The 115343-nt window shown below is 40.6% G+C and carries 71 protein-coding genes, 1 pseudogene and 1 CRISPR repeat array (2 of these 73 cut by a window edge); of the genes and pseudogenes, 47 read left to right on the top strand and 25 right to left on the bottom strand.

The window, feature by feature from the left end; genetic code table 11:
• On the bottom strand, positions 1-248 hold the start of the coding sequence (locus BQ8014_RS19820; RefSeq protein WP_234998083.1) for a DUF6383 domain-containing protein. The gene continues 2653 nt to the left of window position 1, outside the view; only the first 248 of its 2901 coding nucleotides appear in the window; it begins with the start codon at positions 246-248; its stop codon lies off the left edge, out of view.
• A gap of 271 nt (positions 249-519) precedes the next feature.
• On the opposite strand from BQ8014_RS19820, the gene BQ8014_RS17510 reads away from it, so the two are divergent.
• From BQ8014_RS17510 to BQ8014_RS17500, 3 genes are all read left to right on the top strand, one after another.
• The gene (locus tag BQ8014_RS17510; protein WP_080905484.1) at positions 520-1629 is read left to right on the top strand and encodes a site-specific integrase; all 1110 of its coding nucleotides are present in this window, start codon (positions 520-522) and stop codon (positions 1627-1629) included.
• Between the two features lie 741 nt (positions 1630-2370).
• Positions 2371-7068 carry a DUF6383 domain-containing protein gene (locus BQ8014_RS17505; protein ID WP_080905483.1) on the top strand — a complete coding sequence of 1566 codons (4698 nt, stop codon included), beginning with the start codon at positions 2371-2373 and terminating at the stop codon, positions 7066-7068.
• Positions 7069-7273: 205 nt separating this feature from the next.
• Positions 7274-7783, top strand: coding sequence for a DUF4251 domain-containing protein (locus BQ8014_RS17500; protein WP_080905482.1), 510 nt, complete (start codon positions 7274-7276; stop codon positions 7781-7783).
• Here the strand turns inward: BQ8014_RS17500 and BQ8014_RS17495 are convergent.
• Positions 7765-8697, bottom strand: a complete 933-nt coding sequence (locus tag BQ8014_RS17495; RefSeq protein WP_080906044.1) for a tRNA modification radical SAM protein MnmL/YtqA — start codon at positions 8695-8697, stop codon at positions 7765-7767. The genes BQ8014_RS17500 and BQ8014_RS17495 overlap by 19 nt on opposite strands.
• 254 nt (positions 8698-8951) lie before the next feature.
• On the opposite strand from BQ8014_RS17495, the gene BQ8014_RS17490 reads away from it, so the two are divergent.
• From BQ8014_RS17490 to BQ8014_RS17480, 3 genes are read left to right on the top strand one after another with little or no spacing between them, the layout of a single operon-like run.
• Positions 8952-11126, top strand: a complete 2175-nt coding sequence (locus BQ8014_RS17490) for a S9 family peptidase (protein ID WP_080905481.1) — start codon at positions 8952-8954, stop codon at positions 11124-11126.
• Positions 11126-11971 (top strand): lipoyl synthase, encoded by an 846-nt coding sequence (lipA, locus tag BQ8014_RS17485; RefSeq protein ID WP_080905480.1) that lies wholly within the window; start codon positions 11126-11128, stop codon positions 11969-11971. Before BQ8014_RS17490 ends, lipA begins: the two co-directional genes overlap by 1 nt.
• A 51-nt stretch (positions 11972-12022) precedes the next feature.
• Positions 12023-13162, top strand: coding sequence for a hypothetical protein (locus BQ8014_RS17480; RefSeq protein WP_080905479.1), 1140 nt, complete (start codon positions 12023-12025; stop codon positions 13160-13162).
• On the opposite strand, the gene BQ8014_RS17475 is transcribed toward BQ8014_RS17480, so the two are convergent.
• On the bottom strand, positions 13159-13659 hold the full coding sequence (locus tag BQ8014_RS17475) for a metallophosphoesterase family protein (RefSeq protein WP_080905478.1): 501 nt from the start codon (positions 13657-13659) through the stop codon (positions 13159-13161). The two genes, BQ8014_RS17480 and BQ8014_RS17475, sit on opposite strands and share 4 nt — an antisense overlap.
• A 57-nt stretch (positions 13660-13716) precedes the next feature.
• Here BQ8014_RS17475 and ppk1 point away from each other — a divergent pair, with 57 nt between their 5' ends.
• The 9 genes from ppk1 (at position 13717) to BQ8014_RS17430 (ending at position 25926) form a co-directional block, all read left to right on the top strand.
• Complete coding sequence (gene ppk1 / locus BQ8014_RS17470) at positions 13717-15801, top strand: polyphosphate kinase 1 (protein ID WP_080906043.1); 2085 nt, start codon at positions 13717-13719, stop codon at positions 15799-15801.
• Positions 15802-15946: 145 nt separating this feature from the next.
• Positions 15947-18943 (top strand): carboxypeptidase-like regulatory domain-containing protein, encoded by a 2997-nt coding sequence (locus BQ8014_RS17465; protein WP_080905477.1) that lies wholly within the window; start codon positions 15947-15949, stop codon positions 18941-18943.
• 41 nt (positions 18944-18984) lie between these two features.
• A complete protein-coding gene (locus BQ8014_RS17460) occupies positions 18985-20316 on the top strand; it encodes a DUF4876 domain-containing protein (protein ID WP_080905476.1) in 1332 nt (443 codons plus the stop codon).
• Positions 20317-20339: 23 nt separating this feature from the next.
• Positions 20340-21953: a DUF6850 family outer membrane beta-barrel protein gene (locus BQ8014_RS17455; protein WP_080906042.1), complete on the top strand. Its 1614-nt coding sequence runs from the start codon at positions 20340-20342 to the stop codon at positions 21951-21953.
• A 61-nt stretch (positions 21954-22014) separates the two neighbouring features.
• Positions 22015-22890, top strand: a complete 876-nt coding sequence (locus tag BQ8014_RS17450; RefSeq protein WP_080905475.1) for an ABC transporter ATP-binding protein — start codon at positions 22015-22017, stop codon at positions 22888-22890.
• A 14-nt stretch (positions 22891-22904) separates the two neighbouring features.
• Entirely contained in the window at positions 22905-23576 is a 672-nt protein-coding gene (locus BQ8014_RS17445) for a hypothetical protein (protein ID WP_080905474.1), read from the top strand.
• Between the two features lie 30 nt (positions 23577-23606).
• Complete coding sequence (locus BQ8014_RS17440) at positions 23607-24839, top strand: DUF4857 domain-containing protein (RefSeq protein ID WP_080905473.1); 1233 nt, start codon at positions 23607-23609, stop codon at positions 24837-24839.
• A 3-nt stretch (positions 24840-24842) separates the two neighbouring features.
• Positions 24843-25394, top strand: coding sequence for a hypothetical protein (locus BQ8014_RS17435; protein ID WP_080905472.1), 552 nt, complete (start codon positions 24843-24845; stop codon positions 25392-25394).
• Entirely contained in the window at positions 25363-25926 is a 564-nt protein-coding gene (locus tag BQ8014_RS17430) for a PepSY-associated TM helix domain-containing protein (RefSeq protein WP_080905471.1), read from the top strand. Before BQ8014_RS17435 ends, BQ8014_RS17430 begins: the two co-directional genes overlap by 32 nt.
• Before the next feature lie 344 nt (positions 25927-26270).
• Here the strand turns inward: BQ8014_RS17430 and BQ8014_RS19945 are convergent, their stop codons facing one another.
• Both BQ8014_RS19945 and BQ8014_RS17420 read right to left on the bottom strand, forming a co-directional pair.
• Positions 26271-28463, bottom strand: a complete 2193-nt coding sequence (locus BQ8014_RS19945; RefSeq protein WP_080905470.1) for a helix-turn-helix domain-containing protein — start codon at positions 28461-28463, stop codon at positions 26271-26273.
• A 78-nt stretch (positions 28464-28541) separates the two neighbouring features.
• A complete protein-coding gene (locus BQ8014_RS17420) occupies positions 28542-28727 on the bottom strand; it encodes a methyltransferase RsmF C-terminal domain-like protein (RefSeq protein WP_369808818.1) in 186 nt (61 codons plus the stop codon).
• Between the two features lie 1022 nt (positions 28728-29749).
• On the opposite strand from BQ8014_RS17420, the pseudogene BQ8014_RS17415 reads away from it, so the two are divergent.
• The 5 genes and pseudogenes from BQ8014_RS17415 to BQ8014_RS17395 form a co-directional block, all read left to right on the top strand.
• Positions 29750-30574 (top strand): annotated as a pseudogene (locus BQ8014_RS17415) (carboxypeptidase-like regulatory domain-containing protein); the annotation flags it as partial.
• 816 nt (positions 30575-31390) lie between these two features.
• Entirely contained in the window at positions 31391-34522 is a 3132-nt protein-coding gene (locus tag BQ8014_RS17410; protein WP_080905468.1) for a SusC/RagA family TonB-linked outer membrane protein, read from the top strand.
• Between the two features lie 13 nt (positions 34523-34535).
• Positions 34536-36446 (top strand): RagB/SusD family nutrient uptake outer membrane protein, encoded by a 1911-nt coding sequence (locus BQ8014_RS17405; protein WP_080906040.1) that lies wholly within the window; start codon positions 34536-34538, stop codon positions 36444-36446.
• 30 nt (positions 36447-36476) lie between these two features.
• The gene (locus tag BQ8014_RS17400) at positions 36477-37721 is read left to right on the top strand and encodes a DUF5000 domain-containing lipoprotein (protein WP_080905467.1); all 1245 of its coding nucleotides are present in this window, start codon (positions 36477-36479) and stop codon (positions 37719-37721) included.
• Positions 37722-37745: 24 nt separating this feature from the next.
• Positions 37746-38465, top strand: coding sequence for a DUF4998 domain-containing protein (locus BQ8014_RS17395; RefSeq protein ID WP_080905466.1), 720 nt, complete (start codon positions 37746-37748; stop codon positions 38463-38465).
• Between the two features lie 191 nt (positions 38466-38656).
• Here BQ8014_RS17395 and BQ8014_RS17390 read toward each other — a convergent pair whose 3' ends face one another.
• A complete protein-coding gene (locus BQ8014_RS17390; protein ID WP_080905465.1) occupies positions 38657-42778 on the bottom strand; it encodes a hybrid sensor histidine kinase/response regulator transcription factor in 4122 nt (1373 codons plus the stop codon).
• Between the two features lie 389 nt (positions 42779-43167).
• Between BQ8014_RS17390 and BQ8014_RS17385 the strand changes: the two genes are divergently transcribed.
• The 21 genes from BQ8014_RS17385 (at position 43168) to BQ8014_RS17290 (ending at position 78882) form a co-directional block, all read left to right on the top strand.
• Entirely contained in the window at positions 43168-44925 is a 1758-nt protein-coding gene (locus BQ8014_RS17385) for an alpha-L-rhamnosidase-related protein (RefSeq protein WP_080905464.1), read from the top strand.
• Between the two features lie 508 nt (positions 44926-45433).
• Positions 45434-48658: a SusC/RagA family TonB-linked outer membrane protein gene (locus BQ8014_RS17380; RefSeq protein ID WP_080905463.1), complete on the top strand. Its 3225-nt coding sequence runs from the start codon at positions 45434-45436 to the stop codon at positions 48656-48658.
• Between the two features lie 11 nt (positions 48659-48669).
• Positions 48670-50571, top strand: a complete 1902-nt coding sequence (locus tag BQ8014_RS17375) for a RagB/SusD family nutrient uptake outer membrane protein (protein WP_080905462.1) — start codon at positions 48670-48672, stop codon at positions 50569-50571.
• Positions 50572-50611: 40 nt separating this feature from the next.
• Entirely contained in the window at positions 50612-53728 is a 3117-nt protein-coding gene (locus BQ8014_RS17370; RefSeq protein WP_080905461.1) for a SusC/RagA family TonB-linked outer membrane protein, read from the top strand.
• Between the two features lie 21 nt (positions 53729-53749).
• Positions 53750-55537: a RagB/SusD family nutrient uptake outer membrane protein gene (locus tag BQ8014_RS17365; protein WP_080905460.1), complete on the top strand. Its 1788-nt coding sequence runs from the start codon at positions 53750-53752 to the stop codon at positions 55535-55537.
• Positions 55538-55567: 30 nt separating this feature from the next.
• A complete protein-coding gene (locus BQ8014_RS17360; protein WP_160150118.1) occupies positions 55568-56665 on the top strand; it encodes a DUF4959 domain-containing protein in 1098 nt (365 codons plus the stop codon).
• Between the two features lie 129 nt (positions 56666-56794).
• Positions 56795-58504 carry a hypothetical protein gene (locus BQ8014_RS17355; protein WP_080905458.1) on the top strand — a complete coding sequence of 570 codons (1710 nt, stop codon included), beginning with the start codon at positions 56795-56797 and terminating at the stop codon, positions 58502-58504.
• Positions 58505-58654: 150 nt separating this feature from the next.
• Positions 58655-60691, top strand: coding sequence for a discoidin/SUN/FTP domain-containing protein (locus BQ8014_RS17350; RefSeq protein ID WP_080905457.1), 2037 nt, complete (start codon positions 58655-58657; stop codon positions 60689-60691).
• A gap of 251 nt (positions 60692-60942) precedes the next feature.
• Positions 60943-61074 carry a hypothetical protein gene (locus BQ8014_RS19895; protein WP_139785148.1) on the top strand — a complete coding sequence of 44 codons (132 nt, stop codon included), beginning with the start codon at positions 60943-60945 and terminating at the stop codon, positions 61072-61074.
• A 224-nt stretch (positions 61075-61298) separates the two neighbouring features.
• Complete coding sequence (locus BQ8014_RS17345) at positions 61299-62477, top strand: 6-bladed beta-propeller (RefSeq protein WP_080905456.1); 1179 nt, start codon at positions 61299-61301, stop codon at positions 62475-62477.
• A gap of 213 nt (positions 62478-62690) precedes the next feature.
• Positions 62691-62840, top strand: a complete 150-nt coding sequence (locus BQ8014_RS19450) for a hypothetical protein (RefSeq protein WP_160150117.1) — start codon at positions 62691-62693, stop codon at positions 62838-62840.
• A gap of 47 nt (positions 62841-62887) precedes the next feature.
• The gene (locus tag BQ8014_RS17340) at positions 62888-64078 is read left to right on the top strand and encodes a 6-bladed beta-propeller (RefSeq protein WP_080905455.1); all 1191 of its coding nucleotides are present in this window, start codon (positions 62888-62890) and stop codon (positions 64076-64078) included.
• Between the two features lie 337 nt (positions 64079-64415).
• A complete protein-coding gene (locus BQ8014_RS17330; protein WP_080905453.1) occupies positions 64416-65501 on the top strand; it encodes a 6-bladed beta-propeller in 1086 nt (361 codons plus the stop codon).
• 183 nt (positions 65502-65684) lie between these two features.
• Positions 65685-66845, top strand: a complete 1161-nt coding sequence (locus BQ8014_RS17325; protein WP_080905452.1) for a 6-bladed beta-propeller — start codon at positions 65685-65687, stop codon at positions 66843-66845.
• Entirely contained in the window at positions 66842-67963 is a 1122-nt protein-coding gene (locus BQ8014_RS17320) for a 6-bladed beta-propeller (RefSeq protein ID WP_080905451.1), read from the top strand. Before BQ8014_RS17325 ends, BQ8014_RS17320 begins: the two co-directional genes overlap by 4 nt.
• A gap of 223 nt (positions 67964-68186) precedes the next feature.
• Positions 68187-69056, top strand: coding sequence for a ComEC/Rec2 family competence protein (locus BQ8014_RS17315; protein ID WP_080905450.1), 870 nt, complete (start codon positions 68187-68189; stop codon positions 69054-69056).
• An 11-nt stretch (positions 69057-69067) separates the two neighbouring features.
• Positions 69068-70870 (top strand): hypothetical protein, encoded by a 1803-nt coding sequence (locus BQ8014_RS17310; RefSeq protein ID WP_234998082.1) that lies wholly within the window; start codon positions 69068-69070, stop codon positions 70868-70870.
• Between the two features lie 52 nt (positions 70871-70922).
• Positions 70923-73700 carry a family 78 glycoside hydrolase catalytic domain gene (locus BQ8014_RS17305; protein WP_080905448.1) on the top strand — a complete coding sequence of 926 codons (2778 nt, stop codon included), beginning with the start codon at positions 70923-70925 and terminating at the stop codon, positions 73698-73700.
• A 45-nt stretch (positions 73701-73745) separates the two neighbouring features.
• Complete coding sequence (locus BQ8014_RS17300) at positions 73746-74933, top strand: glycosyltransferase WbsX family protein (protein WP_234998081.1); 1188 nt, start codon at positions 73746-73748, stop codon at positions 74931-74933.
• Between the two features lie 17 nt (positions 74934-74950).
• Positions 74951-76831 carry a beta-L-arabinofuranosidase domain-containing protein gene (locus BQ8014_RS17295; protein WP_080905446.1) on the top strand — a complete coding sequence of 627 codons (1881 nt, stop codon included), beginning with the start codon at positions 74951-74953 and terminating at the stop codon, positions 76829-76831.
• 41 nt (positions 76832-76872) lie between these two features.
• Positions 76873-78882, top strand: a complete 2010-nt coding sequence (locus tag BQ8014_RS17290) for a hypothetical protein (protein ID WP_080905445.1) — start codon at positions 76873-76875, stop codon at positions 78880-78882.
• A gap of 14 nt (positions 78883-78896) precedes the next feature.
• On the opposite strand, the gene BQ8014_RS17285 is transcribed toward BQ8014_RS17290, so the two are convergent.
• Complete coding sequence (locus BQ8014_RS17285; RefSeq protein ID WP_200814430.1) at positions 78897-80738, bottom strand: carbon starvation CstA family protein; 1842 nt, start codon at positions 80736-80738, stop codon at positions 78897-78899.
• Between the two features lie 228 nt (positions 80739-80966).
• Here BQ8014_RS17285 and BQ8014_RS17280 point away from each other — a divergent pair, with 228 nt between their 5' ends.
• The 6 genes from BQ8014_RS17280 to BQ8014_RS17260 all read left to right on the top strand — a co-directional run bounded on the left by BQ8014_RS17280 (position 80967) and on the right by BQ8014_RS17260 (position 89385).
• Positions 80967-81539, top strand: coding sequence for an RNA polymerase sigma factor (locus BQ8014_RS17280; protein WP_080905443.1), 573 nt, complete (start codon positions 80967-80969; stop codon positions 81537-81539).
• The gene (locus tag BQ8014_RS17275; protein ID WP_160150116.1) at positions 81529-82794 is read left to right on the top strand and encodes a FecR family protein; all 1266 of its coding nucleotides are present in this window, start codon (positions 81529-81531) and stop codon (positions 82792-82794) included. Before BQ8014_RS17280 ends, BQ8014_RS17275 begins: the two co-directional genes overlap by 11 nt.
• Before the next feature lie 129 nt (positions 82795-82923).
• Positions 82924-83265 carry a hypothetical protein gene (locus tag BQ8014_RS19800; RefSeq protein WP_234998080.1) on the top strand — a complete coding sequence of 114 codons (342 nt, stop codon included), beginning with the start codon at positions 82924-82926 and terminating at the stop codon, positions 83263-83265.
• Positions 83266-83277: 12 nt separating this feature from the next.
• The gene (locus BQ8014_RS17270; protein ID WP_255376327.1) at positions 83278-86313 is read left to right on the top strand and encodes a SusC/RagA family TonB-linked outer membrane protein; all 3036 of its coding nucleotides are present in this window, start codon (positions 83278-83280) and stop codon (positions 86311-86313) included.
• Between the two features lie 24 nt (positions 86314-86337).
• Complete coding sequence (locus BQ8014_RS17265; protein WP_080905441.1) at positions 86338-88248, top strand: RagB/SusD family nutrient uptake outer membrane protein; 1911 nt, start codon at positions 86338-86340, stop codon at positions 88246-88248.
• Positions 88249-88290: 42 nt separating this feature from the next.
• The gene (locus tag BQ8014_RS17260) at positions 88291-89385 is read left to right on the top strand and encodes a SusE domain-containing protein (protein WP_080905440.1); all 1095 of its coding nucleotides are present in this window, start codon (positions 88291-88293) and stop codon (positions 89383-89385) included.
• 105 nt (positions 89386-89490) lie between these two features.
• Here BQ8014_RS17260 and BQ8014_RS17255 read toward each other — a convergent pair whose 3' ends face one another.
• From BQ8014_RS17255 to BQ8014_RS17170, 18 genes are all read right to left on the bottom strand, one after another.
• Positions 89491-90708, bottom strand: a complete 1218-nt coding sequence (locus BQ8014_RS17255; RefSeq protein ID WP_080905439.1) for a peroxiredoxin family protein — start codon at positions 90706-90708, stop codon at positions 89491-89493.
• Between the two features lie 175 nt (positions 90709-90883).
• On the bottom strand, positions 90884-92314 hold the full coding sequence (locus BQ8014_RS17250; protein WP_080905438.1) for a SusD/RagB family nutrient-binding outer membrane lipoprotein: 1431 nt from the start codon (positions 92312-92314) through the stop codon (positions 90884-90886).
• 12 nt (positions 92315-92326) lie between these two features.
• Positions 92327-95527: a SusC/RagA family TonB-linked outer membrane protein gene (locus BQ8014_RS17245; RefSeq protein WP_080905437.1), complete on the bottom strand. Its 3201-nt coding sequence runs from the start codon at positions 95525-95527 to the stop codon at positions 92327-92329.
• A gap of 431 nt (positions 95528-95958) precedes the next feature.
• A complete protein-coding gene (locus tag BQ8014_RS17240; RefSeq protein WP_080905436.1) occupies positions 95959-98646 on the bottom strand; it encodes a cation-transporting P-type ATPase in 2688 nt (895 codons plus the stop codon).
• A gap of 470 nt (positions 98647-99116) precedes the next feature.
• Positions 99117-101996: direct repeats of the CRISPR family, unit length 37 nt; unit sequence GTCTTAATCCTTATTCTATTGGATATTACTCTATGAG.
• A 142-nt stretch (positions 101997-102138) separates the two neighbouring features.
• A complete protein-coding gene (gene cas2, locus BQ8014_RS17235; protein WP_080905435.1) occupies positions 102139-102615 on the bottom strand; it encodes a CRISPR-associated endonuclease Cas2 in 477 nt (158 codons plus the stop codon).
• A gap of 12 nt (positions 102616-102627) precedes the next feature.
• Entirely contained in the window at positions 102628-103632 is a 1005-nt protein-coding gene (locus BQ8014_RS17230) for a CRISPR-associated primase-polymerase type B (RefSeq protein ID WP_080905434.1), read from the bottom strand.
• Between the two features lie 11 nt (positions 103633-103643).
• Positions 103644-104624 (bottom strand): CRISPR-associated endonuclease Cas1, encoded by a 981-nt coding sequence (cas1, locus tag BQ8014_RS17225; RefSeq protein ID WP_080905433.1) that lies wholly within the window; start codon positions 104622-104624, stop codon positions 103644-103646.
• A gap of 86 nt (positions 104625-104710) precedes the next feature.
• Entirely contained in the window at positions 104711-105070 is a 360-nt protein-coding gene (locus BQ8014_RS17220) for a hypothetical protein (protein ID WP_080905432.1), read from the bottom strand.
• 5 nt (positions 105071-105075) lie between these two features.
• On the bottom strand, positions 105076-106203 hold the full coding sequence (locus BQ8014_RS17215; protein ID WP_080905431.1) for a Card1-like endonuclease domain-containing protein: 1128 nt from the start codon (positions 106201-106203) through the stop codon (positions 105076-105078).
• Positions 106204-106216: 13 nt separating this feature from the next.
• Entirely contained in the window at positions 106217-107554 is a 1338-nt protein-coding gene (locus tag BQ8014_RS17210; RefSeq protein ID WP_080906039.1) for an ATP-binding protein, read from the bottom strand.
• 146 nt (positions 107555-107700) lie between these two features.
• Positions 107701-108804: a type III-A CRISPR-associated RAMP protein Csm5 gene (csm5, locus tag BQ8014_RS17205; protein WP_080905430.1), complete on the bottom strand. Its 1104-nt coding sequence runs from the start codon at positions 108802-108804 to the stop codon at positions 107701-107703.
• The gene (csm4, locus tag BQ8014_RS17200; protein WP_080905429.1) at positions 108797-109786 is read right to left on the bottom strand and encodes a type III-A CRISPR-associated RAMP protein Csm4; all 990 of its coding nucleotides are present in this window, start codon (positions 109784-109786) and stop codon (positions 108797-108799) included. The genes csm5 and csm4 overlap by 8 nt, the downstream gene beginning before the upstream one ends.
• Positions 109787-109789: 3 nt before the next feature.
• A complete protein-coding gene (gene csm3, locus BQ8014_RS17195) occupies positions 109790-110443 on the bottom strand; it encodes a type III-A CRISPR-associated RAMP protein Csm3 (protein WP_234998078.1) in 654 nt (217 codons plus the stop codon).
• A gap of 33 nt (positions 110444-110476) precedes the next feature.
• Positions 110477-110950 carry a type III-A CRISPR-associated protein Csm2 gene (csm2, locus tag BQ8014_RS17190; RefSeq protein WP_080905427.1) on the bottom strand — a complete coding sequence of 158 codons (474 nt, stop codon included), beginning with the start codon at positions 110948-110950 and terminating at the stop codon, positions 110477-110479.
• Positions 110951-110976: 26 nt separating this feature from the next.
• Positions 110977-113484, bottom strand: a complete 2508-nt coding sequence (cas10, locus tag BQ8014_RS17185) for a type III-A CRISPR-associated protein Cas10/Csm1 (protein ID WP_080905426.1) — start codon at positions 113482-113484, stop codon at positions 110977-110979.
• Between the two features lie 15 nt (positions 113485-113499).
• Positions 113500-114195, bottom strand: a complete 696-nt coding sequence (locus BQ8014_RS17180; protein ID WP_080905425.1) for a CRISPR-associated endonuclease Cas6 — start codon at positions 114193-114195, stop codon at positions 113500-113502.
• A 354-nt stretch (positions 114196-114549) separates the two neighbouring features.
• A complete protein-coding gene (locus tag BQ8014_RS17175) occupies positions 114550-114795 on the bottom strand; it encodes an SDR family NAD(P)-dependent oxidoreductase (RefSeq protein WP_080905424.1) in 246 nt (81 codons plus the stop codon).
• A gap of 19 nt (positions 114796-114814) precedes the next feature.
• Positions 114815-115343, bottom strand: partial view of an aldo/keto reductase gene (locus tag BQ8014_RS17170; protein WP_080905423.1) — the 3' portion only. The gene runs 458 nt beyond the window's last position; only the last 529 of its 987 coding nucleotides appear in the window; its start codon lies beyond the right edge, outside the window; its stop codon occupies positions 114815-114817.

The following is a 115343-nucleotide window of genomic DNA, read 5'->3' as shown; positions in this document are numbered from 1 at the left end:
GTCCACAGAGCAAAGCGAAATTGCTCTAAGCTAGCAGGTTCATTCCCAAACTTTACGGTTCCGTAAGGTTCATTAACAACCGGAGCAACAGCCGTTAAGAATTTGTCGGCCGCAGTGCTCGCAAGAAAGTACTTTTTCCCATTCTCAAACTTTGGAGCCGCAGTAAAATCACCAGGTGCTGCATTGGCTATTCCGCTGCTAAATAGCAGTGTCAAAGCCGCTAATAAAGTAAAAAACCTTTTGTTCATAATCAATTAAATTAATATTAATACTAAAAGTAAATAAATTTCGATTTTCATTTCTTTTGCTACGAAGGGATGCCTCTAATCAGACAATCAGCCCTCTACACTTTCCATGACGGAAAATGAAAGGGTATATTAGGTTTTCTTTTTTAGAAATATTTTCGAACAATTATGCCAATGGAAAATTTGACAATCATGTATTTTGATTTTAGAAAGGAAATCGACAAAAACTTATTTATTGGATTTCGTACATTTATTAAATGTTTTAAAATGAATTATGGGAAATACTAAAGTAACTCTACGACAACGTTCTGTTTCCAAAGGACAAAAGTCCTTATATCTGGATTTTTACCCTCCCGTCCGCGACCCGCAAACCATGCGTATGACCCGTTGGGAAAGCCTAGGTATTTACGTCTATGAAACTCCTCAAACCGGATGGCAGAAGAAGTTTAACAAAGAGATGCTCGACAAAGCCGAAGTGATCCGCTGCATGCGCGTCACTTCGATCATCAATGAAGAGTATGGTTTTTTGGACAAGAGGCAGTCGAAGGAGGACTTTCTGGAGTATTACCAGCGGATCGCCTTTGCAAAGGGCGTTAAATGGATGGTCGTCCACACCCATTTCCGTCGGTTCGTGAACAACCGTTGCAGCTTCGGCGACGTAAACGTTGCACTGTGCCGACGCTTCAGGGACTATCTGCTAAACGCCAAACAGTTGAACCACGCCCACCTGCCGGTCTCCCGGAATTCGGCCGCCAGCTATTATTCCATTTTCCGTTCTTTACTGAAGATCGCTTATAAAGAGAAGAAAATGAGGGAGAACCTGAACGAATTTCTGGAAGGGATTGAGCGGAAAAACGTCCGGAAGGAATATCTTACCCTGGAGGAATTGCGCCATCTGGCCGCAACGCCTTGCGACGTCCCGGTACTAAAGCAGGCCTCTCTCTTTTCCTGCCTGACCGGGCTGCGGATCAGCGACATCCTTCAACTGACCTGGGAGGAGATCCTTCCGGCATCGGAAGGCGGTTTCTGCATGCGCCTCTGCACGGAAAAAACGGAAACGGAGGCTACGCTCCCGATCAGCGACGAAGCTCTGGCTCTATGCGGCTCCCGGTCTGTCGGCAAGGTCTTCAAAGGTTTGCAGCGTTCCATGACCCGCGTACCTCTGAAACGCTGGTTGGAGCAGGCGGGGATTCGGAAGAAAATTACTTTCCATTGTTTCCGCCATACCTTCGCCACCCTCCAGATCGCCTTGGGAACAGACATTTATACCGTTTCCAAGATGCTCACGCACAAGAACGTGACTACCACGCAGATCTATGCGGATTTGGTAAATGCGAAAAAGCGGGAATCCGCCAACAAGATCAGCCTCATCGCCAATTCCTGAACGTGTTTCCCGTTATTACGCTTTTTTGCATTATGCAAAAAAGTTATTTCCTCCCGGCTCGCCTTTCTTTATATAATTATGTACGTGCGTACATATTTAAAATGTAATGGTCTTCGCATTGTCTTGGACGGAAAAAAGGTGTATGCTTCTTTTTCAGGGAAGATGCATAAAAATCATCGCTTGTCGGCTTAAAAATTGATAACTATGAACAAATTCAGTCATAACTATGAATCTGTGCAATCATAACTATGAATGCACGCGTTCATAGTTATGAATTTTCAAAAGGTTTTTATATAAGAAAGAAAGGCATAAGGTCTCCTTTTTTTGTTAATAATACTTATTTGAATGGAGGAATATCCTTCTTTTGTTTAGTTTTGTAAACAAAGGAGGCGATAGGATTAAAGAGACTTCCTCCTTTCGCTTTATCGGGAAGAATCGGAGGCTTTTTCACCATTTAAGTACCGTCTATCCTTTGGAATAGAGCTATAAGAGGGGAGAAAACGATGGTTTCGTCTGGAAAAACAGCGGTTTCGTACTGGAATACCCCGTTTTTTGATAAGAAACAAACAATGTTTGTAAAAAATAGAACGTTTTCTATTGTAAACACAAAGGGAATATCTATATTTGTCGTCATGGAAAGTGTAGGGGGCTGGTTGCCTGATTAGAGGCATTGGCCTGTTACATGGGCATTAAAGATCAAAATTTATTTACTTTTAGTATTAATATTAATTGGTTAAAATTATGAACAAAAGGTTTTTTACTTTATTAGCGAGTGCTGCTCTGCTGTTTTCTACAGCAATTGCGGCGGCACCTGCAGGTCCCCAAAAGGAAACGGGGCCTCTTAATGAGAGCTACTTGTATCACTTATTGAGTGGTACGGAAGATCTCTTATATGTAGGGGAGGGCGATACACTCTTCGTGGGTGATACAGCTACTATTTCTGCCGCAAATGTTGAGTTCTTTAATTCTTTATGGTGTGTAAAAGCAGAACAACCGGGTGCATCTTTATTCCCCCAGTTTGTTTTTACCAATAAAGGAGCTGAGACCTATTTAAGCGTAAACATCGATAGCTTTGTTGTTGATGGAAAGAAGGTTTTCCCTGCTGTTGTAAGTGATGGCGATGTTTTCGAGTGGAAATTCTCAAGCAAGTATAAAACCAGCTTGGATGCTACTCCTAACTATTTAGCTTCTTATATTAAGGACGACACGATTGCTGTCTTGACGACAGACGGAGCAGGTAAAGTTTTTGTAGAAATTGTGGAAGCTCCGGAAGGAACAGCTGCTCCGGCTGTTACTAATACTTTATTGACATTCAACTTGGCTAGTGCTGCATCTCGTGTGTTGACAGCTGCTGAATTTAACACAGTTCTCGGAACAAAGGAAGCTGGTACTCAGAAATTGATTTTCAATCCTGACAAAAATAAAACGTCAGCACAAAATCCTTTCTCAGAAGTTGGTTTGAAAGCGGTAGATGCTGCAACTGCAGGTTATGTTAAATTTGCTAAAGGAAGTACTGCAAACGATACGCTGCGTGTTGATACCAGTTATGTAAATGCTCAAGGAACTCAATTCCTGGCATATGCATTCGGAAAGGTTGCTCCAAAAATTGCAAAACAATCTGAATTCCAATTAGTTTATTATCCTTCTAATGATAGTTTGACTATTCAGGTTGCTGAAGTTCGTTATAAACCGACTACAGGTGCTTGGGAAGATGCTCCTGCTACTACTGATTTATTTGTATCCGTTCAGGATTTGGTAAAAGCAGACCAAATTCGCATTGTAACAGTTGCTGCTGAACAGAATACTCATATCTCATTTGGTATCGGTGGATGTTCAAATGTAGGTGATAACAGAACAACTCTTGCTAACGGGTTATACTTCATTAAGAATGCAGAAGGTAAATACTTAGCTGCTCCGATTTATACGGATTCTTCTACAACTACTTTGGCTAAAGCTCTTTGGGTTAATTTGGAAGCAAATGTAGAACCTTCCCGTTTGCCGGCTTACCAATGGGTAGTAGAAAAAACGAGAACAAGTGCTAAATATGCTGAAACTTCACCGATAAAGATTACGAACCGTGAATATAAGGATATCGTTTTAGCTAACTCTTTACAACTTATTACAGGTAAGGATGTAATCCTTGAAGGCGTAAAATCTGCATTTACAACACTTTCTGATGCTGCTAAGAAAGATAGTCTCTTAGGCTACAAAGCTATCGGATTGGCAAATCAGGAATATAAGACTTATGTATATAGCTTCAATTATCTGCATCAATTCAACGACCAGAAATATCTGGAAGTTACAAATGACAAAAACGATACTTTAATCTACGTAGGTGAAGATAAGACTTCTTTCGAATTAGTACCGCAAAGCGCTTCTTTCGTTAACTACGGTAAGACTATTTCTGGTATTGCTCAATTGAAACGCGTTTCTTATAAGTTGAAAATAAAAGATTCTTATAAGTTCAATCAGGCTGGTAAATTTGTCGCTATTGATTTTGCTAACGACAGATACACCTTGGTTAATGACGAAGCTGACGCTTCCGTATTCTTCCTGAAAGAAAACAACTACAAGGATGGTAAGTCTTTCTATGCATTGGTAGATACGACTACATTGGATATTGTAAAATATCATAATGGTTTCGTAAAAGTTGCTATCGATGATAACAATGTTTATGCAAAGGTAAATCCGATTACTGAAATCAGAACTTCTGCATTTGCCGTTGAACCGAACGATGATCCTTTGTATAGAAAAATAGCTACGGCTGTAGATACATTGGAATTCTTCCGCGAAAGAGAACCGTCAGATGTATTGTATGAAAATGCACACTTGCAAGAAGGTGAATATGGTTTAGCTGATACAAGTATCAACTTCTTAGGTGTTCGTAACAAGACACTTTTGGAAAATGACGGTATCCAACGCGGCTATAGCTTCTTGGTAGATACTGCTTATGTCAACAGAGGTACAGGTATTGTGAAACCGCAATATTTGGTAGCTGTTCGTCCGGAAGTGATTGCTCCTAATACAACGAGAGCTTGGTTCTTGATCAATGCAACTCAATATGGAGTCGATGCTAAGAATGTAAAAGATTATCAATGGAATACGAAATGGGATCGCTTGGTATTTGCAGAAGGCGTTCGTAAGGGCGACAGCTTGTTTATCTTCCAGCCGGGATTCTCTCCTGAGACAATTAATTTTGCCGCTTTAAAGAGTGAGTCTAAGGCTCGTCTCTACAAGTTAGGTGACAACAAGCATAAAGATGCTGTATGGCAATTCCGTTTGATCAACAATATTACAACGGATCCTACTCAGACATTCTTGATCGAATCTGAAAATCAATTCCGTACAAGTGCAAATCCGACACCAAGTACAACTGGCGTTTCTAATTATGGTGATGACGTTGCTCCGCTTGTAGGTGGTTGGGTAAAAATCCAGAATGGTGTACCTGTAATCAGCCGTGGTTTCTATGAAGAAGCTATCTTAGATGCTGAAAAATTCAACGTCAAAGTATCNGGTGGATGTTCAAATGTAGGTGATAACAGAACAACTCTTGCTAACGGGTTATACTTCATTAAGAATGCAGAAGGTAAATACTTAGCTGCTCCGATTTATACGGATTCTTCTACAACTACTTTGGCTAAAGCTCTTTGGGTTAATTTGGAAGCAAATGTAGAACCTTCCCGTTTGCCGGCTTACCAATGGGTAGTAGAAAAAACGAGAACAAGTGCTAAATATGCTGAAACTTCACCGATAAAGATTACGAACCGTGAATATAAGGATATCGTTTTAGCTAACTCTTTACAACTTATTACAGGTAAGGATGTAATCCTTGAAGGCGTAAAATCTGCATTTACAACACTTTCTGATGCTGCTAAGAAAGATAGTCTCTTAGGCTACAAAGCTATCGGATTGGCAAATCAGGAATATAAGACTTATGTATATAGCTTCAATTATCTGCATCAATTCAACGACCAGAAATATCTGGAAGTTACAAATGACAAAAACGATACTTTAATCTACGTAGGTGAAGATAAGACTTCTTTCGAATTAGTACCGCAAAGCGCTTCTTTCGTTAACTACGGTAAGACTATTTCTGGTATTGCTCAATTGAAACGCGTTTCTTATAAGTTGAAAATAAAAGATTCTTATAAGTTCAATCAGGCTGGTAAATTTGTCGCTATTGATTTTGCTAACGACAGATACACCTTGGTTAATGACGAAGCTGACGCTTCCGTATTCTTCCTGAAAGAAAACAACTACAAGGATGGTAAGTCTTTCTATGCATTGGTAGATACGACTACATTGGATATTGTAAAATATCATAATGGTTTCGTAAAAGTTGCTATCGATGATAACAATGTTTATGCAAAGGTAAATCCGATTACTGAAATCAGAACTTCTGCATTTGCCGTTGAACCGAACGATGATCCTTTGTATAGAAAAATAGCTACGGCTGTAGATACATTGGAATTCTTCCGCGAAAGAGAACCGTCAGATGTATTGTATGAAAATGCACACTTGCAAGAAGGTGAATATGGTTTAGCTGATACAAGTATCAACTTCTTAGGTGTTCGTAACAAGACACTTTTGGAAAATGACGGTATCCAACGCGGCTATAGCTTCTTGGTAGATACTGCTTATGTCAACAGAGGTACAGGTATTGTGAAACCGCAATATTTGGTAGCTGTTCGTCCGGAAGTGATTGCTCCTAATACAACGAGAGCTTGGTTCTTGATCAATGCAACTCAATATGGAGTCGATGCTAAGAATGTAAAAGATTATCAATGGAATACGAAATGGGATCGCTTGGTATTTGCAGAAGGCGTTCGTAAGGGCGACAGCTTGTTTATCTTCCAGCCGGGATTCTCTCCTGAGACAATTAATTTTGCCGCTTTAAAGAGTGAGTCTAAGGCTCGTCTCTACAAGTTAGGTGACAACAAGCATAAAGATGCTGTATGGCAATTCCGTTTGATCAACAATATTACAACGGATCCTACTCAGACATTCTTGATCGAATCTGAAAATCAATTCCGTACAAGTGCAAATCCGACACCAAGTACAACTGGCGTTTCTAATTATGGTGATGACGTTGCTCCGCTTGTAGGTGGTTGGGTAAAAATCCAGAATGGTGTACCTGTAATCAGCCGTGGTTTCTATGAAGAAGCTATCTTAGATGCTGAAAAATTCAACGTCAAAGTATCCAGCGAAGCTCCTGTTGCTAACGAAGGAATCTCTGCTACCGATGTAACGGTTGTAGGTGGTGCCGGAAACGTAACGATCTTCAACGCTGCAGGCAAGAAGGTAACGATCAGCAATATCTTAGGCCAGGCAGTTGCCAACACGGTTCTTTCTTCCGACCAAGCTACCATCTCCGTACCTAAGGGTGTGGTTGTAGTAGCCGTAGAAGGTGAAAAAGCTGTAAAAGCAGTGGTTAAGTAAATTAATCATTAATTAGATATTAAATAGGGGAGGCGCCTTATCTTTCGGGATAAGGCGCTTCTTTTTTATGGGGTAGGAATCCGTTCTTACCCTTTGTTTTTTATATTTTTCTCAAAAACTTCCCGGAATGGTTAAAATTAATTGTCAGTTAAACCTTTCGGTGGGAATCGTTGTCTTATTATTAAGTAGGTTTAGGAGTTAGGTTATGAGAGAAATTAGGTTATTTGTTTTTATGGGGATTGTTCTCCTGGTGGGAGGGCAGTCCCTTTGTGCGCAGAGCAAAGCGGAGAAAAAGGCGGAGAAGGAACAACAGGTGAAGATGAAGCTTGAGAATGGGAACTACGAAATCGATGTGGATTGGGCATTGCCCATGCAGGGACGCTCGGTCAATCTCACTTCCCCCTATTCGCTGGAGATCCGGAATGACTCGGTCTTTTCCTACCTTCCTTATTTCGGACGTGCATACAGTGTACCTTACGGGGGAGGAAGCGGCATGATTTTCAAGGAACCGGTGAGCGATTATACGCTTGTTTTTGATGAGAAAGGAACCGCGCAAGTCCGCTTTAAGACAAGAACGCAGGATGGAGTCCATGAGTTCAATATTCAGGTATTTTCCAATGGTAGCGCCTCCATTCAAGCCAGGCCTGCCAATCGGCAGGGAATCAGTTACCGGGGAAACCTTTCCCTTGAAAATGATCAGGAACGTGGAGAGTAAAGTCGCCCCTGAAATGTGTTGCGTTCTTTGAACCGGCGCTTTACTTTGGCGGTGAATTCGAAGTTTTTTAATCCCCAGGCCGGTGCAATAAGCAACTCTTTTGGGGATTGGGAGACAAAACGTTCCACGGCAATTGCCGGATGTAACCGTTCCATGAAATCGATGACCAGATCGATGTATTCTTCCACGGAATACAGGTGAAATGCTTCGGGATGTCCGGCATATTCCCTACCCATCCGGGTATTTTTAATCAATTGCAGTTGGTGTAGTTTCAACGAGGTGAGCGGTAATTCCGATAGCCGGTCGGCGTGGGAGAGGATTTCCTCTCGGCTTTCGCCTGGCAGTCCGAGGATCAGGTGTGCGCCGGCAGGGATACCTCTTCCGGCTGTCCGGAGAATAGCCGAAACGGAATCCTCGTACGTATGGCCCCGGTTGATCCGCTCGAGCGTACGGTTCAGGGTGCTTTCCAATCCGTATTCGATCAGGACGAATGTTTTCCTGGAAAGGCTTTCGAAATACTCCAGCAGCTCGTCGGGAACACAATCCGGGCGGGTGCCGATGATTAGTCCCTCGACTTTCGGATAGGCCAGCGCCTCTTCATACTTTTGCACCAGGCGGCTCATTTCCTCATACGTATTGGTATAGGCTTGAAAGTAAGCCAGGTAATTCATCTCCGGGTATTTCCGGGAAAAGAACCGGATCCCTTCTTCCAGTTGTTTGGTGATACTCTTCTCGGTATGGCAGTATTCCGGACTGAAAGTCTGGTTATTGCAATAGGTACAGCCTCCCCAGCCCTTCGACCCGTCCCGGTTCGGACAGGTAAAACCCGCGTGGATGGAAATTTTTTGTACTTTCCCGGGAAACCGTTGTTGCAGGAAGTCCCCGAATTCATGATATGCCTTCGTTTCCGCCATTCCGGGGCAAAGATAGTGATTAACGGGAATTAGACCTGTCGGCAGTTTATTTATTTCATTTTCCATCTAATGCTAATTTACATGATTATCTTTAATAATCAAAGGGCTCATTTATAGATGGATAAAAACGCTTTAAATATTTTGTTTAAGAGATTTTTTAGAGAAAGAAATCTAACAAAGTATAAGTACGGAGGGGGAGAGCGTGATGTTAGAGTTTTTATACTAAATTTGCAAGGACAATAACATTTGGAATTATGAATAGATTCTGTTTGGCTTTTTTACTGTCAGGATTGTTTGCCATGGGTTTGACGGCACAGGACGGAAATAAGCGTATTGATTTGAAAGAGGTGACGGATGGTGCTTTTAACCAGATTTCTTCCATCGGCGAGCTTCGTTCCTTGCCTGATGGTGAACATTATACGGTTTTGAATAAAGATAGGAATAGGATCGTGAAATATTCTTACCGTACCGGCCAACCGGTGGATACATTATTTGATGTGAAGACGGCGCGTGAATGCACGTTTGATAAAATCGAGGGCTATGATATCAGTTCGACGGGTTATCGTATCCTTGTGTGGAACGAAAAGGAGCCCATCTATCGCCATTCCTTCAGGGCAATGGTCTATGATTATGATGTGCGCCGGAACTTGGTGAAACCGTTGTCGGAATCAAAAGAGAAAATCATGATTCCGACCTTTTCACCCGATGGGCGGATGTGTGCCTTTGTCGTGAACAATAACATCTGGTTGAAGAAATTCGATTACGACAGTGAAGTGCAGATAACGAAAGACGGGGTTCCCAATCAGATAATTAACGGTACAACCGATTGGGTTTACGAAGAAGAATTCGGCATTACCAACCTGATGGCCTGGGCGCCGAACAGCGAATACCTGGCGTTCGTCCGCTTTGATGAAACGGAAGTTCCCGAGTATTCGATGCAAATCTATGGGGAAAATTATTATCCCGGTTTTTATAATTACAGATATCCGAAAGCCGGAGAAAAGAACTCGAAGGTCACGCTTCATTCCTATAGCATAGAAACGAAAGATATAAAGACGCTTACCCTGCCGGTAAAGGAAGAATATTATATTCCCGGCATTACATTTACGACGAATCCGGACCAATTGGCGGTCATGACACTGAACCGTACGCAAAACCAATTCAACCTCTATTATACGAATCCGAAGAGTGGTGTTTCCCGGTTGATTTTAAACGACCAGAGTGAAACGTATATCGATTCCGAGTGGTTGAATTCAATCCGTTTTTATAATACGGGATTTACCTATGTCGGCGAGAAGGATGGTTACGCCCATGTTTACCTTTATTCTCCCACGGGGGTACTGCTGCGCCAGGTGACGAGCGGGAATTGGGATGTGACGCGTTTGCTCGGTTGGGATACGGAAACCGGGGCGGTCTATTATGAGTCGGCGGAAGAGAGTCCTTTGCGCCGTTCCGTTTACCGGATCGATACGAAAGGCAAGAAAACAAAACTTTCCACGCAGGAAGGAACGAATGCCGCTGATTTCAGTGCGAACTTTGCCTATTACGTCAACCGCTATTCCAATGTCCGGGAGCCTATGCAGATCACAGTGCATGAAACCAAAACGGGCAAAGTTTTGCGGACGTTGCAGGACAATGCCGCTTTGAAACAGAAACTGGCCGGTTACCGTTATTCACCCAAAGAATTCTTTACGGTGGAGACGGCTTCGGGATTCGAACTAAATGCCTGGATCGTAAAACCGAAAGATTTCAGCGAATCCAAGAAATATCCGGTATTGATGGTACAATACAGCGGACCCAATTCGCAGGAAGTTCTGGATAAATACAACTTCGGCTGGGAGCAATATCTGGCGGGGAACGACATCCTTGTTGTCTGTGTGGACGGACGGGGAACCGGCGCCCGGGGAGTCGGCTTCCGCAAATCGAATTATCTTCGGATGGGGGAATTAGAGTCCAGAGATCAGGTGGAAGCCGCCCAGGCGTTGGCCAAATTACCCTATGTCGACGGTAAACGGATCGCTATCTGGGGCTGGAGCTTCGGTGGATATAATACCCTAATGTCGATGAGTGTCGGCAACGGTACGTTCAAAGCGGGCATTGCCGTGGCGCCTCCTACAGATTGGCGGTATTACGACACGGTTTATACCGAGCGTTATATGCGTACGCCACAGGAAAACCAGAAGGGCTATGACGCCACTTCACCTATAAAGTTGGCCGCTAATTTGCAGGGAAGGCTTCTTTTGGTACATGGGACGGCGGATGATAATGTTCATTTCAAGCAATCGATGGATTATGCGGAATCCTTGGTGCAAGCCGGCAAACAATTCGAGATGCAATTCTATCGCGACCGGGATCACGGCATTCACGGAGGAAACACCCGGTATCATCTATATACGAGAATGTCTAATTTCCTATTCGATCATCTCTAATGGCGGAACATGTACGTAAACCCGACTGGTTAAAGATACGGTTAGGCGGTAGTGAACGCTTTTCCGAAACCAAAAGTGTTGTGGAGAAGCATGGCCTCCATACGATTTGCTCGAGCGGAAAGTGTCCCAACATGGGGGAGTGCTGGAGCCGGGGAACAGCGACCTTTATGATCGGAGGGGATATTTGTACCCGTTCTTGTAAGTTCTGTAATACATTAACCGGTAGGCCATTGCCCTTGAACCGGAAAGAACCGGAGCAGGTGGCCGAAAGTATCCGGCTAATGGGCCTGAAACATGCGGTGATCACTTCCGTCGACCGGGACGACTTGCCCGACCAGGGAGCCGGGCATTGGGTGCGTACGATTGCCACCGTCAAAGCCGCCAATCCGGGAACAACGCTCGAGGTGCTGATCCCCGATTTTCAGGGACGTTTGGACTTGGTGGATTTGGTAATCGATGCGGCGCCGGAAGTCATCTCCCATAATATGGAGACTGTTCGCCGGCTGACTCCATTAATCCGGAGTGCTGCGCGTTATGATAGGAGCCTGGCCGTCCTGGCGCATATTGCGGAAAGAGGCGTGAGAGCCAAAACCGGCATTATGGTCGGATTGGGAGAAGAAGAAGGCGAAATATACGCCTTGATGGATGATGTACTGAAGGCCGGCGTTTCGATCCTGACCATCGGGCAGTACTTACAACCTTCCCGCAAGAGTGTACCGGTGTCCGGATATATTAGTCCTGCCCAGTTCGAAACCTATCGTCGGATAGCCTTGGAGAAAGGTTTTTCGAAAGTGGAGAGCGGTCCTTTGGTGCGCTCTTCCTATCATGCCGAAAAGTATCTTTAACTGACTGAACATTCCACCTGCCTGCTTGTTTTATAGCAAAGGAAATGTGGAATGAAACAATTAACTATAAAAGAGATACGACGGGGGCTTACGAATCAGGCGGGAGGTCTTTTGCCTTTGTTGTTATTCATGTTTTTGAATAACTACTTTCCTTATTTGTTATCTTTCTCCATAGGAGTTATCTTCTGTTTTTTCAGTTATCTTCTGTTTTACGGTCTGTACAGGGGGCGTGTTTATCAATTTATGCTCTTGCCGTCTGCTATTACCCTGGTCCTTTATTCTCTATTCCTGTTTTCAAAGTTGGAGCCGATGCTTTATCTCTATTCCGCTTTGATTACGGAGCTTCTGTTAGTGGTCGTGCTTTCCCTGGTTTCTTTTTTCCGCCGGCTCATCATGAAACGCATCAAGGAACATCAGGCGGGAAAGACCAACCGTTCTCCTTTACGCAATGCTTTGGGAGAGTTTTTTTATATTGCACAGATCGTCCAGAATATCTATACGCTTCATTTGTTTGCCATCCTGCTATACATAATCCTGCCGGAGACGATGCATTCGATGACGATCGAACGCTTTCTTTTCCGACAGTTAGGAGTGGCTATCGGCATAACTATTATTGTTTATGAGCAGATCCGTCTCTATATGATGAAGCGCCAACTGCACCAGGAGACCTGGATACCGGTATTGGACGACCGGGGAAAAGTGATCGGCCGGGTAGCTAAGTCGGTAAGCCTCCGGCGCAAGAACCAGATATACCGCCATCCGGTCGTGCGGGTAGCCTTGCTCTATCGCAATATGCTTTATCTTGTGAAACGGGATGAGAGTGAACTGGTGTCTCCCGGGGTCCTGGACTTTCCTTTCCACCAATATGTACAGTTTCATCAGACTATCGACCAGGCGGTAGCAGAAACTATCGGAGCCGATCGTTTGAAGGAAATCAGCAAACCCCGTTTCCTGATCCGCTATTCGTTCCGGAATGAGAAGGTCAACCAGCAGATTTCCCTTTATGTGATTTGTACACAGAATGAGGAACAATTCAATGCCTGTAAGCCGGAAGGCGGCAAGCTGTGGACAAGCAAACAGATCGAGGATAACTTGGAACATGGAGTCTTCAGCGAATATTTCGAGAAAGAATACCCCTATATGCAAAGCACCATCCTGTTGGCGGAACAATATTGCTGCAAAGGAATCTAATCCCAGCGGTTGCCCAACTCAATTACTTCCAGATCCTTGATCGCTTTCCCATCGATGACGAATCGCACTAGTGTGCGCACCTGGTGGAACCCGCTTTTTCCGGCAGCGCCCGGATTGATGCAAAGGCAGTGCAGCGATTTGTCGTAAATCACCTTCAGAATATGTGAATGCCCGGTGATGAAAAGATCGGGTTTTGTTTTTATCAGTTCCGCTCGGACGCCCGGGGCATACCGGCCGGGATAACCGCCGATATGAGTCATCATGACTCCTACTTGTTCCACCGTAAAGTGTAAGGTTTGCGGATATTGTATCCGTAATTCCTGACCGTCAATATTCCCATAGACACCGCGCAGCGGCTTGAGTGCCGCCAGTCGTGCCGCCAGTTCTTCGGAGCCGATATCACCGGCGTGCCATATTTCATCGCATTCGGCGAAATATTTTCCGTATTTATCATCCCAACAGGCGTGTGTGTCGGAAAGAAGTCCGATTTTAAGCATCTCTTGTATATTTGTATCACAAAAGTACCTATATTTATGGACCTTAGACGCGATGCTATGCAGAATTATTATCAATATTTCGGACGTGACGTTAGTTGGTTGTCGTTTAACCGGCGTGTGTTGATGGAAGCGGAAGAAGATGAACTTCCTGTTTATGAACGAATTAAGTTCCTATCTATCTATGCGTCCAACTTGGAAGAATTTTATGAAATCCGGGTGGCGGAACACCGGGGAGTGATTATGAGGAAGATCTACGCCGAGGAAAGTGTCGTCGAAGCGGTCGAAACGTTGAATGCCATTACGGAAGAAGTCAGGCGCCAACAAAAGGATTTCTATCATACCTTTGATGAAATCGTTCAAGGGCTGTGCTGCCGGCAGGTTTATTTGTACCAGGATTGCAAACCTTTGCCTTTTCATGAGTCTTTCGTACGGAATTATTTTAATGAGGAAGTGTTCCCTTTCTTATCCCCGGTACTGCTTCAGGCGGGAGATATCCGCACATTTATCCGCGACCGCCGGCTTTATCTGGTCGTACGCATGAGCCGTCGCAAGAAAGCGGCCGCAGGAAATGCATGCCATTACGCCCTGATCAAGATTCCCTACGCCAAGACGCCGCGCTTTATTGAATTGCCTGAGCGGGAAGGTATTCACTATTATATGTTTATCGATGATATTATCCGGGCGAATCTACCGAACGTCTTTCCCGGTTACATCGTGGAGTCTTGCTACAGTATCAAAATCTCACGGGATGCCGATATTTATATGGAAGAGGAAAAGGAGAAAGACATCGTACGATCCCTTCGGAAAGAGGTGAAAAAACGGAAAATCGGAGCATTGAGTCGTTTCATGTATGATCATGCCATGCCTCCGGACTTCCTGTCCTTTATCTGCGAGGCATTCAATATCCAACCGGAAGACCTGCTTGAGGGCGGGCGATATATGAATCTCCAGGATTTGGTCAAACTGCCCAATCCGTATGGTAAATTGATGGAGCAACCTATTCCGTCGCCGATGCCCGTACACTATCTCGAAGAGAAAGGGTCAATTTTCAAGGCGGTAAAGGAAAAGGAGGTCTTGCTGCACTTCCCTTACCAGTCGTTCGACTACCTGTTGCGCTTCCTGATGGAGGCGGCTTTCGATCCGAAGGTGGAGGAGATCAAAGTCACGCAATACCGGGTGGCGGAAAACTCGGCGGTAGTCAATACCCTGATCAGTGCGGCGCAGAATGGGAAGAAAGTGACCGTATTTGTCGAACTGAAGGCTCGTTTTGATGAAGAGAACAATCTGGAAACCGCAGAGCAGATGGAGCAGGCGGGCATCCGGATTATCTATAGTATTCCCGGGCTGAAGGTTCACGCCAAAGTGGCCGTGATTATCCGCCGTCCCTCCAAGATCAAGGGAAAACATACCGATTTCGCCTACCTCAGTACCGGCAACTTTAATGAAAAGACCGCCCGTATCTATTCGGATATGGCTTTGTTGACGGCCCGCGAAGAGATCATCGAGGAAGTGAAAGCCGTATTCCGTATTCTGGAAGGCCAGGCGGAGATGCCCGACTTCCGGTATCTGATGGTTGCCCGCTTCAACATGGTGTCGGAATTACTCCGGAGGATCGAGCTGGAAGCCGAGCATGTAGCAGAAGGACGGAAGGGACGCATTATCCTTAAGATGAACGGGCTTCATGACCGGCGGATGATCGATGCCCTCTACCGGGCCAGTGAAGCGGGGGTGGAGATCGACTTGATTGTCCGGGGTATCTGCTGCTTAATTCCCAACCAACCTTATAGCCGGAACATCCGTATCACGCGTATTGTGGACATGTTCCTGGAACATTCCCGCATCTGGTATTTTTATAACGACGGCGAAGAGGACCTCTATCTTTCGTCGGCCGACTGGATGAACCGGAACCTGAACCGGCGCATCGAAACCGCTTTTCCCATTTTGACGCCGGAACTGAAAGAAGAGATCCTCCATATCCTGGATATCCAGTTGCAGGACAATGTGAAAGCCTGCTGGCTGGATGAATCGTTGCGCAATATCTATAAACGCGACGACAGCCCGGTGAAAGTACGTGCGCAGTATGAGATCTACAAATACATCCGGGAAAAGACCGGGAAAGAAGATCCATTAGATATACACTGAATGACAGGTATGATTTTTTATCCGGTTATTCTCCTCCTACAATACCTATATTGTTTAAAAATCTATTGAAAATACCTAAAATAGGGTATTGACGGGATGAAGGAATGTTTCTACATTCGCCCCCTTGAATAATTTTCCCTGATTAATGAAAAGAGGTATATTTCTCTGTATTTTTCTGTTTAGTGTGATCCTTTCTGTTTTTAGTCAATCTTATACGGTTTCAGGGAAGGTTTTGGAAGAAAAGCGCCACACTCCTGTAGAATATGCATTGGTGTCCATTCCTGAAAAAGAGATAACCGTAATGACAAATGACAAAGGAAATTTTACCATACGGAATCTTCCTGCCGGTTCTGCAGAGATCGTCATCTCAAGTTTGGGTTATCAAAAGGTCACATTTCATTTGTCCATTGGTAAAGATCGGGACGATTTAGTCTTTTATTTGTCGGAAAGCAGCTTGGCCCTGCAAGAAGTGCAGGTCACAGCCCAACGCAAGACAGAAGACCTGGCTACTTCCTATACGATCGGACGGGCAGCATTGGAGCAGATGCAAGTGCTGAATGTGACCGAGATTGCCGCCTTGCTTCCCGGAGGGCAAACCAGCCGGCGCTCCAATTTGGCTGTTTCGCGATCCAGCACAGATCATTTCGCCATCCGTACCAACGGAAGCGGCGAGATGGGATTGCCCGAGTTCGGGACGGTAATCGAAGTGGACGGGGTAAGGCTGTCCGATAATAGTCTGTTCCCGGATCGAACGGCAGAACTTGAAAGGACGTCAAGCACTCTCCGGATTACGGGAGCCGATACACGGAATATCGGAACGAGCAACATCGAATCGATAGAGATCACGACCGGCGTCCCATCGGTAGAGCACGGCGACCTGTCGAACGGTCTGATCCGGATCCATACCCGTAAAGGCAAATCGCCCTGGCAAATAAACGCCGTTACCAAGCCGAACACTAAATCATTCTCTTTGAGCAAGGGGTTTGATCTGGGAAATAACAGAGGCGTACTAAATGCTGCCTTCGAACGGACAAAGTCCAATTCCGATTTGGCTTCACCCTATACGGCCTACGACCGTAATAACTTATCGCTTACTTACTCCAATACATGGAATACCCGGAAAACGCCGCTTCGCATGACGTTCGGGCTTTCCGGAAATCTGGGAGGCTTTGACTCCAAAGCAGATCCCGATGCCTTTACTGATACTTATAGCAAGGAACGGGATCATACGATACGGGGAAGCCTGGATTTAGATTGGCTTTTGAATAAACCGTGGATCACTAATCTGCAATTTTTATCTACGCTGAATTACTCCGACCAATTGTCGGAAGTAAAAAAGAATCAATCGAGTTCGAGCGCTACCGCCGCGATCCATGCCCGAAAGGCCGGCTATTTCATTGCGACGGATTATGATACCGACCCCGATGCCGAAATTATCCTCATTCCTGCCGGCTATTGGTATACGACCGGACGGGATGATAATAAACCGTTAACCTATACTTCTAAGCTGAAGGCCAACCAGGCCGGAAAAATCGGCCGACTGAATCACCGTCTCATGCTGGGAATCGATTATAGCCGTTCGAGTAATGAAGGACGGGGGCTTTATTATACGGATATGCGTTATGCTCCCACCTATAGGGATTACCGGTACGACGAGCAACCGGCCGTCCATAACTGGGCAGTCTATGCGGAAGAAACCTTGGCTCTCCCGCTTTCCGGAGGACGCAAATTTGACTTTTCGATCGGGTTACGCGGAGATATGACGTATATCAGCGGTTCGGAATACGGTACGGTCAGTAGCCTTTCTCCCCGGCTGAATGCCAAATACCTCTTTTGGAAGCGTCCGGAAAGTTTGCTTTCCGAAATGGGGTTGCGCGCCAGCTTCGGAGATGCGGTGAAGCTACCTTCTGCTTATATCCTGAACCCAATCCCCACCTACACCGACCGGCTGTCTTTCACACCTGGGACGATGGCGGACGGTTCGGTATACTATGCTTATAATACGATGCCGAGTACGAACATATACAATCCGGATCTGAAATGGCAACGCAGCCGGCTACTCGAATTGGAATGGAACGGCAAGGCCGGGCAGGTGACATTTTCATTGCTCGCTTATCATAGCCGGACGATGGATCCTTATATCCAAAGAACCTTATATATTCCTTATACTTATAAGCAGACCGACCAGTCGGCATTAAATAATTTCCCGATTCCCAGTATGAACCGGGTTTATAGCATCGACCGGGAAACAGGCATCGTCACGGTATCCGATAAAACCGGGGCGAATCCCGACCAACAACTGGTTTATAAAGAGAAACTAACCGCCAAGTCGAATTCGTATTACGCGAACGGCAGCGCATTCTCAAAGAAAGGGTTGGAGTGGATCGTCGATTTCGGACAGATCCCTTCCATCCGTACTTCTTTCCGCGTCGATGGTTCCTACAATCATTATAAGGGAATCGAAAAAGAACTGCAGGCTAATTTACTAACCAGCCAATATATGGCGGATGGCAATCTGTATAAATACATCGGTTTCTATGAAGGAGGCAATAGTGTCTCCAACGGGAGCTTGTCTAAGAAGCTGACGAATAATCTTTCGGTAACCACCCATATCCCAGCGATCCGGATGATTCTTTCTCTGCGTTTGGAGAGCAACCTTCTTAATTATGCGCGTAATTTAAGCGAATCGTCTTTTGGTACGCGGGGCTTCCCTATTGATAATGTCGAAAGTTATTTCCCTTCGGAAACAGCTACCGATATTTATGCCGGAGATCATTATGTAGCGGTTTATCCCCAGTATTATATCAGTTTGGATGATATGGAAACGAAGATACCTTTTGCTGAGAAATTTGCTTGGGCTAAGGAGAATGATCCTGCTTTATTCAACGAATTGGCTAAATTGGTATTGAAGACCAACCGGAATTATTATTTTAAATCACAGAATGTATCCGCTTATTATTCGGCAAATCTGAGCGTGACAAAAGAATTGGGAGAGTATGTTTCAATCTCTTTTCTGGCGAATAACTTTTTGAATAATATGAGCAAGGTGAAATATTCGCAGAGTGGAAACGAGGCTACTTTGTATGACAATTCTTTGATCCCGACTTTTTATTATGGTTTGACCTTACGGATAAAATTATGAATTGCATAGAAAATAATATAATTATTAAATACATATAAATTATGAAATTGACAAAATTATTATTTTTACTGATTATCGCCTTATTGTTGGGCGTCTCTTGTAGTGATAACGATGATCCGAGTGATTATCAGACATATGATGTAACTGTTAAACTGGTTTATCCTTCCGATTATGAGTCAGTTGAAAATGTAACAGTAACACTGGTTAATACAGGGAATAATACGACATATGAAGATTCTACTAATGTCTCCGGCGAGGCCACCTTTAGCGTACCGGTGGGAATTTACCAGGCAACGGTAACAGACAAACGTTCGGTCAGCGGAAGCTCTGTGGTGTTGAATGGTATGGCTAATATTTCCGTTGGAACGGATTGGGTTGCTACGACACCGGTGGAATTATCCCTGACTGCTTCTAAAGCGGGAAGCGTTGTTATCAAGGAATTATATGCCGGAGGTTGCCAGAAAGATGACGGTTCCGGTAAATTCCAGCGAGATCCTTATGTAATTCTCTATAATAATTCGGAAAATGAGATCTCTCTTGAAAATATGGCTTTGGGAATAGCTTTACCTTATGGTATGACAACATCTAATAAATATTACGGAACGGATGGAAAACTTTCTTATGAAGCGGAAAACTGGATTCCTGCAGGAGATGCGATCTGGCACTTTAAGAATACGGTCTCGATACCAGCCGGGGAAGAGATTGTCATTGCGCTTCAGAATGCGGTGGACAACACGGTAACCTATAGCAACTCCATCAATTTTGCCAATGCGGAATATTATTGTACTTATGATGTTTCAGGGCAATACAAAAATACGACTTATTATCCTTCCCCTTCGGAAGTGATTCCCACCGACCATTACTTGTCCTCAACCGTTTACGGTATCGCTAATGCTTGGCCTTTGAGTGTGAATTCTCCAGCCTTCTTTATTTTTTCGACAGAAGGAACGACTCCTGCCGCCTATGCGGCGAATGTGGCTAATCAGCAAAATTATCCGGGGACGACGCAGGTTGTCATAAAAGTACCCGTTGAATGGGTGGTTGATGCAGTTGAAGTAAAAGGGCAGGGCGTAGATGGATATAAACGCCTTACTTCGACTGTGGATGCCGGGTATGTTACGATGATAAGCGGCGTGGGATATTCTATATATCGCAACGTAGATAGGGAGGCAACGGAAGCGATTGAAGAAAATTCCGGGAAGCTGGTCTATAATTATTCCTTGGGTACGACCTCGGAACAAGAGGGATCGACGGATCCGAGCGGTATCGATGCGGAAGCTTCCATAAAAAAAGGAGCGCGTATTGTCTATAAGGATACTAACAATTCTACCAACGATTTTCATCAACGTAGCCGGGCTTCGTTGAAAGATTAATGTCTGTAATGGATATCCGACAGATGGTTAAAAGAAAGATAAACATACTTTGGTTATTTCTTGCCGGTCTTTATCTGTCATTGTGCACTTTATCGGCCCAATCGGAAAAGACCGGGTGGGAGAGCTATGAATATGTCTACGGATCGAATCCCTGGCTGCAATCTTCGAATGCAGCCGGGCTTCAATCATTAACCATTCCTGATATTTCAACCGCGGAAACTTTTTTTAATAAGAAGAATGGAAAGCTGGTTAACTATTACGAATCGGATAATAGCTTGGCGTATGGTGCGGAAGCCCGTTCGCTCTATCGTTTGAACCCGAAAGTCGTCTTCTTCGGCGAAGTCCGGTATACCGGTTTTGAAGGAAAAAACATGGGAGGTTCGGCTTTCATCGATCCGTATAAGAATCCGTTCGATCTGGTAGAGTATGCAGACAGTACCCGGGGAGAGAAGAGAAGGGAGTTTTACAATCTGGTCGGCGCATTCAGTGCGGAGGTTTATAAAGGAATTATCTTCGGGGCAAAACTGGATTATGCCGCTGCGAATTATGCGAAACGCCGTGACTTGCGGCATGAAAACAAAGAGATGGATCTGACGGCAGCGGCTGGGGTTGCATCCCGTTTGACTCCTTTCTTATCAGCGGGAGTCAATTATTCGTATCGAAGGAGGACGGAAGAAATCAGGTTTGATATGTACGGAAATACGGATCAGCAGTTTAATACCTTGATCGATTTCGGCGCTTTTTACGGACAGCAGGAACGTTTCAGTGATAACGACGGCTATACGAAAGGGAATGCTAAAACCCCGCTTTTCGAAGAGTTCCATGGAGTTTCCCTTCAATTAGACTTTACAATCACCCCGGAATGGTCTTTCTATAATGAGTTGGGTATGCAAGGACGGGATGGATACTACGGTAAACGCGGGACGACAAGTATTGTATATGACGAGCATGATTCGAAGATTCTGGAATATCGCGGTAATTTGTCATTTCGGAAGCAAAATGCATTGCATGCATTTTCTCTGAATCTCCGCCGGGAGCAGCTTGCCAATTATGAAAATTCATACCGGAAAGAGACCCAGGCTTCAGGCAATACCATTATCAAATATATCGGACAGACGCAAATGTTGGATCAAACGTTATGGAATATCAAAGGGGAATATACCGCCTATTTAGGAATTGAGGAGGAAAACCCCCGTTGGGTATTGAATGCATTTGCCGGTTACCAGGAAAGGAAGCAAACGGTTTCCCTTTATCCGAATTACCGGAAACAAGATATCCATCAAATCCATCTGGATGTTTCTGCTTCCCGGAACCTGATCAGAGGGAACAACCAATATAGTTGCTTCTTAGGGATCGGATATCTTTCGGGCGGAGGAAATGAAAAGCAGGATGGAAAATATGATTCTTCGCAAAGCCAGACCTCTCCGGCGAGCTTGGACCGGTATTTATACCGTGAATATGAATATTGGACGACAGATCGTGTCAGAGGGGATGTCGGTTTCTGCTATTCCCGGTTGCTCAGGGATCGAATGAAGGGGTATGCACGGTTGGATTATGCTTTGACGGAAGCCTTTTCTACCGACTATATAGGAAAAACATTCAATGAGCTGACGTTGACGATTGGCGTCGGTTTTTAAGTTTAGAACGGATAAATAGAAAAAGTCTCTTTTTTTACTTAGGTTAGATTAAAAAATAAATATGGATACAGTTATTCAGTGTGATAAAATAACACACTATTATGGACCGAAACTTATATACAAGGATCTGAGTTTCGAAGTCAAAAAAGGCAAGATTCTCGGCTTGCTGGGCAAAAACGGTACAGGGAAAACAACGATTATCAACATTCTGAACGGATATCTCCGTCCGCAGTCGGGCGTGTGCCGCATCTTCGGCGAAGAAATGGAGCATTTTACACCGGCGACGAAGGCACGTATCGGGCTTTTACTGGAAGGACACATTCAGCATACCTATTTTAATGTGTTACAGATCGAGCGCTTCTATAGCCGCTTCTTTCCGAAGTGGAACCGGGACGCCTATTTCGAATTGCTAAAGAAATTGCAGGTAACGCAGACGCAGAAGATCAGTACCATGTCCTGCGGTCAGCGTTCCCAAGTGGCGTTGGGATTACTTTTCGCCCAAAATCCCGATTTGCTGATATTAGACGATTTTTCGATGGGGCTGGACCCGGGTTACCGCCGCCTGTTCATCGAATATCTGAAGGAGTATGCAACTGCAGAGGATAAGACGATTTTCCTGACCTCCCATATCATTCAGGATATGGAAATGCTGATTGACGATTGTATCATCCTGGACTATGGGAAAATATTATTGCATCAACCGACAAACTATATCTTAGGAAACTTCAAGCGTTACCGTTTTACAGCAGGCAGTGACCGGATCGAGCCGATCGAAGGCTTATGGAATACGGAGCGGATCGGTGCGGCTTGGGAAACCTATTCTTTCCTTCCGAAAGCAGAGGTAAGCCGGTTATTGGCTCCGTACCAAACGAGTGAATTAAAGGAGGAGACGCTCTCTTTGGAAGACGCCTTCATCGGATTGACAGGTAAATACTAAAAAATAAAAACAAGATGTTGCAATCCTTATTATTTAAAGAATGGATTAAAACCCGGCGTGTGATCACGATTCTGGGGCTTATTTTTGCTGCTATGATTGTCTATGCGTTTATTACGAACGGGCAGCTCTTCCGTGTATCGGGAGCCGTTTCGGTCTGGTCGAATGTGATATTGAAAGGGATGCCTATACTGCCGGATCTAATGAAATGGTTGCCTGTGCTGGCCGGAATCTTGCTGGCCGTATCCCAATTTGCACCGGAGATGACGGATAAACGGCTGAAGTTAACGTTGCATTTGCCTCTGACGGAAGTGAGGATCCTAACGACGATGTTGTTGTACGGTGTCTTATCACTGTTTGTTCTCTATGCATTGACTTATATGGTTCTGTCTGCCGGGCTGTCGTTTTATTATCCGGGAGAAATCCTGGCGAATATGTTCCGGAGCTCTGCCCCACCTGTTCTGGGCGGGTTCTTCGGTTATTTGTTGACGTCCTGGATCTGCCTTGAGCCGGTATGGCGCCAACGGATCGGCTATGCTTTTGCTACGGCAGCCTTCCTGTCGGTTCTTTACACTTCCGCCTTACCCGGAGCATATAGCCCTTTTATTCCTTACCTAGTGGTCCTGTTACTAATCAGTTTTTCTTTTCCTTTCTATTCGATGGCCCGCTTTAAAGACGGAGCTCAATAAAAGGAAATTAATTTATAGAAGATTAAAACAATGAAATATAAGAAAAGTATCTATCTAATCATCCTGTTGTTTATTACCTTGATCGGAATGTGGGGCATTCCTTCTCTGGTACGTATTGCAACTTATACACCGGACCAATACCCCTTCATGTATTACAGTTCTATTCTCAAAAAGATCTGTCTGATCGATTATAAGAATAAAAAGTTCCCGATGAAAGATGTGGATGGGAACCAATATAATACGGCCCAATTTGATTCGCTGATGCCGATGTTGAACTACCGGCAGCTAATGACGGACGGGGCTCTGCCGGATTCCATCGAAGGGCATGAAATTACCCCGCAAATCTTACGTATGAAATCCGTGGTCTACCGCTATGACCCGAAAGACATTCATACACCGGTGAACGGCCTGTATATTTTATTTGAGAGTATGCCCAAGCGGGTCGGCCTGGAAATGCCGGACGATGTTTTCCGTCTGAAAGACCGGATAGAATTCATTGATGCAGAAAAAAATACGGTTAATGTAAAGAAGAGCGCCCTATTTCAGAAAGCCTTGGAGAAGGAAGGTTTTCGGTTCCCTGCACAATGGTTGGCGGGCAATCCGAATCCCCGTAAACCTTATGACGAGGGTTATTTTATCTTGGATGCCGATCATCAATTGTTTCATATGAAGATGGTGAACAACCGTCCCTATGTGAAGGATACGAAAATAGGCGAACGGATAGACGTCGCTCATTTTTCTATGTTGGAGGTGGCGGACAAGCGATTCTATGGGTTTCTGTTCAGCGAAAAAGGAGAGATGTTTATTATTGAAAATGACGGATCGGACTATAAGACGCTTCAACTTGGTATCGATCCGATCGACAAGCAACGAGATCAGGTGATCTTGATGGGGAATTTGCTGGATTGGACGGTTTCCGTAATTACACCCGAAAGGAAGAAATGTTTCGCCCTGGATACCGAATCGCTCGGACGGATTGCCGAATATACGATCGAGCGGACACCCGGCAAATGGGATGCCGTATCAAAATGGGCCTTCCCTTATTACTTGGCTTTTGAAAGCTCGGACAGTAATTATATCCAACCTCGTTTTCTCGTGACGGGTATATACGGTTTTGTTGTGAATGCCTTATTAGCTATCTTTGTAGCTATCGGAGTGCCGAATACATCCGGAAGAAAATTATTTCATGCAATCTACCTGCTCCTTACCGGTGTCGCGGGTTTGGTTGCCTTGCTTATTATGCCTAATTTTAAAAATAAATAAAGTATGAAGAAGATTTTTATTTTAGCCGCATTCGCATTATGCCTGGCTGCTTGTGGAAACAAAAATGCAGGGAACTCAGATAGTACCGTCGATTCGACGGAGGTAGCTGTCGTTGCAGACAATGTGCCGGTTTATTCTTTGGATAGTTTGCTGGCGGTTGCAGACCAGTTGGTCAACAAGACGGTAACGGTGAAAGGCAGTGTTACCCATACCTGCAAGCATTCGGGTAAACGATGCTTTATTGTCGGTGATCATGAGAATGTAACTATGCGTGTTGAAGCCAAAGGGAATATCGGCGGATTCAACCGTGAACTGGTAGGCTCGGAACTGGCGATTACCGGAGTCGTAAAAGAACGCCGCCTGACGAAAGAATATATCGATAATTACGAAAAAGAGGTGAATGAAAAGAAAGTGCAAGAAGACGGTTCGGCTGAAACCTGCCAGGCGGAACTTGCCAATATCAACGAGATGCGTGACTGGATGAAAAAGAACCATAAGGATTATTACGCACTCTATTACATGGATGGTGAAGAGTATAATGTCATCGGGCAGTAACACGATCCGCCGTTGGGCGAGGATCATCCACCGTGATGTGGGTTTCCTGATGGTCGGCGTTTGCTTGGTATACGCCATTTCCGGCATCTTGCTCAATCATATGAATGGGAAAGACCCGGCTTTCCGTACGGAAGAAGTGACCCTGCAGGCTTCAAAAGGATTGAACTCCGAAGAGCTTACCTATTGGTGGAATGATCGTAAGGAGCTTCCTCCGCTACGTAAGATCTTGCCTGTTGACGAACAGCATCTGCGTCTGATGCTGGAAGGCGGGGTAGGGGTATACAATTCTTCCACCGGGACGCTGGATTATGAAAAACATAGTAAGCGGCAGTTCGTTTATTGGATCAACAAGCTGCATTATAACCAGATAAAAGGATGGAGTGTGATGGCCGATTTCTTTGCCGTTTCCCTTATCTTCTTTGCCCTGTCCGGCTTGGTGATGGTTAAAGGGAAAAGCGGCATATCGGGCAGAGGGAAGTGGTATCTACTGGCCGGCCTGCTCATCCCGGTGGTTTACCTTATTTTGGCATAATTGCATAACAGATTGTTTAATTTCTCTCTCTCTCTCTCTTGTTCAGCACCAGCCTCCCGGCTGTGCTGGATGTAGAGACGAACCTCCCGGCTCGCACCTATTAAATGAGAATGTAGTTTTATTATAGGCAAAGCGGGAGCTTTTTATATACGGTGCAGCCGGGAGGCTGGCACCGAACGGAGATTTACCTGATTCTGGCTTGTCTAAAAGCCTTTCAATCTAATTAAAAAATGAGTATACTCAATGGAAAAAGTGAGTATACTCATTCTTCGCATTGAGTATACTCGATCAGAGCATCCAGTATACTCAATTTTTTTGTTCATGCGGGTGAATTTTTCAGCCGCTTATTGTTTTTTCTTTTCATAGAGCAAATGGCTGAGTACGGCCTTGATTTCCAGATAGGAATAGCCTTCCCCCAACCGCTGCTTGATGGGAGAAAGCGGAGTGGCGGGCTGTACGTCTTCGATATAAGGGATGATGGCGTTTACGCGGTCGACCGGGACAAGGTCGTAGACCGACAGTTCACCGGCGGCAATGGCTTGGGCCAGATGGGCTTCGATAGTGACGGGGGAGAGGTGGCGTTCGGCAGCTACCCGGAGAACAGACTGGTATTCCCGGTAAAGGGCGAGACTTTCCAGCGTGGAAGCTCCTTTGGGTTGCTTGGCTTTGGCCTCTTTCGGATTTTTCGTATCGGAGGGAGCCGAAGGGCCGGGCGCGGAAGGAACGATCGGTTTGTCGAAAGTCAGTCCTTCGGTCATCAATATATTTCCGAAACGCAGCTTTTCCAGTTTTTCCATGAAGCCGGCGATGGCGTCCCGGATGCTTCCGGCGGCCTTCAGGTATTGCTTGATACGGGAGGCCTGTTTCATTCGCATCAGGTGCGTGTCGAGTGGCGTTAAAAGTTGTTCCTGCATTTCCTTATGGAAATAGGTGACGGCTTTTTGTATGCGGATGCGAAGGTGTGCGATCGCTTCCTCCGTCAATCCGTGGGAGAAGAAGAAATCATCCAATTCTTTCTGGAAGCGCAGGGCGATGTTTTGTTGCCGTTCCGCCGCCTGCTTCATCTCCAGGGATAGACGGATGGCCGCTTCCTTTCCGGGGATCTGTTTGGATTGGATAAGGTCGGTCAGCGAGTCGACCGAGCGGACGACCGGTTGCCAATTGAATGCCATCTTCAGCCGCATGGCGCAATAGGCCGGCTTTTCTTTTTGAAGCACTTCTTCCAACACTTCGGGCGGTGTATTCTGGCTGGAAAAATCGACGATATCTTCATCTGTACGGATGGCTTGCGGATAAATCCGGGAGAAAAGGAGAATGCCTTCGAGGGAGGTACAGCGGCTCAGGGCGACATATACTTGCCCGGAAGCGAAAGCCTGCCCTGCATCGATCGCTACCCGGTCGAACGTCAGCCCTTGGCTTTTGTGGATGGTAATCGCCCAGGCCAGCCGTAGCGGGTATTGGCGGTAAGTCCCGATTTCTTCCTCGATGATCCGGTTGGTATCTGCGTGTAGCGTGTAGCGGATGTTCTTCCAGGTCTCCGGTTCTACTTCCATCGTATTCCCCTCTTCAAATTCAACGACAATCCGCCGTTCGCTGAGACGGATTACCTGGGCCAACTTTCCGTTGTAATACCGGCGTCCTTCCCCGTTGTCGTTTTTGGTGAACATGACCTGGGCGCCTTCCTTCAGCCGCAGCTCCGTATCCGCCGGGAGCGAATATTCATTGAAGTCGCCGGAAATGACTCCTTTAAACAAATATTCCTTCCCTGGTAACTTTGCCAGTTCTCCTTGGTTGATCCGGTCGACCTTGTAGTTATGGGTAGACAAGAGTACATACCGTTCTTCTTTAGGCAATTGGAATCCGGGTTGGAACTGTTGGTTCAAGCGTTGGATATCGGCATCCGTCGCCTCGTTATTGCGTACCCGGTTGAGGAGGTCGATAAAGACCGGATCGTTCTGGCGGAAGACGGTGGTCAGTTCGATATGCAGGATCGGATATTTCTTCAGAGCCTGCGCATGAAAGAAAAAAGGAGTCGGATAATACGCCTTCAGCCGTTCCCATTCGGCATCCTGCACAACCGGAGGAAGTTGGAACAGATCGCCGATAAACAGCATTTGTACGCCTCCGAACGGCCGTTGGTCATAGCGGTAACGGCGCAGGAGCGCATCGATGGCGTCCAGCGTGTCGGCGCGCAGCATACTCACTTCGTCGATGACGAGCAGTTCCAGTTCCCGAAGCATATTGATCTTCGATTTCCGGAGCCGCGCATGATAATCCAGTTTGCTTTTGCCTTCGAAATCGGGCGTATAAGCCTCGAAAGGGAGTTGGAAGAGTGAGTGGAGCGTTACGCCGTCGGCATTGATGGCAGCTACTCCGGTAGGAGCCGCCACGATTATGTTTTTGGTCGTTTGGTGGCGGATATGGTGCAGGAAAGTGGTTTTTCCGGTTCCGGCCTTTCCGCTCAGGAAGACGGATTGTCCCGTATTCAGTATAATATCTGTGGCTAATTGGAAGGTTTTGTTAGGATCGTTATTCATTTCTTTTCCTTTTTCTTATGCTCTAAGCAAAGATAGAAGTAATACGCTTTCATTGTATGTTCACCAAGGCAAATCTCCCTATAAAGTTTTCACGTTTTCCGGCCAATAACCGGTACGGATCCTCCATTCCGGTGGGTAAAGGTTGTTGGCGCGGTTACCCAGTTGTTTGGCAAGGTCCAGCGGAAAATTTTTGTAGGTCATCAATACGATTCCTTTAGGGATCTCGCCGGTTAGGATAAGCGTCTCTATCTTGCCTATATTCAACCCTGTTTCCTGTCGAGCCGATAATTTCCCCAGCAGTAGGCGGAGAAACGTTCGTCTATTTAGTATTATGCAATTGGTTTATTATCAATTGATTTTAACCGTTGAGGCTATAATGGGAAGTCTTAATACAAAAAAGTCCACTTCCTTTTAAGAAGAAGAAGAATTTTACTAATAATGCTTATAATATCGGGGTTAAATATATAAAATATTTTAATCGTGAACAAACGGTTGAATATTTTTTTAGAAAAAATATTTTTGTCTTTAGTAATACTCTCATAAATAGTTGTTTTATTAAAAGTTTAGTCTTAAATAAATGATATCAATATTATTCTCCTGATATTCAGTGACAAAATGAGGTGTTTGCGGAAGAATGCACTTTTTGCTGAAAAACTTTTTATCACAGAGTTTTCTGGAATGGCATACCCTTGATCCAATAAAGCTTTTTCTATAGCTAAAATAAGGAAAACCTAATGCAATTTATGTATTGCTGTAAATCTTTCTTCTTCTTAAAAGGAAGAAGTTTTTTATAGGGAAGATAAGATAGAGCAACGGTCGTAATCATTATTGTGTACGCACACAGGCGTGATTTGGATCAAATAATAATTTGTTAACTTTTAACTTGAATGATTCATTATGACAAAACAACCTTTATTTAATACCGTTTTAGCACACCCTGATTATAGTACTTCTTTTCAATTACTCTTTAACCGTATAAAAAATAATGCGGATGTGATTTCTTAAAATGAAACAATGCAAATCAATAAAAATCAATTAATTATTATGCTTATGAGGAACCTTTATTTGTTAATAGGAATTCTACATTACTCCTTTAGAGAAGTTTCGACTATAGTCCGCTCTGGAAATGATAAAAACAACGCGCTCCAGACCAAGGATAATCTATGTAAAATATGACCGTGATATGAATTCTAATACTTATTTATTTAACCTTAATACATGTAAACATGGAAAGAAAAATCAAAATCATTTTTTTACTTCTCTTTCTCTTTGCACCTTTATTGCTAATGGCGCAAACTCAAAAAACGGTCAAAGGGAAGGTTCTTGAAGCGAGTACCGGAGATCCTCTGCCCGGCGTCAGTATCCTGATCGATAAATCGACAAGAGGTGTCACGACCGATGTGGACGGAACTTTTGAAATGAAAGCCAGCCCTTCGGATAAATTAGTCTTTTCTTTTATCGGGATGACGTCCCAGATCATCGAAGTAAAAGAGAAAACTTATATTGAAGTGGCAATGGCACCTGCGACCAGTGAACTTGACGAAGTCACTGTTGTGGCTTTCGGAAAGCAAAAGAAGGAATCGGTGATTGCTTCCGTCTCTACGGTGAAGCCGTCGGACTTGAAAGTTCCTTCCAGTAACTTAACCACTGCTTTTGCCGGACGAATTGCCGGTCTAATCTCTTATCAACGTACGGGAGAGCCCGGACAGGATAATGCCCAGTTCTTCATTCGTGGTGTAACCAGTTTCGGTACGGGAAAAGTAGATCCGCTTATTTTGATCGATGGAGTGGAAATGACTACAGAGGATCTTGCCCGTTTAACGACAGATGATATCGCCGCTTTCTCCATTATGAAAGATGCAAATGCAACAGCGCTTTACGGAGCTCGCGGCGCCAATGGCGTTATACTGGTGACAACGAAAGAAGGAGCAGAAGGAGGGGTGAAGGTTCAATTCCGCTCAGAAGGTTCTTTTTCTTCTCCGACGGAGAATATCGATCTCGCAGACCCTGTTACTTATATGAAACTGCATAACGAAGCTGTACGTACGAGGACTCCGGGAACGCGTCTCCCCTATGATGAAAAGAAAATCAATTATACGGAAAGAGGCATTGATCCNAAGAAGAAGAATTTTACTAATAATGCTTATAATATCGGGGTTAAATATATAAAATATTTTAATCGTGAACAAACGGTTGAATATTTTTTTAGAAAAAATATTTTTGTCTTTAGTAATACTCTCATAAATAGTTGTTTTATTAAAAGTTTAGTCTTAAATAAATGATATCAATATTATTCTCCTGATATTCAGTGACAAAATGAGGTGTTTGCGGAAGAATGCACTTTTTGCTGAAAAACTTTTTATCACAGAGTTTTCTGGAATGGCATACCCTTGATCCAATAAAGCTTTTTCTATAGCTAAAATAAGGAAAACCTAATGCAATTTATGTATTGCTGTAAATCTTTCTTCTTCTTAAAAGGAAGAAGTTTTTTATAGGGAAGATAAGATAGAGCAACGGTCGTAATCATTATTGTGTACGCACACAGGCGTGATTTGGATCAAATAATAATTTGTTAACTTTTAACTTGAATGATTCATTATGACAAAACAACCTTTATTTAATACCGTTTTAGCACACCCTGATTATAGTACTTCTTTTCAATTACTCTTTAACCGTATAAAAAATAATGCGGATGTGATTTCTTAAAATGAAACAATGCAAATCAATAAAAATCAATTAATTATTATGCTTATGAGGAACCTTTATTTGTTAATAGGAATTCTACATTACTCCTTTAGAGAAGTTTCGACTATAGTCCGCTCTGGAAATGATAAAAACAACGCGCTCCAGACCAAGGATAATCTATGTAAAATATGACCGTGATATGAATTCTAATACTTATTTATTTAACCTTAATACATGTAAACATGGAAAGAAAAATCAAAATCATTTTTTTACTTCTCTTTCTCTTTGCACCTTTATTGCTAATGGCGCAAACTCAAAAAACGGTCAAAGGGAAGGTTCTTGAAGCGAGTACCGGAGATCCTCTGCCCGGCGTCAGTATCCTGATCGATAAATCGACAAGAGGTGTCACGACCGATGTGGACGGAACTTTTGAAATGAAAGCCAGCCCTTCGGATAAATTAGTCTTTTCTTTTATCGGGATGACGTCCCAGATCATCGAAGTAAAAGAGAAAACTTATATTGAAGTGGCAATGGCACCTGCGACCAGTGAACTTGACGAAGTCACTGTTGTGGCTTTCGGAAAGCAAAAGAAGGAATCGGTGATTGCTTCCGTCTCTACGGTGAAGCCGTCGGACTTGAAAGTTCCTTCCAGTAACTTAACCACTGCTTTTGCCGGACGAATTGCCGGTCTAATCTCTTATCAACGTACGGGAGAGCCCGGACAGGATAATGCCCAGTTCTTCATTCGTGGTGTAACCAGTTTCGGTACGGGAAAAGTAGATCCGCTTATTTTGATCGATGGAGTGGAAATGACTACAGAGGATCTTGCCCGTTTAACGACAGATGATATCGCCGCTTTCTCCATTATGAAAGATGCAAATGCAACAGCGCTTTACGGAGCTCGCGGCGCCAATGGCGTTATACTGGTGACAACGAAAGAAGGAGCAGAAGGAGGGGTGAAGGTTCAATTCCGCTCAGAAGGTTCTTTTTCTTCTCCGACGGAGAATATCGATCTCGCAGACCCTGTTACTTATATGAAACTGCATAACGAAGCTGTACGTACGAGGACTCCGGGAACGCGTCTCCCCTATGATGAAAAGAAAATCAATTATACGGAAAGAGGCATTGATCCGGTTCGTTATCCGGCTATAGACTGGCAAGATCTTTTGTTTGATAAAAATACTTTTAACCAGCGTTATAATTTGAATATCAGCGGTGGAAGTAAAGTGGCCCGTTATTATATCGCCGCTTCCTATTCCCGTGACAAAGGCATCCTAAAGGTGGACAAACGTCAAAATTTCAACAACAATATCAGCATGGATAAATATACTTTGCGGTCGAATGTCAATGTAAATCTGACAAAAACAACCGAAGCTATTATTCGTCTGAGTGGAACGTTTGATGATTATCAAGGTCCTTTGGACGGTGGTACGGATTTATACAATAAAGCGGTCTTGGCTAATCCCGTTTATTTTTTACCTTATTATGAACCCGATGCTGCCAATATTTATACGAAGCATATTCTTTTCGGAAATACAGGTTCCGGTAGTTATTTGAACCCTTATGCAGAGATGCTGAAAGGATATAAATCGAATGACCGGTCTTCCATGTATGTGCAATTTGAGATGAAACAGAATATGGATTTTATAACCAAAGGCTTGTCTGCAAGAGGTATGTTCAATGTAAACCGGTTTGCTCAGTTGGAAGTAAGGCGGCAATACAACCCTTTCTATTATGCCTTGTCTCCCCAATTTAGCGGTTCTGACGATTATAAATTATTAGCTCTCAATCCGGATGATGGTACGGATTATCTCGATTATGTGCCGGGAGACAGGAAAATGGAAAATACGATGTATTTTGAAGGAGCTTTACAATATAATACTACGATTGCTGAAAAGCATGCTCTTTCCGGATTGTTGGTCTTTACGGTACGGGAGAAGAAAGACAATACTTATAATACCCTTCAATTGTCCCTTCCCCAAAGGAATGCAGGGTTGGCGGGTAGAGCGACTTATAGCTATGAAGACCGGTATTTTTTCGAAGCAAACTTCGGTTATAACGGTTCGGAACGGTTTTCTAAAAACGAGCGATGGGGATTTTTCCCTTCGGCGGGTATCGGATGGATCGTTAGTAACGAGTCGTTTATGAAGCCTTATGCAAAAACAATTTCGAAATTAAAATTGAAAGCGACCTATGGCTTGGTAGGTAATGACGAAATCGGAGATAAAGAAGACCGGTTTTACTATCTCTCCAATTTGAGTATGAATGATGCCGGTAGAGGAATTTCTTTTGGTGACACTTATGGTTATTATCGTCCGGGCATCTCCATTTCCCGTTACGAAGATCCTTATATTACATGGGAAATTAGCAAAAAAAGCAATTTCGGATTAGAGTTGAACTTATGGAATAGCATGGAAGTCCAGGTGGATTATTTCAGGGAAAGCAGAAGTAATATATTGCAAACAAGGGCCGATATTCCGACTACGATGGGGTTGCAGGCTACGCCAAAAGCGAATATCGGTAAAGCCAATGGGAGTGGAATTGAATTTTCTATCGATTATAATAAATCGTTTACTCCCGATTTTTGGGCTGTAGGCAGAGGAAACTTTACCTATGCAGCCAGTAAATATGAAATATACGAAGAACCCGATTATTCGGCTACTCCCTGGAGATCGCATGTGGGGCGAAAGATTTCTCAGCAATGGGGCTATATTGCCGAACGGCTTTTCCTGGATGACGAGGAGGTGAAAAATTCTCCCACTCAGACATTCGGAGAATACGGCGCGGGCGATATAAAATATAAGGATATTAATAAAGACGGACGCATTGATGAGAATGACCGGGTTCCTATCGGTTATCCAACTACGCCGGAAGTCATTTACGGATTCGGATTCTCATTGGGTTATAAGCAGGTTGATATCTCTTGTTTCTTCCAAGGATCCGCCCGTTCCGCCTTTTGGATCGAGCCGGCTAATGTAGCTCCGTTTGTAAGCGGGGATCCGGATATTACAACGCGTACAAACGACCGGGCCCTTTTACAAGCGATTGCCGATAGTCACTGGTCCGAAGACAATCGCGACGTTTATGCCTTGTGGCCCCGATTGTCGGCTACGGCTATAAGTAATAATAATGTAGTGAGTACGTGGTGGATGCGCGACGGATCCTTCCTGCGTCTCAAAACAGCGGAAATAGGATATACGGTACCTGAACACTTCATTAAGCCGATGCATTTAAAGAGTATCCGTATTTACGCTTCGGGGAGTAATCTTTTCCAAATAAGGAAATTCAAATTATGGGATCCTGAACAGGCCGGTAAGGCGTTCAATTATCCATTGCAGAGAGTGATTAATGTGGGCGTTAATGTGGAATTTTAATTGTAAATATATTATGAAACAGATCATAAAGACAGCGAAACTTTTGGCTTTATTTTTTACCGCAGTTCTCTTCCCCGGTTGTTCCGATTATCTGGATGTGGTGCCTGATGGGGTGGCAACCATGGATAATGCTTTTTCCAACCGGATTAATTCCGAAAAGTTTTTGTTTTCGTGCTACAATATGTTACCCAATCAAAATGATCCTTTTACTTATCCGGGGAATGTAGGGGCCGATGAAATCTGGTGGGATATCGATGTCACAGGTTTAAATAATAGAAGCGGTGCGCGAATGGCCCGGAACGACCAAAATTCGGCGGATCCTTTTCAGAATTATTGGGATGGCAGACGAGACGGCCGAGGCTTATGGATCGGAATCCGTGATTGTAATATTTTTCTGGACAATATAGAACGGGTACCCGATTTAGAAGCATGGGAACGTGTTCGTTGGGTCTCGGAAGTGAAATTCATTAAGGCCTATTTGCATTATTTTCTATTACAATTGTATGGACCTATTCCTATTATGGATAAAAATCTTCCTGTAAATGCCGAGACGGAAGACGTGCGTGTATTCCGTGAACCGGTGGATTCGGTTGTCAATTATATTGTTAATCTGATAGATGAATCCGTGGAGAATCTTCCCGATCAAATAGAGGAAACTACTACTGAAATGGGACGGATCACTAAATCTATTGCGGCTTCGGTTAAGGCAAAAGTCCTGGTGTGGGCGGCCAGTCCGTTACTCAATGGAAACCCGGATTATGCAAATTTTAAAGACAAAAGAGGCATACAACTGGTTCCGACACAAGAAGATCGAAGCAAATGGAACCGTGCGCTGGAAGCTGTCAGGGAAGCTATTGAGATTTGTCATGCAAACGGGCATGCTTTATACCATTACCAGCGGGGATTCGAAACTATGTCGGATGCCACTTTGTTGAAATATACCTTAAGAGGAGCTGTCTGTGAAAGACCCGTCCAAAATCCGGAGATTATCTGGGCGCATCCGGCATATGCAAATGCAAATCAATTCCAAAATTATTGTACTCCGAAGTTTTTCGCTTCTTATGGAGGTACCTCGGAATTAAGCGCTACCTTAAAAGTTGCGGAACAATATTATACGAACCATGGAGTGCCTATTGACGAAGATCCCTCCTGGAATTATACGGGACGTTATGAGATGAGAAAGGACACGGGTTCTTTTCATCAATATTACGTTAGTAAAGGAGAAACTACGGCAAACCTGAATTATTACCGGGAACCTCGTTTCTATGCACATTTGGCTTTTGACCGCAGTTTGTATGAAATGTTAGCCCAGAAAGAGAGTGAAACCCTTGTTATTAAAAACCGTAGCGGAGATAATCATGGCGTTGTATATGCCGATTGTCACATTATAACCGGTTATTTTATCAAAAAACTAGTTAGTTTCAGATCTGGGACGACCACGACCTCGGCAAGTCCCTGGAGATTCTCAATACCTATTATACGGTTAAGCGATCTTTATTTGTTACAAGCCGAGGCTTTGAATGAAATAAAAGATGTTCCTGATAATGAGGTCTATCAGTGGGTAGATAGCATTCGTATACGGGCAGGTTTGGAAGGAGTTGTCGATTCCTGGGCGAAATATTCATCTATTCCGGCTAAACCTTCGACTAAAGAGGGAATGCGCGAAATTATCAAGAGAGAACGGTTAATCGAATTGGCTTTTGAAGGGCAACGTCCGTTTGATCTTCGTCGTTGGAAAGATGCGATGAGTTATATGAATAAGCCGGTAGAAGGATGGGACTATCAAGGGGTAAAACCGGAAGAGTACTATCATATTGTTACCTATTATAGTAATCGTAATTTCACTACCAAAGATTATCTGTGGCCATTATGGACGACAAGCCTTATACAGAATTTCAATTTAGTACAAAATCCAGGATGGTAAGTGTTTTATTCATTTAATAGAATTCATAAAATGAGACAAATAGCTTTAAAATTAGGGGAAAGATTTCTCCTCAGATATATTGCAGGGATTATTATGGTGATCTTGATAACCTCTTGTGATGAAGATCGGGTTGGACAAAATCCAATAGACAGCATACCGCCGTCGTCCATAACCCATGTACAAACAGAAGCCTTGCCCGGAGGAGGTAAAATTTATTATGATTTACCTAAGGAAACGGATATTTCTTATGTGATTTGCGAATATATGTTCAAAGGAGAAAAGAAAATAGTTCGCTCCTCTATTTACAATAATTATTTGATTGTTGAAGGATTGGGAGAGATTGCCCCTTGTGAGTTTACTCTCTATCTGGTAGATCATAGCGAAAATAGATCGGAACCTTATGTAGGTTCCTTTACTCCTTTGGAACCTCCTTACCAAAGTATATTCAAAACAATCACAATGGAGCCCAGTTTCGGAGGTGTAATTATACGGTGGCAAAATGAGACGAATGCATTGATCGGAGCTTTTCTGTATGCAATGGGTGATTCCGGGCAATGGGAAGAGCGGGATTTAGTCTTTTCAAGTGTGGAGGAAGAAAAACGGGCGATCAGAGGTTATGATACCAAAGAACGTTTGTTTGGAGTCAGTTTGCTCGACCGTTTTGGGAACACTACTGATACGCTTATTCTTCCGGCAATTCCGTTATATGAGAAAGAACTGGATAAAAAGAAATTTAAAGACGGCCATTTGTTAGGAGATAATACCACTTCTCACAATGGCCGGCCGATCCAAAACATATGGGACGGGAGTTTAACGGTATTATGGCATACAGTGCCTGATGCCGGATTCACTCCTCCACAAACCTTTACCATTGATCTGGGAGTAGAAGCTCAGTTGAGCCGTTTTATGCTTTGGAGCAGAGGAGAATCATATTATTATAATCAACACAATCTTCGTTATTTTGAGGTATGGGGAGCAAAAGAATTAAGCCACGATATCAATGATACTTATTGGAGCGGAACTGAGTGGCAAAATGAATGGGTAAAATTAGGTGATTTTGAAGTGATCAAACCTTCCGGTCTTCCGTTGGGACAAGTAACGGATGAAGATAAAGCAGCTCAGGATGCCGGATTTGAATTTACATTTGAACAGGGCGTAGGAGAAATACGCTATGTCCGTTTTGTTGTTAAAGAAACTTGGGCAAGGACTGCAGCCATGCATATCAATGAAGTCTCATTTTTCGGTGATGACGGTATAAGAGATGAAGGCAATTAATAATTTATACAAAATACAGAGAAAATGAATAGACATATAATTTCATTCTTTATAGAAAGCATAAAAAAGGGATTACCGGTAATTCTACCCTTGTTCCTTTTGTATATAGTATCGGCTTGTGATAACGTGAACAGTATTCATCAGAAATATTTTGATGAAGGGGAGGATATTTACACCGGAGTTGTCGATTCGCTTAAAGCATATGCAGGATATGAGAAGGTTAGGTTTACGTGGGAAGTTAATAGCGATCCGCGTATCGTGAGTACTGTAATCTATTGGAATCAACGGGCGGATTCTGTTGTTATTGACGTAAACCGTACGCAAAGCGGAAGAATACCCATTACGCATGATCTGACAAATATGGAGGAAGGCAATTATATCTTTGAATTTATTACAAGAGATGATGAAGGACATTTTTCTTTATCTAAAGAACTTACGGTTTTGATATATGGTGATTCTTATGTCCAAACATTGAGGAATAGAAACGTATCTTCTATCACAAAACAAACCGACGGCAGTAGGTTGATCCAATGGGACGCGATTGCGAGCAATGCTATTCAGTATGTCACAGTAATATATAAAATAGGAGATGCCGAGCAATCTATTCGAGTAGAAAATGGAGAAACCCAAACAATTCTTAAGGGGTTGAATACCGGTGATGAAATTCGCATATTTACTACCTATTTGCCGGATGGAGCTTTAGAAACGTTGGACTCTCCCGTAAGAGAATACATTATACCGTAAAGGAAAATCAGTAAAATTAATTTTACAATTGTTAGGTATAATGCTAATGAAAACGATGTTTTTCCGCCTATGATATTTAAGGCTGTTGAATATTGAAACTTGATTACTCCCGCTGATTAATAGATAAATTAGTGGGAGTAATTATTCAAGAGATTAAATTTTCATTCCTGAATTGATAATGAAATAAATATTTATCCTTTATAGTTTTTCGGACTTACTCCGAAATGTTTTTTGAACGCGTTGGAAAAATGGGAATGCGAACTGAATCCTGTCAAATCACTGATTTCGTTAATGGAATATTCACCTTTGAGGATGAGTTCCGCCGCTTTGTTCAATCGGTATATACGAAGAAAATCGTTTGGGGAATAGCCGGTCAAGGCTTTGATTTTTCGATAGAAATTAGTCCGGCTAAAACCTAACTCTTTTCCGAGAACACTGACATTCAATTCGCAATCCGTGATATGATGATCAATGTATTCGTGAAGCTTATGCAAAAACTTTTCGTCAAGAGGGTTTAGCATTAACTGCACCCCTTCTTCGGTCTTGTCATTTTCTTGGTTTTGTGTAATCTTTCCGCTTATGATCGTAGATTTTCTACGCTCAATATTTGCAAAAGTATTTTTTACAATCTCTAATAAAACCTGAGGATTGAAAGGTTTATTCAGGTAGATATCGGCTCCTTGCCGGTAGCCTTCAACAAGATTTTGATCCATTACTTTGGCCGTTAGAATAATGAAAGGAATGTGACAAAGTTCGGGATCATTCTTTATTTTGCCACAAAATTCATAACCGTCCATGTTCGGCATCAGGACATCACTCAGAATAACATCTATATTTTCTTCTTTTGTTTTGCGGTATCCGTCTAAGCCGTCAACTGCTGTGAGGACATGATAGTCCGGTGTTAGTAAGTCTGATAAGAAGCGGAGAAGATCCGCATTATCTTCTACTATTAGGATCGTTTCCGTATGAAGACTGTTTGGCTCTTGCCCTTTTTGATTCTCTTTCACCTCTTTATCGGTCGTTGCAATATCTATCGTTGCATCCGTCGTGTTCTTTATTTCTGAGTTTTGTTTAATCTGCTGTATGTCATATAAGTTTTTGTCGATAGGGATGATAAAGCTAAAGATCATCCCTTTTTCTTTGCCCAATTGTGCACAAATGGCTCCTTTATGCTTTTCGACTAATTTTTTTGCATAGTTCAAACCTATTCCTTTTCCTGAAATCGATTTGAGTGAAAGATCCTTCCCTTTAAAACGCTGGTATCTCTCAAACAGATGTTCAAGGTCGGATGGATTCATGCCGATTCCGTCATCGATCACTTTTACCTGTATATATCGGGAGGAGGTAGTCTCTAATTTAAACGGCTCATCAACATGCTCCGTCAGAAAAACTTCAATCGTTACATGTCCTTGATCCGGAGTGTATTTAAGGGCGTTGGATAATAAATTACTTGTGATTTTCGAGAACGCATCCGCATCCACCAGAACGAATAAAGGACCTTTAGGGAGATCCAAACTTATCTCTATATTCTTCTCATGTGCATAATAAGAGAAGCTGTTGACAAGTTTTTCTGTGAGACTTACGATATCCGTTTCCGTGACAGACAACGTTAAACTATTACTCTCCATTTTTTCAAAATCCAACAGTTGATCGATCAACCTTAATAAATACTCTACATTAGAATTAACCAATTGTAATAAATAGAGAGCATTTTGTGGGGGTTCTTTTTTATCGATCAGGCTCTTCACCGGGCCGTAAATCATGCAGAGCGGGTTTCTAAGTTCATGAGAGATGTTGGTAAAGAAACGTATTTTCATCTCGCTCATTTCCTTTTCGTTACGGCGTTCCTTCTCTATCAGTGCAATACGTTCGGCATCTAATTTCATTCGGATGTAGATGCTGATAGATAGATATACAAGATACAAGGTTGAAATGATATAGATCAGGATTGCAGGCGCGCTGAGCCAGGGTGCCGCTTTTATGGTAATATGTAGCTTAGTGGGGGTGTTGCTCCAGATGCCGTCGGGGCCCTGTGCTTTGACCTCAAACGTATATTCACCTGCCGGCAGGTTGGAATAGGTTGCCCGCCGGTAATCACCTACCTGGTTCCAATCTTTGTCAAAACCAATTAACCGGTAGGCGTAGTTTATTTTCTTGGACGAATTGAAATCGATACCGGCATAGTCGATACTGAAAACATTTTGTTTATGATTTAATATAATGGATTCCGTTTGTGAAAGTTGTTTTTGCAGGACGCTGTTTTTCAAGCCGATACTTTCGCTAACATGCAGTATTTTTAAATCTTCCAGGATAACCGGTATGGGAGTCGTTTCGATTTCTATGTTCTCCGGATTAAAATAGGTAATGCCATGGTTTCCTCCAAAATAGATTTCTCCCGATTTCGATTTTAATACGCTTTTTTCATGAAATTGGTTTCCTCCGATCCCATCTACTTCATAATAGTTAAAGAAAGTATAGTTTGTCGGATTAAACTTGGAGATTCCATAGGAGGTACTTAACCAGAGATTCCGTTTGCTGTCATTCACGATGGAAAGCACATCATTACTCGCCAACCCATCCTTCGGAGAATAAACTCTAAAGCTGTCGGTCCGGGGAGTATATTGTGTGGTTCCTTTGCCATAGGTTCCGATCCATATATCCGAATTGTCATTTTCAAATAAGAAAATGGTCCGATTGGAGAAGGAGAGGAGCTCTTTATTGGAAGACAACGGCCGGATCATCCGGGTTTTTTGGGGATCTATCATGTAAATGCCGTCATCATAAGCCGAGAATAACATCTTACCGGATTTTAACCGGATAATATGTGTTATATTATTCCATGAGCGATTATTTAACTTTAATTTTATGGGATTTTTACCCTGTAAGATGTCATAAATCGTAATACCGTCGGAGTCGGAGCCTACCCAGAGTCGCCCAATGTCATCTTCCGCCATTGATACGACATCGCTTATCGTCGGATAAACCCGGTAAGAAACGACCTTTTCATCCTTCAACTGGCAATGAATCAGTGTTTTATTGTATCCTATCCAAAGATTGCCTTTCGAATCGACAAAGAGGGATTGGATCAGATTATTGTTTGAATGCGTGAGTGGTTCAAAATTAGAACTGTTGTAGACTCTTACTTTTTTTGTCTGGTTATTATAGTAGATAAAACCGTTATACCGGGTTCCGAGCCAGAGATTCCCGGCAGGATCTTCCGCAATACGAGTGACGAATATCCCGTCAAAGATAGAATTCAGGATTCCGTCTTTATTAAACCGGTTGGGAGTATTCGGTTGTAAAAAATATCCTTTATCGAAGGTACCTACCCATAAATTATTCTTAGAGTCGGTATAGCAACAAGTGATCTGCCGGGATTTGTTATCTATAAAGTAGTTCTGTTCGGTCGCTTTTACTATTTTATCTGAAGAAAGCAGGTAAATGAACAATCCTTTGTCTTCTGTTCCGATCAAAAGTGCCGTGGAATCAATCGGATGAATCACAGTTACACGTAACCTGGATAAGACGTTTTGCTGTTTTTTTATGAAAGCTGGCTGATTCACCTTCTTGGTAGCCGGATTGATTACCAAAATTCCGTTATTGGTACCAAACCAAATTTCTCCGTTTCTATTTTTGTAGGAGCAATAAATCTCCATGGCTGGAGGGATCGGCATTTGTTCGAATATGGATAGGTTTTTGTCCGAATAAGAGATGCTTTGCCCGATACGCCCTCCAATCCAGATTTGTGAATAGTCATCCTGGATAGCTGTCGTGACAATGAAAGAGGAAGATCTCGAATATCTTGTGATTTGTAGATTCTCTTTGTTTATTTTCTTGATGCCATTAAAACCATAGACTAAGAGTTGGTTATCAGCCGCTATGAAGCCATATTCAAAAGGTTGGCTGTCAGTCATGTCTACATAATGGCACAGAGAGAAATCATTTGTATCATAATTATAGCGGCAGGCTCCTTTGTCGGTTGTAATCCATAATTGCTTGTCCGCATCCAAGTAGAGATTTGTAATAAAATCGGAGGGAAGGCTGTTTTTCTTTCCCTGGATATTATAGTAGTGCACGTATTCATATCCATTATAACGGCACAGCCCTTTTGCCGTAGCGATCCACATATAACCGAATTTATCTTCTGAGAACCCGTTGATATGCTGGTTGGAAATGGAGTTTTTGATGATGTAATTCTCATTATTTTGGCCTGCTGCCCGGAGAATGGAGAAGCAATACAACAGAAAAAAGCATAAAACTATTTTTATGAAGAATGCTTGTTTTTGTAGATGGATTAGAATCAAAGACTTCATCAAATTTCGGATTTGTGGTTACCCCAAAGATAAAATTATTATTTCATTTGGTAATATTTGTAGATATATTATTCTGTTGAATCAGGTTTCGTTCATTTAGCAACTGTTTTTAAATTTTCCGCAAGCATTTGAAGAAAGGTCATTTTTTTATTCGCTTATTAACTGAAAAAATGATAGTACTGAATAATTTCAGTCATAACTATGAACGAATGGATTCACAACTATGAATGCGCACAGTCATAGTTATGAATTTTTTACAGCATTTTCGATATTAATTGGAACAAATCCGATACTTCTTGAAACATCTCATACAATAAAAATCATTGAAGGGACTTACGTTTGCAGAACGTTATATATTACCAATTGTAAAATACAAAAATGAAACACGAATGAATGTGAAAAACCTGTTTCTTCGATTATTTGTCTTGCTTGCGACATTTTCTTTGACCTCATTTTCCCAGAATCCGATTAGCGACACCGCTGTGCACGATTCCTGGCAGAAGGATGAACGGACAGTCAGTTATATCTCTCCGGTTCGGATTCTTTGGACCTCCGATCAGACAGGCAATGGAGTTAAATCCCCGGAAAATTTATTAAGGCCTTTTTCCGGCCAGGTGGCGGTAAGTTCAAATAAATGCTGTGTCTTAAGTACGATTAAATCCGATTCGGCCGGGATTCTATTGGATTTCGGAAAAGAATATCAAGGAAGTGTACAAATCGCGGCTGCAATAAGGGAGGTGAAACAAGCCGTTCGTGTCCGTGTCCGGTTAGGAGAATCGGTTAGCGAGGCGATGAGTGAAGAAGGATCGACTGCGACGAATGAGCATGCCGTAAGGGATTATGTTGCCTATGTCCCTTGGCTCGGAACGGTAGAAGTAGGTGAATCCGGTTTCCGGTTTGTACGGATTGATCTATTGGACAAAGGAGTGGAGCTACCTTTGATTGCTGTCCGTACGGCTTTTAAATATCGGGACATTCCTTATATCGGCTCTTTCCATTCCAGTGATGAACGGCTGAATCAGATATGGAAAACCGGTGCCTATACCGTGCATTTAAACATGCAAGATTATTTATGGGATGGCATTAAGCGGGATCGATTGGTTTGGTTGGGAGATTTGCACCCTGAAGTCATGACGGTCAATACGGTTTTCGGAGCACAGGACGTAGTGAAAAAAAGTCTTGATTTTGGGAAAAACGATACACCTCTACCCGGATGGATGAATGGGATGTGCTCTTACTCACTTTGGTGGCTGATTATCCAACGGGACCTGTATTTATATCAAGGAGATCTGGCTTATCTGCGGGAACAGCAGGAATATGTGAAAGGACTTGTCTCCCAGATTATCCGGAATATAGATGGCAATAAAGAAAACCTGCAAGGGGGTGGGCGTTTTCTGGATTGGCCTACTTCGGAGAATCCGAAAGTAATTCATGCCGGTTTGCAGGCTTTGACTTTGATGAGTATGGAAGCGGGAGAGGAGATAGGAAATTGGTTGGGAGACCGGGAGCTTGCCGATAGTTGTCAGAAGGCCGTCCAAAGATTGAGGCTCTATAGACCTAAACATCAAGATAATAAGCAAGCAGCGTCCTTATTGGCTTTATCGGGATTGTTGGATTCTAAAATCGCTGATGGAATCGTTTCTCGTAAAGGAGCGGAAGGCTTCTCCACTTTTTACGGATATTACATGCTCGAATCCTTGGCCCAAGCCGGAAATTATGAAGATGCGATGCAAATTATTTCCGATTACTGGGGAGGAATGCTTGATTTGGGAGCGACTACCTTCTGGGAAGATTTGACTTATAGCGATTTGAAGAAAGCGGCTCGAATTGATGAAATCGTACCTCCTGGAAAATACGATATCCATGCAGACGGTGGGGCGTATTGTTATGTCGGTTTACGACATAGTTTTTGTCATGGTTGGGCTTCCGGTCCTACGTCTTGGCTGAGTCGGTATGTATTGGGGATACGCCCTTTGGAGCCGGGATTCAAAAAAGTGGAAATCAGGCCCCATTTAGGTAAATTGGAATGGGCGGAAGGGACCTTCCCGACGCCATATGGCGTTATCAAGGTGAGGCATGAACGTCAGGCGGATCAAACGATCAAGACCGAAATAGATGCCCCTGACGGGATTGTGGTAGTGAAATAATTTTTTTTTCATATTTGGAACATAGGTGATAGAATTTGGATAATATAAGCAAACTTGTTTGAGTAAGGATGAATAGTTTTGAAATGAAAACAATTATTGTTGAATATAAAAAACCGGATTTGCCTTAAGTGAGAGGTAGAGTATAAAGCCTCTTATAGTTTTTACTGAGTTAATCTATTTTATTAGTGATTTATTATTAATTGATACGTATGAATAACCATTATTTATTAGTTGAAATTCTACTTTTAATCTTTCCGAGGGCTTTAACTTTAGCTTGTTACGAAAATGATAAAAAAGATCGTGCTCCGGATTTTGGGAATGATATGGAAGCGGGATATTGTGATGGACAATTGTTTTGTCATAAAAGATGCCGGTCGATAATTTATCCTGTTTTGTGAAGTGATTTTTGGGAAATCGATGGAAAAGAGGGAAGCCAAGTCATGGTCGCGGCAAAACAATGGCTTACATAGGTGAGCAGGTGTGAAAATGTTAATCAAAATTATAATATATGAAAAACGATACTGCAAATAGTAAAATAAGCAATCGTAAAAAACCGAATTTGAGAGGGAACGTTATTTTATCTCTCTTGTTGTTAATCAATATAGGATTGCTTTCGGCTAAAGTGATTCCCGATACACAGAAAGATTCCCAAACTAAATACATTGTTTCGGGGAATGTTTCTGATCGGGGCGGAAATCCGCTAATCAGCGTGAGTATTGTAGAAAAAGGATCGGTTAATACTTCATTGTCGGATATGGATGGGAATTACAGCATAGCCGTAAGTTCTTCTTCCGCTATCTTGGTTTTTAAGTATATCGGCTTTGTGCAGAAAGAGATATTGGTGAAAGAGGCCAAGAAAATCGATGTGGTATTGGAGGAAGATATTCAAAGCCTACAGGAGGTGGTAGTTGTAGGTTATGGAACGCAAAAGAAAGAATCTATTACAGGTGCCATCTCATCAGTCTCTGTGACTGATATCAAAAGGAGTTCTGCTCCAAGGTTGGAAAATGCATTAGCTGGTCGTATTTCCGGTCTATCTATCATGCAGAGTGGAGGAGGGCAACCCGGAAAAGATGGAGCAACGATGTTTTTACGGGGTGCGGCAACCACAAATGGGACAAGTCCGCTTATCATGATTGATGGAGTTCCTCGGGATAATATCAGTACAATAGATCCAAATGAAGTTGAATCGATCTCGGTGTTGAAAGACGCTTCGGCAACGGCCGTTTTCGGAGTTCGTGGAGCAAATGGCGTTTTAATGATTACTACTCGTCGTGGTCAGGAAGGGAAAGCGAAGCTAAATATTAGTGCAGAGCAAAGTTTTACCTCTTTTACGAGGACACCAGAAAGATTACATTCGGTAGAATATCTGAATATGCGTAATCAAGCCTTAAAAAATGACGGTTTATCACCGGCTTTTAGTGAAGAAATCATTGCGAAATATGAGAATCCATTAATCGGATTGGATCCGAATGATCCGGATTACTCTCAAAAAGCTTTAGAGAGACAGTATATGTATCCGGATCACAATTATTATGATGAGTTGATTAAAGAATATACTCCCCAGACACGTATCAATGCAAATATTTCGGGGGGGACGAAGAAAGTTTCCTACTTTATGAATGCGGGCTATATCCATCAGGGAGGGAATCTAAATACAGAACCTAAATCTTTTTTAGGATATGACCCCTCTTCAAAAATGGACCGGTATAGTTTTCGTGCGAATTTGGATTATAAGATTTCAAAGACCTTGACCTCCTATCTGAATATCGGGACGTATATTGAGAAAGTCAATATGCCCTATGTCGGAGGAATGTATGGAGATGACTCCAACTGGATGATGCGCGATTTACTCTATCAAGCTACGACGATTTTACCAATTACCCCTGGTCCTACTACTATTGCAGGGTATGGTATTGAACCGAATCTTGTAGTGGATCCGGGTTACTTGGACCGTTCTGCTTTTGAAGTAATGAATAGGCGCGGATATCAAAATGAAACACGTGCTAATTTGAATTCAACGTTCGGACTCAATTGGGATTTAAGTACGATCATTACTCCGGGTTTAAGTATTAAGGGGATGATTTCGTATGACTCCTATGCCTATACAAGATTACAAGGAGGGAAAACCGAAAAATTGTATTTAGCGGACGTAAACTATGATACCGACGAATTATCCTACGCTGTAAAACGTCAGGATGCTAATTTGCTCTCAATGTCTCGAAACGCAGCATCTCAATACAATATTAATCTTCAAGGAAGTATTAATTATGATCGTATTTTTGGTAAACATCATGTGGGAGCAATGTTTTTAGCCCAAAGAGATAATTGGGAGAAAACAAATGGTGATCTTCCTTATAATATGGTTGGGATGGCCGGACGGGCAACCTATAATTACGATAGTCGGTATTTTGCAGAAGTAAACTTAGGATATAACGGTTCGGAACAGTTCGCTCCTTCTACTCGTTTTGGTTTTTTCCCAGCATTCTCTGTCGGTTGGGTCCTTAGTAATGAGGCTTTTTTTAAGGACAATGACTTTATCACCTTCTTAAAACTTCGATTTTCAAATGGACGTGTCGGTAATGATAAGATGGGAGATTCTCGTTTCCTTTATTTAGACAATATCACGATGGGGAATGGCCCTTTAGGAAGTTTAGGTTTAGGTAAAGGGGTGTCTCAAGGATTATTAGGAAATTATAACCTAAGTTGGGAAGTCGCTGACAAGAGGAACTACGGAGTTGATTTTCAATTGTTGAAAGATCTGTCCGGTTCTTTTGATATTTTTACTGAAAACCGGAGTAAAATTTTAAGGACCCGCCAAAGTGTTCCTTCTTTCCAAGGCGTTTCGTTAAGCAATATTCCCAAGGCAAATATTGGTAAAATCGATAATCGCGGATATGAAATAGAGCTATCATACAGTAAAGCGTTCAACAAGGATCTATCCTTTATCTTCAAGGGAAACTACGGATACAATAAGAATATAATAAAATTTGTGGATGAACCAATACGGGACGAAACGTATGCGTATCGGTATCGGACCACGGGGTATTCAATTGGACAAAATTGGGGCTATTTGATTGATTGGGATTCTGAAGGAAAAGGTTATTGGACTTCGGAGGAAGAAATCAAAAACAGTGGTTTAACCTATGATTTCGGAAGCCCACGAGTCGGAGATTTTAAATATAAAGATGTGAATGGGGATGAGGTTATCAATGACAAAGATGTATCTCCGGTTGGCTATTCTTCTACGGTACCCCGGATTAACTATGGACTTAATTTATCCGTGAATTATAAAGATTTTGATTTTAGTATCTTTTTCCAAGGGGTTGGAAAATATTCAAGACAATATTCATCTCAAAATGTGTATGAAAATATCAAAGAAGGTACTTATTATGGATATCATAAACAGGCTTGGACCCTGGAGCGTTACCAGAATGGAGAGAAGATCACTTATCCGGCTTTGAGTACTCAGACAACCGTCAATCACGTAGCTAATGATTTTTTCATTATGGATTGCTCCTTTATTCGGCTAAAAAACATGGAAATAGGATATACACTTCCCAAATATATATTGAAACCAATAGGAATTAGTTCCCTGCGGGTTTATTTAAGTGGGCAGAACCTGATCACTTGGGATCATATGCGTGCGGATCATTTAGATCCGGAAAAAGTAGATCCGATCGGGTACCCTATTACCAAGATGATGAATTTTGGATTAAATATTAACTTTTAAAATGGATTATTATGAAGAATTTATTTAATAGGATATTCATTATATGTACCGCTTTATCTTCTATTTTATTCGTATCCTGTTCAGATACCTTAGATCAAGCGCCGGATGGGAAAATATCGTTAGATGATGTCTTTGCCGACAATGATAAAGTAGGTGCTTTCCTAAACTCTTGTTATGACTATATACCTACACAGGGAACCCGGTACTATTTTTGGAGTAGAGGACCGGTGGTTTGGAGCGATGAAGCATGGGATACGGATGCAGAAGCGGAATCCGGACTGATGGCAGGAAGGATGTATAATGGAAACGCTTCGGCATCAAGTCATCCGATTACAGATATTAGTAGCGAGGGTGGAAACGGAGTTTATTGGGATCGATATTGGGCTGTAATCCGGAATTGTTCTATGTTTATTGGGCGGATTGAAACAGCGACTGTAAAGAGTGATACCGATCGGAAGAGATGGAAAGCGGAGGCTCATCTGTTGAGAGCTTTTTATTATTCCGAACTTCTTCGCTGGTTTGGTTGTGATCTTCCGATAGAAAGGGAAGTGTATGACTGGCAACAAGACTTTTCTACCGTTACAAGGAACAGCTATTATGAAATCGTAAAGTTTATACTTGAAGATTGTGACGTGGCCTTGAATACCTCTGAACTACCCTGGAGAATTACCGAGAGTTCCGAAAAAGGACGGGTGACGAAGGCTATGGCTGAGGCTGTTAAATCCCGGATGATGCTTTATGCTGCTTCTCCATTATATAATCAAGGCCAAAATTATTGGGCAGAAGCCTATTCGGTAAATAAAACATCGTTGGAAAATTTGCGAGCTAAAGGATATGAATTATATAATAAAATCAACTATCCTCAAACTTACTTGGTAACAGATGCTTTTTTACCGAATGAAAAAGCTGCAATTTATAATGAATATTTTACTCAAAATGTACAATATTCATCCAATTCGGTAGACAAGGAAACTATTTATATGCAAAAAGACGGACAGGGGAATATTTGGGATATTGATGGGATAGGTGCTCAGGATGGATATAAGTCAGGGACTTGTCCTTCCCAGGAATTAGTAGATGCATACGAAACAACAGATGGAGAACCAATTCTTGATTTGGCTAATCCCTATAAAGATGAACAACATATTCTGCCGAATTATAATCCTAAAAATACATTATATGATCCGGAAACCCCCTATGAAAACAGAGATCCCCGGTTCTATGCATCCATTTATTACAATGGATCCGCAAGAAAAGCATTGTTTGGTTTTACAGAGACGCCGGATTCTCCGGAAAATTATTTTGCACCTTTAAGTGGAAATCGGATTCGTTATATTATGACTTATGTTGGGGAACCTCAAACAGGAATTGATGGCAGTAAGCGGAGCGCGACCCGTACAGGATATTATGAGCGTAAGTTTTTACATCCGTTTGCCGGAAATGATATTCCGGTGGCTGGTGCTCAAACAAAAACATTCCGTTTGGGAGAGATTATTCTCAATTTTGCAGAAGCTGCTGCAGAGACCGGTCATTTGGACGAAGCGCGTTCCGCTGTCAATGAAATCAGAGCACGGGCGGGAATGCCGGCTCTTCCGGAGGGCTTATCCCAAAACGAAATGATTCTTCGTGTTCGCCAGGAAAGAAGAATAGAATTGGCTATGGAGGGATTCCGCTATTTTGATGTACGTCGTTGGTGTACTCCTACCGGAGATCTGGCCAAGACGGACCAGTGGATTACAGCAATGGAGATTACCCGGGTGGCAGCAAATAGATTTACCTACAAGCGACGTCCGGTAAGATCAACGGAACGCAAATGTTATACAAATAAATACCTGAAGGTTCCTATTCCTTTAAATGAAGTAAACCGGATGGTTTCTATTACAGGTGAGAATTGGCAGAATCCGGGTTGGTAAGTAGTTACAGGATCAAGATAATTCATAAAGGAAAAATAAGATGAAACATAAAAATATAATTTATATAATTGAAGCACTCTTTTTGTTCTTCGCTTTTATTGGAGGTCTAAGTGCACAAGAGGAGTCGTTGACAACAACCGGAGTGGTGAAAAATGAATTTGGAAAACCACTGCCCGGAGTCGTTGTCAGCACTGATAGAGAAGAGAATCAAACGACAACGAATGAAGAAGGAGCTTATTCCATCTTGGTCAATGATGGAAGCAAACAGCTGGTTTTTTCTTACTTGGGCTATTCCGATAAGAAAGTGGAGATCGGAACAGAATCCTTAAAAAATGTCGTACTCCAATTTGATCCTTATCAGTTGGACGAAAAAATAGACTTAGGTTATTCGATCCAACGTAAAAAGGATATTTCCGGATCGATTTCGACTGTGACCGGAGAGGAATTGCTCCGATCTCCGGTGAATAATATTAGTCAATCCTTAGCCGGACGATTGCCCGGTCTTTATACGAAAGAGACTTACTCAGAACCATCGAGAGCAACGACCAGTCTTTATGTGAGAGGAATTAATAATTCTCATGGCAATGAGGCAACTGTCGTGGTGGATGGAATTGTGGTGGGTTATAAGCCAAGTCAAACTTTAGATTACATTACCGCCGCGGAAATAGAATCCATATCTGTATTAAAAGATGCTGCTTCCCAAGCTCTTTATGGAATACAAGGAGGAAATGGAATTATTGTGATCAAGACAAAACGGGGAACGCCGGGTGACCTACGGGTGAATGTACGTTTAGACGCCTCTGTCCAGGAAGTAACTACTACTCCTGTCTTTATTAATTCGGCGGAATATGCACAACTAAGAAATGAAGCAGCTTATAATGATGGATTTGGGAAAAATTACTATTATTCGGTGGAACAAATTGAAAAATATCGTTCAGGAGAAGATCCTAATTTATATCCTAATACAAACTGGTATGATTTGTTCTTTAAAAAACAGGCTCTGACACAACGAGCCGGAGTAGATGTAACGGGAGGAAGTGATAAAGTAACTTATTTTTCGAATATTAATATATTGCATCAAGGTAGCCAGTTTAAAACAGATCAGGAAGACTATAATTCAAGTCCGAATTTCTTTTGGGCCAATTTCAGATCTAATATGGATGTTAAGTTAAATTCGTATTTAAGTTCGTATTTGAATTTAAGTGGTAATATCAAAAGAGAGCGTGTCCCGGGTGGGGGAACTTTTGGCGGAGATTTATATTCATCGTTGTTTAATATGCCTTCTTCCGTTTATGGCCCGGTAACTCCGCAAGTGACAGACCCTGTTACCGGAGAAATCACGGATGAGGGAGGGGCGGTTATTACGACAGACAAAGTGGGAAATCCAACTTATGGTACATTGAATAGATCGGGGTATACCAATCATACGGTCACGAATATCTATGCACAATTCGGACTAAAACTTGATTTGAGTTTTCTAACTAAGGGTCTAGATGCTTCGGGAATCATCGGGTATCAAACAAACTCGGTCAATAGTACTACAACTACTCAGAGCTATGAACGTTGGATGAAAACTACTGACCCGGAAGATTTTTCGTTTATAAAAAAGGGGTCAGAAACAAATACACCTCTTAGCTATGGCAAAGGTTCTTCTTTCTACTATCATTTAACCTATAAAGGAATGATAAATTATAAGAGAAATTTTGATAAACATCATATCGGGGCAATGGCTTATTTCTTTTATCAGGATCTGATTAAGTCAGATACCGGTTCTCCCGCAAATCTTCCATACGATCGGGTGGGTTCAGGTTTTGAAGCAACCTATGATTATGACAATCGATATTTACTTAAGTTTGATGTAGGTTATTCCGGATCGGAACAATATGCCAGAGGAAGTCGCTATCTTGCCACCCCTGCCGTATCTGCGGCCTGGATTCCATCCAATGAGTCTTTCTTCAAAGAGATCGGTTGGCTCAGTTTGTTGAAATTGAGAGCTTCCATTGGAAAAACAGGAAATGACCAGTCCGACTTGAATCGTTTTTCTTATTTAGATAATATTACCGTATCCGGAGGAGGAAATATAGGTTCTCTCCAATGGACGACCAATGAGTCTCAAAAAGCAAATCCCTATATCTCGGCGGAAGTAATTAAAAAGCAGAATTATGGAATAGATTTTGGTATTTTTAACTCGCTTAACCTTTCTGTAGATGTGTTTAAAGAACGAATGGACAATATGATTGTTAATCCGGCCTCTATCATACCCTCCTATCAGGGTATTCCCTTGAATTATTATCCAAGTACAAACAGTGGTTCTTTTGAAAATAAAGGTTATGAAATAGAGCTTAATTATGAGAAAGAAGTTGATAAAGACTGGACGATTCGTCTCGGCGGCTTCTTCAGCGATGCGAAAAATAAACAAATCAATACTTATGAAGCGGAGAAAGGGGAAGAGTATGTATATCGTCATTGGAATGATGGCTTTCCGGCCGGACAGGTCTTCGGCTATTTAGTAGATTATAGTAATGGGAATGGTTTTTTCAACTTTCAAGGAGAAATTGACCATAGTGGATTAACGTATGCAATGGGAACTCCCAGAGTGGGTGATCTGAAGTATAAAGATCTGAATGGGGACGGACGTATTGGTGAAGAAGACAAAGCACCGCTTGGTACGGGTACTGTACCCCGTCAGTACTATGGTATTTCCGGAGGATTCTCCTATAAATCATTTGATGTGAACTTTTTGCTGCAAGGTGTGGGTAAATGGGAATCAGTATTTACCGGTACGGGAGTATGGGAAAATCAATTGGATGGCATATATGGTTCGCTGCATCGGAATGCATGGACGGAAGAGCGATTTGCCAATGGAGATAAGATCACGTCTCCTGCATTGTCCCTATCCAAATCCGTAAATCATGAATGGTCTGATTACTACCTGTATGATAGATCTTATTTGAGATTTAAAAATCTGGAAATCGCCTATACTTTGCCGTTAAAAGTTTCAAAACGGATTGCTGCAAGCCGGATAAAAATAATACTGAGTGGGCAGAACTTACTGACTTGGGATCACATGAAATCGGATGATTTTGGTCCGGAAGGGAGTTATACGTCACTTCCTGTATACAGGGTGTATAATCTCGGAGTAAATATTCAGTTTTAATTTAATAAATAATGAATAATCATGAATATATATTTTAATATAAAAAAGCAAATTGTGCTGTCAACGATCCTCCTTCTTAGCTGTTTAACAATTGCTTGTAATGATGAGTTGGATTTACAGGCGGATGGTCGTATTACAATGGATCAAGTATTTAAAGACAGGAACTATACAAGGGGATATCTGAATGCTTGTTACGGATATGGAGCTGGTATTTCTCTCTGGCGCTCTGTTCGTTGTGATGAGGCGGAAGATGCGAGTATGAGTATAGGAGGAGCAACTATTTCGACATGGTATGATGGTGCAGTCACTGCACAAAATTATGGTAGTTATTCTTCTGATGGAGATCCATGGAGTAATTTATATCAAGGAATCTATAAGTGTAACGTATTTCTTGAAAATATTCAAAATTATACCGGACTTGCTTTTGGTGATGAGGTAGAAGGCTGGAAAGCGCAAGCGCATACCCTTCGGGCACTTTATTATCTTATGCTTATCAAACGTTATGGGGATGTACCTTTATTTGATAAACCGGTCGAAACAGATCATGATTTCACTCAGGATAAAAAAGCAAAGTTTTCTGAGATCGTAGAGTTTATTATTGACGATTGCCGGGCCGCTTTAGCCACTCCGAATACACAAGATGCTTTTTCATGGAATATCTATGAAAATCAGTTTAATATTATGCATCGGGCGGTTCCTTATGCAATCATGTCGGAAGCGATTACGTATGCCGCCAGCCCGCTATGGTCAGACGGTACTTATACTTGGGTCGATGCGACTGAAATTAATAAGGAAGCATTATCAGCTCTCTTGTCTAATGATTATAAGTTATTTAATATCCAGCCGGATCCGACGATCGCTCAAAATGCATATGCCTTGTATTTTTTTACGGATGCAAATGATCGGCGATCCGTGGATAAAGAAACGATTTTGCAACGAGGGGGGAAAATGTCCATTTGGAAAGATGCCGGAATGCCTTCGACTGCAAGTATGACCCAATCAGGTGCGAATCCTACACAGGAACTGGTCGATTGTTATGAAATGGCTGCGACTGGAGAATTGCCTATTCTCGGTTATAGTGACGCTTCTCATTTAAATCCTATTATTAATACAGAATCAGGATACGACCCCCTGAATCCATATGAAGGACGTGACCCCCGTTTCTATGCATCCATTTATTATAATGGAGCGACTCGTTATTTAGATCAACCAAACGGGAAGAAGGTCGCAACCTATACCGGAGGAGCAGAGGATCTTTCGGCAACTGATAGAAGGCATACCAGAACCGGATATTATTTGCGTAAGTTCAATAACTATAAATCTGCTCAAAACAATGAATTGGATGGAGCCATCCGCTTATTTCGTCTGGCAGAGATTTATTTGAATTTTGCAGAATCAGCTTATCAGGCATATGGACCTGATCAGGTAATTTCCTTAGGCTCAAATTTGAATATGAGTGCACGAGATGCCGTAAATGCTATTCGAAAACGGGCAGGAATGCCTGACTTACCTATCGGTTTGACTAAAGAAGACTTCGAACGGAGATATCGCAATGAACGCCGCGTTGAGTTGGCTTTTGAGGAACATCGTTTCTTTGATGTTCGTCGTTGGAAGATTTTGGAAAACACAGATGGACTCGTTTCCGGGATGAAAATTACAAAAAATGGAGACAATTATATTTATGACCGCTTTGCTTTCGAGAATCGCAAATCGAACACAACAAGATTCTTGAAATATCCAATTAATCAAACGGAGGTAGATAAAATATTCGGTTATACGGGAACAGATTGGCAAAATGAAGGTTGGTAATGCCATATAATCAATTAAAACAGTAACATGATGAAAAAACATATTTTATTTCTGATGCTCGTCTCGCTACTTGCGTTTTCTTGTAAAGATGATGATGACAACAAGGGTTTTGTAGATCCGGTAGCGAATGTAACAACTAAACCATTCATTGGTTCTGTTATATTAAGTTGGACTGATCCTATAAGTGAAGATTATTATTATACCTTAATCTCTTATAAAAATGCAGAGGGTGAAACGGTTAATAAGAAAGTGAGCCGCTATAGTGCGGATTCAACCGGTCTCACCACAGCGACCATCAGTGGATTCACAGATGTAAATGAATATTCATTTTCGCTGACAGCTGTGAGTTTTGAGGGAGCCAAGTCTTCTCCGGTAACCGTTTCCGGTATTCCCCAAAATACGAATGAGGCTAAAGACTATGTTCTTGGAACAGTCTCTGTAAAACCTGCTAATATGGGGGCAACCATATCTTGGGAAAATATATCGGGGGTTGGGGTAAATTTGTCTCTTTCCTATAAAGATCAAAATGGAGTAAATCAAAATCTCGGAGTTGATGCGAGCCAGACCGGGTCAACAATGATCACAGGCCTCCTTGCAAAGACAAATATTACAGTTAGTGCACAGAATGCTTCGGGAGGTGATAAATCGGAAATTGCTTTGGCTGTTGAACCTAAAATAGATCCGGATGATTTGATCGATCCTTCTGTTGAATATCTTACCTTTAAAGCTTCAGGTACTCGTTTGACAATCAGTCAACCAAATGTCTATAATCCGTTGTATGAATATAAAATAATAACAACTGCCAACGACCCCTATATAGCTACGAATGGATTGAAAAAAGCGAAAGTAGGCACAATGTTGGTCTTCAGATATAAAACAACAAGCGAATTTACTTTGGAACTTTACTGGTGTAATTCCGGAGGTGGAGCAGCCGGAGGACGTTCGACACGGGTTACTGTACCTAAGAATCAAAGTGGAGACTGGGAAACCTTTACTCATGATTATTCTGCGGACATGAGCACCCACAAATGGGCCGGTAGTATTGGTGATTTTGTACGATTTGACTGTGGGGATAGTGGTGGAGTCACAATTGAAATAAGAAATATAAATTTCCGCGTAGCTCAATAAAGGAAAGAATCGGTTAATCAGTTTGATTTTATAGAACCAGAAAGGATGTCCATAATATAAAGAGATAGAATGTCCATAAAAGCAAGAAATCATGTCACTTCTATAGCCTTTTTGTTAATATTTGGGCTTATGAGTGTAACAGTATTCTCCCAAACCCCATCACTCGGAGGAAGCGATGGGTTAGGGAGAGTACTTCCTCAAAATGAACAAACGGGAGATCTGAAAGATAATCGACAGGTTGCTCTGTTTTACTTTTTATGGCAAGGGGACCCCTCTTCCAAAACTTCAGAACGTTACTGGGATTTAGATATATTGTATAGAGAGCATCCCGAGGTTTTCGAAGATGCCGACCATCCGGCTTGGGGTGGAGGAACCGGAAAATATTATTTCTGGGGAAAACCGATCTACGGATATTACCGAGGAGATGATTATTGGGTACATCTGAAGAATATTCAATTATTAACCGATGCCGGCGTCGATCTGTTAGTGATCGATGCAACGAACCGCATTACTTATTTTAATCAGGCGAAAACCTTGATGCAAGCGATGCAAGCCATTCGTGGGCAAGGCTATAACCCTCCTAAAATAGCCTTTTATACCAATACGGTCTCAGGAGATGCGATGCAGGAAATTTATGATTCGTTCTATAAAGAAGATGCAGCTTTCAGAATGCAGGATTGTTGGTTCTACCTGGATGGGAAACCATTGATCATTGGCATTTCGAAAGAAGCTGAAAATAGAAACTATAAGGATTTTTTCACGATCAGGGAATCGCAATGGCCAACAGTCCCTCAACAAGCGAATGGATGGCCTTGGATTGAATTTAAACGACCACAACCTGTTTATTTTAATCAGGAAGGAGAGAAAGGAATTATCAATGTATCGGTTGCCCAACATCCGAATCCCGGTGCCGGGATGGGAGGGTCCGCCTTTTATGGAAATAAAGATAATTGGGGAAGAAGTTATCGGAAAGGGCATCCGGCGATAGATCCGGAGAAAGACATTTTGTACGGATTCAATTTTCAGGAACAATGGGATGTTGTACATCAGCAACAGCCTCTTTTGGTTTTTGTCACCGGATGGAATGAATGGATTGCAGGGAAATGGCCAAGTCATGACAATAACCCTGAGCACTCTTGGTTCTGTGACCAGGCGAGTCCGGAATATAGCCGGGATATCGAACCTACATTAACCGCTGGTTTGCAGGATCATTACTATATGCAGTTCGTGCAGAATATTCGTCGCTACAAAGGAGTAGCGCTCTTACCTTTATTAAGCGAGAAAAAAACGATTCGACAATTTGGAGACTGGACGGATGTTTTACCTGAATATACGGATTATACAGGAGATGTTTTACGTCGGGATCATCCCGGAGCGGAATCGGAACCATTAGTTAACTATACTAATGAAACCGGGCGCAATGATTTTAAAATGATGAAAGTCGCGAGAGATAATAAGAATGTTTATTTTTACGCTCAAACCGATCGACCTATTACTCCTTGTACCGGAGAGAATTGGATGACTTTATTTATTGATATAGACCGTTCGCTTCAAACAGGATGGAATGGTTATGACTTTCGGGTCACTTCGGGTAATAGTCTGCAATATTTTGCTGAAGGCGAGTGGGTGATTCTTGCCACGATTGATTTTCAATTGGAAGGGAATGAACTGATGATAACAGTGCCTAATAAGCTCTTGGGGATTGCTGATTCGGATCTGTTAAATTTTGAATTTAAATGGTCTGATAACAGACAATCGGATGATCCGATGGATTGGTATATCAATGGAGATGCTGCTCCTGGCGGGCGATTCAATTTTGTAGTCAGATCCTCTACTTAATTAATATGCTTATTATTAGTTATATATTAGATCAATTATGAAACGAGCATGTAAATAACTATCTACATCAAAGGCGATGAATCAAAGATCGGCCTTAGTCCAATAAAACGTACATTGAGTTCCAGGCCCACCTATAAAGTCAATATTCGTATGAAAATACAATATTTAATATTATTCTTCCTTTTACTTATTTCAGCTTGCTCTAAAACTTCAAAAATAGACCAAAGCTTAGCTTTATCCGGTAATAATCAGGCGGAATTAGAAACAGTTCTAAAACATTATTCTAATGCTCAAGATCTACTAAAGCTCAAGGCTGCTAAATTTTTAATTGAAAATATGATTTATAAATATAGTCTTGATAGTGAGTCGATGTCTTCAAATCAACCGTATTATGATGCATTGGAAGATTATAGAATCAAAAAGGGACGCTATGGAGAAGAAGGATTATATATAGTCTGCGATAGCGTTCGGGATAATTATTCAGATCAAATAAAACCTACGCCAACCTATTCCTCTGACTTGACTCGAATTTCCGCTCAATTCCTTATAAATCATATAGACCGCTCATTTGATGCATGGAAAAGACATCCTTGGGCTAAGGATATTGATTTTGATCTGTTTTGCAATTACATTTTGCCCTATAAATCAGGAAATACATATTGGGAAGATGCATATCCGTATTTTGAGAACTTTTACAATAAATTGACTGAATCCTTGCCATGCAAGACAAAAGCAAAGATGAGTGAATATATTGAGGCTAATATCAAAGGTGATTATACTGCTGATGGAACCTTTTTCAGAGAATTTTACCCCTTTTTAACCCCAATGAGTATTCAAAATGCAATTAAAACAAAATTAGGAGAGTGTTATGATATAAATTGCATTTGTGTAACCGCTCTACGTTCAATGTCTGTACCTGCCGTTATTAACATGGTCCCTCTGTGGGGAAATTCAAATGATCGTCATTTTTGGACAGAAATCATTGGCGATACCGTTAAGGCATTATACAATAATACACAAATAAAATATACAAATACGTTAGAAGAAACCGTTAACGATATGTTTTGGTTTAAATATAGTTTTTCAGATTCAGATACTATTTCTTCAAAAATATCTATACAAAACTGCCGTACCATTCCAAAGGTCTTCAGAGATTGTTATGCCATACAAGAATCCGGCTTGTTTTATAATGCGACAGAAGAGATCCCACCATTTTTTAAAAATCCCGGCTTAAAAGATATAACCTCTCATTACATCCAATCAACAAACATAAATGTTGATTTATGGAATATTAAAACGAATTCAAAATATGCCTATTTATGCTGCTACAGTCCTAATGAACAGGGCTGGACTCCTGTTGCTTGGGGTAAAACTAAAAGAAATAAAGTGACCTTTAAGGATATGGGTGTTAATATACTTTATTTGCCGGCTTATTATATGGAAGGGAAAATTGTTCCGGCCGGCATTCCATTTATCCTGACAGAGAATGGTGATGCCAGATTATTGACAGGCAATCTTTCACCTCATCAAGATATCATTTTATACAACAAGGTACCCTACCGCGGGCATACGCTATATTATGCAAAGAATATGGTGGGATGCAAATTTCAAACAGCAAATAAAGCAGACATGTCCGATACAACGACTATTTATGAAATAGACAAAATACCTTTTTATGAACAAAACATTGAAATAAAACAAACGATGCCTTCCCGTTATGCCATTTACAAATTTGATAGAGAGATGCACCGGTTCATTGCCGAATTGGAATTTTGGGGTAAAGATGACAATGGAGTAGATGTAAAATTAACCGGAAAAATGATAGGTAATAGGAGCTTTCATCAATATAACCGTGAAAAAGCGATAGATGGAGATCGGGTGAGTTATTTTTTTAGTATTCCTCAGGAAGAGACATATATTGGTTTCGACTTTGGAAAACCTTACCGGATCAATCGAATAAAATTTAGTCCAAGAAGCGATGATAATGGGATTGTCTCAGGTGAACTCTATGAATTATTTTATTGGAAAGGGGGCTGGATTTCATTAGGGAAACAAGTGGGGAGGGAAGATCATACTCTTATTTATAAGAATATACCTAAAGATGCTTTATTACGGATTCATAATCATACGAGAGGTAAAGAACACAGGCCTTTTACCTATGAAAACGGGAAACAAATATGGTTGTAAGATAAAACAAGAATTGGGTTGACGTTTTTTACTTATTACCCATTTAGTTTAAAACAACAAGGGAAAAAGGACGGGCAATTGTCGCCGCCGAAAACAGAGACAATGCCACCCGCCCTCACTCCCTTCTAAAAAGAAAGGAGATGCGCGACAAAAGTAGAAATTAAATCTTGAAATCTCGTCAGATTTTGTTCTGTTGAAATGATAAATACAGAATAAAAAACAAAGTTATTCACTATTAAATTTTTTTTATTATGAAAAAGAAAATTGTTGGCGGTATCGCTGTTTTAGCAATAGCTGCTGTGGCAGCGTTTAATGTAAATCTGAATGCACAAGAAGAGCGTTTATCCAACATAAGCTTAGCAAATCTGGAAGCACTTGCGTAAAATGAGAATGGAGAAGATCGTCTTTATGAAACAAAAAGAACTGATATAATTGAAGTTTGGGATGATCAATCACAAACATATAAGAAAGTAACTGTTACGATTTGCGAAGGCAAAGGTTCTTTAGAATGTTAAAATGAATTCATAGATATCTGGGAATATAGATATTCTCAGATATTTATTTCGAAGCAATTAATACTACAAATATCACTTTAAATTATTTTCTTATGCTACAAAAAACACTTAAAACATTTTTCCTGTTTTCTTTTATTTTTTATTCCTGTCAAAATAATTCTAATAACCAAGAAAGTGAAATACAAGAAACAAGAAACATAACAGTAAACATTCATAACCTCGATCAAAAGCTGGATTTTGATGATTTTTTCGAATATTCACATCATGTTATTCTTCAAACGACGGACAGTTCATTAATCTCAAAAATAGAAAAACTCCAATTAAGAAATAGTAAGTATTATATTCTGGATCGATCGCAATCAATTCTCTTATTTGACTTTACCGGAAAATTCATTCGAAGTTTTAACCATAAAGGGCAATCAGGGACGGAATATATAGGCGCAAACGATATGGAGGTGGATGATAATGGCGATATCTATGTATGTGATTTTTCCGGAAGTAAAATTATAAAATACAATGAAAAAGGTGTTTTTTTGGAAACTATTAAAATTCCTGTACAAACAAATTCATTCAAGTTACTATCTCAAGGCAGGTTTGCTATAAATCTCCAAAATGGTTCGAGTAACAATTCCGCAGAAACCTGTTACAACTACCATTGTTTCCAAAATGGCCGGTTTATCTGCCAGGCCATTCCGTTTAATAAGCATTTAAAAGGTTATAGCTATACTTATGGTTATGGGAAATCTTCTTTTTACAGCTATGGTGGGAAAATATACACAACTAGTACATTTAATGATACTATTTATGCCATACAAGAAAATGGATGTCTAAACCCCTTTGTCAGATATGACTTTGGGCAAAAAAGGCTTCCTCTTCAATCTTCGGCGAAAGAGGCAAATGAATATATGGAAAGAGTACGGTTAGGGGAGGCAGTTTCAAGCCTATATCATTTCTGTATGTTTGGCGATTATCTGTTTGTGTCTTATGATTATCAAAATCAGGGAAATTACATTATTTCAAAAGTAAATGAAACGCCAGTCTATATCGGTAAATTTAAGTCGGATAAAAACGGATTGTACATAATACCTATTATTTATTTATCGGACGCGCCTGTCTATCAATTCGCTACAATTGTAAATGCAGAAAGCTTCGAGTTTATACTTAAAAGGAATAAAAAAGTTCCGGGATGGATACATGAAATTTCCAAGTCGGTTGAAAAAGAGGACAACCCAGTATTAATATTTTATAAATGGATTTATCATACTACATAAACTATCAGAAGTTTTGCCAGACAAAACAGAAAGAAGGTGATACTGTAACAACCGGGATTCTTTGAAATTTCCCCCGCCCCCTCCTAAAAGAAAGGAGGATGCCGGGCAAAAGTAGAAATTAAATCTTGAAATCAGTTGATTTCGTTCCGTTGAAAGGATAAATACGAAACAAAAGAAATTCAATTATTAATTAACGGTTTAAATTACTCAAAAATGAAAAAGAAAATTTTTGGCAGTCTCGCCGTTTTAGCAATTGCCGCATTGACAGCTTTTAATGTAAATCTGAACTCACAGGAAATCTCAATTTTAAAGCTTGATTCAACAAGATCAGATTGTCAAGAAAGTTCCATAAATGCATATTGAACTTTGGGCATCCCCTTATTATCATTCATTAACCAAACAAAATAGTGATGAAAAAAACATTTTGTGTTCTATTTATCTGCATCCTGCTTTTTGAGAGTTGTTCTTCAAAAAAGAAGAAAGAAACGAATGAGACCGATGTCCTACCGTTAAATATAGATTTAAATCAGTCTTGGAATAAGAAAGTCGAGGACTTTTTTAATTATGATTCATTTATTTACTTAGAGCAAACGGATAAATCTCTTATATCCCATATCAGTAAAATAGAAATTCATAAAGGCCGGATCTATATATTGGATTCTAATCAGGCATGTTTAGTAGTTTTTAATTCACAAGGAAGCTTCCTTTATTCTATCCGGACAAAAGGAGCCGGTCCTAAGGAGTATCTTTATCTCAATGATTTCTATATTGAAAACGACGGATTATTTCTTTATGATGGAATTCAAGGCAAACTGTTACATTACGATTTACAAGCAAACTTCATAGCTAAATATGATGTTCCAGTGGGTTGTAATTTCACAAGGTTAAAAAATGGAAATTGGTTATTTTACTTAGGGAATGGTGCCAGTAAAAAAGGTAAAAGTAAAATGCTGTTAAATAATCTCTTAATCTGCAATAAACAATTTGAAATAATTGATGAATATCTACCTATTAATCAATATATGACCGGACGAAGATACGCTATGAATATCCAGAATATTTTCTCCACCTATGGAGAAAAACTATATATATTACCATTACTCAGCTATTATATCTATTCATATGATGAAGAAAAACAACAAATCATTCCCCAATATAAAATCATATTCAAAGGACAAGAGGATAAATTCATTGACGGAAATACATCTGAAGAAAATGTTCAACGCTATATGAGTCTATTGAAAAAAAGAGAGATTGCTACTCATCTAAACAGTTTCTATAAAGTGGAAAATATTCTTATTTTCTCCTTTTCTTGTAGTCTGAATGGCACGACTATGTGTCTTTTTAACGAGAAAAGCAAAAAAGCAGAACTTTGTCTTTTTAATAAAGATGCAAATGGAATTGCTTTCATCCCTGTTGAATATAAAACAGATAAAAAGGATTCTAAAATTTTAAGTATAATAAAACAAGGTGATTTTTTTAAATATAAAAAGAATAATCCTCGAAATTCTTTGATAAAAGAGATTGATGAAGTCATTGGTTCACAGGAAGACTCGAATCCTGTATTAATATTCTACACCTTGAAAAAAACGTTTAACTAAAACATTCATAATGAAAAGGAGCGATATTGAAACAATAGAGATGAAAGATTTCTGGATACAAAATATGAAATATAATGAACCATATATCTATATGGTAAATAACTGGATTCCCTCTGGTAATGCTAATTACCAAATTTGTATTTATGATATCAATAGTAAAAAATACTATCATTCAAATGCTCGGAATTAAACTATAACACATGTATCGATAAATAAATAGAGATCTTGAAAGAATACGCACATACTATAGGAGATAATAATATTATACTGTTGGTAACCACAAGAGTATTTTTGTGAAACATCATTAGAGTAATACTTTTGCCATAAAACAATTATTATGAAAGCATTAACGTCATGTTTATTTCTATTTACTGTTTTTCTTCAATCATGTACGACCTCACAAAAGGGACAACCGGACATGCTCATAAAAGTAAGCCGGAATGATACGACAATTAACGCATCTTCTTTTATCAAAGAGATCAAGGTGATTAAACTTGAGACCAATAGTGATTTGTTAATCTCTCAGATCGGCAAAGTCCAATATATTAAAGGCCAATTATATCTATTTGATCTACCAGGCAATTGTCTTTTTATTTTCAACAACGACGGGAGCTTGTACAAAAAAATTAAAAGAATCGGTGGTGGACCAGGTGAATATGTTCGTTTGATGGATTTTTATATTAGTAAATACAAATCGTTCATTTTGGATTTTGCTAAACAGACGATCATTCAATATGACAAAGATTTTAATTTCATTGAACAAAATAAGTATTCTACGTTCGGGAGTAAATTCGTATTCCATAATGGAAACTATTGGATTTACAATGAACCATCCGGGAGAAAGAATGATTATCAATATATCGTCGTTGACGAGAATGGTAAAACGATAAATCAATTCTTACCGAGAAACTTTACGCAACACACTTACAATTGGGCGGGAGTAAATTCATTTTATGAAAATAACGGCGTCGTATATTTATCGCCAAGGTACAACGATACAATTTATTCTATAAACCAAAATAAATTAAAGACAGAATATATCATTGATTTTGGGAAAGATAAATTACCTAAGGGTGATAATATAAACAGCTACGATATCACTCAAACAGATTTCGACTTCCTTGTAAAGGATAATTTTTATATCACAAACAAGTATGTCATTTTTGATCTCAATGTAAAGGGAAACAGGGAATATTGCATTTATGATAGAAACAGCAAAAATGCGATTTGCAGTACAATAAATAATGACTTAATAAAAGATTTCAGGTTCTTTCCAAGGTGGGGTAACGATAATTACCTTATTGAAGAAGTTTCATCGGAATTAGTTCTGAATGGTTTTAAATCTTCATTTCAAAAGGAAATAATAGAAGATTTAAAACCGGATGACAATCCTATCATTATTGTGTATGAAATAAAGGATTAATTTTATAAATGCAAAAACGATCTTATTTTAAGATTTGCTTATCCGACAAAATATATAAAGTGACAATGGGTGGTTATAACTTAGTTTACAAATGGATTAAATAACATAATCTGTGATTTTATATATGAAAGGGAAAACCAATCATAATAGAGACTTATAACAAAACATCTAAAGCACGATACAATGAAATGCCATTATATTTATATTGTTTGTATATTATTAAGTAGTTGTTATTCATCTTCTACAAAGGATAATAAACCTACTGTAACGGAAACAATAACAATAGATCCGGATCGATCTGAAAAACAACTAGACCTATCTCCTCTTTTAGAGGACAGTTTTGAAATTATTAAATTGGAAATGACGGATCAAAGTTTAATAGCCGATATAGATAAAATAGAGATATCAGACGATCAAATTTTCATTTCTGACAAAACAAGTTCAAAAATATTTGCTTTTGATCTGAGTGGAAAGTATCTGAGAACGATTGGGCAAAAAGGATCAGGTCCGGGTGAATTTTCATATCTGGGAGACTTTAATGTAAATGGGAATTCTATTTATGTGCAGGATGTCTATGGTCGTAAGTATATTGTATATGCAAAGGATGGTCATTTATTAAAAGAAATTCCTTACAAATCACATCATCTGGGATTGCTTTCTTTTGACCAAATACTTTATTATATCAATAATTACTTTGATTCGGGTACGGGGTATTATAATCTATACAGGGCAGATCTAACAAATGGAAAAACAGAGGGTCTTTTACCATTCAATAAAGAATTGGTCGATCTATACTCCAGATCGGCTCTTAATCATTATGCAAGCAAATATAAAGAGAATGCATTATTAATTTACCCAAGGAACGATACTATTTACAATGTAACAAAAAACAAGGTGACTCCCTTCTATATTCTTCATTTTACTAAAAGGACTATTCCCAAAGATCTAAAAGAAGAGATTTATAGCTCTCCCATAGAGAAGGGATATCTTAGTGGAGTTGAATATCTGCAAAATTCAAAAGATTATTTACTGGGAACTTATGTTGATAAAAAACGTTTCCGATATTTATTAATAAATAAAAAGACACTTGAATATAAGATCGGAGAAAGGCTTGTTATTAACAATCTCGGAGGTCTTATGATACATTCTTATACCACGACCAGTGAGGATGAACTCATTGTAGTTATCTCTTCATCTATACTAAAAGGGATTTGGGTAAGTATCTGTCGAAACAATACATTCAAGAATAAAGCAGATAAAGAAAGACTGGAAAAGGTTATATCCCAACTACAGGAAGAAGATAATCCGGTCTTAATTAAATTCAAAATAAAAGCAATATTATGAAATATATCCAGTTTATATTTATCCTATTAATTCTTTTAGGATGTAACGAGAAAAAAAATAGAGTGGATAAAATAATAACCGATAATACTATAAAATCGGGAAAACTCATATCGATTGAAAAAACACTAATAGATACAATGATATTTAAGAAAGTCTCTATCATTCCATTGGAAACAAATGATGAAAGTTTATTCCAGGAGATAAACCGTATAAGTATAAGTAATGGACGTATCTATATCTTCGATAACAAATTAGATAAGATCTGTATCTTCGATGAAAAAGGAAAATATATCAATCAAATTCACAAAGTCGGGCAAGGTCCCGAAGAGTATATTGCTATTTGGGATTTCTGTTTAGATAAAAAGAACAATGAAATAATCGTACTTTGTGATCGCCCATACAAAATAATGAGGTTTTATTTAGATGGGACTTTCATTAAGCAAACAGCTTTTTCAAACTTATATAATGAAATATCAATAAGTTCCGATTATTTGTTTTGCCAAATGGATAAACTTAAAGAAAGGGATGAAATTGGTTGTTTCGATCGGGAATTCCATTTGTTTTACAAAGGATTATCCCTTAGAAACAGAGTTAACAACAATTGTCATTCCATGGGTAAAAGCTTAGTTAAAAGTAAAAAGCTATGTTATACAAGACAATTTGATCCATATATATACTATCTCTCAAAAGAGGGCATTGAAAAGAAATATAAATTTGATTTCGGAAAATATACACTCCCTGAAGGCTTATCCTATCAAGAAGATTGCAGTAAAATTTACGAAATATGTAGTGAAAGAGAATATGTATATTCGATAACAAATGCGGTTGAATCGGATAAATACGTAATCTTTAATACCAATTTAGGGATTTGCTTATATGAGAAAGAGAAAAATAAACTAAGCGGATATAAATTGTTACAGAATCAATCTTTAAATCGGGGTAGTAACGTTTTTTATCCGAATGAGGGAGATGGAAATTCAATAATAACATCTTTTGAGCCTATTTCATTGTCATATTATAGTGAAAATACTATTAAAAACAATCCGATCATTTCTGATTTGGTCAAGAAAGTTAAATCAGATGATAATCAAATTCTTATTGTGTATGAATTTAAATAGGGTTCTTTGAATTATGAAACATCGTTTATTTTTTCTCCCCTGGATAAGTATCTTCTGTGTTTTTGCTCAGAAAAAGGAAAGTAATCCAGGAAACCGACTTCCGATAACAAACAGTCGGATGATCCGATGGATTGGTATATCAATGGAGATACGGCTCCCGGAGGACGATTTAATTTTGTCGTATTAAGTAAAAAATAGATATTATTCAATAATCATATTTATAATGGATAAGAGAATTTTGATCATCTGTGCTTTCTTTTTTTGTACTGTGATAGGTGTTGCACAAAAAGCAAATTTTGTTCTTTGGCAATTACCTTCCCGAATCAATACGATCGGGAATTCCTATGTCTTTAAAATGAATAATGGGAAAGTGATTGTAATGGATGGCGGAGTAAAAGAAGAATCGGAGTATTTACGAGGGTTCTTAGCCGCCTTAGGTAATGAAGTCACTATTTGGTTTGTGACTCACCCTCATCCGGATCATATCGGAGCTTTGACCGAAATATTAAAAAAACCGGAAGGTATAACGATACATGCTGTTTATCATTCGGCTTTTTCTCCGGCTTTCTGTGAGTTGGAACCGGATTATAAGCAAGCGGCTGAAGAGTTTTATAAGGCGTTAAAAAAGTCAGAGATTAAGACGGTCGACTTACAAACTACGGGTTTAGTTCTCACGGTCGATAAGACAAAATTCAAGATACTTGGAATAAAGCATGAAGAGATTAAAGTAAATCCGTATAATAATTCAAGTATGGTGATAAAAGTTTGGGATTCAAAGAAATCCATTTTATTTTTGGCTGATGCCGGCAGAGAATCCGGGGAGTTGTTGTTAAAAGGTCCCTATCGGAAAGACTTGGATTGCGACTATTTGCAAATGGCTCATCATGGACAGGCGGGGGTCAGCAAGGATTTCTATCGGACGATCAAGTTTAAAGCCTGCCTATGGCCTTCACCTACTTGGGTGTATAATAACGATGCCGGAAAAGGATTTAATACCCATACTTTTGAAACAGTAGAGATCCGTAACTTGGTTGATTCCCTTGGAATCAAAAAACATTATGTGAGCAATCAAGGATTATGTAAAATTGAATAAAATCAACTCTTATGAAATACCTTTTATTTTCTGTTTTTTTCTTTTGGATGAGTCTTGCTGCTGCTTCGGCACAAGATTCCAGTGTGAATCCGGGAAACGGCCTTCCTGCAACGGATGCTTTGGGGAGGAAATTAGCCGGGCATGAAGAGGTCGGAGACATAAAGAAAGACAAATTTGTCGCTATCTTCTACTGGACATGGCATCAGGGAGAGGACGACACAACCTATCAGGTAAAGAACATTACCGAGATCGTCCGGAAATATCCGGAAGCGATGAAAGATTATAATCATCCGGCCTGGGGTACTAAGAAACCGGGATTTTTCTTTTGGGAAGAGCCCTTGCTGGGTTACTACAAAACGACGGATCCCTGGGTTTTACGTAAACATGCCGAGATGCTCGCGGATGCTGCCGTGGATGCCGTGTTCTTTGACTGTACCAATGGAAACCTTACTTGGAAAGAATCTTATGAAGCTCTGATGAAGACTTGGGATCGAGCCCAAAAAGACGGTGTGAATACACCTAAGATCGCTTATATGTTACCTTTTGGCGCGGCTCCTCATTCTTTGGAGTCTCTTCGGCAGCTCTATCGCGATGTTTATAAGCCCGGACGGTATAAAAACCTCTGGTTTTTTTGGAAAGGGAAACCTTGTATCATGGCATACCCGGATAATCTGACGGATTCGGCTGAAGACAAAGAGATCCGTAACTTCTTTACCTTCCGTCCCGGACAGCCGGATTATGTAGATGGCCCCCGGCGAAACGACCAATGGGCATGGCTCGAAAATTATCCTCAACATGGATATATAAAGAATGCAGAGGGTCGTTTTGAACAGGTTTCCGTGGGAGTTGCTCAAAATGCGAGTCCGGAAACCAAAGGTCATTGTAGCGCGTTTAATCTGCCCGGCTCTCAAGGCCGCAGTTTCAGTAAACAGAAGGGGTTTGATCCCCGGGTGGATGGTTATCTCTACGGATGGAATTTTCAAGAGCAGTGGAACCGGGCTTTGGAGTTGGATCCGGAGTTGGTTTTTGTAACAGGTTGGAATGAATATACGGCCGGTATGTGGTTGCCGGAACACGGATGGACCGGGAAACCGTTTTCCTTTGTGGATCAATTTGACTGGGAACATAGCCGTGATATCGAACCCAACAAAGGATGGGGAGAGAAAGGGGATGTCTATTATTACCAATTAATAGACAATATCAGGAAATTTAAGGGAATGCCCGCATCGGAAAAGATATCAGTTCCTCAGACTTTGAAAATAGGAACGTTTAACGGTTGGGAAACCGTTTTCCCTTATTATAAAAGTTATAAGGGAAATACGTTACCTCGTAGCCATCGGGGACGCTATGATCGTTATTATACAAATACGACCGGCAGGAATGATTTGGTCGGAGCAAAAGTCGCCCGGGATGAGAATAATCTCTATTTCTATGTGGAGACTGCCGATAAGCTTACCCCCTCCACCGACAAAAACTGGATGATCTTATTGATCGATATAGACTGTGATAAAACAACCGGCTGGAATGGATACGATTATATCGTGAATCGTATCAATCCGGAAAAGAAGGCGACTCTTGAAAAAAATATTGGAGGACGGTGGAGCTGGGAAAAAGTCGGTCAGCTGAAATACGCTGTAAAGGAAAATAAGTTGGAGATTGAGATTCCCCGTAATCTGACCGGCCTTCAGACTAAAAAGATCTCGATTGAATTCAAATGGTCGGACAATATGCAGGAAGAGGGAAATATCATGGATTTCTATGTAAACGGGGATGTCATCCCAAGTGGAAGATTTAATTATTACTATAGGGAGTAAGAGTCTTTTAGTATAATTTATTACATTTACCGGACTAATCATATCATTCATTATGGAAAAATCAGATAAGCTCTATGCCGTTCATTTCTTTTTCTTTTTGTTTTTACTATTATATCCTTCATTAGGTAGTGCAAAACATTCGATAGCCTCTGTGGGCGTTACCCATTTGCGATGTGAATACCGGGAGAATCCGCAAGGTTTAGATGAGGGCTCTCCTCGCTTCCAATGGTTCTTGACGCCTTCCGATACGACTGCCTATGGACAAGCTCAAACGGCTTATCGTATTCTTGTTTCGGCCACCTTGCAGGGAGCGGAAAAGAAACAGGGGGATATGTGGGACTCCGGTTGGATTGATTCTGACCAAACCCATCAAATAGTTTATAAAGGCAAAGAGTTAGCTTCTGACCGCACGTATTATTGGAGAGTCCGGGTAAGAGATGAATCGGGACAAGAATCGGCTTGGAGTGAAATAGCCCGGTGGTCTACCGGATTATTTCATGCCTCTGACTGGACAGCCCGGTGGATTGGCAGTGAAAACCGCTTTGAACCGACTCAGTCTGCCGATTGTACGATTGCAGATCCTTGGCTTAGGAAAACGGTAACTTTGAAGAAAAAGCCTGTTAAAGCAACTTTATTTGTCGCTTCAATCGGTTATCATGAATTGTATGTGAATGGGGAAAAAATAGGCGAAGACGTCTTGGCTCCGGTAGTGAGCGATCATACGACACGCGCCCGTTATATCGCTTATGACATAGCCGATAAACTAAAACCCGGGAAAAACGTGATTGCTTTTTGGTTGGGCACTTCCTGGTCTATCTTTCCTCCCTATGCTACCGAAGATAAACCACAAACACCGATCGTTCTGGCGCAAGCCGACTTCTACGATCGTCCGTCGGATCTCGTAAATTTTACTCCTTCCCTACGTCTTGTGACTGATGCTACTTGGAAAACACACCCGAGCCCGAATCAATTATTGGGTAAATGGGAATCCAATAATTATGGAGGTGAAATCTGGGATGCAAATAAAGAGGTTCCCGATTGGAATTCCGTTGCGTATGAGGATCAAAGTTGGAAAGAAGCAACCGTTTATTCCCCTCGTCTAGCCTTGTCGGCACAGAATGCGGAAGGAAGCCGATTGGGGGAGGAGATCACCCCGGTTTCAATCGAAGAGCGTCCGGATGGATCGTACCGGGTGGATATGGGTGTTAATTTTGCGGGTTGGACCTCGATTAAAGTAAAAGGAAATCCCAAGGACCGGATCGATTTTTTGTTTTCCGAACGGGAACAGGAAGAGATGACCTTCCGTAATCATAGCGCTTATATTCTCGGCCCTACCGGAGAAGGATATTTTAGAAACCGCTTTAATTATAGCTCGGGACGTTGGATTACGATTAAGGGATTGAAAGAGAAACCGCGGCTCTCCGACATTAAGGGGTGGAGCGTTCGGAGCGGAGTCGAATCCGCAGCGACTTTTGAATGTTCCGATTCCTTACAGAACTGGATTTACGACCGGGTGCGCTGGACCTTTGAGAATCTTTCCATCGGAGGCTATATTGTGGATTGTCCCCAGCGGGAAAGGCTCGGATACGGAGGAGATGCCCATGCGACCTCCGAAACCGGAATGTTGAACTACCGGATGGGCGCCTTCTACACCAAATGGATGCAAGACTGGCGGGATGTACAGGGCTGGGAATCGATGGGCGGTAAAAAGGTCGGAGGAGGGATTCTTCCCCATACGGCGCCTACCCATATCGGAGGAGGCGGACCTTCCTGGGGAGGCATTTGCATTGTGCTTCCCTGGTCTATTTATCAACAAGAGGGTGATACCCGCATCCTGGAAAGGAACTTTGAATTGATCGATCAATGGCTACAGTTTTTAAATTCCCATACACAGGATGGTATCTTAAAACGTTGGGGCGGACAATGGGACTATTTAGGCGACTGGCTATGGCCCAATGCAACAGCTGAAGGGATGAATAATGACAAGCCGGAAACGGAATGTTTTAATAGTTGCTATTATGTGTACAATCTTCGTTTGGCCTCCCGGATCGCTTCCGTGTTGGGAAAAGCGGAGAAAGCCCGTGACTGGAAAGAAAAGGCCGATGAGTGCAGCAAGGCCATACACGAAAAGTATTATAATCCGGCCGATTTTAGTTATGCGGATCGTTCGATGGGTAATTTAGCCGTTGCTTTATTGGCCGAGGTAGTCCCCACCGGGTTAAGAGAAAAAGTGATGTCCCGCCTTGAAAAAGAAATTTTGATTATCCGCTCGGGACATATTCATGTGGGGATAACGGGAGGGGCTATGCTCTTTAAACTCCTTCGGAACGAGAATCGTCCTGATCTAATCTATTCAATGGTATCACAGGTCGATTATCCGGGTTGGGGATATATGAAGGCGAATGGAGCGACTACTATCTGGGAAATGTGGGAAAAAGATTTACCCGGCCATTCTCTGCTCCATAGTTCTTTCCTTTATCCGGGTGCATGGTATATTGACGGAGTGGGAGGCATTCAAAAAGATATAGACGAACCGGGGTTCAAGCAATTCGTGATTCGTCCGCCTCTTTTGGAAGAGACAGGAATAAAATGGGCAAAAACCTCTTTTGTCTCTCCTGCCGGATTGATAAAGACTGAGTGGAGAAAAGAAAACGGTGGAGTCACATTAAAGGTAACCGTCCCCCCCAATAGCCATGCCGTCGTTTATTTCCCAACGGAAGAGAATCGTTTCTTTCTAAATAATAGCAAGGCAGCAAAAAAGAAAGGAATAGAAGGGAAATATACTTTATATGAGCTTCAGGCAGGAACTTTTTTGTTCCGTAATGAATGAAAACAGGAAATATACTAACATCTAATAACCAACAAATAAAAAATCATGAACTCACTTAAGTGGACATTGCTTTTTTGCATTGTCGCTTTGCAAGCATGTAGCGGCCAACAACAGCAGAAAGAACAGAAGTATGATATAGCGGCGTTCTACTGGCCGGCTTATCATTATGAACCCCGATTGGAATTTATTTTCCCCGAAAAAAGAGGGGAATGGGAAATCATCGATCATGCGATCCCAAAGGAACCCGGACACCAACAGCCTAAAGTGCCACTATGGGGATTTGTGGATGAGGCTGATCCTGCAGTAATGGATCAAAAAATCAAGACTGCTGTTTCTCATGGCGTCAATGTGTTCCTGTTCGACTGGTATTGGTACGACAATAAACCATTGCTGGAAGATTGCATCGACAATGGTTTTATGAAGGCTAACAAAGGAAGGATGAAATTCTATCTGATGTGGGCCAACCATGATGCTACCTCTTATTGGGATGTTAAAAACCCGAAAATAGACTCTGTTTATTGGAAAGGATCTGTTGATCGAAGTACCTTCAATACAATTGTTGACCGCGTGATCAACAAATATTTTAAAGATCCGTCATACTACAAGATAAATGGCGCTCCTGTATTCTGTTTGTATGAATTGAATACTTTCATTGATGGCCTTGGAGGGGCCGAAGAAGCCAAAGAGGCATTGGAATATTTCCGCAAGAAAACGGTCGAGGCCGGTTTTCCGGACTTGCATTTGCAATCTATCCTATGGTCGGCTTTACCGTCCACTATTGCAGGAGTGCCGGGAGATAAAGTGGAAACACAAAGTGAAGTTTTACAGTATTTTGGCTTTAATAGTCTTACTAATTACTGTTGGGCGCATCTTCAAAATCCGGAGGGCGATTATGAAAAATGGGCGGATGCTTCTGTAGCCATGTGGAATAAATTTGACACGGATTTCTCCATCCCCTATTTCCCTAATATCACTGTAGGTTGGGATGCCAATCCACGTTTTCAGTTCAAAAGCGGATATATAACCAATCCGGCGCCTGATAAATTTGAAAAATACTTTCGCAAAGCGTTGGATTATGCCGATGCCCATCCCGACCAACCTAAACTTATTACCGTAAATGCATGGAACGAATGGTCCGAAGGAAGCTACTTAGAGCCGGACTCGGTTTATGGTAGGGGGTACCTGGAAGCGATAAAGAAAGTATTGGAGGAAAAAAGTCAAAGAACGGATTAACTTTTAAAACAAGAACTATGTTCACCGGCTATAATTTGAAATACATAACGAGCATTGTTTTCTTTTTTGTGTTTGCTCTATCGACTACATTTACTTCGGCACAGATTGAGGATCAACAGTTCCCTCTTCCTCCTAATTCCATTCATCTGTCTGGTTATCTTGAAAATGATATTCGGAATTCAATCACAAACTGGAACAAAGGTGTTGTTCCGTATTCTAAATTTGTTGATTTTTTTCGCTATGGCAGAGATAAGTTTGCCTTGGGCGAAATGTGGGGAAAGGCGGTACGTTCGGGGTGTATGTTTTATCGGTATACTCAGGATCCTGAGTTGAAAAACATACTGGATATCACAGTCCAAGATATGCTTTCTGTCCAACGGGCAAACGGAAGTATCAGTTGTGTGGAAATTGAACAGCAACCCGATGGCCCCGGAGGTGATATGTGGGAGCGTAAATATGTGATGCTCGGATTGGAAGAGTATTATGAATGGGTAAATGCCGATCCTAAAGTGCTTGAGAGTTTAAGGAGACAGGCCGATTGCATACTATCCCAGGTTGGAGGAACGCCTAAAGTCAGCATCACTGATTTGGGATGGAGTCCCAATCATATAGAATCAAGTACCTTACTGGAGCCGTTTATGCGTCTTTATAAATGGACTAAACATAAACCTTATCTTGATTTTGCTACTTATATTGTTGAATCGGGCGGTTCAAAAGGATATAACCTTTTTGAACAAGCATACAACAATATCGACCCATATAAAATGGGTGGACCTTATCCTAAGGCTTATGAGATGATGTCTCTTTTTGAGGGTCTTGTTGAATATTATAGAGTTACCGGGGACCCCAAATTGCAAAAGGCGATCCTGAATTTATACAATAATATTAAAAACAAGGAAATAACGATTATAGGTAATGCCGGTGCAGACCTGCCCTATCATCCTGCTGTCATGGGAGAAGCTTGGGACAATACAGCCATTGAACAGACTAATCCTGATATCAAGCGAATGATGGAAACTTGCGTGGGAGTGACCTGGTTGAAATATTGCAGCCAGATAGTACGTCTGACCGGCGATTCTTCCCCTATGGATGAGATTGAGAAATACGTCTATAACGGTTTGTTGGGGGCAATGAAACCGACAGGGGACGGATTCAGCTATGTTAATCTGCTAAATGGTCAGAAAGTAAATACTGTCGGTTGGGGGACAACATTCGGAGATTTGAGTGTCACTTGTTGCAATCTGAACGGCCCTATGGGACTGGCATATATTCCTTATATAGCCGTTACAAATTCCAATGCTGGTCCGGTGGTTAATTTATATAACGCCGGGAAAATTTCCATGACTACTCCGGGCCGACATCCGTTACACTTGGTTATAGATACGGAATATCCTAAGTCTGAAAAAGTTGTTATTAAAGTTGATCCCGGGAATGTAGAAAGATTCACATTGCAATTGCGCATTCCGGCATGGAGCAAAACCACGATTGTGAAGGTAAATGGGAAAAAGCAATTGGCAACACCTGGTAAATATGCTGAAATCAACCGTGACTGGAAGCCCGGTGACCGTATTGAAATCTCTTTTGATATAAGATGTCGTTTGGTAGATGCACCGTATGGAAGTAACCGGAAAGGCGACAATTTTCAGGCAGTGATATGGGGGCCTATTGTATTGGCTCGTGACGAGAATATAGATCCGAATTATGACCATCCGGTAACGATTAAAAGAGGGAAAGACGGATATGTAAAAATATCGAGGGAAAAACCGACTCTTAATACGACAAGAATGGAATTTAGCGTCCCTACCACCAAAGGAAAGATACGGATGGTTGATTATTCATCGGTGAACGGATGGCAGGGATCGGGGATTTGTACATGGCTACCTAAGGAAGGAAATTAGTATTTAAGTGGCATTATAACTATTGACTAAAATATAAAAGGATGAAACGAATTTTAATACTGTTTGCTTTTATCACATGGAATTTTTCAACTGCTTTTGCTCAAACGACAGATTACAGGGATATTTATTCTGATACCTGGGTGGGTGTCGATGCACTGGGGCGGCTGATGCCTACGTCGGAGAAAGTGGGTACGGTGAAAACCGATCAACGGAGAGTGACCGGTATCTTTTATATAACTTGGCACGGAGATCATCTGGCGACATTGAAATCTCCTTATACGGCTGATGTAACGAAAGTATTGAGCGCCGATTCTTCGGCGCGGTTAGATGCAAATCATCCGTTATGGACGGAGGGTTCTTATCATTGGGGAGAGCCCGAGATGGGATATTTCCTGAGTAAAGATGAGTATGTGATCCGGAAAGATATGTCTATGTTGGCCGATGCGGGAATTGATGTATTGGTGATGGATGTAACTAATGCAGTGAGGTACTGGTCGGAATGGGATGCGTTGTTTTCTGTGATGCAAAAAATGAAGTCGGAAGGAAATAAGGTGCCTCGGTTTTGTTTCTGGGCGTTTAACGGCCCTGTGATCACGGTTGTTCAGGATTTGTACGAGAAGATTTACAAACAAAATAAATACCGGGATTTATGGTTTTATTGGGATGGAAAACCTTTGTTATTATACAACGGGGAGCCTGTTTTCGATGCTAACGGAGGAGGCGTTGAAAACCCGAATCCTAATTATGATCCTAAAGCTTCCATTGATCCGTCGAACCCACATTTTCAAGATCCGGACTACACCGGGAAAAACTATGCAGATTATACGAAGGAAGTCAAAGAATATTTTACACTTCGCACGATGTGGTGGGGATATTATAAATGGGCGGACAAACGATTTGTTGGAACCGAAGATAATTGGAGCTTTGGATATGATTTGGGCGACAAAAAAGTACGGAACATGCCACCGGAAGGATTGGCTTCTACCCATCAAGGGAGAGTAGAAGAGGCGGCCGTAACGCCGGCGCAACACCCGATCAGCATAATCGGAAAGTCATGGACACGGGATAAGGGAGAGCCTGCATTGAATGAATATGATTTGCCGGAGCCTGCCTATGTTCCTTGGTTAGGGAAAACAGTGGACAACCCGGAGGCATATGGTATTTATTTTCAGGATCGTTGGGATGAGGCTTTAGCGGTCGATCCGCAGTTTCTGTATATTAACGACTGGAACGAATGGACGGCCGGGAAATATCCTTCGGGGAAAGCACCGGGAAGCGAATCCCCCGGTCCGACGGAATTCCTGGGGAGAAAGAATCCTTTTTATTTTGTCGACCAGTACAACGCGGAATTCAACCGGACGATCCAACCGATGAAAGGTGGTTATACGGATAATTATTATATGCAGATGGCTCAAAATATCCGAAGATACAAGGGGGTTCGTCCGATCCCTCAAAACAAAGGATATGCATCCATAAAGATCGATGCTTCCTTTCAGGACTGGGACCAAATCACGACTGAATTCCGTGATACAAAGGGAGATGTGGTTCATCGTGACTATAATGGGTATGGCGGCTTGCATTATATGAATACTTCCGGCCGGAATGATATCATAACTTCTAAAGTCGCCGTCGATAGCAAATACATCTATTTTTATGCCGAAACGGATCAGCCGCTGACTTCTTCTTTGGATAAGAATTGGATGCTCCTTCTGATTGATGCGGATCATGACCCTACTACCGGGTGGTACGGGTATGACTATTTAATCAATAAAGAGATAAAAGGAAGTAAGCAAACGACGCTGATGCGTTACGATGCTTCCAAAGCAAAGAACCCATGGGTACAAGTGGCGACCTTGGATTATTCGTATACACAATGCCAATTGGAGTTGAGAATTCCCCGGAAGAAGCTTGGACTTACCGGCAAAAACTTTATTTTCGACTTCAAATGGAGTGATGCCCCGGCTGATCTAATAGATCCGATTTCACTTTGTACGGATGGAGATACGGCTCCTAACCGGCGGTTTAATTACCGGTATATCTGGGAAGAATAGGAAAATAATTTTTCCTATTCTTCTACGACTGCCTTTACGGTTTCCCCATAGGCATCCTTGACCGTTGTATTGCTCCTGATCAATTGGATCCATTTCTTAAAGGCTCCCAGAAAAACAAAGAGCATCAATATTAAGGCGACAATGGCCAGGATGGCGAGGAGATACTGTTTGTTGGGCAGATAACTTCCTGTGATTTGGAGATAACCTGCCCAAAAGGTGATGACCGCCATAAAAAGGCCGGGAATGGCTGTACATAGGCTGTATAGTCCGCGATTCATCCTGATCAGCATCGTCGTACTGACAATCAAGGCACAGGCGGCCAGCAGTTGGTTGCTTAATCCGAATAACGGCCAGATACTGCTGATATTTCCGGTATATACCAAATAGCCCCAAGTCAGGGTGAAAGCGACGCTGGTGATAATAATCCCCGGAAGCCAGTGTTTATCGTTAAATTTTGGAAAAACCCGCCCGAGCATTTCCTGCAGGAAGAAACGTCCGACCCGGGTTCCCGCATCGATCGCCGTAAGAATGAATACGGCTTCGAACATAATTGCAAAGTTGTACCAATAGGCCATTAACTGATCCATATGGGGGATCTTATTGAAAATATGAGCCATACCGACAGCTAATGATACGGCACCTCCCGTCCGTCCATGCAGGTCGATTCCGATATGTTCGCTGAAATAGGGCAGGTCTACTGCTGCAAGGGAAGGGTGTTGCGCCATAAATCCGGCATATGCATCTGTGGGGGTGTTAATGGCGAAATAATCACCCGGTAATAACGTGCAAGCGGCAATCAAAGCCATCAAAGCGACAAAGCCTTCCGTCAGCATGGCGCCGTATCCTACGTAAAGCATTTCACGTTCGTTTTTAATCATTTTAGGAGTCGTTCCCGTGGCGATAATAGCGTGGAATCCGGAAATCGCTCCGCATGCGATCGTGATGAAGATAAACGGCAGTACTGGTCCACCGATCACCGGTCCTCCACCATGAATAAAGGGAGTGATCGCCGGCATTTGCATAACGGGATGCACAAAGACAATTCCGATGGCGAGCATCAGTATCGTTCCTATTTTCAGGTAAGTGGAAAGATAATCGCGTGGAACGAGCAGGAACCATACCGGAAGCACGGAAGCGAAAAATCCATAGATCGGGATAGCGATCGAAACGGTTTTGATGTCCCAGTTAAACATATTGCTTAGAAATTCGGACTGCATCAAATGGTGTCCGGAAATAATACCGGATACAAGCAATACCAATCCTATAATACTGGCAAGGGCAATACTGTTTTTCCGGTATCTCATGATTAATCCCATCAGGATAGCGATCGGTATCGTAATGAAAACGGTGAAAAGCGACCAGGGGGCGTTATGCATCGCACTGACACAGGCTAACGAAAGTCCGGCCAATGTCAATATCAGGATGAAAAGAATAGCAAAGCCGGCAACCGTTCCCGTCACCGGGTTAATTTCCCTGGTAGCGATGGTGGCCAGGCTCTGTCCTTTGTGGCGTACGGAAGCGAAAAGGACGACCATGTCGTGAACTCCCCCGCCAAGCACGCAGCCGATCAGGATCCATAGCGCCCCCGGAAGAAATCCGAATTGGGCTGCCAGCACCGGTCCGACCAAAGGGCCTGCCGCAGCAATCGCTGCAAAATGATGTCCGAAAAGAACATTTTTATCAGTGGCTACATAATCGTTTCCATCGGCATATTTTATCGCCGGTGTGACTCGATTCTTATCTAACTTCAATACTTTATTGGCTAAAAAGATACCGTAAAAACGGTAAGAAATAGCAAAAATACAAAGTGCGGCAAAGACTAAGGTTAGCGCATTCATTCCATTTAAAAATTCCACGGTCGTTTTTCTTTTATTGGTTCACAGTATAGTAAGGATTTCCTTTCGCAAATTTACAATTAAAAATTAAATCGGCAAATCATGTTCGGTTGATTCTTAAGGTAAAAAATAGCATCTGAAAATCTACAGTCCTGTTACGGTTATTGCGGCAAAAAGGCGTATTTTTGAGAGTTAATTACTGTGATTAAAAAATGATTGATGTTTGGTTCTAACTAATGTCGTCTTTAAATGTCTGACATAGAGAATAGATACAGCGATGATTCTTCCCTATGGGATCTCTTTCTTACAGGAGATGAGAGGGCTTACAGTCATATCTACGATTTGTACGTTCACTCCCTGTTTTGTTATGGATTGAGGTTTACGTCCGATCGGGAACTGGTAAAAGACTGCGTGCAAGATGTGTTTGTGAAGATGCACTTGAACCGGAAGAAACTTTCTCCGACAGATAATATCCGGCTATATTTATTTATCTCTTTGAAAAACCATTTATTAAACCGGTTCAAACAAGAGCAAAATAATGCTTATTTTATGGATGAGCTAAGTGTTTTGCCGGTTGAACCGTTCGAAGAGGAAACAATGGAAGACCTGCTGATCATGCGGGAAGAAGAGCAGCAGCAAAAAGAAACAATGGCTGGACTACTTGCTGTCTTAACACCCCGACAGCGGGAAGTGGTCGGTTATCGCTATATTGATTGTTTGCCTATGGATGAAATCTGTAAATTAATGGATATGAAAGCCCAATCAGTACAGAATCTTCTGCAGCGTTCGATAATTAAAATGAAAAAAAAGTTTGAAAAGTGAGTATAAAACAGATTTTGTACTGTTCTTTATTTGTATGACATTTGAGAAACTAAATATAGATTACACCCGATATTCATTTAAGGATTTTCTTCAAGATGATTATTTCATCCGGTCCGTTCGGTATCCGGAAGAAGAGACGGTCGCTTTTTGGCAAGCTTATCTGAAGAGACAGCCTGCGAATGAAAAAGCCTATAGATCTGCGAAATCATTTCTGGAAACTTTAGTTCGGGAGGAAGAGGAAAGCGCTATCTCAACTTCGGAGAAACAGACGCTATGGAAAGAAATAATATCTATAAATGAAGGAAAGAAGAAGGCGCGCCGTCAGAAAATACTCTATTTTGCCGGGATAGGTGTCGCTGCATCTGTGGCCCTCTTAATTATATTCATGCTTCCTTTTTTAAGAGAAGGCCGGTTCGGGCTTCAAGAAGAGAATATCCTTTCTTTTGTTGAAGCAAACAAGGATACAATGCAACAGGAGTCGACTACGACGCAGTTACTGCTATCCAATAAGAAAATCGTCACGTTGGAAGAAGAAGAAGCTATTATTACGTATGACTCGTCGGCCATTCATACCGGTGAAAAACAAATTTCGAAAGAGGAAGTTGCCTCCTATAATAGGCTTGTTGTACCTAAGGGAAAGCGTTCGATTCTTACGTTTTCCGATGGGACGAAAATTTGGGTGAATGCGTCTACTATGCTTGTTTATCCGGCGGAGTTTTCCTCCGATAAACGGGAGATTTATGTAGATGGAGAAATCTTTCTGGAAGTGCAACCTGACAAAAAGCGTCCTTTCATCGTGAAAACAAAAGAGGTGGATGTACAGGTATTTGGAACGAGTTTCAATGTTTCGGCTTATGAAAGCGATCCGGTAATGCAAGTTGTGCTTGCCTCCGGTGCAGTCCGGGTCACTTCCCGGGAGACGAAGGCGGAGCACCAGTTGCATCCTTCGGAAAAATATGAATATGTCCAGGGGCTTGGAACGGTCAAAAAAGTAAATGTATATCCTTATATTTCATGGAAAGACGGACTTTATATATATGACAGCGAGCGTTTAGACGCGATCTTTCTCCGTCTGTCCCGCTATTATGGGAAAGACATTGTTTGCGATTCATCTATTGCTGCGCTACAGTGTAGTGGTAAGTTGGACTTGAAAGATTCATTTGAGACCTTATTACAAGATATAGCCTATGCCGTTCCTATTTCCTATATCGAGGACGGGGATGGAAAAATACGGGTAGTGAAAGAAAAAATATAAATTATTTTGCTTATGATGAAATGAATTGTCTCTAAAAACAGATCGGATGACACCGCCAAGTAACATCCGATCCTAATTTAAAAATGTAGTTAATCTTATGTTCAATCATTCTTAAATCTTTACAAATGTATGACTAATACAATAGTTTTTAGCTTAAAAAAAGCTAATCTTACCAGACTATGCAGACTAATGAAAACTATGCTGATGTTTTTTTCCCTCGGAATCAGTTTCTGTTTTGCAGAAAGCAGTCATTCTCAAACTTTCTTATCTTTAGATATTACGAATAAAACAGTAAAAGATGTATTTACTGAAATAGAGAAAAAGAGTGAATATATATTCTTTTACTCCGATAACGTAAAAATGTTTTTAGATAAAAAGGTCTCTATTTCTTCTTCGGGAAGGAAAATAGAAAATGTATTAAATGAACTATTTGTAGGTACTGGAATGACCTATCGTCTTTCCGGAAGATAAATTATTGTATCTATCTCTTCCGATAATGCTTCTAAAAAAGGAGCTCAGCAAGAAGGCCTTCGTATTACCGGAAATGTCACGGATCTGAAAGGCGAACCTTTGATCGGTGTAAATGTAATGGTGAAAGGCACCCAGGCAGGAGTAATGACAGATATAAACGGTGCCTATTCTATATCTGTTCCTAATAAATATGCTATTCTAAGTTTCTCTTATATCGGATTTGTGCCGAAGGAAGAGAAGGTGGACAGTCGCCGGATTGTCAATATTATTTTAGAAGAAGATGTCGGCCAGTTGGAGGAAGTGGTCGTTGTCGGTTACGGAACGCAGAAGAAAGCTTCCGTTGTCGGCTCTATTTCTACTGTTGAACCGGGAAGGCTGGATGTAGGAACTACCCGGTCGTTAAGTAATAATCTGGTCGGTAATGTAGGTGGAATTATTGGAGCTCAACGCTCGGGGGAGCCGGGATATGATAATTCCGACTTTTGGATACGGGGTATAAACACGTTCGGAGGTAATAGGAGTCCGTTAGTCTTAGTCGATGGAATCGAACGTTCATTAAATGATTTGGATGTTGTAGAAATCGCTTCTTTCTCTGTTCTGAAAGATGCTGCAGCCAGTGCTGTTTATGGCGTACGTGGGGCCAATGGCGTTATTATCATTACAACGAAACGCGGAAAAGCAGGAAAAACAAATATTAGCGTAAAAACGGAACATTCGATTACCGAGCCTGTCAAGATGCCCTCATTTTTAGGATCTGCAGATTATCTCCAACTTCTCTATGATGTGGCAAAACAGGATAATGTTTCGCCATTGTATGAACAGGATATTATCGATAAATACAGAACCGGATATGATACGGAACTATATCCGGATGTTGATTGGGTGAAAGCCATTTCAAATGATCAGGCACAAAACACGCGTGTCTCTTTGGACATAAACGGAGGAACGGAAAAATTGCGTTATTCTTTTGTCGGTGCCTATTACAATGAAGAAGGCATTATAAAAAGAGATGAAGAGCAAAGTTGGAATTCCAGTCTGCGTGTGAATCGTTTTAATATGCGGTCGAATGTGGATATGAATCTCACGCCAACCACCTTGATCAATTTTAGTATTGGAGGATACCTTCAAAAAAGAATCTCTCCCCCGCAAAGTATTGACGATTTATTTTCGGCGGCATTTTCTACCCCTCCCTTTGTACATCCTATTGTTTATCAAAACGGAAAGATACCGAGACGCTCAGGGCGTGATAATCCATGGGCCAGAACTACTCAAACAGGTTATGAACGTAGAGCCAGCAGTAAGTTGGAATCTACCTTTTCAGTAGAACAAGATTTGAAAGTGATCCTTTCCGGATTGAAAGCAAAAGCGATCTTTTCATACGATTATTATTCGGCAAATGGCGTCACCCGGTCGAAAGAGCCAATTTACTATACGCCGGCTACCTCGAGAGATCCGGAAACGGGAGAACTCTTGCTTTCCGATGGCACCATCGGGCAAGAATTCTTAGGACATAGCTTAAGCTCTGAGTGGGGGAATAATAGTATTTATCTGGAAGGGAATCTAACCTATGATAAGACTTTCGGTGAGCATGCTATCAATGCTTTATTTTTATACAACCAAAGGGATTATGACGATGGGGATAAATTGCCGCATCGTCGGCAAGGATTTGCAGGTCGTGCCGCTTACACCTATGGCGGACGGTATATCGGCGAATTTAATTTTGGATATAATGGTTCGGAAAACTTCTCAAAAGGAAAACGATTCGGTTTTTTCCCCTCTATTGCAGTAGGATGGATTATGTCGGAAGAAGCATTTTGGGAAAACTACCGAAAAGCGTTTAATAAAGTTAAATTCAGGATGTCTTACGGATTAGCCGGAAATGATCAATTGGACGGCCGTCGATTCGCTTATGTTACAACAATTGGAGATACCGGAGGATATGACTGGGGTACCAATGGCTCTTTCTTTTACCGTGCAGGCCGCCGGGAAGGAGAAATTGGCATTTCCGACTTAACCTGGGAGACGGTTGCCAAAACAAATCTGGGTTTAGAATTGGGATTATTTAATATCGCAGAGCTTCAAATCGACTTTTTCCAGGAAAAAAGAAAAGACATTTTTATGCAACGCAATAATTTTCCTAATTCTGCCGGCTTTGCGACAATGCCATGGGCCAATTTTGGAAAAGTTACCAATAGAGGTTTTGAAGTTACTTTGGACTTGAACAAACAAGTAAACAAAGATTTTTTTATTGGAGCGCGCGGAACCCTTACTTATGCAAAAAATAAAGTGACCGAGAATGATGAAGCTATAGGTATAAAAGGTACCCATCGTTCCAGCATCGGCAAACCTGTAGGTCAGATATTTGGTTTGGTAGCCGAAGGGTTATTTACGGAAGATGATTTCGAAGATGTAGAAAAAGGTGTTTTAAAACCTGATATTCCGATGCATAAGTTTACCAATAGGGTGTATCCCGGAGATATTAAATATAAAGATTTTGATGAAGATGGAGAAATAACCGAAAAGGATAGAACCGCTATCGGAGGGACTACTAATCCTGAACTTGTTTATGGTTTTGGTGTAAGTACCCGATATAAAAATGTGGATTTTGGTTTCTTATTTCAGGGAAATGGCCGTACCTACCGTGTGATTGGTCGTGGAGCGGATTTTATACCGGGAGCTAATTCGGGAACTACAGGAAATATCTATAGCAATGCATATGATTCATGGACGGTTGATAATCCACGACAAGATGCCTTTTATCCGAGATTGCATTATGGATATAATGCGAATAATGCGCAAGAATCTACCTGGTGGCTGAAAGATATGAGCATGCTACGGCTAAAAAACTTAGAGATTGGTTATGCTTTACCTAAATCGATCACCAGACCTGCAGCGATAAGTTATGCAAGAGTATTCCTTAGAGGAACAAATTTGTTTTGCTTATCTGATTTTAAGCTATGGGATCCGGAAATTGATACCCCCAGTAATAATGGGTTGAGATATCCTATCATGAGATCCTATTCGATCGGACTTGAAGTTAATTTTTAATATACGACTAATAAAGAGATTATTATGAAACTGAATTTATATAAATACTCATTATTGTTCCTAATTACTTTGTTTGTTAGTTCTTGTGATTTTCTTGATAAATCACCGGATGATGAATTAACGATGGAGATGGTCTTTAACGATAAAACAAGGACAGAAGACTGGCTTGCAGGAATATATACTGCGATTCCGGATCCATATTTACCCATGTTGAAAAATTATGATGCTTATGCCGATGATATGTCTCCGTCTGCAGGATGGGAAGTCTATGGCTGGGATGCGATCAGCAAGATCAAAGGAAACTGGAACTCGGAAAGTAACTGGGGCGGTAATTTCTGGGGCGATTTTCCAACCAGAATCCGCGCTGCCTATGTTTTTCTTGAACAGGTAAAGCCTCTTCCGGAGCAAAACGTAACGATTCAAGATGTGAACCAAATGAAAGCCGAAGCTCGTTTTTTAATTGCCTATTATTACTATTTATTAGTGAATACTTATGGGGCTATTCCTCTTCAGACATGGCTTTCTAATTTTACTGATCCGGCGGAAACCTTGATGATCGGACAAAATCCATATGATGACGTGATCGATTGGATTGACAAAGAACTAAAAGAATTGTCTACGATTTTACCTACATATTATACCGATAATCAAAAGTACGGAAGAGCGACCTCTGTCGCTTGTCTTGCCATACGGGCACGCATGCTGCTCTTTGCTGCAAGTCCGTTAGTGAATGGGAATTCCGATTATTCCGATTATGTAAATGATAAAGGTGAACAAATATTTAATTCGATTTATGATGCAGGTAAATGGAGCCGGGCTAAAGAGGCTTGTAAAGAATTGATAGATCTTGCCCATTCATCCGGATATAAATTATACTATGAGTATAATAATGATGGAACGATCGATCCGTTCATGTCCTATTCTAATATGTCGTATGTCGAGTTTAGTCAGGGGAATAAAGAAATATTATTCGCACGTCCCAAAAGTGATTATGGCGGTTTTCAGCACGCTATACCCCGGGGAATGCAAGGCAACGGTGGATTGGGAGTTACTCAGACATTAGTCGATGCCTTCTTTATGAATAACGGTTTACCTGCTGTTACGGGTTATGAATCGGATGGCTCACCTATAATAAATACTGCGTCGGGATATACCGAATCCGGATTCTCAACACAGGATGATATTCGGAATACAAAGTGGATTGAAGGGGCTGAAGGAGCAAGTGCCGATAAAAGTAATAATGTCGTCGTTCCGGCAGGTATTTATAACATGTATGTGAATCGGGAAGCTCGATTTTATGTCTCCGTTCTATTTAACGAAGCATGGCTTCGGATTGCCAAACGAAAGGCTGATTTTTACATGAATGGGACAGATGGAGGGCCGACACATGATGCTCCTCAAAATGGTTACTTGTTGAGAAAAAGAGTACATCCCAATACAGATCCTAAAAATGGTATTTCGCCCTATCGACCGGGTATTTTATATCGTTTGGGGGAGGCTTACTTAAATTATGCGGAAGCTTTGAATGAAACGGAACCCAATAATACGGCGGAGATATTGAAGTATGTAAACTTGGTCCGGGAAAGAGCCGGGATTCCTGTTTATGGTCCGGGTGCAGGTCAAATACCGGTTCCACAAAGCCAAAATGAGATGAGAATAGCCATAAAGCGTGAACGTCGTGTGGAGCTTAACAGTGAGTTTGCAATTCGTTTTGATGATATTCGCCGGTGGAAGGAGATCGATTTGCTGCAAGGGGATTTTTATGGAATGAATTATCATGGCAGGAAGAAAAGCGATGATAAAAACGATCCGGAAGCTTTTTTTACAAGAAAAGTTTACATAACAAGGGGATTTAGTAAAAAGAATTATTGGTTCCCCATTCATCAAAATCAGATAGATAAAAACCCCAATCTGAGACAACTTCCCAATTGGTGATTTTCCTCTAAAAGACCTGTAATATTAATAAACTATTATTAGATGAAAACAATTTATAAAATAATATTTCTCTGCATATTAGGACTTTCTTTTGCGATGTGTAGCGATGATGATAATCCTCAAACAGGAACGCCGTTAGAATTGACTGTCTCGAGAGATACGATCATATTGTTAGAGAGTAATGCAACCCAGGAGGCCTTGAGCTTTTCCTGGAATAAAGGCCTTGATTTAGGATTAAACGATACTGTGTCGTATATCTATAGATTAGACCTGGCTAATAATAATTTTGAAACATCCACATCGCCTGAAGTGATTGATGATTTCAAAAAAAGTTATACTACTGAGGAGATTAATAATCTTATTATAAGCAAATGGGGTATTCATCCCGGAGAATATGCAAATTTAGAGGCTCGAGTTGTAGCAAAGGTAAAGAGTGACAAATTTGTGTATCCGGAAATAGCTACCGTAAATGTTATTATTCAAACTTATGCTCAACAACCTCAACCTTTGTTTATTTTGGGTACGGCTACCGAAGCAGGGATGAATACGGCGGAAGCGATTAAATTGAATGAAGTTTCTATTGGTAAAATCTATACATGGAAAGGTAGGTTGACTCATGGGAACTTTAAATTTATTACAACTTTGGAAACTATGTTACCTTCCCTTAATAAGGGAGCCGATGATAATACATTAGTAGAGCGGAGAAGTGAAGGAGATCCGGATAATTATTTTACCGTTACGGACAAAGAAGGGTTATACTCTGTCGAAATTGATCGAACCGCAATGAAAATTGTATATGCTCCTATTGTTTACGAGAATATGTATATAATAGGCAATTCGACTTCGGCAGATTGGGACATTGCAAAAGCAATAGAGATGCAATGGGATTATTCTAATCCGAATGTATTTACAGCCACGGTTGCGTTAAAGGAGGGTGAATTAAAATTCTATATACAAAGAGATTGGGGTGCATTAACATTTAGGCCCTTGGTTGCAAATGGGTCTATAGCAAGTAATGATGTTCAGGCTTATATTGGAGGAGAAGATCTGAAATGGATGATAAATGCTGATCAGGCAGGAGAATATAAAATCACTTTGGACGTAAATAAGATGAAAATAAAATTCGAGAAGCTTTAAGGTAAATTTTAACCTACTAATGAATCATTTTTCTCACGCGTAGAATTTACTACGCGTGAGTTTTTCTTTTTTATTTGTATGATGTCAATTTATTATAGGAAAATCTTATTGCTTTAACAACTCATCGACCGTCTTGTTGAAATCGGCTTTGAACTCGTCATAAAACAAACCGGTTGCCGGCCCGTTGAAGCCCGTATGGATTTTCTTTACTTCTCCTTTCTTATCGATAAAGAAGGTCGTTGGAAAACTCTTGAGTTTATCAATCTCCGGTAATACCTTGCCTGTATCCGCAATCTTTCCGCCGACCAGAATATCATACGTTATATCATACTTCCGAATCAAATTCGTCAACACTTTCCGGATATAGTCCGGATCATCTTTACGTTCAAAAGCCAATCCGATCAGTTCCACCCCCCGATCCTTGTTCTCTTTATACCAGGGTGCCAGAAAGGTGGTTTCGTCCAAACAGTTAGGGCACCAGCTTCCAAGGATACTAACAACGACAACCTTGCCTTTATACTTCGGGTCGGACAAGGAAACTTCATTCCCTTTCAAGTCCTTCAACTTAAATCCTAACGTCTTGTATCCTTTTTTCAGTTGAGTCAAAGAATACGGATTTGCTAAAGCTGCCTGGTTATTACGTGTGCCTTTGATTGCCTGTACGCCGTGTGTAGTTACATATTCTCCCTCAAAATGGTCTTTATCCGTGAATTTCCCTTGGATAAGATAAGGGCTTAGACCGGCAAAAGCGGACAATCGGAACCCGTTCCGGTCGATCACTCCCTCTAAGAAACGGAAATCACCGGAATTGGTCAGAATGGATCCGGCCAGTTGTGATCCTTCTTGTTTAAAGACGCCGACGTAGTTGTTTGTAACCGTATCGGTAATAAATTGTACTTCCCACCGGCCATCCAGCAAGTCGGGCGAAGTTCCTTCTATCGTAAAGCGGGGGCGGTCGCCGTAAACCGCGGTAAATGGAATGCCTTTATCCCGCTCGGAAAACAAACGGTGGAACGACCCGGCCAGGGAATCGCCGGCCAATACGCCTCGTAATTCCGTATCGTATGCCTTGATTGGAATGAAAACACTGTCACCTCGATAGATGACACTGTCCAATAATACTCGTTCGGTTCCATTTATCAAGGTCACCTGATTATCGGTAACTTCAAATAGAAAAGGGATCCGATGGCTCGTTTCCGTCCGGAACTCGGCATACCATTTGCCTTCCTTCAGTTCTGCGGTTTCTTTAGGCCTGTTTTGACAAGCGAATGAAAAATTCAACGCCATAATGCAGAGAATTAAATATTTATTTGTTTTGTTCATCTTTCGTTTTTTTATTTGGTTAGGGTAAATATAGCTATAAAATCACTCGTGTTCATTAAAAAAATAAGAGTTTATAGGAAAACGCCATACACAATTTTTTATTTTATCCAGGTTGGCCACCAGGTCAACCCAGGTACAATATTCGCTTGAGTACGTCGATTTTCTTTATCGTAGATTAATTTACATCGAACCAAAGCCGGGTCGTCAGCAAATCCCTCCCTTGATTTTCAACGGCAAGCTGGTAGTTTTTCCCGTTTAAGGATTGTTCCGTTCCGGGATAGTATAAACGCAATGGTATTTGTCCTTCCAAAACACTGGCCGGTCCGGCCTTCAGCTCCGGATAGTCGAGGCGTCTCCATTCGGCAAATGCGTCCAACCCTTGTCCGAAGAAGGCAATCCATTTTTGTTCTCCGATAGATTTTTTATAGTTGGCAGCATTGTATTTCACGCCCTCCTGGTTCAGATAGGAGGAGATTACCGCTTCATCCGTAATTCCAAACTGATTCAATGAGGCGGTGATTGCTCTCCGGTAGTAATCTTCCGCATTGCCGGTGATATATCCCCGGGCGACTGATTCGGAAAGGGCAAACAAGACTTCTGCATAAGAGAACAAAGTAGCCGGAGAGACATCGGTAAGGAAATACGTACCCGGTTTGGAAGTCTTTGCAAATCCTTGGTTGTTGGCATCACTGTTCGACAATCCGTTGGTAGCTCCCACATACCGCCCGACGGTAGGATCCGTAGGTAATTGCGCATAGACGGGCAAACGGGGATCGGAGAGCTCGTATAACTTATCGACTAACGTCTTTGACACGCGATAGTCGTCCCTCGTTTCAAAGCTTGCCGCCTGCGGATTCTGCTGGGGAGAGCTGGAATACGCGAATTTGAAATTCTCTTGGTTGCCGCTGATAAGGCCGGAAGCATCGGCTACTAATGCATTGATCGTTTGCTTGGCTAATTCCGGTTCGCGATCGGCGATGCGCAGGGCAATGCGGAGCTTTAAAGAGTTTACGAATTTCTTCCATAGATTGATCTTGCCGTTGTAGACCAAATCTCCGCTAATAGAACCTTTTCCGGCATCCAGGCTTGCTTGGGCTTCATCCAAATCATTTAGCAGGCCGGTATAAACTTCTTGCTGTGTATTGTATTTCGGCGTTACACTCTGTCCGGCCTCCGAATAGGGGATATTCCCATAAGCATCCGTTAATAGGACATACACCCAGGAACGTAAGGCCAGCGCGACCCCTTTATAGTTTGTGTTCGCCTCTTCTTCCGACATGGATAAAATTGTATTCAAATCGGTAATTAAGGTGGCGTAACCGGTGTTCCAAAGTGTTGTTACATTCGTACTGGTATTCGATATGTCATAACGGTCGGATTCCGTATATTGAATGGATGCCCAATGCTGTACAAAAAGCAGTTGCGTATTGTAATTGGCATTGTTTCCCCAATATAAGTCCGCCCCATGTTTTAAACTTCCGCTTAGTAGATAAGCCGGCTGGGGGTCTTCCGTTGCATTCGGATTTTCATTTATTTCGTCCAACTCATCGTTGCAAGAAAAGAGGACGAGCGGAAATAATAAAAGATAAATTATATTTTTAAGCATGACGTCTTGTTTTTAAAATTTCAGATTCAGATTAAAACCAATAGAGCGCGTGGTCGGTAAGGAAAGGCTTTCTATGCCTTGCCCGTTTCCGGTATTAAGCGCTACTTCCGGATCGATATTAGGTGCATCTTTATAGATAAAGAAAACATTACGGGCTACGGCAGAGAGACTGGCCCCTTGCAGGCCGACCTTTCTGATCAAACTCCTGGCGAATGTATAGGTAAACTTTATTTCACGCATCTTGATATAGGAAGTTTTATAAATAAAAGCTTCGGAAATATTGTATAAAGATTTATAGTAATCTTCAGCGCTTACCACTACCGTGTTTTTTGAGCCGTCGGCGGTTGTCCCGTCGACAATGATGCCATCTTCAAAGACCGTCTCGCCGCCAGGAGCTGAGCCGCCGTTAGGTAAAAGTATTTTCGGATTGTCATGATCGTCTCCGGCATAGTAATAATACAATCCGCCGTTCTCTGCATTACGTCCGGGGAGCGTACTCTTCAATACGCCGGTATAAATACCCGTCCGGTTGGTTCCCGAATAAATTTTACCTCCGATACTACCGTCGATTAAAAAGGATAGTTCGAGATTCCGGTAAGTAAAAGTATTGCTGATGCCACCGACCCATTTAGGAGTATAATGTCCTAATACTTTATAGCTTGGATCTGCGTTTGGAAGCCCGTCCGACCCGACGATGATATTGCCGTTGTTGTCACGCTGATAGGTAGATCCGTATAATGTACCGTAAGCCTGCCCTACGGAAGCCAGTAATTGGGTTGTACCTGATGAAGCGATCGTATAGCTTTTCAACAGGCCTTCTTTGTCCAGCTCTTTCACTTTGCTGCGGTTTAATGAATAGTTCAACCCTACATCCCATTTGAACTTGCTTATTTCCACAGGGATTACATCCAACTGTACCTCTAATCCTTTATTGTTGATTTTGCCCGCATTTAACAATTGGGAAGTATAACCGCTGGCTGCTGTCGTATTTACTTTCAGAATCTGGTCAAAACTATTCGTGTTATATGCCGCAACGTCTAAATGTACCCTGTTATTAAACAGTCCCAGCTCGATACCCAGTTCGGTAGAGCGGGTTGTCTCGGGTTTCAGATCCGGATTATTTTTTTCTTTGGAAGAAGTCTGGATCGGATTTCCTTCAAAAGCCGTTTCAAAATTATAAACAGTGGCCAGTTGGTAAGGATCCGCATCGCTTCCTACCTCGGACCATCCTCCACGTAGTTTTAAAAAGCTGAGAGTTTCGTTTTTAATGTCCAAAGCCTCGGATAAAACCAAGCTGGCATTTACCGAAGGATAAAAATAAGAACGGTTCTTCCGGGGCAAAGTGGAGGACCAATCGTTGCGGGCGGTCAGATTCAGAAAGGCGAAGTTCCGATATCCCAATTGGGCCGACGCATAGCCGCTGTATACTCTAAGTTTTGAGAAATTATTAGAGGAGACTAAAGGATCCCTTGAATTAGTCAGTGTATATAGATCCGGAACAGCTAATCTGGGTGCTTGCTGGTAGTTGTTTTCGTATTTTTTGTTACGTACATTGAACCCGGCGAGGGCGTCCAGGCTGAAATCGTTGTTCAAATCCCGCGTATAGGTAAGAATTGCTTCCGTGTTATTCTCGTTTATCGTATAAGCGTCTTCGGAATACGAACCATAGGGCGTACCGTTTGTTCCGTATTTTATCTTATATTTCCGGCGGTCGTTGTAATAGTCCGTCCCGGTCCTAAACCTGAAGTCAAGTCCTTTGGCTAAATTCAATTCCGCATGTATATCTCCGATCAGGCGGTTACGGTTTTGTTCGACGGTGTTGTAATAGGCTCTCCAATAAGGATTACTGTAATAGCTGTTATTCCAGTTGTTATTCCAATCTTTCTTCAGCTCATTCATATCGACTTGGCGCCCGAACCAGAGAAACTGGAGCATCACACCGGCGGCCCGGTTGCCGGAAGGACCTCCGGGAAGGTTGGGTACGTCCGTTACGATGTAATTGGCCGTTACGCCTACTTTCAACCATTTGGCTAATTGATAGTTCGTGTTGATGCTAAAATTAGTCTTCTTAATTTGAGTGTTGGGAACCGTTCCCCGCTGGTCTTCATGATTTACCCCTAAACGGAAATCGTATTTCTCATCCGATCCGGCGATAGAAATGCCGTTATTATAGGTAATTCCTGTTTCGAAGAAATCCTTCACATTATCCGGATGCGAAACAAAGGGAACAGCTACCCCGTTGGAATAGAATTGCGGAATTAGGCGGCCGTCCATTTCCGGTCCCCAACTTTCATCCACTCCGTCGTTAACGCCTCCGCCTTTTCCATCCACATAGCTGAACTGCCCCGTAGCTCCTTGTCCGAAAACGTCCTGGAACTTAGGGAGTGTCGTTACCCGGGAGAAATTTATGCCCGAATTAACTCCAATGCCGATTCCTTTTTGCTCTTTTCCGGTCTTTGTTGTAATCAGAACAACACCATGGGCAGCTCTTGAGCCATAGAGTGCAGCAGCATTCGGTCCTTTCAGGACACTAATTGATTCAATATCTTCACTGTTTAAATCAGCAATAGCGTTTCTGAAGTCGCGTGTCGCACCTCCGGCATTCAGTTGTGAATTGTCCGCCGGTACACCGTCTACAATGAACAAGGGTTGATTATTCCCTGCGATAGAGGTTTCACCGCGGATCACAATTCGCGAGGAACCCATATCTCCCTGGGAATTGGTGATGCGTACACCGGCCAGCTTCCCGGAAAGCGAGTTTAATAAGTTTGTTTCCTTATTACCGCTCAACGCCTCGCTTTTTAATTCCTGTGTCGTATAACCCAATGAAATTTTTTCCTTATTTATACCTAAGGCCGTAACGACTACTTCATTTAAAATATTGTTGTTTTCAGAAAGAACCGCATGAATAGGTTCATTCTGGTCGTAGATATCTATTTCCAAGGGTTTGTATCCTAAGTATTTGAATACAAGAGTCACTGGCAGTTCCTGAGAGATGGAGATGGAAAACCGGCCATTGATATCAGAAACAGCGTATGCTTGTTCAGCCGTTTTTATCGTAATATTTACGCTCGGAAGAGGGGCTTGGTTCTGGTCGACCACTTCTCCTTTCAGAATCGTTTGAGCGTGAAGGGGAATTCCGATCCCTCCGAATATAACGAATAAGACTATTCCCGCTATGAGAAAATAGCGATTCGATTTGTGTTTATACATAAAAAGTTTATTTTAAAATAAGTTGATAACTAAAAAACATTCTCATTCTTTCAGTCTAATGAGAATAAAAATGCGCATAACGTCCTGAGATTAATCAACAAGAAAAGAAATGCATTTGCATATGCGGACAGATTGCGAGATTGTTGAAAAATTCTTTGGTATAAATTTTGTGTGAAAAAAGTTTGTGTCTTTTCACTGCCGTAAATGTTTTTGTCATTATTAATCTTCTTTGTGTCTAATAATAGAATGTTTCTGCAAAGGAAAACTAAACCATGAAAAGAGTAAATACCCTTGTTATGGTATTTTGAGGTGTATAAGCGGTCTGGAATGTTAAAACCCCGGTGTGAAGATCTGTTTTCACACCGGGGAGTCGTTTTCTTTACCGACATGGGTTTCAAAACCATGCCGGCAATCTTAGTCAGGAAATGTTTTTATACTTCAAGCGTATGGCCTTTCCAGCAACGCATCACGAATTTTTCTATCTCTACGATCACAAAAACAAGGAAGCCCAACGCAACCGGATAAAGCCAGTCGTGAATTCCCAATGGGACTGTTCCGAATACATTATTCATAAAGGGGAGATAGCTAATGCCGGTTTGCAATAGGATTAATAGTGCACAAACCACGAAAACCGCCTTATTGGTAAAGAAGTCTTTGCTCAAAGCGAAATCACGGATCGTCCGGCTGTTAAATAAGTGGAACATTTGGGTGATGACGATCGTTTGCAGTGTGATCGTCCGGACCAGTTCTTCATTCATCCCGTTTGCAATCAACTTCATGCTCATCCATAAAGTCCCGCCCCCGATAAGTACGGATACAAATAAGATACGCCAGATAAAATATCCGCTAAGCAAAGGTGTTTTAGGGGAACGCGGAGGTCGTTTCATCGCATTAGGCTCTATTTTCTCGAAAGCCAGGGCCAAAGAAACCGTAACCGATGTCACCATATTTACCCATAGGATCTGGATAGGCGTCAACGGCATCATGAATCCGAACAAGATGCTGGCTATAATAAGAAAACTTTCGGCGCCGTTGGTCGGAAGGATAAATAGGATTGTTTTCTTTAAATTGTCATACACCCTGCGTCCTTCTTCCACGGCGGCGATAATCGTACTGAAATTGTCATCGGCCAATACCATTGCTGCGGCATCTTTGGTTACCTCCGTGCCCTTGATCCCCATAGCGATACCGATATCCGCTTTTTTCAAGGCCGGTGCATCGTTTACACCGTCGCCCGTCATGGCCGAAACGGCGCCTGTGTTTTGGAGGGCGGTCACCAACTTTAGTTTATGTTCGGGGCTGGTTCGTGCGAACACGTCATATTCCCGTGCAGCCACCTCAAACTCTTCGTCCGTCATGTTTTCAAGATCCTTTCCTTGCAGTGCTTTGGTGCCGTCGCCGATTCCCATTTCTTTGCCGATAGCCATGGCGGTATCTACATGGTCGCCGGTAATCATTTTCACGGAAATGCCGGCTTCGGCGCATTGCCGGATCGCTTCGGTCGCCTCCTCACGCGGAGGGTCGATGATCCCTGCCAATCCTAAAAACACAATACCGTCATGTATGTCCTCATGCCGGATCTGTTGTATATCCTTTCCTACCTTTTTATATGCTCCGCCGATGATACGTTGGCCTTTTCGAGCCAATTCCGTAATCTTTCCTTCCCAATAAACCCGGTCGAAATCGGTATAATTACCATCGGCTTTCTCTTTTTCGGCCATATTCAGTAACCGGTCGGGGGCGCCTTTGATATAGATAATAGATCCGGTTTCACCCTCGACCAAAGTGGCCATATACTTATATTCCGAATCAAACGGAATCGTCGAAATACGTTTAGGCGGATGATGATCGATGTCCGCTTTCTCGTATAGAGTGACCAAAGCCCCTTCGGTAGAGTCGCCTTTGACCACCCAATTCCCCTCCTCATCCTTACCCAAAGAGGATTCGTTGCAGATCCGGAAGCAGTCGATCAGCTCCTTCAGTACAGGCCGGATTGTGAAATCCACCTTTTCATCACCCTCCAGGATATCCCCATCCGGTGCATATCCGGTTCCTGATACGTGGAAATCACCTTCTTTTATTTCAACGGTTTTTACCGTCATCTCATTCTTTGTCAACGTTCCCGTTTTATCCGAACAAATCACCGATACGGATCCCAGCGTTTCTACCGAAGGCAGATAGCGGACAATGGCATTTCGTTTGGCCATATTCTGAACGCCGATAGCCAAAATAATTGATAGAATAGCAGGTAAGCCTTCGGGTATCGCAGCTACTGCCAGTCCGATCACCGACATCAGCAATTCGCCCGATTCGTAATTCCGGAAAAAATAGCCGAACAAATAAATCAGAACCGCGATGCCGACAATGACGACCGATACCGTTTTCCCGAATTGTGCCGTCTGTTTCAGCAATGGCGTTGTGATTTCTTCTACCTGGGAAATCATCTCGTTTATCTTTCCGATTTCCGTATCTTTTCCTGTTGCCGTAACAATACCTACGCCTGTTCCCGCGCTTACGGTCGTACTCGAAAACGCCATGTTAACCCGGTCGCCAAGCATCGTTTCAGCCGGCAGGGCCTCTGTCTTTTTTTCCGAAGGTACCGATTCACCGGTCAACGTAGATTCTTCGATTTTCAGGTTATCCGTCCTTATTAACCTTAGATCGGCAGGTACTTTATCGCCGGGGCTCAGCAATACGATATCGCCGATTGTAAGCTCGGTCGCATCAATCTCCTGGCGCTTTCCGTCCCTTCGTATGTGAGCCTTGGGAGAAAGCAGTTTCTTGATATCTTCCAAGGCTTTCTCCGCTTTGCTTTCCTGCAGGAATCCGATCGTTGCGTTTACGACGGCTACGATCAGGATAATCACCGTATCGGCGTAATGGGCTAAAAAAGCGGTAACAATGGCCGCAACAAAAAGAACATAAATAAGAATATCGTTGAAGTGTTTCAAGAAACGAATGAGGAGGCTTACCTGTTTCTTCTGAGGTAAGGTATTTTTCCCGTATTCCGACAGTCTGTTTTGGACTTCGGCTTCCGCCAATCCGTATTCCTTGTCTGATTTTAATTCATTAATTACTTCAGGAATGTCCAGTTCATACCATAGATGTTTCTTCTGCATAGTTTCTTTCTTTATAAAATAAAATTGGCCTCAATAATTTAACAGTCCCATTCGGAATTTGTTTAAGGTAACTTCTGAGTAATTGATAATAAATCAGGATATTAGTAAATCCGCTACTTTCTCCGGATTCAAGGATGAGAATGCAGGGTATAAAATAGCTTATTTGTGTAACAAAATAAGGGTATAAATGATGAAAACTTGTAATGGAATAAGGGTATGATTACTATTTAGATGATTACTCAATGTGATGCCTAACGATTAATTTCTATGGGACAGGTTGATTGTCATTGAGATAATGGAAGCCCCCAAACCCTGCAAAAACTCATAACTATGACTGCGCACAGTCATAGTTATGATTGCATTCGTTCATAGTTATGACTGCGTTCACTCATAGTTACCAATTTTTTAGTGGATAAGCGATGACTTTTTGATGCCTATGGCGCCTGAAAAAAGCTAATATGTAAAAAGATGTCTTAATCCTTATTCTATTGGATATTACTCTATGAGCGGGATTAATCAATGATTTGGAAGACAATTGGTAGTCTTAATCCTTATTCTATTGGATATTACTCTATGAGGTATCAAACAGAAGTTTTTCGATGAGATTTTAGCCGGGTCTTAATCCTTATTCTATTGGATATTACTCTATGAGTCCCTCTTTTATTTTTTGTTAGTCACACTTATGTCTTAATCCTTATTCTATTGGATATTACTCTATGAGAGTAAAAGCTGGAGAGTATTCCGATTATATCAAATCAAGTCTTAATCCTTATTCTATTGGATATTACTCTATGAGAGATCTTGTGTTAAGATTTTTAAACATAATACATCTTAGTCTTAATCCTTATTCTATTGGATATTACTCTATGAGAATGGCGGGTTAGTGAGGATTATTCCTTATATGTCTTAATCCTTATTCTATTGGATATTACTCTATGAGGTAAACTTAATTAGTTTATCACTACTTTCATCCTTGTCTTAATCCTTATTCTATTGGATATTACTCTATGAGCTGTCTTTGACGAGACAGGTACACGGAAAAATGCTGTGTCTTAATCCTTATTCTATTGGATATTACTCTATGAGTATCTTGCTAGAGTTGGGAATCGGAACCAACTCAAAATCGTCTTAATCCTTATTCTATTGGATATTACTCTATGAGTTAACAGTGCTTATAATAAGGAGTTAAAAAATTGTCTTAATCCTTATTCTATTGGATATTACTCTATGAGAAAAATTCGTATAATATATACGATGAAAAACATGCGGTCTTAATCCTTATTCTATTGGATATTACTCTATGAGGACTTTTTAAAAGCCTTAGGCACATTTTAGAAAAAGTCTTAATCCTTATTCTATTGGATATTACTCTATGAGTTATAGCAGCCAGGGATATCAAATCAAAATAGGGAAAGTCTTAATCCTTATTCTATTGGATATTACTCTATGAGTGTTTTATGATTCCAAAACTATTTTCGGTCAAAGGTCTTAATCCTTATTCTATTGGATATTACTCTATGAGAATAGACTAATTCGCAATTTCCTGCGGCTACTTCTACAGGTCTTAATCCTTATTCTATTGGATATTACTCTATGAGGTGAATGTGGAAGGTAAATATAGCCTTTCTGTAACTGTCTTAATCCTTATTCTATTGGATATTACTCTATGAGACTATGATAAATTAGCATTCATCCGGGTTATATTTCGTCTTAATCCTTATTCTATTGGATATTACTCTATGAGGTCTATTGTAGAAAATGAGACTGGCAAAACTGTGTCTTAATCCTTATTCTATTGGATATTACTCTATGAGTCCTATACACCGAAACCGTAAAAGGTTTTAATTGTCTTAATCCTTATTCTATTGGATATTACTCTATGAGTAGGCATAAACGAGGCTTTAGACGCCCTTCGGACGATAAGGTCTTAATCCTTATTCTATTGGATATTACTCTATGAGAATTATGGAATATCTGTGCAAATTTTGAAATCATAATGTCTTAATCCTTATTCTATTGGATATTACTCTATGAGGGTTACCTTCGAACAGGCATTCATACAAAAATGCGGGTCTTAATCCTTATTCTATTGGATATTACTCTATGAGGAGTAACAGTTTACGATAAGCGGTCAGATTCGACGTCTTAATCCTTATTCTATTGGATATTACTCTATGAGTTTTTAAAACGTTCATTACTTACGATATGTTGAAGGGGTCTTAATCCTTATTCTATTGGATATTACTCTATGAGGGCAAGTTTACAAAAGAAGAGTGGTCTTTCTTTGCCGTCTTAATCCTTATTCTATTGGATATTACTCTATGAGTTTTTACAAAAATCTCGCCGGAACCGTCAGAGAATTGTCTTAATCCTTATTCTATTGGATATTACTCTATGAGTATGTTTATTTAATCGCAGGTTGCTATTATCAGCAAAGTCTTAATCCTTATTCTATTGGATATTACTCTATGAGTGTATATTCTAACAGAGAACAGTAATCTCATAGTTCCGTCTTAATCCTTATTCTATTGGATATTACTCTATGAGTTAATTTTAAATTCTTTTTGATTGAGGTAAAATGAGTCTTAATCCTTATTCTATTGGATATTACTCTATGAGTTCTTTGAAATATTGGCACTTGCTTATTAACTTATCCTGTCTTAATCCTTATTCTATTGGATATTACTCTATGAGAATAAATTAGCATTCATCCGGGTTATATTTCACAAAGTCTTAATCCTTATTCTATTGGATATTACTCTATGAGTGTGTTAATATTCAACTTGTAAAAAGATAAATTATAGTCTTAATCCTTATTCTATTGGATATTACTCTATGAGTATTATTGGATATCGAATGCAAAACAATATGCGGTCTTAATCCTTATTCTATTGGATATTACTCTATGAGTTTAATGCGACATTGCTCCTTCGACAATGGAACGAAGTCTTAATCCTTATTCTATTGGATATTACTCTATGAGCAAATCCATTTACGTGGGACGGGTTTCAGTTTTTTGTCTTAATCCTTATTCTATTGGATATTACTCTATGAGAAGTAACCAAATAGTCACTATAACACCTACTATAGATGGTCTTAATCCTTATTCTATTGGATATTACTCTATGAGTGAGTCGATAATAGCGATTTGTTCGACGAGTTAGGTCTTAATCCTTATTCTATTGGATATTACTCTATGAGAACAAGCAGCAGCGCTTTTCAGCGCAGCAAAAGTAGATGTCTTAATCCTTATTCTATTGGATATTACTCTATGAGACTGCGACAAACTCAATGAAAATTACCTCAATATGGGGTCTTAATCCTTATTCTATTGGATATTACTCTATGAGAGGAAAAACTATAAATTGCTGTGTTCCTTTCTATTAATTAATCAAATTATAGATTTTGTTCAATGGATTCAAAAAAAATGATTGTTTTTTTGAGCCCTCAAAGGTACGAATAAAATCAATACGTCAAAGATCAATTATTTTTTTAAAAGAATAATGTATTCTTTATATGTGTAATCAAATCTATGTCAATACTCTGTCCGATTACTTTCATTGACTGAATATAGTCGGTTGAAATTGGCACTATAATGATACTATCCTTATTCTCATACACACTTTGAACTTCTTTCAAATCATTTTTTATCTCCTCATAGACTGAATTGCTTAGATCTGCAAGGAAAATAGATCGCTGAATGCGTGTGCATCCTTTCTTTAGTAAGTATTTTGAAATATACCTCCTTACTTTATTACTTTCTATATCATACATTACAAAAAACAACATATTGGTAGCAGATCTGTCTTTTTTATTTATTAATCCTAAAATTCGATTCACTCGTTCTTCTATAGATTCTAAATCATCGTATTTTACTTGTGTCCTATTCGGCGGAGGCGATCCTGACAGTCCTGATTGCTTCAACGTTTTAAGTATCGTGATATAATCGTATGCTTGTTTTTCTGCCATGGTCTATCTCTTCTATTGTGCTAAAAAGCCATTAATAAGATTTACCGTAAGCATATTCAGTTCGCTATTTGTTCCACATCGGGGAGATTCTACAACAGAAAAGCCCCGCTTACCATAAAACAAATTTATTTCTGCTTGCTTTAGTCCTAATTTCATTCGTATTTTTTTCCCATAGCTGATATTAATGATTTCGGTAACGACAATCCCGGTTTCTTCTATATAGATCTTAAGCTCTTGTATGATTTCATTCAACTGTTCAGGTATATATACCGGAATTTTTTCCGCTGGCTTTGATTTGAATTTTAATATATCTTTGATTCTTTGTATGGCTTCATCATCAGGGTCTTTGTTTTCTTTTATATCTACATTATCCACTAATGGTAATGTTTCAACCGTCTGCTTTTTCAAGTCAAAGAGAGCTGAAGGATTATTTATATCTAAGTATGTGTTGAGATCGATCCCCTCGGCCTCCGGATTAAAATAAACATCCGGATCGCAACTAATAAAACAAGCACGGCAGACATCGCTTGTTTGTGCGTCTATCACCTGTTCTATGTGATAGGTTTGAGAAAATTTAAGAATAAAAGACTTATAAAAAAGAGAATAGATCCCATGGTCATAACATCTTTCTTTTAAGTGAAACATTACTTTCAATCCATCTTCACCGGGTGAAATAAAAGAAAGTAAAGTTCGGGAGTCTTTCTCTATATCCTGGCGAATTTGTTTAACGGAAAGTCCTTTCTGCGTAATATGATCTATATCTACTATGAAGTATTCGATATATGCAAAATTATCTGTCCGGCGGAACGCTGGGTTGAATACTCCGCATACGATATAGGGAAGTTCTTTTTTTAACAAAGCATAGCTCTTTTTGTCAATATCCCGGACAATGCGTAATTGCCGTATCTTTGCCTCAATCTCACCTTTCGGATTTTTAATGCTATGATACAAATAATCAAGTGAAATTTTGGCTAATTGATCGGAACTGCTTGTGATTTTTTTTCCTGCGAATATCATAAGTACTGCTTTTATTCAAATTTCTTAAATGTTTGAGCAAGGTTTTGTGCGTAGAGAGAAATCTGAGTTACCCGACTTCGGGAGACTCCCCGTTGCTCAATTACTTCATCTAAATAATCGTTAACCGATTGTATTAAAACCCTTCGTCCAAGCGGTTCTAACCAATAGGAACCATCTTCTTGCACAGAATAGTACTCGTCCGTTATCACTTGTTGAATAGCCAGGCTATAAACTACATAATCGATCCAGACTCTGTATATTTCAATCACATCATATACTAAAACCGGGCGATTGTAATTATCCCGGTGCAAAATACCTACATATGGATCAATCCCGGCTTTGATCAGAGCCCCTTCTATTTTTCCGTACAGGAGTCCGTAACCGTAATTTAGCAAAGCGTTGATCGGATCCATCGCCGGATGTTGTGAACGGATATCAAACCGATATGTTTTCGGGATAAAAAGGTTTAGTATTTCAAAATAGATTTTAGATGAAACCCCTTCCCAACCTCGAAGGGTAGATGCAATATCCGACACGATTTCTCCATCGAGCAAGTCTATTTTGTTACGATAGTCTTCCAATCGATTGATAGCCCGCTGGACTGTTCTTTGTTCAATTTCTTTATCCGGCATCATCATCAGGATAAGGGCTTGTTGGTTCTCTATTTTCTTCCTTATGATGTCTTTTATCCATTGTACGGCATCATGTGAAAATGAAAAATTGATTTGTCCTTTACGTATTGTGGAGATGGAGCCATATTTTGAACTCCATATTCGTCCGACAGGGTTGCCTGATTTGTCTGTAAAAAGCACTTCAATTTCCCGTTCGATGGCAAGCAGTACGGCATCGCTCGTGATTTGTGCACCACGACTGATTTGGATGCATTTTATTCCTTCTGCCGGAATACGTTGTTTTCCATCCTTATGAGTTACTACAAAGCCCTCATTGTCTCGGTTAAGTGAAGTTCCGAAAGTGTTTAGTATTAGTTCCATTATTAACTATTTTATATAAAAATCATTGACTATATGCAGTTGTATCTTAATGCATGTCATTCCGGTATACTTTTTTTCATGGATACTTATTGATATTCTCTAAATCGCTTAAACCGAAAAAACACCTCTTTCTGTCCCGCCTCCGTTTCAGTTACCATCCGTTCGGAAGTAGAGGCGATGCAGGTAAAGCCCATTGTTTGTAGCTTTTTTACTAAGGAAAAAGTCAAAGTCATTTCCCCCATCACATGAATGGTGGTATCCTTGCCTTGGGATAATTCCTGAACGTTCTGTATATATTCGTCACTTAAAGCATCTATATAGGCTTTATCTCTTTCTGGGTCGACTGCGGGGAATGGTAGATCGACAGTTTCGCCATAAAGAACTGCCGCGGATTTTTGTTCCTCGCTCCATTGTGTGGAGGGATGGTTGGAGAGGTTGATTAGCATGAAAATTATTTGTTATATGAACTTTTTATTATTTCACTAATTAGTGAATCCATTTTCTTTTTATCATTAAAATATGAAATATCACAATAGTTGGTTCCCATATTCTTTGCTGTTTGAGCTAATGTATCATCTTCAGGGCTTAATGAAAATATATAAGAATTGCTTGGAAGACCCAATAGAGTTTCTTTTAATGCGGATGCTTTGTATACTATTTGATTGAAAAGAAGGACTCTTCCAACTCCTGTTTTACATTCGATTACAAACAGTTTGTTTCCGAGGGTGAAAACTACATCAAGGTCGTTCATATTGGTCGTTTTCGTATGCTGTATCTCCACTCCAATAGCAATACTTTGAGGGTCTATTTTTTCTTTTATAAGGTGATATACGTATTCTTCAAACCACCCTCCTGTAATGTATTGAGTTTCTTTTTTTGATAGTTTTTCTTTATCTTTTTGGGGGAATGAAATCGTTTCCAAAAAAGCACTTAGCCCTTTTATTTGCCGTTTCTTTTCCTCATCTTCTTTCTCTTCTATAATTTTTATTTCAATATTTTTTTCTCTATAATCACGCAAACAATCAATAGTCTCATATTCTGCATTGCTAAATTTATTTTGAGTAAATAATGAGAAAAAATAATGCGTATATTCTTTAGATTGCGTTATTCCTTTTTGTTTGATTTTTAGGCCGTATACATGCATATATTCTTGAACATTAATTCTATATTTTATTGGAATGGATCTGTCAAATTGTGACATCGGATTTAGTAAATAATTCTTAGGAAATGGTATATAAAAGAATTCACTATCAAAATTTTCAAAAACTTCTTGAACGGCTAAACTCATATACTTTGTGCCTCCGGTAAGATTTACAATGTATTTGTTCTGTTTATTAAGCGATTTCTTTATCTTTTCGATCATTTTATTCCATCGTTCTTCATCATCTTCATCATCAAATACGCATTTATCTACAATGCAATCGACATATCTTAATTCATTTAAAATCCAGTCAATTTTATTTTCCATTTTCTTTGATGAGATAAACATAAGTTCATCTCCGCTTGTAATTATTTCCTTGATAAAAAGGTAATTCGGAATGGTTTGTTCCGAGACTAAACTGACAATAACTCTGCTCATGATGCATTTATTTTTAAACGTTACTTTTTTCTAATACTTTATCCAATACTCCAACATAGTAAAACGGTATATTGAATAGCTTAAACTTTTTCCCATTGGGAGTTTCCACCGTATTAACCGAAAATGGTTGCGTCCATACACGCACGGCAATGTCGTGAGGAACTAAGTCCATGTACTGATGTAATGACTTAAGTTTTGAATTGTGTCCAGACTTGACTTCTATTGGAAGAGCCATGTTCTTATATTGCACCACAAAATCGACTTCTGCCATGGATTGTGGTTTATTGCGTACCCAAAATTGACGATGAGCCGAAACGTGTATTTTCCCCGCCAATAATTCTTGTCCTACAATATGTTCGGCAATCTTTCCACGCCAGGCTTCCATAATGTCAGATACGGAGAAAATCGTATCTCTTACACCTGCATAATAGTTTACTAAACCAGTATCGAGCCACAATAATTTGGGCTTACGTGACATCGTCGTTAACAATGGAATTTGAGGATTAGTAATAGGGTAAACCAGTTCCAGCAACATTGCTTTTTCAATGGTTCGGAAAGCTTCTCCAACTTCTCGGGATTTGTAGTTCGATTCTCCAAAACGCTCAAAAGAGATTGCTTCTCCGGCGTATTTCCATCCAACTTTTAAAATATATTGTATGACACGTGAAATGGTTTCATTTCGAGCATATTTTTGTACATCATCAATATAGGCATTTAATAAGATTTCGAAAATGTTGTCTGTTGCGACAATATCTCGATTAATTGCATATTTTACTATTACAGCCGGCATTCCTCCAACCAGGATATAATTCATAAAATGTTGCATCACACGATCGTGTACGGCTGTGACTTCCAGTTGTTCAACCAAATTTAAATCATAAGCTTCATTTATTCCATCCAGAAACTCAATAAAAGAACAAGGTCGGATCGCTAAATATTCGGCTCGTCCCACCGGAAAGGAAATGTGATTATCGATCAAACTTTCTAACAAAGATCCGGCGCAAATGACATGCAAATGTCCCATCTCTTCATAGAAATACCGTAACATGGCTACTGCTTGAGGCGAGTTTTGTATTTCATCGATAAAGAGTAGGCTTGGACTTTCTTTCTTTTGCTGTCGACAATGTCGATAAATAGCATCCGTGAGGTCTTGCACATTGGAGAAGGTTTCAAACAAAGCCTTGTCCGCTACTTTTTCCAAATTCAAGGATAAGAATACATCGTATTGTTTTGCAAACTCATTTATCAAAGTCGTTTTTCCAACTTGACGAGCTCCCCGCAATATCAATGGTCTCCTATCATCTCTTATTTTCCACTGTTCAAGATAGTTTATCGCTGTTCGTCGTATCATTTTTATTGTTATTTTATACCTCAAAGATACTTAATTTGTAATGGAATAAGGGTACAAATAGCTTATTCTTGTAATAAAATAAGGGTATAAACATTGAAAACTTGTAATGGAATAAGGGCATATAGAAAAATCTTCATCTATGAAACTTATCCAAGAACCGTTAGCTTCACAAATCCCAAAAGCGTACATTCATCATCCACTCTTCGGGTTTTAGGGAAACTATACTCAACATATTTATCATTTTCCGGACGAGCTATAGGTACAACTACATTCTTAAAATTATCCAATGACTCTGTCCAAGCTCCTGTAATAAACCGCCATCCTGATCCATGACCAATGCGAAGTAAACATGACTTTCCTTTTTCACAGGATTGAATCGTTTGCAAAATATTATTTATATTTTCCAAATATAGATCGATCTTTCCTTTGTCATCATCTGTCTTTCGATCATTCCAATAATCAATTTCCTGTTCAACCAACATTTGTGTATGTTTATTGATTGCTTGAAACAGAGAATTTATTGAGCTCATGCATATTGGTATTGGGTGAACTTTGCTTTTTACTTTTTCATAAGAATCGATATTTAATTTTAGTTGAAAAGTCGTTTCATCTCCGGAAACGATTGCTTCTATCAATTGAGATTTGCTCTCATCCCAAAAACTTTGATTGCGGCGTTCATTGATATTGACCATGCGGATGGCAACTTCATAATTGTCACCAAAATAGGCATCTCCAACTTGAAGAAAACGAAATACATCAGAGTTTGGATCTTTACCGAACAGTTCTGCTTCGATTGTTTTGGCATTAACTTTTCCTTTTTTATCTTTCAGTTTGTCTTCTATTCCAGATATATCATTTGCCAAACTTGCTAATACGGCTGTGCGAATTGCTCCTTTAATAGAGCTTCCCGGTATATAAGGTCTTCCTAAGCCATCGTGGATTTGCTCTTTAAGTGTATCGGTTTCTTTGACCTTAGACCACTCTAAGATAGTACGTTTTGCATAATCTTCAATTGTGGTATCTGGTGCATATACCTTTACAATCTTATCGGTGAATTCTTTACGTTCAATAGCAGTAACCCATCTGTCAATATTCTCGTATCCAATCAGTTTCATTATTTTGCCTGCATCTATAATTCCTAAAACGGACGAGCCATCTTCTTTTCCTTTCACAAAGTCATTGCCATATTGTAAAGTTTCACCAGAACCAATATGCACCGGCGTTAATGTTTCTATTTTAATATTACTCATGAGACTGAATTTTTATCGGTAAGCAAAAAGGTTTTCCACTGCGATAAACTGCATGCATTCGGCTATCGTTCCAATCGGGTTTTAAATCAACTATTTTCCCTAAAAGCTTTTCCTTCGTAGGAAAAACCGAACCGACTCCGAACATATAAATTGATTTTTTTCGCAAATGACGAAATGATTCTTCCTGACTTCCTGCCATATAGCCCCCTCGTAACAACAAATAGTATCTTGAATCAGACAAGTTCAATATTTTCAGTTCTTCTTCCGTGGGTATATATAGTGACAAAAGGATCGTGTGATCAGCATCGTGTGGGTTATTAATAGTAATTGAGGTCGTTTCAACTTCAAATCTTCCTCCGCCTACATTTTTATCCGTTCCCAAGCCAAATGTTCCGAGTAGTTGAAATAAATTGATAATTTCTTCTAATATAGTTCCGCTCGCATCAGTCAAACAAAAAAGTCCTGAATTTGGGTCAAAATATTTCCAATCGAAAAAGAACGGATCTGCATTTTGATTATCGCCACGAGGTACTGTTACACGCTGTGTTACCTGCGATTTTGAAATCGGATTTGACGAGAAAGGTTCAATTATCAAAAAATCACCTCTCAATTGATTTTCCGTAACAACAATTCTTTCTCCTTCAATAAGTTTTTGCCATAGTCCTACTTCAATATACTTCACCTTTTTCAACTTTTTGCGATACTCGTGTTTCTTTTGTTTTTCAACTTCAACATTTATTTTCCCTTGTGGTTTAGGTAAAAAATATTGATTTGAATAATATGGAAATGCCGAACTCAAACGAAAAGAATCAAGAAATTCTTTAACATCATTGCTCTTTCCTGTTTGAACTCGCAATGCTGCTAAAGCGGCAGATAATGTATCCGACAGCAGATCAGATGCTGAAAAGTCATAGTTTTCTTTTCCTGTTCCGATATGAAGTGGCGTGAGATTCTTTAATTTAATAATGGTGTATGCAGCCATAATTCAATAAGTTTTATCTTCGCCATCTTCCTTATCCAACTTAATTTCTACTTGTCCGTAACCTCTTGAACCGTTTCCACCCAAGTAATCATCTTCCAAGAGCTTGATTGCCTGCTTAAGGGTATCCTTTAATTGTTGTTCGTCTTCACCTTCAAACACATTCAACACCATATTCAGCTTAAACTGTGCTTCGGCAGGCACACGTTCATATGTACGCGGATTCGCTTTAGCCGTTATACGGTCAATATTTACCTCGGTTTTACTTTCTGTATAGGGCAAATCCGTATTGCTAAATTTATTTTCATCGCTAACATCCAATTCGGCATCGCGAACAATAAGGCGGGATGCTCTTTTTTTATCATCCTCTTTTCCGGCAGTACCAAATAAATAACCTGATTTAGAAGCTGGATCTTCGCTTGCTACAGCTTCCCTTTTTTTATTAATAGTTGCACAACCGTAATATAATTCAATCAGTGAGCGCATTTTCCCTTTTAAAGAACTTCCGGGAATGTATGGCTTGTTATTGATTGGATTACGAATAACAAACTTGTCAGGACCGCCAATGTTTAATGCTGCATTTGTTCCACCAATATGCAAACCGGTTTTTAAGGTGATCGTTCCGGTATATATAATTTTTTTATTTAATTTGATTGACATAATGTTTAATTTAATATGTTAATATATAGGTGTTTAATCTTTCCATTCATTTGCTTTGTGATAAGCAAGAATAGCTTCAAGAAGATTGCAAAAATTTAAATAGTCATTCTGATTTTGAATGTATTGCCAACTTTCATCAAAAACTTTTCTAAACAACTGCATCCCTTTCGTATTGTTTCTTCCTTCAGCATAAGCGACTTTGGGTTTTAATAAATAGAAAGAAGCCTTATTCTTATCAAATCCACTGAATTGAATGCGGCGGATTTCTCCGAAAACATTTCGTATTTGTGAATTACTTAGAGCGTCTCTATCCCCTTTATATAATGGGGCCATATATTTCCCGGTTTTTTCAGCAAAAAGGATTAATTGTTCATCGGCACCTTTTGTTATCCAATAGGATTGAAAATTCAGACTTTTATAAAAGGTATCGATCGGTTCTCTTTTATAATCCTGGTTTTGGCTTTCTCCCTGATAAGAGACTTTTTTTAAAAATTTATTATTTTCCATAATTTATTATTTAGTTATGTTGTTTATTATTTATTGACTTTTGATTCTTTATTTGTTCTTAGTTCCAGTTCTGCCCAGCGGGATGCAAATGCCCAAAGTTCCAATGGATGATAATCTGTTCTGATGGATTTTCCGTTCAGTACTTCTTTTTTTCCGCATACTTCTATTATACAGTTTTCTATCACTTTTCTTGCATTTTCGTCTTTTATTCTGTCTTTCATCCGGTTTAAATCATAAGTCAAGATCCAAAATGTTTTTATCTGTTTGATTGTATGATTTTCTATTTTTGCGTTAGCGGCATGTGCCATTATCTTTGAAATAAATGATTTGGGAATGATGTCTTTGTCGGTTAAAGTGACTATTTCGTTTTTCAATGACTCCACAACTGGAAATTCCTCATTCCAATTAAATGCCGTATCCATAAAAGAAATGGCATTTTTTTCTTTTTCTTTACATTTATGGTTTTTTGCATTTTTTTCTTCCTTATCACTTTCATCAGCGCCTTTCATTATCGGGAATTTAACCGGGAGAATAGCAATACCTCCGGAAAGAGAAAAAGCAGAATTGTTGCATGTGAATTCTTTAAAATCATCTCTGATCTTTTTAGCCAATTGAATAGTTACCTCCCAACTGCCGACAATAAAAACATCATCACCTCCGCTATATATAACAAACGATTTGTCCGGACTGGTTTCTTTCCAAATGGTATTCAAATAGCCTGAAAAAAAATAATCAAACGAGCGACTCAAAGCAGCATAACGGGAAAGTGTTGTTCTTTCCCGTTCGATTCCCGATTGAAATATGAACCCTAAATTATCCACATCCATTCTTAGAACTCCTAAACGAGAGAAATCTGGATTATCCTTTTCACACATATCTTCAAAAGATTGGCCATTAAAATCATTACCTCCGTAAAATTCGAATCCGTAAATATTGTTGATGCCATCCATGGCATGCATGAAATTACAACTACCATCCTTTCCATTCAGTGTAATTGCTGAAACTTTATCCGCAGATGCACGAAGTTGTTCTTTCATTTCAGCTAAGTCGCTTTCTTTCAAAAAATAATAATGAAAGCCTAGCTGAGCGGGTTCTATCTCCATCTTATCTTTCCAATAAGTGATTTTTCCATCTGAGACTACCATTATTTCTGATTCGCGTAAAGTCTTTCCTAATTCAATTTGTTGGTTTGTTGTGTTTTTTAATAATAAATCTTCTCTTTTTACGGGTTTTTCGTCCGGCATAAATTCCTCTCCGGTGATTGTATCTCGTTTGGCATCACCTCCTTGCATAACCGGAGAGAAAAATGATGCGTAATTACCTTCAATCAATTGAGCAAATTTATTTGTCTTCTTTTTATCCCGTTTCGTAAATAATTCATCCCAAACAGTTCTTAAATTTTCGCCATTATTGTGCATAAGCGCGTCTTTAGAGACTTCAATGCTATCAATTGCAACAAACAAAGATGTTCCGTGTGCATTAAACAATTGCCGTTCGATTGTTTTTACGGCGTTTGTCAATCGTTCTTTTATAAATGTTATGTTTGGAGCAACCAGATAGAAGCCTCCGCCCGAATTATAAACCACATTGGCCTGAAACAAATTCAATTCTTTCAAGAGATAGTGAACCGTTGCATCTGAAAGAATATGCAAATAGAAAGAACGTCCTTTCAAATTCTTCCCAGCATATTTTGATACAATCTGATAGATATAAGATTGAATGCCACTAAAATCTGCACCGACCAGCAAAAAAGGTTTATCACTTGCTTCTTGAGCCTCCTGATAATCATACAAACAAACAGCCAGTGCTGCAGTAGTTTTTAAATGGTCATAAAGCGATACATCCGGAAAATTGATCGTACTCGCGGGAATGCAACTTGTATATTTATATAATAAGTTTAGGAGTGTTTCTGAAAAAGCATGATAAGTATTTGCCTGAATAAACTTAAATTCTCCTTGAAAACTTTTCCATAAAGAAACGTAATCAGGATCTTCTTTAAAAGATTTCTTTGGAAAAGAATCTTTGGACAACGACATGGGTGCTATCGGTAAATGGTTGTTTACTGTTGTTGAATTTTTAATTGTCTCCAAAATTGAAACCATTCGTTTCTTTTTAAAAGCATCCCAACCACTCTCATCTTGCGAATCCTTCATTGCTTCTTCCGATTCTCTATCCATGCCTGATGAGAGGCAATCGGCTTCTTTAATAATTTGTCCTAATTGAGACAGTTGTTCTTTTTTTAGATGATGACAAGCTGCAAGGTTTATCAAATTATCTCTATTTGATAAATCGCTCAAATCACTTTTAAGCAGATTTTGAAATACCGATTTATTGTCATCGATAAATTGAGCAGTCCATAAACAGTGTTTATGTGAGTATGAACCCTTATATACAGGCAAAAATGTACTTTCAATCTTGTTTGTCTGCGACAATATTTTACTTGAAGCTACACTGTCGGTATCCGCCCGCTGATAAAACTTTCCGATATCATGCAGTAATGCTGCCAAATAAATAAGTTCTCTTTTATTTTCCATATTTATTTATACTTTTTATTTTTCTTCATCGTATTTCATTATTGAACGTTTCTTTGTCACTACTCCGCCGCCGACACTTACGCCTTTGCCCAACCCAATAAAGTCAGGTATGGACACGTTGCAGTCGAATTCTGCATCGAAACTAAGCATCTTTACACCTTTATACATCGACATGCGAGGATCGGCCAAATAGGTAATGCGACAGATTACCTGTCGATCGAAAAATATACCAATCCCCTTGGCAAAGGATAATATATTTCCTAACAGAATACTATCGAGCTGTTGTATTTTATCGGACAGACTTTCCATAGACTTATATTTTGCATAACTTTCTTGATTAAGGGGGAGCCAATTTAGAATCCGGTATTTAAAAGTTGAATCCCATAGCTGAACAGAGTATTGATGGGCCTTGATATTTTCAACCTCCATTTCTTGCTTGCGCTCACCGATCATGAATCTGAAATTGCAGGAAGAAAATAACTTACCAATTGCCTCTGTGCCTTCGTCAATGCAAATAATTGCAGCTTTTTGATTGATCCGCTTATATTGTATCAACGGATAAGCATAGCGGAATTTGTTTTTATTGTGGTTATGAAACAAAATATCATTATTATTCTCCAATGCATGGATGACTGCACCTCTGAAAAAAGATATTTCATTCTTTTGTATCTGATTTTTAAATCGGACAATCAACATTTTTGTGTTTTTCATACATATTATTGTTAAGAGAACTTGGTAATCTTTGTGAAAACGAGTTAACCGTATATGTTAAAGAATACAAACTGGCCTTTAATATATATTTAACGCTATAAAATTACAGATTTTTTTTTAAAAGATGATTTTCCCAAGAAAATTTAGTGAGTAGAGAGAAATAGCTTATAGTCAGAGTGCAATTGGGTCGTTATGAGTTAAATAAATTGCCGTTTATCAGATAAATAAGAGTTAATCTCTTTTATAAATATTGTAAAATAAAATACTTCCCATTTTGACAATATGAAGAAGAATGGGAAGTATCCTATAATAAGTAGAGAATAGTGTTGTATTAATTTGTCGTTAATCCCCCATCTAGATGAATGATTGTTCCAGTAACTTTTTTGCTGCCATTCTTACATTCTCAGACACGGATAAATCAGAAGAAATAACATAGACATTTACTCCATAAACCGACAAATGCTCTTTTTCTTTCTCCAGTTTCCCAATATCCCTCGATATTAAACATAGATCAGCTCCATTCTGAGCAAAAGCGGAGGTAATTCCTAATCCTATTCCATCGCTTCCACCCGTAATAACAGCGAATTTATTTTTCAGCATATATTTTATAGCTAATCTTTTAGTTATTTACATGTTTCATAGCCTCTGCCGGATAGCGGTCTCCTATATTTGGATATTTTGCAATAATAGACTCTATTTCGGCAATATCGCTTTTATTCAATTCTACATCGACAGCCTCTGCATTCAGTTCCAAATATTTGCGCTTTTTAGTTCCCGGTATCGGTATGATATTATCTCCTTTGGCAAGAATCCAAGCCAGAGCTAATTGTGATGTGTTGATATTCTTTCCATGCGCAAACGCTGTTAATTCTTTCATTAGCTTTTGATTATTGATAAGATGCTCACCCTGAAAACGGGGAAGCTCAAAACGTACATCCTCTTTCTTGAATGTGCTTACATCAAAGTTTTCGGTAAACATTCCTCTGCCAAGCGGAGAGAATGGGATAAGAGACATTCCCAACTCTGTTATCAGAGGATAGATCTCTTTTTCGAGATTCCGTGTCAGCAATGAATACTCGCTCTGTAATGCAGCAATGGGATGGACCGTATTTGCCTTTTTGATACTCACGGCAGAAGCCTCGGATAAT

This window comes from Parabacteroides sp. Marseille-P3160 (assembly GCF_900162725.1).
Lineage (GTDB): Bacteria > Bacteroidota > Bacteroidia > Bacteroidales > Tannerellaceae > Marseille-P3160.
Note: the sequence above shows the minus strand (reverse complement) of the source record. Positions and strands in the feature narration are given on the sequence as shown.

Excerpts from the sequence above, each read along its gene's own strand:
- BQ8014_RS17370 (WP_080905461.1), top strand. The coding sequence starts at position 50,612 with ATGAAACATAAAAATATAATTTATATAATTGAAGCACTCTTTTTGTTC.
- BQ8014_RS17340 (WP_080905455.1), top strand. The coding sequence starts at position 62,888 with ATGAAAAAAACATTTTGTGTTCTATTTATCTGCATCCTGCTTTTTGAG.
- BQ8014_RS17365 (WP_080905460.1), top strand. The coding sequence starts at position 53,750 with ATGAATATATATTTTAATATAAAAAAGCAAATTGTGCTGTCAACGATC.
- BQ8014_RS17455 (WP_080906042.1), top strand. The coding sequence starts at position 20,340 with ATGGTTAAAAGAAAGATAAACATACTTTGGTTATTTCTTGCCGGTCTT.
- BQ8014_RS17510 (WP_080905484.1), top strand. The coding sequence starts at position 520 with ATGGGAAATACTAAAGTAACTCTACGACAACGTTCTGTTTCCAAAGGA.
- BQ8014_RS19800 (WP_234998080.1), top strand. The coding sequence starts at position 82,924 with ATGACTAATACAATAGTTTTTAGCTTAAAAAAAGCTAATCTTACCAGA.
- BQ8014_RS19945 (WP_080905470.1), bottom strand. The coding sequence starts at position 28,463 with ATGAATAACGATCCTAACAAAACCTTCCAATTAGCCACAGATATTATA.
- lipA (WP_080905480.1), top strand. The coding sequence starts at position 11,126 with ATGGCGGAACATGTACGTAAACCCGACTGGTTAAAGATACGGTTAGGC.
- BQ8014_RS17450 (WP_080905475.1), top strand. The coding sequence starts at position 22,015 with ATGGATACAGTTATTCAGTGTGATAAAATAACACACTATTATGGACCG.
- BQ8014_RS17495 (WP_080906044.1), bottom strand. The coding sequence starts at position 8,697 with ATGGCGGAAACGAAGGCATATCATGAATTCGGGGACTTCCTGCAACAA.
- BQ8014_RS17245 (WP_080905437.1), bottom strand. The coding sequence starts at position 95,527 with ATGTATAAACACAAATCGAATCGCTATTTTCTCATAGCGGGAATAGTC.
- BQ8014_RS17375 (WP_080905462.1), top strand. The coding sequence starts at position 48,670 with ATGAAGAATTTATTTAATAGGATATTCATTATATGTACCGCTTTATCT.
- BQ8014_RS17325 (WP_080905452.1), top strand. The coding sequence starts at position 65,685 with ATGAAATGCCATTATATTTATATTGTTTGTATATTATTAAGTAGTTGT.
- BQ8014_RS17445 (WP_080905474.1), top strand. The coding sequence starts at position 22,905 with ATGTTGCAATCCTTATTATTTAAAGAATGGATTAAAACCCGGCGTGTG.
- BQ8014_RS19895 (WP_139785148.1), top strand. The coding sequence starts at position 60,943 with ATGAAAAAGAAAATTGTTGGCGGTATCGCTGTTTTAGCAATAGCTGCT.
- BQ8014_RS17410 (WP_080905468.1), top strand. The coding sequence starts at position 31,391 with ATGGAAAGAAAAATCAAAATCATTTTTTTACTTCTCTTTCTCTTTGCA.
- BQ8014_RS17460 (WP_080905476.1), top strand. The coding sequence starts at position 18,985 with ATGAAATTGACAAAATTATTATTTTTACTGATTATCGCCTTATTGTTG.
- BQ8014_RS17280 (WP_080905443.1), top strand. The coding sequence starts at position 80,967 with ATGTCTGACATAGAGAATAGATACAGCGATGATTCTTCCCTATGGGAT.
- BQ8014_RS17260 (WP_080905440.1), top strand. The coding sequence starts at position 88,291 with ATGAAAACAATTTATAAAATAATATTTCTCTGCATATTAGGACTTTCT.
- BQ8014_RS19450 (WP_160150117.1), top strand. The coding sequence starts at position 62,691 with ATGAAAAAGAAAATTTTTGGCAGTCTCGCCGTTTTAGCAATTGCCGCA.
- BQ8014_RS17265 (WP_080905441.1), top strand. The coding sequence starts at position 86,338 with ATGAAACTGAATTTATATAAATACTCATTATTGTTCCTAATTACTTTG.
- BQ8014_RS17360 (WP_160150118.1), top strand. The coding sequence starts at position 55,568 with ATGAAAAAACATATTTTATTTCTGATGCTCGTCTCGCTACTTGCGTTT.
- BQ8014_RS17315 (WP_080905450.1), top strand. The coding sequence starts at position 68,187 with ATGGATAAGAGAATTTTGATCATCTGTGCTTTCTTTTTTTGTACTGTG.
- BQ8014_RS17305 (WP_080905448.1), top strand. The coding sequence starts at position 70,923 with ATGGAAAAATCAGATAAGCTCTATGCCGTTCATTTCTTTTTCTTTTTG.
- csm4 (WP_080905429.1), bottom strand. The coding sequence starts at position 109,786 with ATGGCTGCATACACCATTATTAAATTAAAGAATCTCACGCCACTTCAT.
- BQ8014_RS17490 (WP_080905481.1), top strand. The coding sequence starts at position 8,952 with ATGAATAGATTCTGTTTGGCTTTTTTACTGTCAGGATTGTTTGCCATG.
- cas2 (WP_080905435.1), bottom strand. The coding sequence starts at position 102,615 with ATGGCAGAAAAACAAGCATACGATTATATCACGATACTTAAAACGTTG.
- BQ8014_RS17230 (WP_080905434.1), bottom strand. The coding sequence starts at position 103,632 with ATGATATTCGCAGGAAAAAAAATCACAAGCAGTTCCGATCAATTAGCC.
- BQ8014_RS17390 (WP_080905465.1), bottom strand. The coding sequence starts at position 42,778 with ATGAAGTCTTTGATTCTAATCCATCTACAAAAACAAGCATTCTTCATA.
- BQ8014_RS17440 (WP_080905473.1), top strand. The coding sequence starts at position 23,607 with ATGAAATATAAGAAAAGTATCTATCTAATCATCCTGTTGTTTATTACC.
- BQ8014_RS17405 (WP_080906040.1), top strand. The coding sequence starts at position 34,536 with ATGAAACAGATCATAAAGACAGCGAAACTTTTGGCTTTATTTTTTACC.
- BQ8014_RS17300 (WP_234998081.1), top strand. The coding sequence starts at position 73,746 with ATGAACTCACTTAAGTGGACATTGCTTTTTTGCATTGTCGCTTTGCAA.
- BQ8014_RS17330 (WP_080905453.1), top strand. The coding sequence starts at position 64,416 with ATGAAAGCATTAACGTCATGTTTATTTCTATTTACTGTTTTTCTTCAA.
- BQ8014_RS17475 (WP_080905478.1), bottom strand. The coding sequence starts at position 13,659 with ATGCTTAAAATCGGACTTCTTTCCGACACACACGCCTGTTGGGATGAT.
- BQ8014_RS17295 (WP_080905446.1), top strand. The coding sequence starts at position 74,951 with ATGTTCACCGGCTATAATTTGAAATACATAACGAGCATTGTTTTCTTT.
- cas10 (WP_080905426.1), bottom strand. The coding sequence starts at position 113,484 with ATGGAAAATAAAAGAGAACTTATTTATTTGGCAGCATTACTGCATGAT.
- BQ8014_RS17500 (WP_080905482.1), top strand. The coding sequence starts at position 7,274 with ATGAGAGAAATTAGGTTATTTGTTTTTATGGGGATTGTTCTCCTGGTG.
- csm5 (WP_080905430.1), bottom strand. The coding sequence starts at position 108,804 with ATGAGTAATATTAAAATAGAAACATTAACGCCGGTGCATATTGGTTCT.
- BQ8014_RS17220 (WP_080905432.1), bottom strand. The coding sequence starts at position 105,070 with ATGCTAATCAACCTCTCCAACCATCCCTCCACACAATGGAGCGAGGAA.
- BQ8014_RS17240 (WP_080905436.1), bottom strand. The coding sequence starts at position 98,646 with ATGCAGAAGAAACATCTATGGTATGAACTGGACATTCCTGAAGTAATT.
- BQ8014_RS17210 (WP_080906039.1), bottom strand. The coding sequence starts at position 107,554 with ATGATACGACGAACAGCGATAAACTATCTTGAACAGTGGAAAATAAGA.
- BQ8014_RS17345 (WP_080905456.1), top strand. The coding sequence starts at position 61,299 with ATGCTACAAAAAACACTTAAAACATTTTTCCTGTTTTCTTTTATTTTT.
- BQ8014_RS17355 (WP_080905458.1), top strand. The coding sequence starts at position 56,795 with ATGAGTGTAACAGTATTCTCCCAAACCCCATCACTCGGAGGAAGCGAT.
- BQ8014_RS17435 (WP_080905472.1), top strand. The coding sequence starts at position 24,843 with ATGAAGAAGATTTTTATTTTAGCCGCATTCGCATTATGCCTGGCTGCT.
- BQ8014_RS17255 (WP_080905439.1), bottom strand. The coding sequence starts at position 90,708 with ATGAACAAAACAAATAAATATTTAATTCTCTGCATTATGGCGTTGAAT.
- BQ8014_RS17465 (WP_080905477.1), top strand. The coding sequence starts at position 15,947 with ATGAAAAGAGGTATATTTCTCTGTATTTTTCTGTTTAGTGTGATCCTT.
- BQ8014_RS17480 (WP_080905479.1), top strand. The coding sequence starts at position 12,023 with ATGAAACAATTAACTATAAAAGAGATACGACGGGGGCTTACGAATCAG.
- BQ8014_RS17290 (WP_080905445.1), top strand. The coding sequence starts at position 76,873 with ATGAAACGAATTTTAATACTGTTTGCTTTTATCACATGGAATTTTTCA.
- BQ8014_RS17320 (WP_080905451.1), top strand. The coding sequence starts at position 66,842 with ATGAAATATATCCAGTTTATATTTATCCTATTAATTCTTTTAGGATGT.
- BQ8014_RS17380 (WP_080905463.1), top strand. The coding sequence starts at position 45,434 with ATGAAAAACGATACTGCAAATAGTAAAATAAGCAATCGTAAAAAACCG.
- BQ8014_RS17180 (WP_080905425.1), bottom strand. The coding sequence starts at position 114,195 with ATGAAAAACACAAAAATGTTGATTGTCCGATTTAAAAATCAGATACAA.
- cas1 (WP_080905433.1), bottom strand. The coding sequence starts at position 104,624 with ATGGAACTAATACTAAACACTTTCGGAACTTCACTTAACCGAGACAAT.
- ppk1 (WP_080906043.1), top strand. The coding sequence starts at position 13,717 with ATGCAGAATTATTATCAATATTTCGGACGTGACGTTAGTTGGTTGTCG.
- BQ8014_RS17400 (WP_080905467.1), top strand. The coding sequence starts at position 36,477 with ATGAGACAAATAGCTTTAAAATTAGGGGAAAGATTTCTCCTCAGATAT.
- BQ8014_RS17175 (WP_080905424.1), bottom strand. The coding sequence starts at position 114,795 with ATGCTGAAAAATAAATTCGCTGTTATTACGGGTGGAAGCGATGGAATA.
- BQ8014_RS17250 (WP_080905438.1), bottom strand. The coding sequence starts at position 92,314 with ATGCTTAAAAATATAATTTATCTTTTATTATTTCCGCTCGTCCTCTTT.
- csm3 (WP_234998078.1), bottom strand. The coding sequence starts at position 110,443 with ATGTCAATCAAATTAAATAAAAAAATTATATATACCGGAACGATCACC.
- BQ8014_RS17385 (WP_080905464.1), top strand. The coding sequence starts at position 43,168 with ATGAATGTGAAAAACCTGTTTCTTCGATTATTTGTCTTGCTTGCGACA.
- BQ8014_RS17350 (WP_080905457.1), top strand. The coding sequence starts at position 58,655 with ATGAAAATACAATATTTAATATTATTCTTCCTTTTACTTATTTCAGCT.
- BQ8014_RS17430 (WP_080905471.1), top strand. The coding sequence starts at position 25,363 with ATGGTGAAGAGTATAATGTCATCGGGCAGTAACACGATCCGCCGTTGG.
- BQ8014_RS17395 (WP_080905466.1), top strand. The coding sequence starts at position 37,746 with ATGAATAGACATATAATTTCATTCTTTATAGAAAGCATAAAAAAGGGA.
- csm2 (WP_080905427.1), bottom strand. The coding sequence starts at position 110,950 with ATGGAAAATAATAAATTTTTAAAAAAAGTCTCTTATCAGGGAGAAAGC.
- BQ8014_RS17310 (WP_234998082.1), top strand. The coding sequence starts at position 69,068 with ATGAAATACCTTTTATTTTCTGTTTTTTTCTTTTGGATGAGTCTTGCT.
- BQ8014_RS17215 (WP_080905431.1), bottom strand. The coding sequence starts at position 106,203 with ATGAGCAGAGTTATTGTCAGTTTAGTCTCGGAACAAACCATTCCGAAT.